Annotated in this window: 63 protein-coding genes and 2 pseudogenes (1 of these 65 cut by a window edge); 54 read left to right on the top strand and 11 right to left on the bottom strand. The window is 31.6% G+C overall.

Annotation, left to right across the window (positions count from 1 at the left end; translation table 11 throughout):
• Window positions 1-248: 248 nt before the first annotated feature.
• Entirely contained in the window at window positions 249-611 is a 363-nt protein-coding gene (locus V6137_RS02365) for an ArsR/SmtB family transcription factor (protein WP_425446276.1), read from the bottom strand.
• 474 nt (window positions 612-1,085) lie between these two features.
• Here V6137_RS02365 and V6137_RS02360 point away from each other — a divergent pair, with 474 nt between their 5' ends.
• Complete coding sequence (locus V6137_RS02360) at window positions 1,086-1,310, top strand: glutaredoxin family protein (protein ID WP_425446275.1); 225 nt, start codon at window positions 1,086-1,088, stop codon at window positions 1,308-1,310.
• A gap of 251 nt (window positions 1,311-1,561) precedes the next feature.
• The gene (locus V6137_RS02355; RefSeq protein WP_425446274.1) at window positions 1,562-1,786 is read left to right on the top strand and encodes a glutaredoxin family protein; all 225 of its coding nucleotides are present in this window, start codon (window positions 1,562-1,564) and stop codon (window positions 1,784-1,786) included.
• A gap of 46 nt (window positions 1,787-1,832) precedes the next feature.
• Here V6137_RS02355 and V6137_RS02350 read toward each other — a convergent pair whose 3' ends face one another.
• Together V6137_RS02350 and V6137_RS02345 are read right to left on the bottom strand one after the other, a co-directional pair.
• The gene (locus tag V6137_RS02350; protein ID WP_425446273.1) at window positions 1,833-2,030 is read right to left on the bottom strand and encodes a DUF1858 domain-containing protein; all 198 of its coding nucleotides are present in this window, start codon (window positions 2,028-2,030) and stop codon (window positions 1,833-1,835) included.
• A 96-nt stretch (window positions 2,031-2,126) separates the two neighbouring features.
• Window positions 2,127-2,642 (bottom strand): signal peptidase I, encoded by a 516-nt coding sequence (locus V6137_RS02345; protein WP_425446272.1) that lies wholly within the window; start codon window positions 2,640-2,642, stop codon window positions 2,127-2,129.
• A 356-nt stretch (window positions 2,643-2,998) separates the two neighbouring features.
• On the opposite strand from V6137_RS02345, the gene V6137_RS02340 reads away from it, so the two are divergent.
• The 4 genes from V6137_RS02340 (at window position 2,999) to V6137_RS02325 (ending at window position 6,021) form a co-directional block, all read left to right on the top strand.
• Window positions 2,999-3,913, top strand: a complete 915-nt coding sequence (locus V6137_RS02340; RefSeq protein WP_425446271.1) for a cation diffusion facilitator family transporter — start codon at window positions 2,999-3,001, stop codon at window positions 3,911-3,913.
• A 664-nt stretch (window positions 3,914-4,577) separates the two neighbouring features.
• Window positions 4,578-4,916 (top strand): YtrH family sporulation protein, encoded by a 339-nt coding sequence (locus V6137_RS02335; protein WP_425446270.1) that lies wholly within the window; start codon window positions 4,578-4,580, stop codon window positions 4,914-4,916.
• A complete protein-coding gene (locus V6137_RS02330; protein ID WP_425446269.1) occupies window positions 4,904-5,371 on the top strand; it encodes a sporulation membrane protein YtrI in 468 nt (155 codons plus the stop codon). The genes V6137_RS02335 and V6137_RS02330 overlap by 13 nt, the downstream gene beginning before the upstream one ends.
• A 71-nt stretch (window positions 5,372-5,442) precedes the next feature.
• Window positions 5,443-6,021 (top strand): 5-formyltetrahydrofolate cyclo-ligase, encoded by a 579-nt coding sequence (locus V6137_RS02325; RefSeq protein WP_425446268.1) that lies wholly within the window; start codon window positions 5,443-5,445, stop codon window positions 6,019-6,021.
• A 233-nt stretch (window positions 6,022-6,254) separates the two neighbouring features.
• Here V6137_RS02325 and V6137_RS02320 read toward each other — a convergent pair whose 3' ends face one another.
• Window positions 6,255-6,914, bottom strand: coding sequence for a hypothetical protein (locus V6137_RS02320; protein ID WP_425446267.1), 660 nt, complete (start codon window positions 6,912-6,914; stop codon window positions 6,255-6,257).
• 339 nt (window positions 6,915-7,253) lie between these two features.
• On the opposite strand from V6137_RS02320, the gene V6137_RS02315 reads away from it, so the two are divergent.
• From V6137_RS02315 to V6137_RS02285, 7 genes and pseudogenes are all read left to right on the top strand, one after another.
• Complete coding sequence (locus V6137_RS02315; RefSeq protein ID WP_425446266.1) at window positions 7,254-7,958, top strand: Crp/Fnr family transcriptional regulator; 705 nt, start codon at window positions 7,254-7,256, stop codon at window positions 7,956-7,958.
• 94 nt (window positions 7,959-8,052) lie between these two features.
• Complete coding sequence (locus V6137_RS02310) at window positions 8,053-9,105, top strand: Mrp/NBP35 family ATP-binding protein (protein ID WP_425446265.1); 1,053 nt, start codon at window positions 8,053-8,055, stop codon at window positions 9,103-9,105.
• A gap of 678 nt (window positions 9,106-9,783) precedes the next feature.
• Window positions 9,784-10,125: pseudogene (locus tag V6137_RS02305) on the top strand (copper ion binding protein); the annotation flags it as partial.
• 129 nt (window positions 10,126-10,254) lie between these two features.
• Window positions 10,255-12,105 (top strand): copper-translocating P-type ATPase, encoded by a 1,851-nt coding sequence (locus tag V6137_RS02300; RefSeq protein ID WP_425446277.1) that lies wholly within the window; start codon window positions 10,255-10,257, stop codon window positions 12,103-12,105.
• A 149-nt stretch (window positions 12,106-12,254) separates the two neighbouring features.
• Window positions 12,255-12,461 carry a heavy-metal-associated domain-containing protein gene (locus V6137_RS02295; RefSeq protein WP_425446264.1) on the top strand — a complete coding sequence of 69 codons (207 nt, stop codon included), beginning with the start codon at window positions 12,255-12,257 and terminating at the stop codon, window positions 12,459-12,461.
• A gap of 23 nt (window positions 12,462-12,484) precedes the next feature.
• Window positions 12,485-12,748, top strand: a complete 264-nt coding sequence (locus tag V6137_RS02290) for a metal-sensing transcriptional repressor (RefSeq protein ID WP_425446263.1) — start codon at window positions 12,485-12,487, stop codon at window positions 12,746-12,748.
• 374 nt (window positions 12,749-13,122) lie between these two features.
• A complete protein-coding gene (locus tag V6137_RS02285; RefSeq protein WP_425446262.1) occupies window positions 13,123-14,055 on the top strand; it encodes a magnesium transporter CorA family protein in 933 nt (310 codons plus the stop codon).
• A 111-nt stretch (window positions 14,056-14,166) separates the two neighbouring features.
• On the opposite strand, the gene V6137_RS02280 is transcribed toward V6137_RS02285, so the two are convergent.
• Window positions 14,167-15,972: a heme NO-binding domain-containing protein gene (locus tag V6137_RS02280; RefSeq protein ID WP_425446261.1), complete on the bottom strand. Its 1,806-nt coding sequence runs from the start codon at window positions 15,970-15,972 to the stop codon at window positions 14,167-14,169.
• 184 nt (window positions 15,973-16,156) lie between these two features.
• Here V6137_RS02280 and V6137_RS02275 point away from each other — a divergent pair, with 184 nt between their 5' ends.
• The 21 genes from V6137_RS02275 to kamE all read left to right on the top strand — a co-directional run bounded on the left by V6137_RS02275 (window position 16,157) and on the right by kamE (window position 41,850).
• Window positions 16,157-17,575, top strand: coding sequence for an N-acetylmuramoyl-L-alanine amidase (locus tag V6137_RS02275; protein ID WP_425446260.1), 1,419 nt, complete (start codon window positions 16,157-16,159; stop codon window positions 17,573-17,575).
• 77 nt (window positions 17,576-17,652) lie between these two features.
• Complete coding sequence (locus V6137_RS02270; RefSeq protein ID WP_425446259.1) at window positions 17,653-17,991, top strand: Veg family protein; 339 nt, start codon at window positions 17,653-17,655, stop codon at window positions 17,989-17,991.
• 312 nt (window positions 17,992-18,303) lie between these two features.
• Window positions 18,304-19,866, top strand: a complete 1,563-nt coding sequence (locus V6137_RS02265) for a DUF3794 and LysM peptidoglycan-binding domain-containing protein (RefSeq protein ID WP_425446258.1) — start codon at window positions 18,304-18,306, stop codon at window positions 19,864-19,866.
• Between the two features lie 272 nt (window positions 19,867-20,138).
• Entirely contained in the window at window positions 20,139-20,990 is an 852-nt protein-coding gene (gene ispE / locus V6137_RS02260; protein ID WP_425446257.1) for a 4-(cytidine 5'-diphospho)-2-C-methyl-D-erythritol kinase, read from the top strand.
• A 13-nt stretch (window positions 20,991-21,003) separates the two neighbouring features.
• Entirely contained in the window at window positions 21,004-21,702 is a 699-nt protein-coding gene (locus V6137_RS02255) for a GntR family transcriptional regulator (RefSeq protein ID WP_425446256.1), read from the top strand.
• Between the two features lie 240 nt (window positions 21,703-21,942).
• A complete protein-coding gene (locus V6137_RS02250; RefSeq protein WP_425446255.1) occupies window positions 21,943-22,158 on the top strand; it encodes a CLC_0170 family protein in 216 nt (71 codons plus the stop codon).
• Window positions 22,159-22,308: 150 nt separating this feature from the next.
• On the top strand, window positions 22,309-23,883 hold the full coding sequence (locus V6137_RS02245; RefSeq protein WP_425446254.1) for a spore germination protein: 1,575 nt from the start codon (window positions 22,309-22,311) through the stop codon (window positions 23,881-23,883).
• Window positions 23,873-24,979 (top strand): GerAB/ArcD/ProY family transporter, encoded by a 1,107-nt coding sequence (locus V6137_RS02240; protein ID WP_425446253.1) that lies wholly within the window; start codon window positions 23,873-23,875, stop codon window positions 24,977-24,979. Before V6137_RS02245 ends, V6137_RS02240 begins: the two co-directional genes overlap by 11 nt.
• Window positions 24,972-26,111: a Ger(x)C family spore germination protein gene (locus V6137_RS02235; RefSeq protein WP_425446252.1), complete on the top strand. Its 1,140-nt coding sequence runs from the start codon at window positions 24,972-24,974 to the stop codon at window positions 26,109-26,111. The genes V6137_RS02240 and V6137_RS02235 overlap by 8 nt, the downstream gene beginning before the upstream one ends.
• Window positions 26,112-26,317: 206 nt before the next feature.
• The gene (gene spoIIR / locus V6137_RS02230) at window positions 26,318-26,971 is read left to right on the top strand and encodes a stage II sporulation protein R (protein WP_425446251.1); all 654 of its coding nucleotides are present in this window, start codon (window positions 26,318-26,320) and stop codon (window positions 26,969-26,971) included.
• Between the two features lie 278 nt (window positions 26,972-27,249).
• On the top strand, window positions 27,250-27,978 hold the full coding sequence (gene sleB / locus V6137_RS02225) for a spore cortex-lytic enzyme (RefSeq protein ID WP_425446250.1): 729 nt from the start codon (window positions 27,250-27,252) through the stop codon (window positions 27,976-27,978).
• 17 nt (window positions 27,979-27,995) lie between these two features.
• Window positions 27,996-29,363, top strand: a complete 1,368-nt coding sequence (gene ypeB / locus V6137_RS02220) for a germination protein YpeB (protein WP_425446249.1) — start codon at window positions 27,996-27,998, stop codon at window positions 29,361-29,363.
• Window positions 29,364-30,784: 1,421 nt separating this feature from the next.
• Window positions 30,785-31,591: a glutamate racemase gene (gene murI / locus V6137_RS02215; protein WP_425446248.1), complete on the top strand. Its 807-nt coding sequence runs from the start codon at window positions 30,785-30,787 to the stop codon at window positions 31,589-31,591.
• Between the two features lie 23 nt (window positions 31,592-31,614).
• Window positions 31,615-32,031: a YwiB family protein gene (locus V6137_RS02210; protein ID WP_425446247.1), complete on the top strand. Its 417-nt coding sequence runs from the start codon at window positions 31,615-31,617 to the stop codon at window positions 32,029-32,031.
• A 279-nt stretch (window positions 32,032-32,310) separates the two neighbouring features.
• The gene (locus V6137_RS02205) at window positions 32,311-33,696 is read left to right on the top strand and encodes a sigma-54 interaction domain-containing protein (protein WP_425446246.1); all 1,386 of its coding nucleotides are present in this window, start codon (window positions 32,311-32,313) and stop codon (window positions 33,694-33,696) included.
• 343 nt (window positions 33,697-34,039) lie between these two features.
• Window positions 34,040-35,077 carry an L-erythro-3,5-diaminohexanoate dehydrogenase gene (gene kdd, locus V6137_RS02200; RefSeq protein WP_425446245.1) on the top strand — a complete coding sequence of 346 codons (1,038 nt, stop codon included), beginning with the start codon at window positions 34,040-34,042 and terminating at the stop codon, window positions 35,075-35,077.
• 235 nt (window positions 35,078-35,312) lie between these two features.
• A complete protein-coding gene (gene kamA, locus V6137_RS02195) occupies window positions 35,313-36,563 on the top strand; it encodes a lysine 2,3-aminomutase (RefSeq protein WP_425446244.1) in 1,251 nt (416 codons plus the stop codon).
• 158 nt (window positions 36,564-36,721) lie between these two features.
• The gene (gene kamB, locus V6137_RS02190; RefSeq protein ID WP_425446243.1) at window positions 36,722-37,756 is read left to right on the top strand and encodes a lysine 5,6-aminomutase reactivase subunit KamB; all 1,035 of its coding nucleotides are present in this window, start codon (window positions 36,722-36,724) and stop codon (window positions 37,754-37,756) included.
• Window position 37,757: 1 nt separating this feature from the next.
• Window positions 37,758-39,386, top strand: coding sequence for a lysine 5,6-aminomutase reactivase ATPase KamC (gene kamC / locus V6137_RS02185; RefSeq protein WP_425446242.1), 1,629 nt, complete (start codon window positions 37,758-37,760; stop codon window positions 39,384-39,386).
• A 155-nt stretch (window positions 39,387-39,541) separates the two neighbouring features.
• Entirely contained in the window at window positions 39,542-41,095 is a 1,554-nt protein-coding gene (gene kamD / locus V6137_RS02180) for a lysine 5,6-aminomutase subunit alpha (protein WP_425446241.1), read from the top strand.
• A complete protein-coding gene (kamE, locus tag V6137_RS02175; protein ID WP_425446240.1) occupies window positions 41,095-41,850 on the top strand; it encodes a lysine 5,6-aminomutase subunit beta in 756 nt (251 codons plus the stop codon). Before kamD ends, kamE begins: the two co-directional genes overlap by 1 nt.
• 226 nt (window positions 41,851-42,076) lie before the next feature.
• Here the strand turns inward: kamE and V6137_RS02170 are convergent, their stop codons facing one another.
• Window positions 42,077-42,652: an S-layer homology domain-containing protein gene (locus V6137_RS02170; RefSeq protein ID WP_425446239.1), complete on the bottom strand. Its 576-nt coding sequence runs from the start codon at window positions 42,650-42,652 to the stop codon at window positions 42,077-42,079.
• Window positions 42,653-43,103: 451 nt separating this feature from the next.
• Between V6137_RS02170 and V6137_RS02165 the strand changes: the two genes are divergently transcribed.
• The 9 genes from V6137_RS02165 (at window position 43,104) to V6137_RS02125 (ending at window position 65,306) form a co-directional block, all read left to right on the top strand.
• Window positions 43,104-44,234 carry an S-layer homology domain-containing protein gene (locus V6137_RS02165; protein WP_425446238.1) on the top strand — a complete coding sequence of 377 codons (1,131 nt, stop codon included), beginning with the start codon at window positions 43,104-43,106 and terminating at the stop codon, window positions 44,232-44,234.
• A gap of 135 nt (window positions 44,235-44,369) precedes the next feature.
• Window positions 44,370-50,726 carry an IPT/TIG domain-containing protein gene (locus V6137_RS02160; protein ID WP_425446237.1) on the top strand — a complete coding sequence of 2,119 codons (6,357 nt, stop codon included), beginning with the start codon at window positions 44,370-44,372 and terminating at the stop codon, window positions 50,724-50,726.
• Window positions 50,727-50,729: 3 nt separating this feature from the next.
• The gene (locus tag V6137_RS02155; RefSeq protein ID WP_425446236.1) at window positions 50,730-52,388 is read left to right on the top strand and encodes a hypothetical protein; all 1,659 of its coding nucleotides are present in this window, start codon (window positions 50,730-50,732) and stop codon (window positions 52,386-52,388) included.
• Between the two features lie 79 nt (window positions 52,389-52,467).
• Entirely contained in the window at window positions 52,468-54,003 is a 1,536-nt protein-coding gene (locus tag V6137_RS02150) for an S-layer homology domain-containing protein (protein ID WP_425446235.1), read from the top strand.
• Window positions 54,004-54,025: 22 nt separating this feature from the next.
• On the top strand, window positions 54,026-55,435 hold the full coding sequence (locus V6137_RS02145) for a S41 family peptidase (RefSeq protein WP_425446234.1): 1,410 nt from the start codon (window positions 54,026-54,028) through the stop codon (window positions 55,433-55,435).
• Window positions 55,436-55,534: 99 nt separating this feature from the next.
• Window positions 55,535-57,130 carry a CTP synthase gene (locus V6137_RS02140; protein ID WP_425446233.1) on the top strand — a complete coding sequence of 532 codons (1,596 nt, stop codon included), beginning with the start codon at window positions 55,535-55,537 and terminating at the stop codon, window positions 57,128-57,130.
• A 698-nt stretch (window positions 57,131-57,828) separates the two neighbouring features.
• The gene (locus tag V6137_RS02135; RefSeq protein WP_425446232.1) at window positions 57,829-61,071 is read left to right on the top strand and encodes an S-layer homology domain-containing protein; all 3,243 of its coding nucleotides are present in this window, start codon (window positions 57,829-57,831) and stop codon (window positions 61,069-61,071) included.
• 357 nt (window positions 61,072-61,428) lie between these two features.
• On the top strand, window positions 61,429-64,812 hold the full coding sequence (locus V6137_RS02130; RefSeq protein ID WP_425446231.1) for a hypothetical protein: 3,384 nt from the start codon (window positions 61,429-61,431) through the stop codon (window positions 64,810-64,812).
• A gap of 320 nt (window positions 64,813-65,132) precedes the next feature.
• The gene (locus V6137_RS02125; protein ID WP_425446230.1) at window positions 65,133-65,306 is read left to right on the top strand and encodes a hypothetical protein; all 174 of its coding nucleotides are present in this window, start codon (window positions 65,133-65,135) and stop codon (window positions 65,304-65,306) included.
• Between the two features lie 130 nt (window positions 65,307-65,436).
• Here V6137_RS02125 and V6137_RS02120 read toward each other — a convergent pair.
• Both V6137_RS02120 and V6137_RS02115 read right to left on the bottom strand, forming a co-directional pair.
• Window positions 65,437-65,631, bottom strand: a pseudogene (locus tag V6137_RS02120) (IS3 family transposase); the annotation flags it as partial.
• Between the two features lie 100 nt (window positions 65,632-65,731).
• Complete coding sequence (locus V6137_RS02115; RefSeq protein WP_425446229.1) at window positions 65,732-66,283, bottom strand: HNH endonuclease; 552 nt, start codon at window positions 66,281-66,283, stop codon at window positions 65,732-65,734.
• Window positions 66,284-66,531: 248 nt separating this feature from the next.
• On the opposite strand from V6137_RS02115, the gene V6137_RS02110 reads away from it, so the two are divergent.
• The 4 genes from V6137_RS02110 to V6137_RS02095 all read left to right on the top strand — a co-directional run bounded on the left by V6137_RS02110 (window position 66,532) and on the right by V6137_RS02095 (window position 73,262).
• Entirely contained in the window at window positions 66,532-67,743 is a 1,212-nt protein-coding gene (locus V6137_RS02110) for a sensor histidine kinase (protein WP_425446228.1), read from the top strand.
• Entirely contained in the window at window positions 67,736-68,389 is a 654-nt protein-coding gene (locus tag V6137_RS02105; RefSeq protein WP_425446227.1) for a response regulator, read from the top strand. The genes V6137_RS02110 and V6137_RS02105 overlap by 8 nt, the downstream gene beginning before the upstream one ends.
• 573 nt (window positions 68,390-68,962) lie before the next feature.
• Complete coding sequence (locus V6137_RS02100) at window positions 68,963-70,240, top strand: efflux RND transporter periplasmic adaptor subunit (protein WP_425446226.1); 1,278 nt, start codon at window positions 68,963-68,965, stop codon at window positions 70,238-70,240.
• Window positions 70,209-73,262 carry an efflux RND transporter permease subunit gene (locus V6137_RS02095; protein ID WP_425446225.1) on the top strand — a complete coding sequence of 1,018 codons (3,054 nt, stop codon included), beginning with the start codon at window positions 70,209-70,211 and terminating at the stop codon, window positions 73,260-73,262. The genes V6137_RS02100 and V6137_RS02095 overlap by 32 nt, the downstream gene beginning before the upstream one ends.
• 280 nt (window positions 73,263-73,542) lie before the next feature.
• On the opposite strand, the gene V6137_RS02090 is transcribed toward V6137_RS02095, so the two are convergent.
• From V6137_RS02090 to V6137_RS02080, 3 genes are all read right to left on the bottom strand, one after another.
• Entirely contained in the window at window positions 73,543-73,917 is a 375-nt protein-coding gene (locus V6137_RS02090) for a hypothetical protein (RefSeq protein ID WP_425446224.1), read from the bottom strand.
• Window positions 73,918-74,009: 92 nt separating this feature from the next.
• Window positions 74,010-76,286: a caspase family protein gene (locus V6137_RS02085; protein ID WP_425446223.1), complete on the bottom strand. Its 2,277-nt coding sequence runs from the start codon at window positions 76,284-76,286 to the stop codon at window positions 74,010-74,012.
• Window positions 76,287-76,418: 132 nt separating this feature from the next.
• A complete protein-coding gene (locus tag V6137_RS02080; protein ID WP_425446222.1) occupies window positions 76,419-78,944 on the bottom strand; it encodes a sulfatase-like hydrolase/transferase in 2,526 nt (841 codons plus the stop codon).
• A gap of 267 nt (window positions 78,945-79,211) precedes the next feature.
• On the opposite strand from V6137_RS02080, the gene V6137_RS02075 reads away from it, so the two are divergent.
• From V6137_RS02075 to secA, 7 genes are all read left to right on the top strand, one after another.
• Window positions 79,212-81,053 carry a transglycosylase SLT domain-containing protein gene (locus tag V6137_RS02075; protein WP_425446221.1) on the top strand — a complete coding sequence of 614 codons (1,842 nt, stop codon included), beginning with the start codon at window positions 79,212-79,214 and terminating at the stop codon, window positions 81,051-81,053.
• A 242-nt stretch (window positions 81,054-81,295) separates the two neighbouring features.
• Window positions 81,296-82,063: a hypothetical protein gene (locus V6137_RS02070; protein ID WP_425446220.1), complete on the top strand. Its 768-nt coding sequence runs from the start codon at window positions 81,296-81,298 to the stop codon at window positions 82,061-82,063.
• A gap of 278 nt (window positions 82,064-82,341) precedes the next feature.
• Entirely contained in the window at window positions 82,342-85,110 is a 2,769-nt protein-coding gene (locus V6137_RS02065; RefSeq protein ID WP_425446219.1) for an S-layer homology domain-containing protein, read from the top strand.
• Between the two features lie 68 nt (window positions 85,111-85,178).
• A complete protein-coding gene (locus tag V6137_RS02060; RefSeq protein ID WP_425446218.1) occupies window positions 85,179-85,853 on the top strand; it encodes a DUF6042 family protein in 675 nt (224 codons plus the stop codon).
• 118 nt (window positions 85,854-85,971) lie between these two features.
• Window positions 85,972-89,790 carry an Ig-like domain-containing protein gene (locus tag V6137_RS02055; protein WP_425446217.1) on the top strand — a complete coding sequence of 1,273 codons (3,819 nt, stop codon included), beginning with the start codon at window positions 85,972-85,974 and terminating at the stop codon, window positions 89,788-89,790.
• A 64-nt stretch (window positions 89,791-89,854) separates the two neighbouring features.
• Entirely contained in the window at window positions 89,855-91,618 is a 1,764-nt protein-coding gene (locus tag V6137_RS02050) for a stalk domain-containing protein (protein WP_425446216.1), read from the top strand.
• Between the two features lie 133 nt (window positions 91,619-91,751).
• Window positions 91,752-94,320, top strand: the 5' portion of a protein-coding gene (gene secA / locus V6137_RS02045) for a preprotein translocase subunit SecA (RefSeq protein WP_425446215.1). The gene runs 734 nt beyond the window's last position; the window shows 2,569 of its 3,303 coding nt (coding positions 1-2,569); its start codon is at window positions 91,752-91,754; the stop codon falls past the right edge of the window.

Genomic DNA, 94,320 nt, shown 5'->3' with positions numbered 1-94,320 from the left:
TAATAAGATTAAAAGTACCAAAATACAAGGCTTGGGAATATGCAAACACAAGAAAGGGATATTGGAGAATATCAAATAGTCCAATATTGAGTAAAACCATAACTAATCAAAGATTGACCAATTATGGCTTTACAAGTTTATCTTCACAGTATGAAAAATTCAGATTGTCTTAGTGAACCGCCGTATACCGAACGGTACGTACGGTGGTGTGAGAGGCCGGTAGATAAATTAATTATCTACCTCCTACTCTATTGGTGCAGTATATGTTCAATCCCTTGATTAAATAGGGTCAAAACATGATCATCATCTAAAGAATATATGGCAGATTTCCCTTCTTTTCTATATTTGACCAATCTCAAATTTCTTAAGACCCGTAATTGATGGGAGATGGCCGATTGGCTCATATCTAAAATTTCAGCTATATCACAAACACATAAATCTTTTTTAGATAAAGCATATATTATCTTTAGTCTTGTAGGATCTCCTAAAGCTTTAAAAATCTGGGATAAATCTATAGTCATATCTTCTGGCAACATATCTTTTTTTACTTCTATAACAGCACCTTCATCTACTATATTAACTTCACATGTTCCATCGGATTTGTCTGTCATAACATTTCCTCCTAACTTACAAACTATTGAATAGTAAGAACCATATATTTTCCTGTGTAGGTCCTGAATATATTCAGGGCGACTCCAAAGCCATACAATATATAACAATAATAAAATTTAGTTGCTGGGGGGATTCGTAATCCTACAGTTTATTGAGAAATATAGTCTATGGTATAATAGGTCTTCTAGAAGAAGACCTAAGGCTTCAATATATCGAAGCCCTACATATGTTTATGGACCCACCAAATCCCTGCTCCCTGCACCTCACACCCTGCACAGAACAAAGAAGTGCCAAAGGCACCTTGTTCTCTCATTATATCACAATAAAGTATTGACAAAAAAAGGTTATTTTAAAACTAAAATAAAAAAATCAAAGAGTTTAAAAAGGATTTACATAGGGTATTATAGAAATAGACTATATGGATATAATAATATATAGATAATATCTATATTAAATTTAAGGAGGAATTAATAATGGCAAATGTAACTGTATATACAAGTAGTACTTGACCCCATTGCGTAACTGCAAAGCAATACCTTTCGGAGAAAGGTGTAGATTATGAAGAAAAAAATGTTCAAACCGACTCTAATGCAAGGAAAGAATTGATGAAAATGGGACATATGGGAGTACCAGTAATAATCGTTGATGGGGAAGAAATAGTAGGTTTTGATAAGGCTAGACTAGAAGAATTACTATAATGAATTAATAGGGATTATAAATCCACCTATATAGGGTTGTTGGGGGATTCGTAATCCCCCAACCTTTTTTACCGAAGGCTATAGATAAAATCTATAGCCTTCGGTTTTTTTATAGAGAAAACCATTAATAAAAGGGGTGAAAAACGAGTATAATTAAATTGTAGAAAAATTATATTTAAAATATTGTTTTATTATACCTATACCGGGTATAGTTATAATAATATAAAATCAATAAATGGGAGGAATTAATAATGGCAAATGTGACTGTATATACAAGTAGTACTTGTCCCCACTGTGTTTCTGCAAAACAATATCTTAATGAAAAGGGAATTGATTTTACAGAAAAAAATGTTCAAACTGACTCTGATGCTAGAAAAGAGCTCATGAAAATGGGACATATGGGAGTACCAGTAATAATAGTAGATGACGAAGAAATAGTAGGTTTTGATAAAGCAAAACTAGAAGAATTACTATAAAATAAAAAACTCCAGCCAACGGGCTGGAGTTTTTTATTTGTTTTTTCTATTCATCAAGACCTTCATTTAAAGCTTCTAGTAAAGGTTCTAATTCAAGACCATGAACCATAGCAGCTTGCTCTAAAGTTTCCATTTGAGAAGAAGGACAACCTACACAACCCATTCCAAATCTCATAAGAATTTCAGGGGCATCTGATCTTGTTCTTAATATTTCTCCTATAAGCATATCTTTAGTAATAGCCATTTTAATTCCTCCTTACAGTTATTATATATTATATAATAACATATTTTTTATTATTATAGGTGATTAAAATCACAAAATAATATATATATTTATTATTTACCCAAAAATCGATTTAAATAAATAGGTAATAGTTGTTAAAATAAATAAAAAAATAAATATAGTTACTAATGGACTTTTTAATATAGTTAATATTTTATCCCCTTTTTCTACAGTAAATATATGTTTTCCCAGTATGTTAGAATAATTTGTTTTAAATTTATCCTTTAAATTATTATTATCTCCAGCTGTTATGAAATTATTACCTTCTATATTTACTATTCTATGGGTTACAATTATTGAATTTCTATGAAATGATATAATATCTCCCTCAACAATATCTTCTTTAGATGTTTTTTTTATCAATATAGAATCTCCAGGTTTTAATGTTGGGTACATACTGTCACCGGCTATCATAAGAAATCGGAATCCATATATACCATCTAAATCTCTCTTTAATATGAAAACATTATATAAAAAAAGTGAAGATACAATAATTATAAAAAAAGTAACAAATATTAATATAAAAGATAATATGTATATAGAACCTTTATATTTTTTTATATTTTGTTTCATAATAAGCCTTCTTTCTTGAATTATGAGCTCAACTAGTTACAAACTAATTATTTCCAATTATATCGAAAATATTCCTGAATCATAAGTTATGTATTTTTCTATGTGAGGCCTCAATATATTGAAGCCTCACATAGAATATAGAATTACCAATTCCCTGCTCCCTGTACCTGGCACCCTGTACAGAACAAAGAAGTGGGTTTGGCTGTCTTTATTCTGTATAAATTAATTATTATCAAATGATAATAAAAATCAGTACTTAATGACAAAACATATCGTTGAAAAATAGAGGTTTACAGGACATGCAATAATATGGTAAAATAACAAATATAATATCAATTGATAATGAGGTGTTTATTGTGAATAGGATAAATGAAAATGAAAGGTACAAAATAGGAAATAAAATAGCATGGATAACAATAATAATAAATATCATATTGTCCTTTTTAAAAGTAATAGTGGGGATCATTGGAAATTCCACAGCTATTTTGGCGGATGGAATTCATACTATATCTGATGTAATAAGCTCCCTGGGTATAGTTATAGGTTTTTTTATATCAAAAAAACCGGCAGATAAAGAGCATCCCTATGGACACGAAAAGGCAGAAACTATTGCAGGCTTTGTTTTATCTATATTCTTAACCTTTGTTGGATTAAGAATAGGATATATGTCTATCAAAATGATTATAACAAATAACATAGAAACTCCTAAAAGTATTGCCATATGGGTTGCGGCTATGTCCATAGTTATAAAAGAGATACAATTTAGAATAGCTATTTATGGAGGCAAAAAAATAAATAGTGATGCACTAATAGCAGATGCATGGCATCATAGATCCGATGCCCTTTCATCAATTGGGGCCTTAATAGGGATAATAGGGGCTAGAATGGGTTATAAGATATTAGATCCCATTGCAGGTATAGTGGTATCATTTATAATCGTAAAAGTGGGAATAGAGCTTTTTATAAAGGGTTATAATGAACTTATGGATATGTGTATAGAAGATGAAAAGATTGATATGTTATATGAAGAAATAATGTCTCGAGACAATATAAGAAGCATAAGTCAAATAAAGGCAAGGAAACATGGATCTAAGGTGTTTTTTGAGGTGAAGGTATGTGTAGACAGTAATATGACAGTGGCAAAGGGTCATGATATAGCAGAAGAGGTAGAACGAATAATATATGGCACAATAAAAGACACAAAGGATGTAATAGTCCACATAAATCCATGTATAGATAGTAAATGCAAAAAATGTGATAATAAACTATAAAAAAACTGGGGGATTACGAATCCCCCAGTAACTAGGTTTGTATACCCAGTAACTATACTTCTATTCATAGTAACTTCCTCAACATCCTGTTCCCTGTACTTTGCACAGTGTTTAACATGAAGAAGCATTATCTGCATATATTCTAAAGCCTTTTCTTAACCAATCTTTAACAAAATCAACGGTGAACTTATTGTATTGACTAGTTACATCTTTATCTGCAATAAACTTAAAACCATCGACTTCTTCTATAACATCATTATCTTTTTGCTCATCCAGAGCTAAACCAAAGGTTGGTCCGCCTCAACCAAAGCCTGCTATATAAAGTCTTAGACCTTTATTGTTAGTATCTTTGCCTTCTAGAACTTTTCTTAGTTCTTTAGATCCATTTTCAGTTACATTGATATTCATAATATCCCTCCTATTTTCAATATACCCCCAGGGGGTATCTTTTAATCATATTGTAATATATATTTTATCTTAAGTCAACAATTTTTATTTATCATATATGTATGAGCTAAATATATTTATGGACTCATCAATTCCCTGTTCTTTTCACTTTGCACCCTGGACTAAACAAAGAAGCATCAAAGGTGCCCTTGTTTAATAAATAAGTAATAATAAATAAAATTTAATCATAATTTATAAAAAAACAAGGAGATTAATTATGATTAAATTTTTTACTAACCTGTTATATAACTTTTTAATAGCCTTTGGAGTTATAGTAGGGGGAAGTTTCTTTGCTGGTTTAGGAGCGCTTATTACCAATAATCCACCTGTTAAAACCATGATAAGTGTGGCATCTTCCATTAAAATATGGGCAGTAGCAGTAGCCCTTGGAGGTACTTTTTCATCCTTTGAAGTAATAGAAAAAGGAATATTAAAAGGAGAAATAAAAGGTGTAATAAAGCAATGTGGATATATACTTATGGCATTAGTAGGGGCTAATATAGGATATATGTTTATTAGATTAATAAAAAAGTGTGATAAAATATGGCTGGATTAGGAAGGGGTAAGTTTAAATATTTTATATGCTTAATAACAGGCATTATATCTGGAATACTGATAGGCATGATAAGTATAAATGCCCTTATAGGGTATAGAGTAGATCAGTACCATTACCAAATCAAATATTTAAACTCAATCATAGATGATAAAGATGTAAAACTTAAAAAGCTAGAAGAGACTATTAATAAAAATAAGTTTATTATAAAGGATATAAAGGTAATACTAATGTATGATGGGGATGACTTAGATAAGTTGACCCTGAAGGAGCATATAATAGAAAAATATGATAATCTATTGGGGAAAGAGGTAAAAGATGTAGACATAGAATTAATATCGGGTATTATTGACAATAGGATAATGAAAATAGATAATGCTCAATATAAACTTAAAGTTAACAGGATATTTTTAACTGAAGAATTAATATTGTGGATTGAAATCAGAGAGATGGAATAACATATATATTATATGAATAAATCCGAGAAAATAGGATATAAACTTACTAGTAGCGGAACGGAGGTCTTGTTATGGAAAATCAATGGAAAAAGGATATGAGGAAAAAGATATTAAACACAAGGAATAATATGAAAAACGCAGATGTTAATGAAAAAAGTAATAAAATTATTTCTACTATTAAGAAATTAAAGGAGTTTAAAGAGGGAAGTAACATAATGGTTTATTTAAGTTTTAATAATGAAGTTAATAGTTTTCCCCTTATAGAATATTGCAAGAAAAAGGGTAAGAAAGTCATCATTCCCTACTGTAAGAAAAAGGGGAAAGAAATTATTCCTACTGAATTAAAGAATATGGATTTGGAATTAAAGAAAAGTAGTTTTGGTTATCTGGAGCAAAAACCGGAATTTTTAAGACCAATAGATATGGAAAAGATCGATTTAATAATAATACCCGGTATTGGTTTTGATAAAAAGTGCTATAGGTTAGGATATGGTGCCGGCTATTATGACAGATTTTTAGCTAGACTTAATTTTAAAATTCCAACAATAGGAGTATGTTATGATTATCAAATATTAGATGCAATAATGACCGAGGACTTTGATATCCCTATGGATTATATAGTTACTGAAAAGAGAATAATAGTAAGATAAGAAGAAAGTGGCGAGAAACGTGCCACTTTCTTAATTACAAATTGTAAATTATAAATTGTAAATTAAAGGATTGGGAGACTAAGGTCTCCCGTATGACTTAGTAACTAAAACAAATCTATGTTTTCTAATATATTAATAATAAGTAGAGGAGAATTCATTCTCCGAATGGTTTTGGTTTTAATTTGTAATTTACAATTTATAATTTATAATTGAAAATAAGGGGTTTCAGCCCCTTATTTTTTAAATATAGTATGATGAAACTTTCTATTGCCATTATCTTCTTCTATTGTAACTTGGTATTTAAATTCTGGGTTTGCTGAATTTATGAAACTTTCAGTCCAAATTCTTCTTAAATCATACATTTTGTTAGGCTCTACCCCTGCTTTGTTCCAGTAGTTTATATGAAGACATGTATCGTGTTTGTACTCAACCTTATTGGCTGTAGAATCGGTAACATTATTAATGTTATCACAGGGCATGCCATCTAAAATATAGTTATTAAGGATTTTATATAATTCTTCAGCATTAGATGGAGCATATTGTTCCTTTGCGTTTAAGCCACACTTAATACCATTTTCTTTATATACTGAATTGGCTAGGAGTACTCCATCGTCCTTATAAGTATTAAATAAGTCTCTTAATATTCCTGCGTGTCTTGTTTCTGAGATAACTATTTTACTTTGCAACCAACCGTGTATGTTCCCTGTATCTATGATTTCTTCTAAAGGCTTATTAGGTAACCTTTCCCCGTACTCATTAATGTTGTTTTCAACTATTTTTTCTATTCCATCATATTGCTCTTTAAAAGCATCTACAACTTCCTTTTCTAAATCTTCATAAAGCTTAATTTTATTAAATAACCAATGATGTATTGGACCTAAAAATCTACTCATTAAAAACTCCTCCTTATATTTTTAAAATGTTAACAACTTTCAATTATCATAAAGTAGTAATCCCCTGCGTTATGGGGATATTGGTAATCCCCTACGTTATGGGGATATTGGTAATCCCCCCTACGTTATTGGGGGATTCGTAATCCCCCAATATTGACATCAAATATAGTTTATTTAAAAACTCATTATTTAATTAATATTATATATGGTAAAATAAATATAAGTTATTAAAATAATCACTAAAAAATGTGATAATTATCACTTATGCTTATAATATTTACAAAAAAGAATAAAAATATATAAATTCTCACATAGAAATAAATAGTTAGGGGTGATCTTGTGTTAGATCAATGTAAAAAATGTACAGGAAGATATTGTGCCACTAAAGTGTCTATTTTTTCTGCCCTTGAAAAGGAACAGTTAAGTGAAGTTACAAACCTTATTGTTAGAAGAACCTATAAAAAGGGCCAGATAATATGTTTTGAAGGGGACATATCCGATAAACTTTATGTTATAAATAAGGGGAAAATAAAAATATTTAAATATACAAAAGAAGGCAAGGAACAAATATTATATATATTATCTGAAGGGGATTTTATTGGAGATTTAAGTTTATTGAAGGAAGAAGAATTAAAGTTTAATGCAGAAGCATTGGAAGATGTGAATATGTGTATACTAACTAAAAGGGATTTTGATAATATATTAAAAAGTAATCCTGAAATAGCTCTAAAGATTTTAGAAGTTGTCCATGATAGAATAGTAAAACTTGAAAATCTAATACAAAGTTTAAGTACAAAGGATATAGAGGCAAGGATAGCTAGTTTACTTATTAGTTTTATAAAGGACTTTGGAGTAAATAAAAAGGACAGGTTAGAACTAAATATTCCTTTAAGTAGGGAGGATATGGCCAACTATATTGGGGTAACCAGGGAAACCATAAGTAGAAAACTAAGCAATCTACAAAGTGAAGGAATAATAGAATTGGTAGGAAATAAAAGGATTATTATAAAAGATATAGAAGGTCTTGAATATTTGGCTGAATAAATGGCATTTGCCAAATAAACCTATTAAATTTGATTTGAATCATTGAAAGCTTAGGTGTAATGTATATAATGTGAGTAAAAAGGAGGCGTGAATAATGGACTTAAAGGATAAAGTATACAAAGCCCTTGAAAATGTTAATGATCCGGAACTACACAAAAGTTTAATAGAGTTAGATATGATTGGTGATGTAGTGATAGAAGGTAATAAAACTATTGTAAATGTAACCCTTACCACAATGGGTTGTCCCCTTAAATCAACAATAAAGGGGGATATAGAAAAGGAAGTTTTAGCCATTGGCGGATTAGACGATGTGGAAGTAGTTTTTGGAGAAATGACTAAAGAGCAGAAAGAAAAACTTATAGAAAAGCTACATGGTAAAAAGGATAATAAAGAACCATTTAAAGACACTAGGGTAATAGCAATAGGTAGTGGTAAAGGTGGAGTTGGTAAATCAACTGTAACAGCTAATCTAGCTGTTATGTTAAGTGAGATGGGATATAAAGTAGGACTTATAGATGCTGATATACTAGGCTATAGTATACCTCAAATAATGGGAATGTCCAATATGAAGCCAATGAATATAGAAGGAGGGCTATTACTTCCTATAGAAAAGAAGGGAGTAAAAGTAATATCCATGGGTAACTTGGTGGAAAAGGATCAAGCCCTAATATGGAGGGGTCCAGTCCTTGGTGGAATATTAGAACAGTTCTTTAATGATGTCCATTGGGGAGAACTTGACTATATGCTTATAGACTTACCCCCGGGTACAGGGGATGTCCCATTAAGTCTTATGCAAAAACTCCCTAAAGCAGAAATCCTAATAGTAACAACCCCTCAAATAACTGCAGCAAATGTGGCAAAAAGGTTGGGACTTATGGCAGCTAAGACAAATAGTAAAATAATAGGTCTTATAGAAAATATGTCATATTTCATATGTGATAATTGTGATGAAAAACACTATATATTTGGAAAAGAAGAGGGGAAAAAACTAGCAGAGGAACTTGACACAAAACTATTTGGACAAATTCCCCTAGTAACAGCGGTAAGGGAAGATAGCGACAAGGGAATACTATCGGTTGATGACCCTGATGCCCATGTTAAGGAAAATTATAAAGCTATTGCAGAACAGTTAATAGTTAACAGTTAATAGTGGAGGAGCAAATCGGCGAAGCCGATTTGAAAATATAAGGACCAGTTTTTCTGGTCCTTATATTTTTTTTGTGTTTTGAAGAAACTAAGGGGTAGAAGATAGTTAATAGATAATAGTTAACAGTTAATAGTCAAAAGCATAGTAGATCTAAATTTGTTGAGATGTTCTCTTACATATAAAAATTAAAGAATGTAGGGGCTGGGCATGCCCAGCCCAGGGGCCGAACAAAACATAGCAAAGGCCAAAATCTAATAAGTAACCAAAAAAATTAAAAAAACCAACGACTATTAACTATTATCTATTAACTGTTAACTATTTCAAAATGTATTTGCAAAATAAAAAATCATATGTTACAATAAAGAAAACACACCCCGTAAGGGGAGGGTTAATTTTAAAGAATAAATAATAGATAATAAAGAATAAATAAGGAAATCTTCGACTGAAGTCGAAGTTACAAATTTTATTATGGAGGAGAACATTTAGTTGTTGGGGGATTCGTAATCCCCCAACCCTAGAAATTATACTAAAAATAAAGTGGCCTAGGGCCACTTTACACCCCATCTATTCTCTATTCTTTATTCTCTATTCTCTGATTTTAAAAAGAAGGGTTGGTGTAGAAAAATGATAAATAAAGTATCAATAAAAGTCACTGGGATGACCTGAGCATCTTGTGCAAACAAGGTGGAGAGTTCTCTATCAAAACTAGATGGTGTTAAATCAGCAAATGTAAATCTTATTGCTGAGAAGGCTACAGTGGAATATGATACAGATAAAATAGAGGTAAAGGATCTTATAAAATCAGTGGAAAAGTCTGGATATAAGGCTTCAAATAGCAAAGTAACATTAAATGTCGAAGGTATGACTTGTTCCGCTTGTTCTGCTAGGGTAGAAAAATCCCTTAACAAGTTAGAAGGGGTCCAAAATGCCAATGTAAACTTTGCAATTAATAAAGCTACAGTTGAGTACACCGATGGGGAAGTAACTGTAAGTGATTTAATAAAAGCAGTAGAAAAGGCAGGATATAAAGCCCATGAAGAAAGGGAAGACAATAGTGATAAGGAAAGGGAAGCTAGAAAAAAAGAAATAAAGGAACTTAAAATACTATTTACAATTTCAACTATATTAAGTTTACCTTTGCTATCGGCTATGTTTTTCCATATGGCAGGTATCCATACTATTTTGTCCAATGGATATTTCCAGATGGCATTAGCAACTCCAGTTCAGTTTATCATAGGATATAGGTTCTATAAAGGCGCATACCATTCATTAAAGGGTGGAGGAGCAAATATGGATGTTCTTATAGCCATGGGAACATCGGCAGCATATTTTTATAGTGTATATACTACTATAGCAGGGATAAATCAACTCTACTTTGAATCATCAGCAGTTATTATAACCCTTATACTTTTAGGTAAAATGCTTGAGGCTATAGCTAAAGGAAAAACATCTGAAGCTATAAAAACCCTTATGGGGTTACAAGCGAAAACTGCTAGGGTTATCAGAGATGGAGAAGAAATTGATATCCCAATAGAAGAAGTAGAAAAAGGAGATGTTATAGTAGTTCGTCCTGGAGAAAAAATACCTGTAGATGGTGAAGTTGTAGATGGAAGGTCATCTATTGATGAATCAATGTTAACTGGAGAAAGTATTCCTGTAGATAAAAAGGTTGGAGACGAGGTAATAGGAGCTACAATAAATAAACATGGAACATTTAAATTTAAGGCAACTAAAGTGGGAAAAGAAACCGCATTGGCCCAAATAATTAAGCTAGTTGAAGATGCCCAAGGTTCCAAAGCTCCAGTTCAAAGACTAGCAGATAAAATATCTGGTATATTTGTACCAATAGTAGTTGGTATAGCATTAATAACTTTTATAGGCTGGTATATATCGGGAGGAGAATTTACTAAAGCATTGGTAAATGCAATAGCGGTACTAGTTATTGCTTGTCCATGTGCATTAGGGCTAGCAACTCCAACGGCTATAATGGTTGGGACCGGTAAAGGAGCAGAGAATGGTATACTAATAAAGGGTGGAGAGCATCTTGAGAAAACCCACAAACTAGATACAATAGTATTTGATAAAACAGGAACCATAACTAAAGGAGAACCAGAAGTTACAGATATAGTATCCTTTGACTTTAGTGACGAAGATATATTAAGATATGCAGCAATAGCAGAAAAAAGCTCAGAGCACCCCCTTGGAGAGGCTATAGTTAATGGTGCTAAGGAAAAGGGATTAAAACTAAATGATCCTGAAGAGTTTGAAGCAATCCCAGGTCATGGTATATATTCAAAGGTAGATGGAAAAAATATATATTTAGGAAATAGAAAATTATTAAAGGAAAAGAACATAGAGATATCAAATATAGAAGATAAGCTTATAAAACTTGAGGAGCAGGGTAAAACTGCAATGCTTATGGGAATAGATAGTAAAGTAGCCGGTATAATAGCTGTAGCAGACACAGTTAAAGAAAGCTCTAAGGCTGCCATTGAAGAATTAAAAGATATGGGATTAGATATATATATGATAACTGGAGATAATGAAAGAACAGCCAATGCTATAGCTAAAGAAGTAGGTATTATAAATGTCATAGCAGAGGTGCTACCAGAGCATAAGGCAGATAATGTTGAAAGGATAAAGTCTGAAGGGAAACATGTGGGTATGGTTGGTGACGGTATAAACGATGCCCCAGCATTAGTAGCGGCAGATATTGGGTTTGCAATAGGAACAGGGACAGACGTTGCAATGGAAGCAGCAGATATAACCCTTATGAAGGGTGATCTAAAAAGTATAGTAATGGCTCTAAAATTAAGTAAGAAAACAATGAGAACAATAAAACAAAATCTATTTTGGGCCTTTGGCTACAACACGGCAGGTATCCCCCTTGCAGCCCTAGGTTTCTTAAACCCAATGATAGCAGGAGCAGCAATGGCCTTTAGTTCAGTATCGGTTGTATCTAATTCCTTAAGACTAAAAAGATTTAAAGTGAAAAAATAGGAGGTATGGGTTGTGGGATTACGAATCCCCCAACAACTAAAAAGAAGTATGTTGGGGGGAGTGAACCTCTCAGCAACTAAATGACTAATAAAGGAGTAGCTTCGAGTTCATTCGAAGGTTACCTTTAAAAAAATAAGGAGGTATTTAAAATGAAAAAAATATTATTTATAGAAGGTATGAGTTGTCAACATTGTGTAATGGCTGTTAAAGGTGAACTTCAGGAGATAGATGGTGTAAGCACAGTTGATGTTGACTTAGAAAGCAAAACTGCAACACTACAAGTAGATGGAGTATCCGATGATATACTAAAAAAAGCTGTAGAAGAAGCGGGTTATAAAGTGATAGATATAAAATAATCCTTAAGGTTGGGGGAAAGCATATGAATGAAGAAAAGAAAAAAGCACTAAACTTATTAAAAACCTCTAGGGGTCAAATAGAAGGAATTATAAAGATGCTTGAAAATGATAGATATTGTGTAGATATCTCAAAGCAGATACTTGCTGTGGTGGGGCTTCTTAAAAAGGCCAATCTAAATATACTAGATCAGCATATGAAAAGTTGTGTAAAGGATGCCATGCTAGATGGTAATGGTGAAGAAAAGATAAATGAGATAATAAACGTGTTGGATAAATATGTTAAGTAAATTGTATTTTAAATAGGGATTTAATGGCATGTAGGGCTTCAATATATTGAAGCCCTACATATTTTATTTCAAAACTTCAGTTGTTGGGGGATTCTACCTTAACTTTTGCGGCATTTTACCTTAGCTGTTGGGAGATTCGACCTTAGTTGTTGGGGGATTCGTAATCCTCCAACTTGTTTTACCCTATACTTTGTTTTATAATTTTATAAAACTTATCCTTTATTAATAAACATATCTAAGGGTATAATATTATATATGGGGAAAAACAACTCTGCACCCTGCACTTTGTACCCTGTGCAACCTAGTATAAATTAATATATGACTGTACCTATTAAATATAAACTATATAAGCCAAAGGCAAGGAGGTGCCAATCATGATGAATATATATAGAACAATAGATGGAGTTTTAACCGATATAGATGACTTTGAAAAAGGTTCTTGGATTAGTCTTATAAATCCAACTGAAGATGAACTTAAAAATATAAATGAAGAACTTGGAGTAGATATGGATTTTCTTAAGGCTCCATTAGATGATGAGGAGACTTCAAGACTTGAAGTTGAAAATGGACAGATACTGACATTGGTGGATATTCCAATAATGGAAGAGGAAGAAGGGTCATATGTATACTATACCTTGCCCCTTGGTATAATACTATTTGATAAATACATAATAACAATATGTCTTAAGGAAAATGGAATAATAGACCAATTTGAAGAAAGAAGGGTTAAATCTTTTTTTACATATAAAAGAACTAGGTTTGTACTTCAGATATTGTTTAAAATGGCGGCTAGATATTTATTATATCTAAAACAAATAGATAAGCTAAGTAATAAAATACAGGATCACCTTAGAAAGTCTACGAGAAATAAAGAACTTATACAACTTTTGGATTTAGAGAAAAGTTTGGTGTATTTTTCCACTTCCCTTAAGGCAAATGAAATAGTCATGGAAAAACTACTTAAAACCAATAGTATAAAGTTATATCCCGAAGATGAAGATTTATTGGAAGATGTAATAATAGAAAATAAACAGGCTATAGAAATGACAAATATATATAGTAATATATTAAGTGGAATGGTGGATGCCTTTGCATCGGTAATATCAAATAATCTAAATATAGTTATGAAGATACTTACATCCATAACCATAGTAATGTCCATCCCAACTATGTTAGCTAGCTTTTATGGAATGAACGTAGGTTTACCTTTTCAAAATTCTCCCTATGCCTTTTTAATAATATTACTATCATCCCTATCCCTATCAATAATAGCAATAATAGTATTGTTTAAAAAAGACATGTTTTAATCAATTGACAATTGACAGTTGATAATTGACAATAAAAGAAAAGGGATTAGCTCTAGCTAATCCCTTTTCTTTTATGTTTTTAACTGTCAATTGTCAATTGTCAACTATCAATTATATCTTATATTCCTCCAAGTCTTTTCTGAACTCTTCAGAAACCTTTTTGAACTCTTTTATACTATCGGACATTTTTTCTATTTCTGTAGCATATGACGTTACATTTGCACTTACTTCTTCAGAAGAGGCTGAGTTTTCCTCGGCAATGGCTGCAAGGGATTCTATATTTTGTGATACATTATTTATGGCCTTTGTTTCCTCAGTAAGACTGTTAATCATGTTAATAAGGGAAGAAGAAACATTTTCTATAGACTGTACTGTATTATAATTATTATCAGCTACACTGGATAATTTTTTGTTTTCATCTTCTAAAACATTATATTGTCCTTCTATTTGATTTACAACTAGGTCTATTTCCTGTATAAAAGATAATAAGTTATCGTTTATATTTTTAACAGCATCCTTAGACTCCTCAGCTAAATTCCGTATCTCTTCAGCTACAACGGCAAAGCCTTTTCCAGATTCACCGGCTCTACTGGCTTCTATGGCGGCATTTAAGGCAAGTAGGTTTGTTTGGTCTGAAATGGCCTCAACGGTATCTACTATCTTACTAACATTGGTGGCTTTCTTTTGAAGGGCTATACCGTTTTCTTTTACTAAAGAAAACTCCTTTAAAATATTAACTAAATTATTAGATGTATCCTTAAGTTCCTCATAGCCTGCATTAATCTTTTTGACTGCATCTTCTAGTTCATCTTTACTTGTATTTTCTTCTCTAACTATTTCATTTAATGTATTTATATTATTGTTTAATATATATGCAGCAGATTCTGTTTCATCTGCTTGACCCATGGCGCCCTGGGCCACTTGTTCAACTACACCGGATATTTCCCTTGATGTGTCGTTCATATTAGATGATATTTCGTTAAATTTATCCCCAAAGACATTTAGCTCATCGGTTAGTCCTTTAAAAGAGACAAAGTCGGTTTTAATGACATCCTTATACTCTGATATAAGTTTGCTAATATCTTCAAGGGAATCATTTGTTGATATTTCAGTCTCAACTGAATAATTTCGTTCCTTTAAGTATTTAATATCCTCAACTATATATTTAACAGGCATAAATAGTAGTTTTGACATTAAATAAGGAACTATAAAAGATAATAAAATAGTAATTACTGTGGTGGTATTTAAGGAACCAGAAACTTTAGATAATATAATATTTGGGAGACCTATTAAAAGTAAAGAGCCAATGGCAATCTTTGTCTCTAATTTTCTAATAAAACCAAAGGATAATAATTTGTTAATCTTATAAGACTTATAATAATAAATTTGTTCTTCAAATGTTATTATTATCTTTGTATAATCATCGGTTTTTTCTGCAGTCTCTACTTCTATATTTTCTCCATAATAATTAGCGGCACCCTTTAACATACCATGGAAATATCCAAACATGGCTCTTTTGGATTTGTATGTCATTTCAGCCTTTCTCTTACCAATAGGAGATATCCCCAATATAGGTGGTTTCGCTCCCGGTATTTTCTGAGTAATAACAACATGAACATCATACATGGACTTTAAAAATGAATATAGGTTTTTATGATTAAAAAAAGCTGGATAGTCTTCTCGGAAGGTTAAAATATTATCACGACCTATTTCTTCCCAAATTGTATATGTATCTTTATTAAGCCTATCCGATATATATTTAACCATATTCATAGCATGGTTATCTTGTATGTCTTCTGTTGGTTTAAAAATTCTATTTGGATTCATGTTGGATGCTTCCATAGCTTCATTAGTTAATTCGTTACCATAAAGCTTACGACAAGTTTTTACCCAAGCGGATACTATAGTTCCTTTCATAATTTATGGGGTCAGCCCCTTCCCTCCTCATATAAGAAATTAAGTCCATTATATCAAAATTCACTATTATCTGACAATGTTTATTGTCAATAAATAATAATATTATGTGACTCACGGAAGAATAGCAGGATTCATATTATATATCATAGGGAAAATGTAGTTGTCAAAAAGGGGGTAAAAGAAGGTGGATGATGAACAAATTAAAATAAAAGTCTATAATCATAAAACTAATAAGATAGAAATAAAGCCTATAGAAGAAATTGTTAAGATGATTGTTTTTATGCAAATTAATATAGGTTTTAATATAGAGGCCATTAAGTGTCAAGCTATAATAGCTAGAACTGATTTAATTAGGAAATTAAGTTTGTTGGAAAAAGATAATAATAAATCATGGCATATATCAGATAATTACTATGATATTTATAAGATAAATGAAAAGTATTTAAAAGATAAATGGAGAGGTAACTATAAAGTTCATTTAGATAAATTAAATACCTGTATCAATGATACAAGGGGTCTAATAATAACTATAAATAATAACCCAATAGATCCTAGGTTTCATAATACATGTGGTGGTGCCACAGAAAACTCTGAAAGTGTAATTGAAAATAGAGTCATATATCTTAGAAAAGTGTTATGCGATTATTGTGGTAATTCACCCCATTGGGATGGGAGTAAGGAGTTTACTTTAAGAGAAATAGAGGATAGACTAAATGTAAAGTTTCCAAAGATAAGTCCCAACTTAAAAACCGAAATAAAGGGGTTTATAGAAGATATTATTAAAGATGATAGTGAAAGAATAACCGAGGTTAAAGTAGGGGGAAAAAAATTTAAAGGTGATGAAATTGTAAGATTACTGGGTTTGGACTCAAGAAGGTTTAGTATTTCTCCTGTGGTAATAAGATTTAATACTCGGGGAAAAGGAACTGGTTTAGGATTATGTCAATATGGTAGTAATCAAATGGCCAAAGAAGGTTATAAATTTGAAGATATATTAAAATATTATTATACAGGAGTTACAATAAAAAAATATGATAAACCATGTATGAAAAAGCCTCTAAAGGGAAAAATATTAGTAATAGATCCTGCCCATGGTGGTTTTAACTGTAATGATGCCATAGGTGAAAATGGACTACGGGAAAAGGATGTAGTATTTGATATAAGTAAGATTATGGCTAATGAATTGATGTCTTTAGGCGCCGATGTTTATCTAACAAGGAAAGATGATATATATTTATCATTAAATGATAGAAAGTTAATAGCCGATGAAAAAAATCCAGATTTTTTTATTAATATATCAATGAATTCATTTCATAGTAGTTCTATAAAAGGTTGTGAGATATATCATTATAGGGGAGATAAAGATGCAGAAGCCCTATCTTTATCTATTATGAATAAAATGGAGGAGGAAATAAATACAATAAATAAGGGCATTAAAAGTGCAGATTTTTTTCTGTTACGGGAATTGGGATGTAGTTCCATTCAAATTTATCCTGACTATATAACCAATCCTACCATTGAAAAAAAACTAAAAAACCCCAAATATATTAATAAAATAGCAAAGGCTATAGTGTCAGGTATTGTTAGTTATCATATGTATTAGAAGAACATACTCGGTTTTTCTAATATTTTGTTTTAATTTCATATTTGACAAAGGGGATATTAAAGTAGTATAATGTTATGTTGAGACTTGACATAGAACTATGGTTATGGTATAATTTATTATGTTATCTTGGGAAAGAAGGTGATGGTTTGTTGCAAAAAAATTCTTTGTTTAAAATAAAAGAAGATGTAGAGAACTGTATTGGGAAAAAGGTAAGATTAAAGGCTAACAAAGGAAGAAAAAAAACCACGGTAAGAGAAGGCATATTAGAAGATGCATATCCTAGTATATTCGTAGTAAAGATTGATGGAGGATATAATTCTGTAAGAAGGGTATCCTATAGCTATTCAGATATATTAACGGAAACGGTTGAAGTAACCATTTGTGGAGAAGACAGAAAAATTAACATAAGCTAAAAAATGCCACCAGAAGAGGTGGTATTTTTTTATTTAAAAATAATAGATAATAAAGAAAAAATAATAAATAAGGTTCAAAGGCCACTTTGAACCTTATTTATTATTTTTTTTAAAAGTTAACAGATATAAAATCGACTTTAGCATTAAAAAGTAATTACCATAAAAAAACTATCTTTAAATCGCCGACTATTAACTATTATCTATTAACTAAATTTTTAGTTCTTATTTATAAAATTCAATCATAATATATATAAAAGTCATATATTAATATAATAGATGTTCTAAATATGATTGAATTTAGGGGGGAATAAAATGTCAGTAGAACTTATTAAAGACCTAATTAAAATAGACCAAACTATTGCAAAGGAAGAGATACAGTCTTTAGTAGAAGGAGAAATATACTTACCTGATAATAAGCCAAATATAAATAAGATACTAACTATAGACGGAGATGCAGAGGTGACTTCTGTTAAAGCACAGAAGGATAAGATTATAGTTGGAGGTATAGTTAAATTTAAAGCACTATATAATGCCGATGATGAAAATCAACCTATACATAGTATAGAAGCTAGCACTGACTTTAGGGACGAAATAGAAATAAAGGGAGCAACGGAGGAAGTATTAGTAGATATTAAATCTCTTATAGAACATATAGACTACAATCAACTTGATGAAAAAAGAATATCTGTAAAGACAGTTCTTTCTCTGGAAGGGAAGGTTAAAAGTAATGATAACATTGATATAGTAAAAGAGGTTGTTGGTGAAGAAGGGCTTCAAGTATTAAAAGAGACTATAAAATATAACGAAGTTATAGGAACAAATGCTTCTTCTACAATGGTAAAGGAAGCCTTCGAAGTTTCTAAAGATATGCCTAATATATTGGATATATTAAGAACCGATACTAAGGTATATGAGAAAGAAACTAAGGTAGTTGATGATAAGGCAGTGGTCAATGGAATTATAGATCTTTCCATTATGTATTTTGGAGATGATGCCCAAAGTCAAATTAACTATTTAAATCACGAGATACCATTTACCCATTTTGTAGAGATAGCAGGGGCATTAAAGGATATGAAATCTAATGTTAAGTTCGGTATAGAAGAGATGGTATGTGATACTAAAGAAGATATAGAAGGAAACATAAGGGTATTTGATATTGAAACAATAGTGAAGGTAGAAGCTGATGTATATGAGGAAAGGGAAAAGGAGATAACTGCTGATACATACTCTACTAACAAAAAATTTAATGTTCAAAAGAAAGCTTTAGATATATCTGAAAATGTTGGTCATTACGATGCTAAAGAAATAGTTAAGGGAACAATAAGTTGTAATGATAGTATCAAAGATGTATATAATATCAATATGAGACCCAATGTTACAGACTATAGAGTTGTAGAGGGAAAGGTTATAATAGAGAGTTTCTTGACCGTGGATATGCTTTATGAAGAATCTAATAGCAATAATATAAAGGTCTTGAAAGAGGAAATACCATTTAAGACATATATAGATATTGAAGATATAAAAGATGGAATTGAAGTAGAGGTAGAAGGAATATTAGAAGGCTTTAAATATGATAAAACATCATCTAGTGAAGTTGAAATAGAAGCTACAGTAAAAAATAGTATAGATATAAATAGAATTAAGACAATAAATATGGTAGTGGAAGCAGAAGAACTAGAAGAAGAAGTTGATAAAAAGTCTAGACCTAGTATAACTGTATATATTGTCCAAAAAGAAGACACCATATGGGATATAGCTAAAAGATATAATACAACAGTGGAAGAATTAATAGAAACCAATGAAATATTAGCCCCTGAAAATATAATGCCCGGGGAAAAGATAATAATAGAAAAGAATTTAGAGTTAAACCTTTAAAAATACAGATAATAGATAATAAAGAATAGAGAATAGATAAGGTGCAAAGTGGCCAGAGGCCACTTTGTTTTTTAGTTTTTTTGGTTGGGGGATTAGAATCCCCCAGCTGATATAATGAAATTTTACGAACGAAGTGAGTAAAATAACCATATCTATTCTTTATTATCTATTCTTTATTATCTATTCTTTATTCTTTAGTGTCAAGTTCTTTATTCTTTAATAAACTTGTATTATAATAAGTATAAACATAACAAAAAACTGGAGTTGAAAACATGGAAGAAATAAAGATAGATGCCTATGGAAAAATAAATTTATCCCTTGATGTTATAGGAAAAAGGGAAAATGGATATCATGAACTGGAAATGGTAATGCAGCAAATAGATTTAAAAGATACTATAACAATAAAAGAGACCGATAAAGATATTATAGTTGATTGTAATAATAGAAATGTTCCTACAGATAGTACTAATCTCGTATATAAAGCCTGTGAATTAATAAAGGATAAGTTTAATATTAATAAAGGTGCATATATTTATATAGATAAAAAAATTCCCATGGCAGCAGGATTAGCTGGAGGTAGTTCCGATGCTGGGGCTACATTAAAGGGACTAAATGAAATGTGGAACTTGAATCTTAATGAAAAGGAGTTAATGGATATAGGAGTAAAAATTGGAGCCGATGTACCCTATTGTATTATGGGGGGAACTGCCTTAGCTAAGGGTATAGGGGAAGAGTTAACTAAACTAAATAGTTTTTCTAATAAATTAATATTACTTGCAAATCCTAATATAGAAGTATCCACTGCTTATGTATACAATAATCTTAATATAGAGAAAATTAAAGAACATCCCAATACGAAGGAAATTATAGAAGGGGTTAATAAAGGGAATATAGAAAAAGTATTAAATAATATGGTAAATGTATTGGAAACTGTAACCATAAATAAGTATCCTATTATACAGAAAGTAAAAGAAGCTATGATAAAAAATGGTGCATTAGGAAGCCTAATGAGTGGAAGTGGACCAACTGTATTTGGAATATTTGATGATATTAACAATGTTAACATATGTAAGGATGAGTTAAGTGAATATATAGATAATTTATTCATTGTAAAAACGATCTAGGAGGATATAAAAAATGGATAGTGACTTAAATAATCTTAATCTCCATGACTATAAGCCCCTAAGGGAAATAGTTTTTGAATCATTAAGACAGGCAATAATAGAAGGAGATCTGAGGCCTGGGGAAAGGGTTATGGAGGTTCAATTGGCAGAAAAATTAGGGGTAAGTAGAACCCCAGTAAGGGAGGCTATAAGGAAGCTGGAACTAGAAGGTCTTTTAGTAATGGTACCTAGAAAGGGGGCATATGTTGCCGATGTATCCTTTAAGGATGTTTTAAATGTAATAGAGGTAAGGGCTTCCCTAGAGGGACTTGCTGCATCCCTTTCGGCTGAAAGAATGACTGAAGAGGAAATAGAAAAGCTAAAAGAAAAGGGAAAAGAATTTAATAAATGCCTTAAAGAAAATGATACCGATGGAATGATACAGAAAGATGTGGAATTTCATGATATTATATTTCAAGGAACAAGAAATGATAGACTAGTAAGTATAGTTGAATCCCTAAGGGATCAGATACATAGATTTAGGGTTGCCTATATAAGGGAGTATGAACAGTCCCATAACCTTGAAACTGAACATGAAAAAATAATAGAAGCTATATGTAAAAGGGATACAAAAAAAGCCAGAGAACATGCCCAATATCATATAGAAAACGCAGAAAACTATATAGTAGCTAAAGCTGAAGCAAAATTAAATAAAGGTAAAAATAAAGGTTAAAGGGGTAATTACCCCTTTAATTTTTTTGCATAATAACACCTGAAGATGTAAATATTACTTAATAGACTAAACTTTGATTTAAAGAATAAAGAATGAAGAATAAAGAATAGATAAGGAGACTTTACTCCCTATGGTCGTAAAAATTTGAATGTGTAGGGACAGGGCATGCCCTGGCCACTTTGCACCACATCTATTCTCTATTCTTCATTCTCTACTCTTTAATAAAGCGGGGGTGTTACCATGAATATATTTTATACAGCCATAGAACAATTAAGGGATATATGTAACATATACTGGCTATTTTTTATAGTATTAATAGGACTATTTACTTTCTTTATAGATGGCAATTATTTCAAAAATAAAAAATCAAAAAAAGAAGAAAAGCTAGCAAGGATAATTGGACTTATTTACATAATAGCAGGACCAGTTATTTTTACTGCACTGAAACTTTTGTAAAGACAAAGAATAAAGAATGAAGAATAAAGAATAGATAAGGAGATTTTACTCCCTATGGTCGGAAAATTTGAAGGTGTAGGGCCAAGGGCATGCCCTGGCCACTTTGCACCACATCTATTCTCTATTATCTAATAAAAAGGGGTTGATAACTTGGGTTTATTTAAAAAAAATAAAAGAAAGTCAATGGATGGAGAAAGAAAAATATCCATTTCAAAAGATATAGAGACAAACTTAAAAATTATAAAGGAAACACTAATAGACTGTGATGATATAGTATACAGACCTATTACCGTAGGGAAAACTCAAAAATATAATCTGGCAATAATATATACCGATGGACTTGCAGATAAAGAACTTGTAAGTAACTTTGCACTAGAACCCCTTTTACATGAGGCTAGAGAAGAAGAGCCCAGTCCCAATAGGGTAAAATATAATCTTTATGACCTTATAAAAAAAGCCAATCTTGCCATAACTGAAATAGGGGAAGTTGAAACTTTAAATGAAGTTGTGGATAAGGTGCTAATAGGGGAAACAGTTCTTCTTATTAATAATTATGAAAAGGTAATGGTATTATCATCTAGGGGATGGCCCATGAGGGGGGTAAATGAGCCCCAAATAGAAACTGTAGTTAGGGGCCCTAGGGATGGATTTAATGAAACTTTAAAGGTAAATACATCCCTTATAAGAAGGCGAATAAGGGATCCGAAACTAAAGGTAAAAAATATGCAACTGGGAGTAAGGTCAAAAACCGATGTGGCATTAATGTATATAGAGGATATTGTAGATGGAGATATATTGAAAGAGGTTAACAAAAGACTTAAAAGTATAAAAATAGATGCAATATTAGAAAGTGGCAATATAGAGCATCTAATAGAAGATAATAGATTCTCCCCATTTCCCCAATGTCAGAGTACAGAAAGACCCGATGCAGTTGCGGCAGGTATATATGAAGGGAGGGTTGCCATTGTTGTTGATAATACACCCTTTGCTTTGATGGTGCCATCAACGGTAAATACCCTTTTACAGTCTCCAGAAGACTACTATGATAGATGGCTTATATCATCATTAATAAGACTGATAAGATATTTTGCCATGGCAGTGGCACTACTTTTCCCTGCCCTATATATAGCAATGACAGCATATCATCCAGGGATGTTACCTACCCAGCTGGCAATATATGTGGCGGCCACAAGGGTAACGGTTCCATTTCCCGCATTTGTAGAGGCTTTTATAATGGAGGGGACTATAGAGCTTTTAAGGGAAGCTGGAGCTAGGCTATCTGGTCCCATAGGTACCACCATAGGTATAGTAGGAGGTTTAGTTATAGGGCAAGCGGCAGTTGAAGCCGGGATAGTAAGTCCCCTTATGGTAATAATAGTAGCGGTAACCACCATATCTTCCTTTGTAATACCTAACTATAGTTTTGCAACAGGATTTAGATTTATAAGATTTATAATTATGGCTTTAGCAGCAGTACTTGGATTATATGGCATAATGCTAGGCCTTATATTATTAGCCAGCCATTTAGTAACCCTTAAAAGTTTCGGGGTACCCTATACTAACCCCTTTACTAATATAGGAAGGTCTTTAATAGATCTAAAGGATAGTTTTATAAAAATACCTATAAAGGATATGACAAGAAGGCCTATATATACTAAGGTCACCGATAAAGACAGGAAACCATATAAAGAGTCTAATGATAAGGATGAAGATAATGATAGCTAATAATAATAAAATAACAAACGGTCAATTAATGGCAATAATACTGGGAAATATAATAGGTGTAGGGGTATTGTCTCTACCAAGGGCTCTAGCCGATAGTCTCGATCAGAATGGGTGGGTTTTAATTTTGGTAAGTGGTTTTATTACCATAATTATGACTATTATTATAACCCGTCTAATGTTATATAAACCAGGTAAAACCATAGCTGAATTTGCACGGGATATAGTAACTACTCCTATAGCCGATTTTTTCTCTTTTCTATACATTCTTTATTTGTTATTTTTTGCAGCATTTGTTGTAAGGGTATTTGCTGAGGTTATAAAGATGTTTTTACTAACAAAAACCCCAACTGAGGTAATAATAATAACTATGCTTTTAACCATAGCATATATAGGTAGAAGAGGAGTAGAAGGGATTGGGAGGATAGCTGTATTGATGATTCCCATTATAATACTTCCCCTTATTATAATATTTTTTGTAATATTACCAGAACTGGAATTCTCCAATCTTTTGCCGGTTTTTAGATTTAAGTTTGCAGACTTAGTTAAGGGAATACCCGATACCTTTTTCAGTTTTGCAGGTTTCGATTTATTAATATTATTTATGGCATATAGCTCCAATCCTAAGAAAGCTATGAAATATAATATATCAGCTGTACTAGTAACCATGGCTGTATATCTATTAATATTTATAACAGTAATATCTAGATTTGGGGTTGTGGAAACCCAACATCTATTATGGCCAACATTATCCTTAATGGGAACAATAGATTTTCCAGGGGCTTTCATAGAAAATATCCAAGGGGTAATAATGGCACTATGGGTTTTAGTTGCATTTACCACATTAACGCCCCTTATATATGGATTAGCATTAACTGCTAGCAAACTCTTTAGGGTAAAGGAGTATAACTTTTTCGTACTTCCCATAATTCCAATAATATTTATACTGGCACTAGTACCGGATAACTTGGCATCCATATATGATTATATAACTAAGATAAGTTATTATCTAGGGTCATTTATAATCATAGTTGCACCAATAATAGTATTTGCGGTTTCGTTATTTAAGAAGGGAAAGAAGGGATCTAAAAATGGCTAAAACAAAACTTGTAATATTAGTATTATTATCAATCTTTCTAATAACAGGATGTTGGGATAAGGTGGAAATAAATGAAAGGGCATTTATTTCAGCAGTTGGGATCGATGATTATAAAGGAGAGGGTTCTGAAGAAAAGAAATATATTGTTACATATGTTTACCCAAATCTTAATGCCATAGGTAAAAATGGTCAAGGTCAGCCAAGGTTTGTAATATCAAGTGTAGGACAAAGTACCTATGATACCACAAGGGAAATAAGGACTAGAATTAATAAGGTTATATTTTTTCAACATATGAAGGTGTTAGTGATAGGAGAAGATGCAGCTAGAAATAATAATATGTTAAGGGAACTATTAGATTCCTTAGAAAGACATAGTCAAGTAAATAGAAAGGTAAATGTTTTAATAGCTAAGGGAAAAGCGGAAGATGTTCTAAATCTGGAATCAGAATTTGAACCAGTAACTGGAACCTATATATCGGATATATCTAGGGGTTCTGAAAGTACTGCTAGATTTAGTCCCCAGACCTTGGGGGATGTAGTTAAAAATCTACATGAAAATGGGATGGCATTAATGCCTAGGGTAGTAACGGGAGAAAAGGATTTGAAAGTAGCAGGATCGGCCATTATAAAAGACCATAGGCTATTGGGATGGTTGGGAGAAAAGGAAACTAGAGGTGCCATGTTCTTAATGGACAAATTTAAGTCCGATGTGGTTACTGTAACTAAGGAAATCAATAAGGAAAAAATCACAGTCCCATATATAATAACAAGCTCTAAAACTAAATTAAAAGTAAAGGGTAAGGAAGGAAATATAAAGGTAGACATTCCAATACAGATGGAGGGATATGTTCAACAGTTTAAACTTAATACAGGGGAAGATGCCTTGGATAATAAATTTTTAGAATCCGTGGAAAAAGTTATTGAGGAAAAAATAAAAAAAGAAATAAATGTAACAATTGAAAAGCTACAAAAAGAATTTAAAGCCGATGTAATAGGTATTGGAGGACATATAAGTAAATATGAACCGGATTTATGGGATAATATAAAGGATAACTGGGGAAATATATTTCCTGAAGTTGATATAAATGTTAGTATAGAAGCAAAAATAAGAAGGATAGGATTAACAAAATAATGTTTAAAAAAAGCGTCCATTGTTAATACTACTATATATAAAGGAATTGGATTTTATTAGATATTATATATAGTATTTGAAATGAAAAGAAATAATACTAAAAATGTTTAAGATTAAGTGGTTAGTTCGTAGGTTGTTGGGGGATTCGTAATCCCTCAACTGAAACTAAGACTAGAACTAAAACTAAGAACAATGGAGGTATAATAATGAAAAAGAAAATTTTAAAAGGAATAATTATTTCATTCTGTATTGTATTAGCCATAGGCATTGTATCAATAAGCGATGTTCTAAAAAATAGAAAGTCCTATAAAGAAAGCTTAATAAGATTCCATGTGGTTGCAAATAGTGACTCAGATCAAGACCAGCAATTAAAATTAAAAGTAAGGGACAAAATAATAGGTAAAATGAATGAGAAGTTTAAAGACTCATCATCCCTTGATGAAACAAGAAAAATCATAGAAAATAACATAAAAGAAATAGAGTACATAGCAAAAAATGAATTAAATAGACAGGGCAAAAATTATGATATAAATGTAGATTTTGGTTATCATAACTTTCCAACAAAATCCTATGGAAATTTCACACTACCGGCGGGAAAATATGAAGCAGTAAATGTGGTAATAGGAGAAGGAAAAGGTAAAAACTGGTGGTGTGTAATGTTCCCTCCTCTATGCTTTGTAGATGTAACAAATGGTCTTACAGATGAAAAAACAGAAAGTGAATTGAAAGAGGTATTAACAGAGGAAGAATACAACATGATTAAAACAGCAAAAAGTAAAGAAGATACCGATGTGAAGTTAAAATTTAAACTAGTAGAGATACTTGAAAAGGGAAAAATTAAACTAGGTAACCTTTTTTAAATGCAAATAATAAATAATAGAGAATAGAGAATAGATAATGTGCAAAGTGGCCAAAGGCCACTTTGTTTTAATTTTGTCGCTGAAGGATTAGCTTTTATTGCTAAAGAATTAGCTCTTGTTGCTGGGGGATTCGTAATCCCCCAGCCAATATAATGAAATTTTACGAACTAAGTGAGTAAAATAACCATATTTATTCTTTCTTTAAAAGGGTGCATAAAACCCCTTTCTAATACAAAAAATAATCCCATACAAAACTAAAACTGAAAGGAGAACATAATATGAAAAAATTAGTTGTAATAACTAGTTTTTTATTACTAATTTCATTATCTATAGGTACATATTACATAATGGGTATAACTCCCTCCAATGAAATCCTAGAACAAGAGGCTTCTAGTATTACCCAAGCTCCATTATATTGGGGCTCAAAGGGTCAAGATGTTAAAAATGTTCAGTGGCAATTACTTAAATGGGGTTATTATAACGGAAGCGTTGATGGTCTATATGGTCCAGAAACCTATAGGGCAGTTAGGGAATTTCAGAGTAAAAATGGATTAGCAGTAGATGGAGTTGTGGGACCTAATACTGCGGCGGCTTTGGGCATAAATATCGATAACCAGCCACCGGCTAAAACGGCTTCAACAGCTGGAGTGAGTAGAAACGATGATATATACCTATTAGCCAGGGCCATCCATGGTGAAGCCAGGGGAGAGTCTTATATAGGAAAAGTTGCAGTAGCGGCAGTTGCATTAAATAGGGTAGAAAACCCATCATTCCCCAATACAATAGCGGGAGTTATATATCAACCATTGGCATTTACTGCAGTTACAGATGGCCAAATAAATCTTAACCCTGATAAGGAATCCATGAAGGCAGCTAGAGATGCCATAAATGGATGGGATCCAACATATGGTTGCTTATATTATTGGAACCCCGCCACATCAACCAGCAAATGGATTTGGTCAAGGGAAGTGGTAGTAAAGATAGGAAAACACTGGTTTGGTAACTAGAATAGGAGGTGGAAAATTTGAAGTATAAAAGACTAATAATACCGGCAATACTGATTATAGCATTAGTAGCAACAGGGGTTTGGGGTTACAATCAATATAAAATGAAAAATAATTACGAAATAGCCCTTAACAATCATTATCAGATGTTATTTTATGATTTAAAGGATCATGTAGAAAATGTTCAGGTTAATCTATCCAAGGCTCTCTTATCCGGTTCAAAGGAACAAAATGTCCTATTATTATCTCAAATAATGCAACAGGCGTATATGGCTGAAGAGAAATTAGGACAAATGCCAGTAAAACATAGTGATATAGCCCAAACACAAAAATTTTTAACCCAAGTTTCTGACTATAGTTTTTCCCTTGTGGAGGACATACTAGAAGGACAATCGTTAAATCAAAAAAGGTCTAAATCAATGATAGACCTACAGCAGTATACAAGTTATCTATCAAAGGAATTATCAGAACTCCATGGAAAGTTAGCTAAGGGTCAATTTAGCATTGGCACGGTAAAAAGAAAGAAAAAAAATAAATTGGAAAATACCAGTGATAATATGTTAGATGCAAGATTAGTTAAACTAGAAGAGAAAATGACAAATTATCCTGAACTAATATACGATGGTCCATTTTCAGACCAAGTTATGAATGTAAATCCCAAGGGCCTAGGAGATAAAAAAGTAGATGAAAAGCAGGCAAGAAAAATAGCTGCAGATTTCATTGGAATAGATAAAGTGGAAAAACTTACAATGTTTGAACAGGGAAAAAATATAAATAAAGCTAAAATACCATCCTACACCTTTAGCATTGCACCGGAAAACAAAGAAAAGGAGCGGGGCATGTACATAGGTGTAAGTATGAAAGGTGGTAAAGTGGTATGGATGGAAAACCCCCGTAATGTTCCAGCGATAAAGTTAAATATGGAATCTGCAAGAAAAAAAGCAAAGGAATTTTTAAATGAAAAGGGATATAACAATATGGAAGCCAACTATTCCCTAAGATATGATGGAGTAGCAGTATTTAATTTTGCATATAAGGACAATGGAGTAACAATATATCCAGATCTTATAAAAGTGAAAGTGGCATTAGATAATGGGGAAATCCTAGGGATAGATGCAGCCCAATATCTAAAAAGCCATCATAATAGAGATATCCCCGAACCTAAATTAACTGAATCAGAGGCAAGGGAAAAAGTTAGGGTAGACTTTGAAGTGGACAGTGTAAGACTTGCTATAATTCCAGAAACGGGAATAAAAGAAGTGTTATGTTACGAATTTAAAGGAAAATATCAAGGCAGTGACTTTATAGTATATATAAATGCATTAACAGGAAAAGAAACAAAGATACTTAAAATAATTAAAAATGAAAATGGAACCCTTACATTCTAAAAAGGAGCCTAGAACCGTGGCTCCTTTTTAGAATGTTAATTTTAAATTGTAAATTGTAAATTATAAATTAAAAGATGGGGTATTTAGTTTGGTCATGGATTTGTAACATTTTAGCTCTTCGACTTTGTTGTTTAGTTACTGAAGGATTTGTCACTTCTAATTATTTGGCCTTCGTTGTTGGGGGATTCCTAATCCTCTAACTTTGTTTGGATATTTTTCTTTATTTCTATTATAATAAAAGTATAACTTTTAAATTAAAGAATAAAGAATGGAGAATAAAGGATAGATAAGGAAATTTTACTCCCGACGGTGGTAAAATTAAATTATGCAGGGACTGGGCATGCCATGTCCTCCCACCCTGTAAAGTGGAGGGAAAGAGCCGAAATAAAACTAGTTAACCACTAAAACCGCTATACTGTTGTTGGGGGATTCGTAATCCCCCAACCAATAAACCTAGAAAAGCACAAGGACTGGGGGATTAAGAATCCCCCAGTAACAAAACGTCAAATATAGGCTTAATATATTTAACCCCCATCCGTAGGGACTGGGCATGCCATGTCCTCCCACCCTGTAAAGTGGAGGGAAAGAGCCGAAATAAAATTAGTTAACCACTAAAACTGCTATACCGTTGTTGGGGGATTCGTAATCCTCCAACCAATAAACCTAGAGAAGCACAAGGACTGGGGGATTAAGAATCCCCCAGTAACAAAACATCAAATATAGGCTTAATATATTTAACCCCCATCCGTAGGGACTGGGCATGTCATGTCCTCCCACCCTGTAAAGTGGAGGGAAAGAGCCGAAATAAAACTAGTTAACCACTAAAACTGCTATACCGTTGTTGGGGGATTCGTAATCCTCCAACCAATAAACCTAGAGAAGCACAAGAACTGGGGGATTAAGAATCCCCCAGTAACAAAACATCAAATATAGGCTTAATATATTTAACCCCCATCCGTAGGGACTGGGCATGTCATGTCCTCCCACCCTGTAAAGTGGAGGGAAAGAGCCGAAATAAAATTAGTTAACCACTAAAACTGCTATACCGTTGTTGGGGGATTCGTAATCCTCCAACCAATAAACCTAGAGAAGCACAAGGACTGGGGGATTAAGAATCCCCCAGTAACAAAACATCAAATATAGGCTTAATATATTTAACCCCCATCCGTAGGGACTGGGCATGTCATGTCCTCCCACCCTGTAAAGTGGCGGGAATGGGCCGAAAATAAAACCTATCAAAAAAACAAAAACAACTAACAACCAAAAAACATCGAAACGACACAATTTATAATTTAAAATTTACAATTTAAAATTCCGAAGGCAGGTCCAAGGCAAAAACCCAGACCGCCAAACCTAACAATTAACAATTAAAAATTAACAATTCCGAAGCAAACCGCTTCGGCAAAGGGGTGTTATATAAAATGGACAATAGACCCATAGGGGTATTTGATTCTGGAATAGGGGGTCTTACTGTATTAAAGGAAATAATGGAGCAACTTCCAGGAGAAGATGTAATATATTTTGGTGATACAGCTAGGATACCCTATGGAACCAGATCTAAAGAAACCGTGACAAAATACTCTTTTCAATGTATAAAGTTTTTACTAAGCAAAAAAATAAAGGCAATAGTTATAGCCTGCAATACCGCCAGTGCCATAGCTTTAGAAGAAGCGCAAAAAAACTTTGATATACCCATAATAGGTGTAATAACCCCCGGTGCCAATAAAGCTGCACTGGTGACTAAAAATAAGAGGATAGGAGTTATCGGTACCACGGGAACCATAAATAGTGAAGCCTATCAAATGAGAATACGAAGAATAGATAAATCATCCCAAGTGATAGGGATAGCATGCCCTTTATTTGTACAAATAGTGGAAGATGGATGGGAAGATAGTGATGTAGCCAAGCTTACAGCTGAAAAATATTTAATGGAACTTAAAGAACATGATATAGATACCCTAGTTTTAGGGTGCACCCATTACCCAATATTAAGATATACATTAAGCAAAGTCATGGGGGATAAAGTAAATCTAGTAAATCCTGCATTTGAAACTGCTAAGGTCACAAAAGAAATATTAAAAGAAAAGGGATTATTATCAGATAAATTAGATAAACCTAAATACAAATATTATGTAAGTGATGCCCCTGAAAAATTTAGAAGAATAGGGGGAAATATATTAGGTAAAGATATTGAGACCATAGAAAAAGTAAGTATAGAAAATTTATAGTTATTAACTGAGAGGAGAAAGTTATGAAAGAAGTAACATTAAGAATATTAGGAGAACAAAAACATACTGACGGAGAAAAAAATGACATAGAATTAACTACCCTAGGGAAGTTTTATAAAAAAAATGATATATATTATATCGTTTATGATGAAAGTGAACTATCAGGCATGGAAGGCTCCACTACAACATTGAAAATAGAAGGTAGCAAAATATCAATGAAAAGATTTGGCAACAACAACTCAAAACTTACATTTGAACAAGGAAAAAAGCATCGAACAAGCTATCAAACTCCCTATGGAAATATGTTGATGGAAGTAGTAACTAGAACAGTAGACCTAGATATATCCGATAAAGGAAAGGGCAATATAAATCTAGACTATAGGTTAAGTATTGGTGGGGAAGTTGAGAGTAGAAACAGGCTTTCGATTAAAATACACTAAAAGTAGTTAATAGATAATAGTTAACAGATAATAGTCAAAAGCTTATTAGTTGTGAATTCATTGGGAGACTAATTTTAGAGGAGAATTGAGAGTGGAGAGTTTGAGGTGATTTTACTCACCTTGGTCGTAAAATATTATATATCAAATCGGCTTCAGCCGATTTGTACATTTAACTCTCCTATCTCAACTCTCAACTATATTAACTACTTTCTAGCTTAAATTGCCAGTTTTCCGTCACTAAATGCCCGAAAATCGGCATAAAAGGAAAGGGGGAATAACTTGAAAGATATCTTACTTAAGGAAAATATATACAAGATACTAGATTACATAGATGAAGGTATTCATATAATAGATAAAAATGGCAAAATAATATATTACAATAAATTTGCAACGAAGCTAGATGAAATAGATGATGATAAGGCTGTGGGTAGGCATATATTAGAAATATATCCTTCATTATCATATGATACCAGTACCCTTTTGCAGGTTATGAAAACGGGAAAGCCAATATTTGATGTTGAGCAAACATTTATAAACTATAAAGGGGATAAAATAACTACAGTGAATTCATCTATACCCATAAGGTCTAAAAAAGGTATTGTTGGTGCATTGGAACTATCTAGGGACATAACAAAGGTAAGGGAATTATCCGAAAGAATATTAGACCTTCAAAAAGAACTATACAAAGATGACAAGAAAAAAAGGAAAAATAAAACCACTGCAAACTATACATTTGTAGACATTATAGGACAATCGGAGAAAATGCTTAAATTAAAATCCCTTTCTTTAAAGGCAGCTCAAACATCATCACCGATATTGGTATATGGGGAAACTGGAACGGGAAAAGAACTATTGGTACAATCAATACATAGTGCAAGTAATAGAAAGAATAAACCCTTTGTAACCCAAAACTGTGCTGCCCTTCCAGCAAATTTACTTGAGGGAATACTTTTTGGAACATCTAAGGGTGGCTTTACAGGGGCTGAAAATAGACCGGGATTGTTTGAAGTGGCCGATGGGGGAACACTTTTTTTGGATGAAATAAATTCAATGCCCCTAGAGCTTCAAGCAAAGCTATTGAGGGTACTTCAAGATGGGACAATAAGAAGGGTAGGTTCCACTAAAACGGTAACAGTTGATGTAAGGATAATAGCTGCCACAAATACTGACCCTGACCTAGCAGTTGAAAATAAAGAGTTAAGAAAAGATCTATATTATAGACTTAATGTTGTAACATTAGGTATCCCAGAACTTAAGGATAGAAAATCTGATATTCCAGTACTTACAGACTTTTTTATAGATAAGTATAATAAAAAGTTAAATAAATTAGTTAAAGGTGTAACAAAAGAGGTATCCCAGGTATTTATAAAATATAACTGGCCAGGAAACGTTAGGGAACTTGAACATGTTATAGAAGGCATAATGACAATATATGATACAGAAAAAATAAGTCTAGAACACCTCCCCCAGCAATTTGAACAATCCATATATAGTCCCAGAGAAAAGATAAAACCCCTTAGGGAAACCATAGAAGAAACGGAAAAAAATATTATACTAGATGCTCTAAAGAAAACAGACTTTAACATAACAAAAACAGCAAAACTAATAGAAATCCCAAGACAAACCCTTCAGTATAAGATGAATAAATACGATATTAAAAAATAACGCCAAAAAACGGGCGTTATTTTTTTGTTGAAGAATAAAGAATGAAGAATAAAGAATAGATATGGTTATTTTACTCCCTTTGGTCGTAAAATTAAATTATGTAGGGACAGGGCATATCTAGATTTCTTCAACACCAGTCATTGACTAACCTCTAATATACTTACTATATAAGAAAAATATAATAAATCCAAAGTGGCCTCCGGCCATCTTTGCACATTATCTATTCTTTATTCTCTATTATCTATTCTTTAAAACAACCTGGCATACTTCTTGCAATTATAAATAACCGAAAAGCCAATCGTTAAAAATAAAACAAAAAGCAAAAAAAGGGGAGGCGTTTTTAATGAAAAAAGGATGTCCATATGGAACACATAGGGTTATAGAACCAAAAAATACATTACCACAACCAGCGGTGAAGATTGATAATACCATGGAGATATATGACAATGAGATATTAATTGATGTTCAAACATTAAATATAGACTCAGCAAGTTTTACTCAAATAAAAGAAGAAGCAAAGGGCAAAGAAGAAAAGATAAAGGAAATAATGAAAAATATAGTAGAAACTAGGGGTAAACATCAAAATCCCGTTACAGGTTCTGGAGGAATGTTAATAGGTACAGTAAAGGAAATAGGACCAGCATTAGAAGGTAAGGTTGATCTTAAAGTTGGAGATAAAATAGCTACATTAGTTTCATTATCGCTAACACCACTTAAAATAGATGAAATATTAGCAGTTAGAAAAGACATAGACCAAGTAGATATAAAGGGAGAAGCAATATTATTTGAAAGTGGAATATATGCGGTACTTCCTGAAGATTTACCAGAAAACTTAGCATTATCTGTACTTGATGTTGCCGGTGCACCGGCTCAAGCAGCAAAACTTGTTAAACCAGGAGATAATGTATTAGTAATAGGTGGAGCAGGTAAATCTGGTATGTTATGTTTATATGAAGCGAGAAAAAGAGTTGGAGTAAACGGAAAAGTAATATGCCTTGGATATAGTGAAGAAAGCTTAGAGAGAGCAAAGTCAGCTGATTTAGCCGATGTTTACATAAAGGCAGATGCAACTAATGCAGTGGAAGTACTAGAAAAGGTAAAGGAAGCTACAAATGGAGAAATGACAGATATAACTATAAACTGTGTAAACGTACCAAACACAGAAATGCCAAGTATCTTGGCCACTAAAGACGATGGACTTATTTACTTCTTTAGTATGGCAACAAACTTCACAAAAGCAGCCCTAGGAGCTGAAGGTGTAGGAAAAGATACAACAATGATAATGGGAAATGGTTACACAAAAGGCCATGCTGAAATAGCCCTTCAGATAATGAGGGAAAGTAAGGAACTAAGAAAGATTTATGAAGAGCTTTATGCTTAATATTAAAGAATAAAGAATAGATAAGGAGATTTTACTCCCTACGGTCGTAAAATCAATTATGTAGGGACTGAATATATTCAGCCTCCCGCCGTATGAAAGGGCAAGGGGTTATAATTTAGTTGTTGGGGGATTCGTAATCCCCCAACCAAAGTGGCCTATGGCCACTTTGCACCATATCTATTCTCTATTCTTTATTATCTATTATTTGAATTAAAAAAATGGGGGGAATAGAAAAATGCGTTCATATAAACAAATTCCATTATGGGAAAACGTTAAAGAAGAGGATTGGAAGGATTGGAAATGGCAAGTTAGAAATAGAATAACAGATGTTAATCAGTTAAAAGAGGTTATAAACCTTACTGAAGAGGAAGAAAAGGAAATAGGGGAAACCTTAAGTAAATTTAGAATGGGTATAACACCATACTATGCATCACTAATGGATAGAGACGATCATAGATGCCCAATAAGGATGCAAGCAGTACCAACTATTATGGAAACCCATAAGGGTAGTGCTGATATGGAGGATCCCCTTCATGAAGATACAGACTCTCCAGTACCGGGACTTACCCACAGATATCCAGATAGGGTATTGTTCCTTATTACAGATCAGTGTTCCATGTACTGTAGACACTGTACAAGGAGAAGGTTTGCCGGTCAAAAAGACGGAGAAGTGGGAATGGATAGGATAGAAAGGGCTATTGAATATATAAGAAACACACCACAGGTTAGGGATGTATTACTATCTGGGGGAGATGCATTATTAGTATCCGATGAAAAACTTGAAAGCATTATTAAGAGGTTAAGGGAAATACCCCATGTTGAAGTAATTAGGATAGGTTCAAGGGCTCCAGTTGTAGTGCCTCAAAGAATAACAGATAACTTAGTTAATATGCTTAAGAAATATCATCCAGTATGGTTAAACACCCACTTTAACCATCCAAAGGAAATAACAGAGGAATCAAAAGAAGCAATAAGGAAGCTAGCAGATGCAGGAATACCTCTAGGAAATCAGTCGGTTTTATTAAGGGGAGTAAATGATTGTGTCCATGTAATGAAAAAATTAGTTCAAGACCTTGTTAAAATAAGGGTTAGACCATATTATATCTATCAATGTGATTTATCTATGGGAATAGAGCACTTTAGAACTCCAGTTGCTAAGGGAATCGAAATAATAGAAGGCCTTAGGGGGCATACATCAGGATATGCAGTTCCTACATTTGTCGTTGATGCTCCAGGGGGAGGAGGAAAAACTCCAGTAATGCCTAATTATGTTGTATCAATGAATCATAACAAAGTTATCCTTAGAAACTTTGAAGGAGTTATAACAACTTATACAGAACCTGATAATTATGAGCCAATCTGCAACTGTGAAGTCTGTAAGGGAGAAAAAGAACAAACCCTAACAGGAGTAGCAGGCCTACTTCAAGGAAATCAAATAGCATTAGAACCAACTAAATTGGCAAGAAGAGAAAGAGGACATAAGTAAAAAGAATAAAGAATAGAGAATAAAGAATAAATAAAGAAACCTTCGACTGAAGTCGAAGCCATAAATTAAATAAAAATAAAGTGGCCAAAGGCCACTTTGGACCATATCTATTCTCTATTCTTTATTATCTATTATCTAGATAAAGCGGGGTTTTCAAAGTGTCCATATTAGACTCAATTAAAGAAGAAAATAAAATAATATCAATAGTAGGTATGGCGAAAAATGCCGGGAAGACTGTTACTTTAAACCATATAATAGAAGAGGCCTATTATAATGATGTCAATATAGGCATAACATCAACGGGGCGGGACGGGGAAAGTGAAGACTTGGTTACAAGAACGGAGAAACCAACTATATATGTTTATGAAGACACATTAATAGCGACGGCTGAAAAGACTCTGGTATTGGGGGATGCCAAGGTTGAAATAATAGATGTTACAGATTATAGAACACCTATGGGAAGGGTAGTAATCGGTAAAGTAAAAAACAGTGGATATGTTCAAATAGCAGGGCCTAATACGGTACATACAATAAAAAAAGTATCTGAAAGAATGATAGATTTGGGGGCAGATATAACATTAATAGATGGAGCTTTAAATAGAACATCATCGGCGGCTCCATCCATATCAGATGGAACCATATTGTCAACTGGAGCGGTTTTAAGTAGGGATATGAATAATGTAATCAGAGAAACCCTTCATAGGGTTAGCCTTTTTACATTACCATCGGTTAAAGATGAGAATATAAGAAAGCTAGCAAGTAGAATAATCGATAATAAAGAGCTAGCAATAATAGATAAAGAATTTAACATAAAGTCACTAAATATAAAAACAGCCTTAAATAGTGGGAAGGTAATCGGAGAAAATATAGATGAGGATACAAAGGCTGTTGTTATATCGGGATCATTAGTAAAAAAAACCATATCAGATATTATCGATGTAACTAAAAGGTATAAAGATGTGGATTTTATAATAAAAGATGGCACAAGGGTATTTATAGATTCTAAAGTGTGGCTAAGTATTATTAGGAAGGGATTTAAGCTAAAGGTTTTAAATCCCATTAATATAATAGCCGTTACAATAAATCCCTATTCACCTAAAGGATATTATTTTGAGCAAAGAGAATTTCTAAATAAAATGAAAAGCTTCCTAACAGATGTTAATGTATATGATGTGGTATATGGTGGTGAGTGATATGGATACATTTATAAATAATAGGGGTAAAAATAATATAGACTTTGATTATATATTAGATAGATTAAATGTATATACTCCCTATGGAAGAAAAAGAAAAAAGAAGCTGAAACCCTTTGTTTTAGGTGAGGAAAAGAAATTAAAAAAAGAGTTATCACTGGTTAAAGAATTTATAGAGCTTATGTATAATGAACGGTATCTATTTATAAAACTAAGGGATATATTTGTTCATATAAAAGACTTAGAAAACTCCATAAAAAGGGCCTTAGATAACAATGTACTATCAGAGGTTGAACTATTTGAAGTAAAAAACTTTATCTTTCTTTTAAAGGATATTATAAATGAAGTAAAAAAGATAGATTATACTTTTCCAAAGGACATAATGGTAAAGAGAATAAAAGGTCTAGAGTCCCTATTAGATCCAAAGGGAGACAATGTAAAAACCTTCTATATATATGATGAGTACTCTGAGGTATTAAGGGATATACGAAAAGAAAAAAAGAAGGTTCAAAGGGCTATTAAGCTAGAAAGAAAAAGACTTAAGGATAAAGTAGAAAAGGATTTAAACATAAAGGTAAAGGGAAATGGAAATATTGTTGTTCTTAAAAATGATGATAGGCTTTTAAAAAAGCTTAACGATCACCCAAACTTAAAGTATAATTCAGAAACATATATGAACATTAAGTACTCAATAAGAACAACCGACAAAATAGACGACCTAGAAATACGTCTAGAAAGGTTAAAGGAATATGAAGAATCAGAGGAATATGATATTAGAAAAAGCTTGTCAAAGAAAATAGCGGATTTAAGTGAAGACATATTTTACAATATGGATATGGTTGGAAAGCTTGATTTAACCATAGCAAAGGCAAATATGGCCATAGAAACAAATGGGGTTATGCCTAATATAACCGATAAAAACATTATAGAGTTTCAAAATGCTAAACATATAAAAGTAGAAGATAATCTCCATAAAAATAGAAAAAGCTTTGTACCAATAAGTGTTAAACTAAAAAAAGGGGTTACCTGTATAACCGGTGCAAACATGGGAGGTAAAACCGTATCCCTTAAGCTCATAGGACTTATGTGTACCATGGCCCAATATGGTTTATTTGTCCCCTGTGAAAAAATGACCTTTGGTCTTAGAAGCTTTGTATATGTTTCCATAGGGGATTTACAATCAACTGATATGGGACTAAGCACCTTTGGAGGAGAAATAGAAAATATCCAGCAGGCAATAGAAAGAACAGAAAATAGAGGCCTTATATTAATAGATGAACTGGCAAGGGGCACCAATCCAATAGAAGGATATGCCATATCAAAGGCAATAATTAATCACTTAAAGAAGAAAGATTCCATAACAGTCATAACAACCCATTATGACAATATAGCTAAAGATAAAGACGTAATCCACCTTCAAGTTATAGGTCTTTCCGATATAGATTTTGATAAACTAAAAGAGGAATTAAGGGAAAATGACTACGGAATAGAAGCAGTAGCCAAATATATGGATTACAGATTAATAGAAGTAAAAAGCACAAAGGAAGTCCCAAAAGATGCTATTAATATAGCTAGGCTTATGGGACTTGACCCAGAGATAGTTAGGGCAGCGGAAGAAGCTTTGAATTAAAGAATAAATAATAGAGAATAAAGAATAAATAAGGAGATTTTACTCCCTATGGTCGTAAAATATAATAAAAACAAAGTGGCCAAAGGCCACTTTGCACCACATCTATTCTCTATTCTTTATTCTCTATTATTTAAATAAAAGGGAGGTATAATAAAATGAGCAAACTTAACTTAGATAGAAGCAAAGTCGATAGCGCCAGAGGGGCTGCTAGGAATATTGCTGAAGATATTCAGAAATTTATAGATAGACATACAACAGTAACAGTTGAAAGAACTGTAGTAAGATTATTAGGTATAGATGGAGTAGATGAGATAGAGAAACCCCTTCCTAATGTTGTTGTTGACAATATAGTAGAGGAGGGAGGTTTATCTGTAGGCGCTGCCTATTGGATAGGTAATGCAATGGTTCAAACAGGGGATGACCCTCAAACAATAGCTGAAAAGGTAAGTGCTGGAGAAATAGATTTAACTAAACTACCTATTTCCGATGAAAATGAAATAAGGGAAAAGATATATGATATAGCAAAGAAGAGTACAAATAACATAAAGAAAAAAAGGGAAGAAAGGGATAACTACCTTAATACAATAGGTGAAGGTCCAAAGCCATATTTATATGTTATAGTTGCAACAGGAAATATATATGAAGATATAGTTCAAGCAAAAGCAGCTGCAAAGCAAGGGGCAGATATTATAGCAGTTATAAGAACCACAGCCCAAAGTTTACTTGACTATGTACCCTATGGCCCAACAACAGAAGGTTTCGGTGGAACCTATGCAACTCAGGAAAACTTTAGACTAATGAGGGAAGCCCTAGATGAAGTTGGGGAAGAGGTTGGAAAATATATAAGACTGTGTAACTACTGTTCAGGACTTTGTATGCCAGAGATTGCTGCAATGGGTGCCATGGAAAGACTTGATGTAATGCTAAATGATGCCCTATATGGTATATTATTTAGAGATATAAATATGAAGAGAACATTGGTTGACCAATACTTCTCAAGAATAATAAATGGATATGCTGGAATCATTATAAACACGGGAGAAGATAATTATCTAACAACAGCAGATGCAGTAGAAGAGGCCCATACAGTACTTGCCAGTCAATTTATAAATGAACAATTTGCATTAAAGGCAGGACTTACTGAAGAACAAATGGGACTTGGTCATGCATTTGAAATGAATCCCAATATAGAAAATGGATTTTTATGGGAACTTGCCCAGGCTCAAATGGCTAAGGAAATATTCCCCGATGCAACATTAAAATATATGCCACCTACTAAATTTATGACAGGAAATATATTTAAAGGTCATCTTCAAGATGCATTATTTAACCTAGTATCAATATGGACTAATCAAGGGATACAATTATTAGGTATGCCAACAGAGGCTATCCATACACCCCATCTTCAAGATAGAAACTTAGCAATTGAAAATGCTAAATATATATTTAATAATGCAAGAAATATTGGAGATGAAATAGAATTTAAAAGGGATGGTATAATCCAGACTAGAGCTAAAGAGGTCTTAGAAAATGCCGAGACTTTACTTAAGGATATAGAAAAGGAAGGCCTATTCTCAACCATAGAACAGGGTAAATTTGGTGGAGTAAAAAGACCTAGAGATGGTGGAAAGGGTCTTAGTGGTGTAACAACTAAGGATGACAAATACTATAATCCATTTATAGAACTTATGCTTGGAGGTGACAAATAATGGCTATAGAAAAGGTAGATTTAACAAGGGTAAAACCCTATGGAGATACATTAAATGATGGAATGATGCAGTTTAGCTTTACTTTACCCATACCCCATGGAGATGAAGCCGATGAAGCAGCTAGAAGACTTGCTAAAAAAATGGGACTAGCAGAACCTAGTGTTGTTCATTCAGAAGACTTAGGTATAGGATATACATTCTTTGTAGTATACGGCAAGTGTGAGCATACCATTAACTATGAAGAAATAGAAGTGCCTAAAGTTGATATGGATGTAATGAGTAAAAGTGAAGTTGAAGACTTCATAAAGGAAAATATAAAAAGGGATATAGTTATAGTAGGTGCCTGTACAGGGACCGATGCCCATACCGTTGGAATAGATGCCATTATGAATATGAAGGGATATGACGGACACTATGGTCTTGAGAGATATAAAATGATAGAGGCCCATAACCTAGGTAGTCAGGTTCCAAACGAAGAGTTGGTAGCCAAAGCAATAGAACTAAATGCCGATGCAATATTAGTATCCCAAGTGGTAACCCAAAAAGATGTTCACATACCAAACCTTACAGAACTTGTAGAACTATTAGAAGCAGAAGGAATAAGGGATAAAGTAGTATTAACCTGTGGAGGCCCAAGAATATCCCACGAACTAGCGAAAGAACTAGGCTACGACGCAGGATTCTCTAGAGGTTCATTCGCTAATCATGTGGCGACTTTTGTGGTTAATGAAATAGTTGAGAGGAAACTTGTTTAAAAAATTGACAATTGACGATTGACAATTGACAGTTAAGGTGCAAATCGGCTGAAGCCGATTTGGGTAAAATCACTTAAAAAAATTGACAATTGACGATTGACAATTGACAATTAAGGTATAAATCGGCTGAGGCCGATTTGGGTATAACATTTTACGACCGTAGGGAGTAAAATCACCTTAAATTGTCCACTGTCAATTGTCAATTGTCAATTTACTAAAAATTGTTTCAGTTCTTTTTCAAGTCAACTACCAAGGATCGATCAACAAAAACAAATGAATCCCCCCTACTTGCCTGTGAATTAGGCATTAAAATCTTATCCCTATTTATCCCTAATTCATTTGCCTTATCCACATAATTAAGGGGCCATTTTTTTTCAGGGTCTAATGTATCATCATAACCTAATATTCTTACCATTAAGGCTAAAACTTCACCATAGGTTATGTTATTATTAGGTCTAAAGGAACCATCTTCATATCCATTGAAAAGGCCTTCTTTAACGGCTATATTAATATAACCGGCTCCCCAAAAGTCACCTTTGACATCTGTAAACTTAGTATCCTTTTTATAACTTTCAGCCTCATCATCTCTACCTATAAGTCTAACTACTAAGGTGGCAAATTCCGCTCTAGTTATATTATTTTCAAGCTTAAGGGACCCATCCTCATATCCTGTAACTATATCTAAAGTAATAAGTCTTTTTGCAGCTTTCTCCTGAACCTTCAGGTCTTCGGCAAACCCTATAGAACTTAATGTAATTAATATAATTAATGTAATAGAAATTATCTTTTTTATTTTAAACACATCCTTTCTTATTTTTAGTAGACTTTATTTTAGTGGAAGGTTATCATATCTATTCTTAAAAAAACGTAGGGACAGGGTTTGTCCTGTCTAAGGTTTGACCAAAACCTAGTAAACCTTTCGCCACTAACTATAAAACCATTATATCAAATTAGTCCCATTAAAACTATTTCAGAAACATTACAAAAAAATGAAGGAAAAACATAAGAAATATTGAAACTATAAATATTATGGAATTTTGCCGAAAATAATAGTAGATAGATGATAGTAGATAGATAATAGTTAAGAGTCAAAGGTGTTGGTAACTGTGATTTACTGAGTAGGTTTTCAGTTTGCTATGGGATTCGTAATCTCCCAGCCCATACAATCTCGGCTTAAGACAAAGAGTAACATATTCTTTCTTTAACAGCCACTATTAACTATTATCTATTAATTAAAAAGGGGTGTCCAATAAATGAGAAAGACTTTATTAATAATACTACTAATAATAACACTTTTGCCAATAGCAACCGTTGCCTATGGAGGATTGGAACGATATAAAGGGTATGATAATTATAGTACTTTATATGATTATATTAGATTTTATGATACAACGAAACTTAAAGCTAAGCCATCAATAGATAAGATTGCCAGTTTGTTAATGGTAAGGGGGATAGACTATAGGCACTATGATAAAAACTCTTACTTAACCTATGAAGATGCCATATCAATACTTGTAAGACTTATGGGTATAGAAGATATAGGTCAAAAGAAGTCTAAGGAATATATAAATATGGATAATGAAGTAAAAGATAAATTTACCACAAATGAAAAATGGGTAAAGGGTCATGTAAATACATTAATAGAGAGAAGTATAATAACTGGAAATGAAATAAATAAAATTACATATATATCAGATAAGAAGCAAAAAGAAATGGATAAAAAAATAAAAAAGCGACTTGAAAGTGTGAAGAATCCATCTAAAAAAAGTAAACTCAAATCTAAATTAGAGGAAAAGCTTAACTATAGTAACATATGGAAAAGGCCTATAACAAGGGAACAGTTTATGGTATGGATAGGCAGGGCCCTTGAAGTGGAAGAAAAATATGGACAGAGTCAAAACTATATCTATACATTACTTGATATGGAAAAGATAGAAACTGAAAATATACCCATAATAGAAGGACTAATGAGAAAGGGAATAGTAACTGGTTATACTGATAAAACTCTAAAACCAAAGGGAAAAATGACAAGGGTAGATGTGGCAAGGTTTATAGATAAAATAGTAGATTATAATCTTGTGAAAAATGGATATAAAATCCAAAAAGGAGATGTATATAAAATAAATAAAATAGTTACTACAAAAGCAGATGAATTACTAAATGATTTAGTATATGTGGGGGAAAGTGAATTTAAGATAAAAAACAATGATTCCACATTTGCCAATATAAAAACTATTGACTCTGAAGATAGTAGAAACGATAATGGGTTTATAGTACTAAAGGATGGAAAAGTATATACCCAGAATATTATAGATCAAGGAGATTATATAAAATATTATGTAAATAAAAAGGGAGAAGTGATATATGCAAAAGTATTAGACTAGTTTGGATATATGTGGATATAAACAATAGGTTGAAATTTGTCGATAAGATATATAACGTAGGGACTGGGGATACCTAGTCCGCGATTCCGCAAAAAAACATCGATTATGACTAATAAAATTGAAAGGAGTACACCTATGATAGAGACATTTAAAAGGAAGTTAAGTTTATTACTTATATTTGCAATGCTAATAACTATATTTCCCATTGGAGAGATAAATAAAGTGTTTGCAGCAGAATTTGAGCATAGTGATGATTTTTATGTTTCAAAGGTTATTATAGGAAAGACCTATGATAGCGATAGAAATGTATTTGGAGCCTATATATTAATAAAGGGTGATAACTTAAAAAATTCTAAAGTAGCACTGCAAACTGCTAGTTCAGGTATCAAATCCTTAGCAGAAAGTCAAAGGGAATATAACACTAATAAGAAAGTACAATATAATCTAACCGAAGAACAAGCTAAAACTTTAGGACAAACTTTAGATATAAACGGGGTGGATATCCCTATTAATGAGGAGAATGTTCCTAGGGTTGAAAGTGTAACTAGGGTTATAAGAACAGAGGAAACCAATGCTAGATTAAAGATAGTAGGAAGTAATTTAGAAAAATTAGAGGAGGATGATATTGCCATTCAATATGGGAAAGGTGATCTTACAGATTTTGATTATGCAGACAATGAATCTACAGAAGATAATACATTGGAGTTTGAAAGTCAAGTTTTCAAAGACGAAAATGGTCTACAGAATATAGTGGTAACAAAAACAACTACAACGAAAGATAAAATTGAATTTAATAGTAAACATACTAATAATGTAGATGTAGAAATAAATATTTCATATTTAGATCAATTTAGAATAATAAAACCATTAAATATTTCAGATGATTTGGCTATGTTCCCCAATAGAGGAGAAGTAGGAGATAAAGTTTTTTTAAAAGCTACTAAGCTAGATAATTATGACGTTTTTTTTCTAAAGGATATAGATGGAACAGATCAATATTCAAACGATAATAGGGGAAAAAATCCTACATACAAATCAGATGGTGAAGGGGATTTAGATATACTTACCGTTGAAGTTCCCAGTAGTTTAAAATTGGGGGAGTACTATGTAGTCCTAACTAATAATGTAGGAGAAAATAATCCTATGGATTCAGTTATGAGTGAAAAAATACTAACTAGAAAACAAAAAAAGTCAGATGGAACTGAAGAGGAAGTATATGATAAGTTTACAGTAATAGACGGAGCCAATAAACCTAGGATAATTTCGGTAAAGGATAATACTGGGGATAATATAGGGCCTGACTCGGGAGGCTATGCTGATATATCGGGTCAATATTTAGGAAGTTTAAACATAGATAGTTTAAAGCTTAAGGAGGATGTAGAGCCAGTTACCAGTGTAGAATCAACATCTAATGGAGATATATTGAAAGTTAAGTATAAACTTGACGAAGCTTCTGACAATATAGGAACATATAGAGAAGATAAAGTTGTTAAATCAGTGGAGAAAAATATAAAAGTCATAATAGGTAATAAGGCAGGTTTTAAAGAAGAAGATAAACATCAGATTAAGAAAAATTTAGATATAATAAAAGTACTAATAAATAGCATAACTGATGCAGAGTCAGACCCAACAAAAGATGTTGTTGCAGAAATGGAAACTATAATAACAGATGAAAATGATAATATATATATATATAAAGATAGGGCAGAACTTAAAGGTGGATATACGTTTATACCTAGTAAACTAACACCAGAAATAGACGAAAAGGATGGGATTATTCCTGATCGAATACAAGTGAAAAAAAATGATATGACTGGTAAATATGAAGTTGTGGATGATTTCATGATTTCAATACACGGAAAAAACTTCATGATTCATAAATATGAAGAAAATGGAGAAACAAAGGTAAGGTATCCCATCATAAAGATAGGAGAGATTTTACTAGATAAAAACCAAGACGATAGTAAAAAGCTTAAGGTTATAGACGAATCTGGAAATGCATTAGACGGTTCAATTGGAAATGAGATTGGTTCAAAAATATTAATAACAATTCCTAAGGGGTCAGAGGTTAATAATATAGGAAAGGCACCTGTGGAAATAACTAATCCAATAAGAAATTCAGAAGATAGTGGTCTAAATGTTATAGTGCCTGATATAGTTGAGTTTGTAACGGTTGATGCAAATAAAATTCCTAATATAGAAGAAGTTACTCCTGATGTGGTTTCAGAAGATGGGGAGGAGGAAATTACAATAATAGGAAGTAACTTTAGGGAAGAAGTAGAAGTATATATAGATGGCGAAAGGGTTAAAGAAATAAATCGTAGTGGAGATGGAAAAAACATTGTATTTAATGCACCTAAAGGAAATGAAGGAGTAACACAACTTCAAGTCATAAATAAAGAAGGAGGAGTGGCAATACATAGATTTGAATATGTAAAAACCTATACGGATCCTAAAATTGATAGATTTAATCCATCAGAGGGTAATACAGGTACATTGGTAACCATATTTGGGGATAACTTTTTGAAACCATCTCCATCCACCTCAGCTGATAACCTAAAGGGTGAAACAGGTGGGAAAAGCGGAATATATAAGTTTATAGGTACAATCGTAAAGCTTGGGAAAAGGGACATAAACGATTATCACTATGATGATGATAAAAATATTTCTCCCCAATACTATACATCCTCTGAAAATAATAAAATACTGCAATTGGCCACAAGGGAAGATGGTGGTAAATATCTTAAATTAGCAAAGTATTTCAATAGCATATTACTTCATGATGAAGAAAATAATAATATATATACATTAACAAAGGGTTATGGAGAAAGTATTATATTATCTGATGGAGTAGATAATACATATACTTTAAAACTAAATAACTCAAATGACATAATTGGAGATAAAGAAGGAAATGAAGGTTATAGGATTGAAGTTAAAAATGAGTCAATAACTATAAAAGGGGAAGCAGGAAATGATATAAACCTGAAACTAAAAACATTATATAAGATTGATGAAAATAATAAAATAGTAGGTAATAAAATAAAATCTATAAGCAAAGGCAAAATAGAATTTAGAGTACCAATATTGAATAAAGGTGATGGCCATTATGATTTAACGGTACAGAACCCTGATACAAATTCAGATATAAAAAAGGGCGAAGAAGGATTTTATTACTTTACTCAGCCCCAATCTAAACCATGGATAGATAAGATAAAACCGAATAAAGGTTCAACCGAAGGAGAGTATATTATAGAAATAGAAGGGGGAGATTTTCAAGATAATGGTAAAGAAAAGAGTAAAGTTTTTATAGATGGGATAAAAATTCCTGAAGATGATGTAACTGTAAATGTAAAGGGAGATACTATTATAGCTAAAGTTCCTCCTTATGATGGTGATTTAAGTAAGGATAAGGGGACTGATAGATTGGCGGTTTCAATAGTAATATTAAATCCAGATGGTTCAACCATAGGTGTAGAAGAAGGTTTCACATATATAGTCCCTACCAGTAGACCTGAAATTACCGAGTTAAAACCAGTTGAAGGAAGTGCCTCGGGAGGAGAATTTGTAGAAATAATAGGTTCTGACTTTAGGTTTTATGAACCTTATAATGACGATAATAGAAATTTACAGCATGATGAAAACGAATTTTTTAATGATATAAACGGAAATGGAAAGCGTGATGATTTTAGAATACTAGATAATGAAGGTAGAGTGTTGGGATATAAGGAAAAAGAAGATGTATTAAAAGAGCTAAAAGAAGCTAGGAAAGATAAAGAACCAAATCTTACAGATGAAGAGCTTAATAAAAGAGTCGACAAGGATTTCCAAGATATACTGCCTAAGGTGCATTTTGGAGAGAAAGTGGTTAAGATAACAGAATTCGGGAAAGGATATATAAAGATATTAACATCGAAAAATGAAGCAAATACAGTTGATGTATATATTGTTAACAATGATGCTGGTAGATCCAATAAACTTAGTTACACTTTTAACCAATCATCTCCAGAGATAACCAATATACTTCCTGGAGTAGGTAGTAGATTTGGGAAAGATGATGTAGAGATATCTGGGAAAGGATTTGCTAAATATGAAAGTATAAACTCGGAAGGGGAAGAACAACTAGATATATTAGTGAGGTTTGGAAATATAACCAATATAGACGTACCTAGAGAACAGGAAAATTCAGGTAGAATAGACAATGGAAGAACAACAGTAAAATTGGAAGGAGGTTTAAAAGTAGAATATAATGGAAGTGATGATAAAGTAAATATTAATGTAAAAGATAGGGACAAAAACTATACAGGAGAATTTAGTTATAATGGAGATACTAAATTTATAAATCTTAATAAACTTAAATCAAATGATGAAAATTACCAAGGATATGAACTTATAAAGCTAGAGATAAAAGACAGAAGATTATTAGTAGAAAGAGGATATGCACCCAGTGCCGAATTATCGGATGATAATAGTAAAATAAATGTATTAATTCCATCATATTATCAAATTGGAGTAGTGGATGTAAACGTTATAAATCCTGACGGTGCAATTGCAAAGGGAGAATTTGAGTATAAAAATCCAGCAACTAAACCAGAAATCATAAATATAACCAAAAATGATGGACAAGATCCAAAGGAAGTACAGGTAGCTGATGATGATCCAATTTTAGTTCAAAGTGTAGATTATAAAGGTGGAGATACGATTACTATATTAGGTAAAGATTTTAGAGATGATGCCATAATAAAGATAGGAAATGTATTAACCATAGAGCAGGAAGATATAGAATATACATTACCTAATAAATTGAAATTTAAAATGCCAGAAATAGAAGAAAATTTGATATCTACTTATTATAAAGTAGTAGTTATAAATCAAGAAGATGGTGGTACTGCATCATCAGATAGTCTAAAACCTCCTATATATATTCAATTTACAAGTGGAGAAACATCTCCCAAAGTAACTGAAGTAATACCCGACATAGGTTCAGCTGATGGGGGGGATTTAGTAACCATAATAGGTAAAGACTTTAGAGATGAAATGGAAGGATATGAAGATGAAGATTTAGTTGTTTACTTTGGAGATGTTAAAGTTCCCGATAATGATATAGAGTATATAGATCATAAAACGTTAAAGGTAATAGTCCCACCAAATACTCCAGGCAAAGTTGAAGTGAGGGTTAAAAATCCAGATGGGACAAACTCAAATCCCAGTGGATCATATACATATTTAAGTAATCCCACTATAACTGATATTGTAGATCCAGAGAGCAACAAAAGTATAAACACAATTTCCATAGAAGGAAATGAAACTATAAAGATAATAGGTTCAAGTTTTGTAGAAAACTCAAGGGTTATATTTAACCCACAAATAGAAAAGGCAGCTGGTGATGTCAGTGGTGAGATAATATATATAGAAGGAGAAAAATATGTATATAAAAGTGGTACAGAAGCAAATGAAGTGGAGTATATAGACCCACAAATCCTAAAGGTGAAAACTCCTAAGGAAAAACTTAATGCAAAGGGAGTTATGGTTATAAATCCCGATGGTGGTGCCACATATATATATGAAAATATAAAATATGATCTACCTAAACTTCTTCCACCATTAGATGTTGATGCAGAACTTGTATATGATAGATATATAAAGGTACACTGGACAGAACTAAGTACTCAAAAAGATAAATTAAAGGGTTATGAAATATATGTAATAATAGATGATGAAACACCTAAATATATAGGAACTACAGATATGACAACTTATATATATGAAGAAATAGAAGAAGATAGGGAATATGTATTTAAAATAAAGGCAATAGGTAACTATAGTCCATCTGAGTTATCAGATAAAAGTAATCCTGTATATACAGATGATTTTAGAAAACCAGATGATGATGGTGGTATGGTTGAGGATACTGTAATAAATAGAACCGGAAACATAGCAAATGTAATAATAGGAAATAATGATGGAGATGAAAAAACTACAATAGATTTATTAACGGGAAAACTAGCAGGAACAAAGGATGTAGTCATAACAATACCAACAGAGGTTATAACAGGTTGGGATACAAAGGATATAACAGTAATAGGTAATGATTTTACATTAAATTTTAATCCTAAAATGTTTAACACATATGAAATGGAAGATTATGAAGATGATTTAAATACGGGAGTACGATTTACTATAAATAGAGAGAATAATAATAAACAAAGTAATGCTATTACGGGATTATCAACATCATATAAATTAGAAGCTAACTTTTATGATAACCAAATAAAAAGAAAAATACAAAATGTAGACAATTATAATATAACACTAGAGTACGATAGAAATAAAGCAAAAATAAGAAGAATTAAAAATATACAGTTTAAGAAATATAATGAATATACAGATACATGGGAAACTATTACTTCCCAAGAAATTGGTTTTAACTCTTCTATAGAAACGAAACTAAATACTATGGGTACCTTTAAGATATTTGGAACAAGGAGGTAGCATATGAAAAAAATAATAGCCACATTAATTATACTAACAGTTTTAATAGTTATCACATTTACATCCGCCATTGGTGAAGAAGTTTTATTCGCTAGTGGTACTATAGAGGGATATATAAAGGAAATAGACAACAATAGTATTATAATAGAAACATATGATGGTCCCATATATAAGTTGGATATATTAAAAGATGCAGTGCTCAAGGTAGATAATACCCTTGCTAGATTAGTGGACTTTAAGCCAGGAATGGAGATATATGGAGAAATCCATAGAAAGAGAATAAAGTATCTAGAAAGCTATTCTACAGCTAAATTAGGCTATATAGAACCTGGTACAAAAGTAAGAACTGGGATTATAACCAATATAGATAGAAATCAAATAACCATAAGAAATTCAATAGGGAAAAATCAGACATATTATACGTCTCCTATAACTATAGCTCTTAAAAATGGAGCAAATGTACCCCTTAGTACCCTATATGTTGGAGATAGAATTATGTTATACTTTGATGAACTAAATTCAAATATGGCAACAAAGATAAAAATAGAAGGAGACTCAATAAAGATAACCAATCTTTATAAGGGAAGACTATCTATAGTAGATGAACTTGAGGACATATTGGTTTTAAATGACCTAAAGGTATATAAAAATGGTAAGTGGAGAGAAGATAAAGATATAGCTAAGATATCATATTCCCAAGAATCCCCAATATATATGTCGGGATATAAAGTACCAAAACAAAATTTAAAATATTATAGGGGAAAAGAAGTATATGCAGCCACAAAGAACTTTTTTGGGGAAGATAAAATTACTAAAATGAATATAAAAAATAGATACCAAACGACATATTCCGATAAGATTGATAGCATAAATTGGTATGGGGAAATATTTGAACTTGAAAATAATAAGAATATAAAGTTTGATGATGGAACCATAATAGTAAAAAGTAATAGATTAGTAGATAAGTACTCATTAAATACATCATCGGATGTATTTATATCTGGAGATGGTAGAGGAAATGATATAAGGGCCGATGTCTTGTATGTATATAATGAAGATATAAATAACTCTAATATAGGACAAAATTATTTGTATGCAGGAAAACTAGATGAAATAACTAAAAATAAAGTAATTCTTGAAGATTTCTTTTTATTAAATAAAAATGAATGGGAATCATTTGATGATGATAAAGAATTATATATAGATGATGAAACATATATATATGATTTAGAAGATAACAGAAAAATAACTAGGGAAGAATTATATACAGGGGAATATTCAGTAGATGACGGTAGTGACTATGTAGATGATAATCATCTTAGAGATTGGTATGGATATATATATACAGATGGAGATAGGATATCATCAATAATAGTCAAGAAAAAGATGGATTCCCTATTAAGGCAAAATATAAATATTGGAGATATTCAAAGTGTATATGATGATAGTTCTGTAGGAATGGTTATGAATTTAAATAACGTAAAGCAGTGGAGTAGAATTCATGATAAATGGAAGGAAAGAACTATGGAACTAAGACAATATTTAGAAGAAGCTCTTATAGTCAAGGGGAATGAATCCATAACATATAATGATTTAAAACCCAATGATAAAGTTTATGTTGTAAGAGATGGTTTTTATGGTAAGTTTATACTTGTAAAGTAGTTAACAATTAATAGTAAAAAGCTATTTTAAAAGCATCAATTTACAATTTCCAAGCTTCGCTTGGGCAAGGGAGGTAATTATGAAAAAAACAGCAGTTATACTAATATTAGCAACACTGTTCATACCAGCATTAAATGTATTTGCCACAGCCCCTGCTGGATTTTCTGGGGGAGTATACAATGAATATCAGTATGAAGAAATAGTCTTTATAACAGGGGAACCTATAAAATTCATTGGAGAATTAGAAGTTAAGGAAAAGAAAAAGGACAATTTAAAAACAGTAGAATATAAGTTTGACCTTAAAACCTCACCAGAATATGATGATTTAGATGGGGAACTAAGAAGAAAGATAAAGCTTGAAATAACCTATGATGATAGGGATGAAAAAGGGCAAGTTATATCCCATACTAAACTAGATAAATATAAAGAGGATATAAAATTAGAAGGAAAAAAAATAGGGAAGGTTCAATATGAACTGGAAGATTTCCAATTGTCTAAATCCGATGTTATAGATAAAAGACCTGCATCGGATTATTATCAAGGAAATATAAAGGGAAGAAAATACTACACTATAAATGATGATGAAGGAACGGTTATAGTAGATATAACCGGTGGAGATGTTGGATATGAAAACTTTTGGGGAGATACAGAAACAAAACTTATAAACTATACAATATCATATAATAGACTCATACCAGAAGACGATGATGATAAGGAAGCAATAAATTGGACAGGAACAGTTATGGTAAATGTATCAGATAGTACCACTAAGAACCTTATATACAATGATAACCAAGCCAATCTATCAAGTTTTAATGGTGGCTATATAAAAACAGAAAATAGAGAAGTAGTATCTAAATATACTTTTAATCTCCCAAATATGAGATCAAATAAATATTATTTAGGTTTTGGAAATACTGGACAAATCCAACTATCAAAGAAAATGGTTCCCAAAATAGAAAGACTTATAGTACCGAAATTTAGAGATTTAGCCGGTCATCTATCTAAATCCCAAATAGAAAAGTTATACTCCCTAGGAATATTTGAAGGAAAAAAGGGTCAGCAATTCTTTAGTCCAGATATACCCATAACAAGGGGAGAGTTTACAAAAGCTTTAGTTAAAATATGTGATATAAAGCTAGAAGATGAAAACAAAAAAAGGACGATAAGTATAAGGGGTAATAATAAAGCCAAAGAAGAACCATTAAACTTTATAGACATAAAAAAAGATGACCAATTATATAAATATGTAAAGGCAGCCCATGAAAAAGGTATAATAGAAGGGATAACTCCTTTAAGATTCAAGCCAAAATCAACTATAACGAAGGCTCAAGCCATAACGAGTATAATTAGAGCTTTAGGATTTCAAAATAAAGCTCCAAATCCAGGTTATTATACATCTTTTACGGATAGTAATGAGATACCATATTGGGCCAAAGACAGCATATATATAGCAAATGAAATAGATATAATAAATGGAAATGAAGCAGGAAAGATATATCCAAATAAAGAACTAACCAGAGCAGAAACATCCCAAATATTTGTAAGACTTTTAAAATTTTTAGAGAGGGATTTACAAAAGGATTACAGAGAGAAGATAATATTATTTAATTAAATAAAAAGGGAGTGTATCATATATGAATAAAAAAACAAGAATAATATCATTAATGCTAGTACTAACTTTAGTGATAATACCCATTCAGAGTGTATTTGCAGTAGAGGATAGTTATGAGCAAGTAACCGATGAGGAATTATCATATATAAAGGGAATGATAGAATTTGTAGATAAACATTATCTTTATGATGTAAAAAAAGAACAATTAATAGAAGGAGCAATAAAGGGTATATTTAGTGAATTAGACAAATATAGTGATTACTACACTAAAGAAGAATTTGCTAAGTTAATAAAAGATGTATCAGGGGAGTTTGTTGGAGTTGGAATAAGAATAAAAAAAGAAGGTGATTATATAACAGTTATAGCACCAATAAAAAATAGTCCATCGCAAAAAGTTGGTATAAAGCCAGGAGATAAAATAGAAACTGTAGACCAAGTAGATGTAAAGGGCTATGATATTAAAGATTTTATGGACCTACTATTGGGAGAAGAAGGTACAGAAGTAAAGCTTGGAATAAAAAGAGATGGTATAAATAAAACCTTATATTTCAATATAAAAAGGGAAGTAATAGAGCTTAATCCAGTAAAATATAATATAATGGAAAATAACATAGGCTATATAGAACTATCAGAGTTTAATAAGCAAACATATAAACATATAAAAGAAGCATTAGATTTATTTGATAAAGAAAATATAAAAGATATAATAATAGACCTTAGATATAACCCAGGGGGATATTTAAAACAAGTTATATCTGTATCAAGATTATTTATACCTAAAGGACCGATAGTCCATATAAAAGAGCCAGATGGTAGTATGGAAACATATAAATCAAATCTAAATAAAAATAAATATAATATAGCAGTGTTAATCAATAGTGAAAGTGCCAGTGCATCAGAGATATTTGCAGCAGCAATAAAGGATAGAAAGGCAGGAACTCTAATAGGTGAAACAACCTATGGCAAAGGGGTAGTACAGAGAATAGTACCTCTAAAAAATGGAGACGGGATAAAACTTACTATGTCAGAATATTTAGGTCCAAATAAAGAGTCAATAAATAAAATTGGGGTAAACCCCGATATACTTGTTGATGATCTATTGGCTAGTATCCAAGAAAGGCTAGTAAGAATACCAAACTTTGATTTTAATAAAGACTACAAACTAAACTCAGTAGGCCTTGATGTATTAGCAGCAGAAGAACTACTTGATATAATGGGGTATGATATAGATAAATGTGATGGTATATATGATGAAAAAACTTATAAATCATTAAGAAAATTTCAAAGGGACAATGGAATAAAAGACAATGGTATAATAGATAAAACTACAAAACAAATGTTAGATAGCACCCTAGCAAAATACTTACAAAATAACAAAAAAGACCTTCAAAAGGATAAGGCAATAGAGGTACTAATTAAGGGAAGGAAATAGGCAATAAGGGATAAAAGTCTTATCGTTGACAGATAATACACTATAGGATAAAATGATGTAGTTATATAATAAACGGAGAAAACGAAGGAGGAGTCCCCGATGACCACTAAATATATATTTATAACAGGAGGCGTTGTATCTTCCCTAGGCAAAGGTATAACAGCAGCATCTTTGGGTCAGTTATTAAAAAGTAGAGGGTTAAAGGTAACGATACAAAAATTTGATCCTTATATAAATCTAGATCCAGGAACCATGAGTCCATATCAGCACGGAGAAGTATATGTAACAGAAGACGGAGCAGAAACAGACCTTGACTTAGGACATTATGAAAGATTTATAGACATAAACCTAAGCCAAAATAGCAATGTAACAACAGGGAAAATATACTGGTCAGTATTAAATAAAGAAAGAAAAGGTGCCTATCTTGGAGGCACCGTTCAGGTTATACCCCATATAACAAATGAGATAAAAGATAGGGTGTTTAGAGTAGCAAAGGAGAAAGAAGTAGATGTGGTTATAACGGAAATAGGTGGAACAGTAGGAGACATAGAAAGTTTACCATTTTTAGAAGCCATAAGACAAATAAAATATGATGTGGGTAAAGAAAATGTAATGTATATCCATGTAACATTAGTACCATACTTAACCAAGGCAGGAGAACTAAAGACAAAACCTACTCAACATAGTGTAAAAGAACTAAGGGGTATAGGTATAAAGCCCGACATATTAGTGTGTAGAACAGAACACTACTTATCAGAAGAACTTAAAGATAAGATAGCACTATTCTGTGACTTAGATAGTAAACATGTATTCCAAAACCCCGATGCGGAGACCCTTTATGAAGTTCCCCTTATATTAGAGAAGGAAGGACTACCTAACGCAGTGATAGATCACTTAAATCTAAAATGCAAAAAGAAGGATTTAACCCATTGGGAAGAAATAGTTGGGAAAATAAAAAATCCAAAGGGAAAAGTTAACATCGCATTGGTAGGAAAATATGTGGAACTAAAAGATGCATATCTTTCAGTAGCAGAATCCTTAAGACATGCAGGGATATCAAATGATGTGGAAGTATACATAGATTGGATACATTCAGAAAAGATAGATGAAGAAAATTGTGGTGAAATATTAAAGGATGCCGACGGAATATTAGTACCAGGAGGTTTTGGAGATAGAGGCATAGAAGGGAAAATATGTGCTATAAAATATGCTAGAGAAAACAAGGTACCATTTTTGGGGATATGCTTAGGCATGCAAATGGCAGTGGTGGAGTTTGCAAGAAACGTATTAGGATTAGAAGAAGCCCATAGTTCGGAACTAGAACCAGTAACACCCTATCCAGTAATAGATCTAATGCCAGAACAAAGAGATATAGAAGAAATGGGTGGAACTATGAGATTAGGTCTTTACCCATGTAAAGTAAAAGAAAATACCAAGGCCATGGAAGCATATAACGATGAATTAATATATGAAAGACATAGACATAGATATGAATTTAATAATGAATATAGAGATAAACTAATAGAAAAGGGCCTTATAATAAGTGGGCTCTCACCTGATGAAAGGTTAGTTGAAATAGTAGAAATAAAAGACCACCCATGGTTTGTTGCAGCCCAGTTTCACCCAGAGTTTAAATCAAGACCAACAAGAAGTCATCCCTTATTTAGAGAATTTATAAAAGCAAGCTTTAAGTAAAGAAGAAAGCAAAAAAAATGAAATAAACATATATGGACAGAGAAAGCTCTGTCCATGTATGTCAGGCCTGAATATATTCAGGCCTTTAATTTTATATATTTAGGGTCTGAATATATTCAGGTCTTACACCATTCTGTTATCAGCAAACTTCCAATCCCCCAACCCGAAAACCCACCGAGGTTGTCGAGGGATTCGCTATCCCCCAACCTGAAAGCCCACCGAAGTTGTTGGGGGATTCGTAATCCCCCAACCTGAAAGCCCACCGAAGTTGTTGGGGGATTCGTAATTCCTCAACCTGAAAGCCACCGAAGTTGTTGGGGGATTCGCTATCCCTCAACCTGAAAGCCACCGAAGTTGTTGGGGGATTCGTAATCCCTCAACCCCTATGTAATTACATTGAAAAGCAATTGTAATACAACTGTAATTGTAATCCCAGATAAAATCATATATAATTATCACTGTAGTAAACAACTAAGGGGTTACTACAGTAATATTACAGTTTCATTACATTAGTTTCAATTACATTGACGAGCAGTATTGTCAATGCTATAATTACATTTAGGATACAGATTTTATATATCAATCTGTGCCAACTAAAAAAAGGTTAGGTAAGTATCATCCGAGGGTAACTTTCTAACCTGGTTTTAAAGAAACCCCTCGGGAAAAATTATATACTTTATTAAGGAGGTCTTTGAAAAATGAAGAAAATTATATCAATAATGCTAGTATTTGCGCTAGTATTAGGAAGTTTTAGTTTTGCATTTGCTTCTGACGATGCAGCTAAACTAACTGGAGACATCGAAAATGACGATGTTGTAAGAGCAGTTAAAAGATTAGCAGCATTTGGGATAGTGAATGGTATGGAGGATGGAGAATACCATCCAGAGCTTGATGTAACAAGAGAGCAATTTGCTAAATTAGTTGTTGAGGCTTTAGGCTTAGGAAAAGCTGCAGAAGCTGCACAGGTGACAACTGAGTTTAGTGACGTAGCTCCAACAAGATGGTCAGCTGGATATGTAAATATAGCTGCTGGTCAAGGTATAGTAAATGGTATGCCAGATGGAACTTTCCGTCCAGCAGAAAAAGTAACTTATGCTCAAGCTGTAACAATGTTAGTTAGAGGATTAGGTTACAAAGATCAATATTTACCAGGTAATTGGCCACAAAATTGTATAGCGAAAGCTGCTGAATTAGACTTAACTGATGATGTAGAGTTTGCTCCATCAGGAAATGCTGATAGAGGTTCAGTTGCTATATTAGTAAATAATACTTTAGATGCTAAGATAGTAAAAGTGAGGGACTATGAAGGTGGAACAGTTAACTATATAGTATCTGATGAAACATTATTAGAAGACAGATTAGACTCAGCAAAAGTTGAAAACATAAGAGTTGTTGCTAATAGCAGATTAGATGATTCACTAGATAGTGATGAGTTAGAATTAGTAGCAATAAAAGATGATGTAAAGATAGATGATAAAGAATATGACGAAGGTGAAGATATCAAAGTTGAAATAGGCGATATGATTGATCCTGAGTTATTAATAGGAGCGGAAATCACAGGATACTTTGATGATGACAAATTAGTTTATGCTCAAGTGGAAACTAAAGAAAGTGATATCCATAGAACTATAGCATATGATGATGAAGGTGACGGTACTATATACGTTTGGGAAGCAAACGACTACTTTAAGTTTGACGAAAATGCTGTTGTATATATCAATGGTGAAAAAGTAGATTTAGACTTAAACGATGATGGTGAATGGTATGATGATGATGACGATGAGTCATTAGCATATACAACTTATAATGAGTACACTGATTCAGATTATTCATATGGGTTTGCTAGAAAACTTGTTTCTAATAATGACGAAATAACATTTATGGAAGTATTTGTTCCAGAAAAAGTTAATATGTTAGTTAAAGACGTTGATGCTGATGATAGTAAGATAGAGTACGTATTATCTTACAATGGTGATATCGACTATGAACAAGCTGCTGGTGTAGACTTAGATGATGATGAAGAATTAGATTTAGATGATTATGATACAGTTAATATTTATAGAGAAAATGGTGAAAAAATAGAGCTTTCAGATATAGAAGAAAATGACATCATATACTTCGCTGAAAATGCTGAAGATGATGATATAGCTGAAATCTTAGTAGCGGATGCTGAAAGAATAGTATCTGGTGAATTCGATAAAGTAAGAGTAGGTGTAAAGAGTTCTGGATTTACAAGATCAAGATTAACAGTAGATGACGAAGATTACTATGTAGCTTCTAAATTTGCTTACACTGAAGATGAAATGGATAATGTTAAAGGTATCCACAGATACACTGACTTAGACAAAGAGTTAGATGATGTATTTGGTGAAGAAGTATCTCTTTATAGAGACTTAAAAGGTAGAGTTGCATTCTTAAGCACAGATGTAGAGGCAACTACTGATAACTATGGTGTTGTATTAGGAGTAGACGAAAGATTTGGTGACCACAGCATCAAACTTTGGAATACTAATGATGCTAAAGCAGTTTATGAATATGATACAGATAGTGATATAGATGTTGATGAGTTAGAAGAAGGTATTATCGTTAAGTATGACTTAAACTCAAATGGCGATGAAATAGAAATATTAGATGCTTATGACATCAAAGATGCTAAAGAGTTAGACGATGTTGATGATGATAATGTAGAGTTAAAAAATGGAGACAGATTCTATGATGATAGCGAATCAGTTTACATTAACTACAGTGATTATCTAGAACTAAATAAAGATGATGACGAGTTAGAAGCATTAACTTGGGACGACGTTGCAGATAGTGATGTTGATGGAGAACCTAAAGTATTAGTAGTAGCTGATGAAGATCAAAAACATGATATAGCTCTATTAGTATTCGTTGAAGATTACGAAGGAGTTATAGGTGACGATATATATGAAGGTTACATCGCAGAAATGGAAAGAAAAGATGACTCTAAAGAAATTACTGTTGATATAGTTGGAGAGAAAGATAATAAAACTTATATTGTTGAAGATGACGAAGATGCTTATGATGAGTTAGAAGCAGAAATGCCAATAGTATTTACTGAAAAAGGTAAAGATGGTATAAGATTATTATCAAACTCTAAGATGGATAGAGAAGATTACTACAAGGTAGGTCATGTTCTAAACTATAAAGAAAAAGAAGGATATGCTTGGGTAGTAGATAGAGATGGTAGATACTTGACTATCGCTACTTATGAAGATGGCGTATATACTGAAAAAGAATATAGAGTAGACAGAGATGCACTTGTTTACTATGATGATGGTAAAGAAGATCTTTATGAATTAGACTTTGGTTATGGTATCGAGTATTTAGCACAAGGTGACGAAATACTAGCTGCTAAGTATTGGGAAGATGGAGACATCGAAGGTACCGACGTAGAATTCTTTGAAGATGAAGATGCATACGACGAGTTCATGGATAATCAAGATGTAGATAAAGATGTTAAAAACGTTAATGAAAAAATTAATGATTTACCAGAAGCAGACAAAGTAACATTAGATGATGAAGATGCTATAGTAGCTGCAAGAGAAGCATATGATGCTTTAGATAGTGATCAAAAAGATAAAGTATCAGCTAGTACTCTTGAAAAGCTTACTGATGCAGAAGCTAAGCTAGAAGAGTTAAAAAGTGATGATAGTGGTAGCGAGGATGTTGAAGTTACTGCAGAATTTACTAAAAAGATTGGTGACACTGTAGGAACACTTACAGTTTCAGTAGAAAATGCTCCAGCTGAAGCTACTCAATATAAGGTATACTTTGCAGGACAAAGTGAAGCAATAGGACCTTATGACTTGGGAGCTGAAAGTGATACTATGGTTAATAAAGAAGTTAAAATAGTTCTTGTTGACAAAGATGGAAACATCGTTGGAGACGAAGACGGTTATACTCCAGAATATAAATAATATTATAGAGATAAAGGCTTAAAGGCCTTTATCTCTATACAATAGAAAGTTTTCGCTAATTTAGTAATAATATATAATAAAGGAGGCAACTTGACAATGAAAAAAGGTAAATTAGTAGTTAGTGTTGGTTTGGCTACAGCCATGTTAAGTGGTACTGCTTTTGCGGCTATACCAGCCAGTGATGCAGGTACTGTTATATTAAATGATCAAGGCTTAGCTTATGACATTGAGTACATGGATAATAATACAGATGCCGCTTTAAAAGTAGTAGAGGCATTAAAAGGTCAAGAAGTTTATGTTAAGTTAGGTGAAATGATATATAACCCGATGACTGGTGATATTGTTGATGCTAGTGAGTTGGCGCAGATAGAATATACAGATGCCAACGGAAATACCGCTACATATGAAGCGGGAGACGGGGAAAAGATAGGAGAAAAATTACAAGTTGAATCAGTAAGTGCTATTAACGGAACAGAAGTTACGGTAACACTAGCTAATGTACCAGCTGACTTACCAGCAGGTAGTGAATTCACAGTAAGCGATAGTAACGATGCAGTGTATGCTGTTACTAATATAGCTGCAACTGCAACTGAAGGACAGTACAAATTAACTCTTGGTACAGCAGTGGCAGGAGTAGGAACTCTTACAGTAGCATACGGAGATAGCTCAGCAGACTTAGCTTTTGATACAACAATTGCTGGATTAAACTTAAGTATGTCAACAAATGATGAAGATGCTACATTAACAGCTGACGGTGCTGATAATGCTATAGTAACTGTTACAGTATTAAGAGACGGGGTTAAAGATGAAAGTTTTGAAGGAACTGTGAAGTTCCAATCATTGAAAGGTGCTCAATTTGCTAAGGAAACAGTAGCTTTTGATAAGGGTGTTGCATCAGTACAGTTAACATCAATGTCATCAGCAGTAGCAATTCAAGATACAATTGTAGCTACTATAGCTGAAGCGCCTGCTGACGAATCATTCGTTGGTGAAAGCCAAAGATTAACCATGAACTATGTACCTGTAGATGGTAACCAAGAAACGGGTGACAAAGTATTTATAACTTATGCTGAATCTGACAGTGCGAGTGATATATTTGTTAAGTTTAATAAAGACATTAACTTTGAAAAAGTTTATGCTGACTGGGAAGATGACAGTACTATCATTCAAATTAGTGATGATGGTGGGCTTTCATACAGAAATATTGAAGACTTAGTTCAAGTTGATGGTAATACAGTTAAATTAGTATTACTTGAAAGTCAAGCATTAAATGATAATAAAGAGATAACAATTAAAGCAACTAACTCAGGAGTAGACGGAACCTTAATTGATAGTAACTACAGCTTTAACTTGGTAGATAAGGATGCTCCAGAGGCATTAGGTGTATCAACCCCTGACTATAGAACTATTGTAACTAAGTTTACTGAGCCTGTATCAGTTACAACTGCAGAAGTAGTTGGAAACTGGGTACTTAATGGACACCAATTAGCAGCTGAAGATGTTGCATTTGTAAAGGTTGGTAGAGACTTAGATGATAGCAAAACAATAGATGCAACAGAAGTATATAAAACTGATAATGACAATAGAAATTATGTGACTATTAGATTAACGGCTACTGGTGCGGGATACTTTAAAGAAGATGCTGATGGTAATCCAAAGATGAACTTACTTCAAGCATATGACATGATCGATTATGCAGGATTAACAGATACAACTGGACAAAACGAAGCGACAACTCAGGAATTCAAGTTCATGACTCCAGAGGCTCCTGCAGCTCCGACAGCTACAGTATACATGGATTCTCCAGAGCAATACAGGGTTGTATTTAGTTCAGATGTTCAAACAAAAGATGGTTCTGACTTAGATAAAGATCACTTTGAGTTTAAATATCAATCAAAGGCTGACCCAACTAATGCTGATGATACTATTAAGTATGCTGAAAGTATTCCAACAGCTAATGATGCTACAACAGCAGATAGTGTGGTTGTAACTAAAGTTTCTGACAATGAATATTTGTTAGAGATGAATAGGGACTGGACAGAAGAATTAGATACTGATACTAATAACATAAATTACTATACACCTGATAATAACCATGTACAGATAAGTGTTAAGGTTGGTACAGGTACTGATGAAATAGTTAACTTAAACGAAGTTGCTATGGCTGCGGACAAAGTGGAGTCATTCGAATTAAATATAGATGATTTAGAACCAGCAATTACTACAGCTAGTCAATCATACGATACTGATGGAACACCACTTAAGAAAGTTGAAATAACTATGAACGAGCCTGTTCAAATGGTAGACGATACTGGAGCTACTCTTATGACGGCTGAAGATACAATTTCTCAATATCAAGGTACAGGAGTACCAGTACCAACATTTGAATTTGTTAGTGAAGACTTAAAAACTACTATTGAAGGTAAATTAGTAGCTTCATCATTAACTGATGATGATATAACATTCGAAGTTGAGCCAGTAGATACAAGCAAATTAACAGCTGGTAACTGGACAGTATATGTGAGATCTATTTCTGATGATATTGGAAATACATCTGCAACAGAAAAATATGATGTAACAATTGAAGCTGCTGCAAGTGAAACTGGTGCGCCTCAAGTTATATGGGCAGATGCACATGATAACGTTGACTTAGATATTGATGGTACAGCAGATTCGGATGTAGTACACGTACAATTCGGCACTGAAATGGATCTTGATGTATTTACTTCAACAGTATACACAATTAACGGTGAAGACCTACCAACAGGTGTTAAAGTTGAAGGTGAAGAAAAGTATTATGATAGTGATGATGATGGAGTAATCGAATCAAATGGTGATGACTTATCAGGAACATTCGTATCAATTACATTACCAAAAGGTTTCTTAGGAACTACATCAGATGTAGTGAATGATGATATTTCAACTAATGCACTTGCTGATGCTAACCAAGATCAACCACATATCTTAAATATCAGTAAGAACTTAACAAGTGCTGAAGGAGTAGCAATCAAGTCTCCAACAGAAATCGAGTTAACTTACGAGATCAATGATGGTGGAGATAATCACGGAGAATTAATCCATGATACAAACACTAGTGTAATGAAAATAACTTCAGCAAGCACAGTTCAAACTGCGGCTTCATATACAATAGGTAATGCAGCATTGACTAATGCCAGTAATGATGTTGTTATTGATATAGATGCTGATAGTGCATTAGATGGTGCATATGGTAATAGCATTCAAGTAGAATTATTAGACAATACTGATGGAAATACTGCTGATAAGATTGAAGCAAGCTTTGCAAGTGATATATTAACAGTAAATCTTGATCCAAATGCTACTAACGGAACAATTACTTTTGCTGACCTTGAAACTGCAATTGAAGCAGCTGGAGCATTCACAGTAACAGTAAATGCTGCAGATGCTGCTAGTGATGTAGTTGTTGGTGATGCATTTGCAGCTACAAACTTTATTGGTGGTAAAGATGTTGTTACAGTAGATTTCTCTGAAGCTTATGCAGCAGCAGATGTAGATAATGCTGATGCTACAACAGACTTCGCAATTAGTGGAGTTACTAGCTTTACAGGTACGTCTGCAGAAACTGATGGAGATACAATTGATATCACTATTACAGCGGCAGATGCGCAAGTTAAAGGTGCTGACATTAATGTAGTGTCTGGTCAACTTACAGATGATGCAGATGGATATGATGCATCAACAGACGCAGCAACTATTCAGTAATAAAATTATAAATGTTACTCTATAGTTTAATAGAATAATATTAATAAAACTCGAGGGTTTATCCCTCGAGTTTTATTATGTGCGCCCAGCATGGGCATAAACTAGTCGGTGAAAGTCCGATACAGGGGCTGATAGTGCCGACCGTTAGCCTAAGACAAGGGTGTTCACTGTGAGGTGGAATGTGAAGGAAGTCTGAGGCAAAATTCCGGTCTGAGGTATACGAACCACATTTGAGGCTGAATATAGTTGGATGAGTTTGCATATCAAAACAAAGTCCGTATCACCCGAAGTTATTACAGTAAATTTGGCAGATATATGGAATGAAGGTAGATGAACTTCTATCCTACCTTCAAGAACATTATGAAACTTTGAAGGCAAGTCTGCTAAATGAAGTATACAAACCTAAAGCAGTAAGGAGAAAAGAAATACCTAAGCCAAATGGGGGAATAAGACTCTTAGGAATCTCCACAGTAATAGATAGACTAATACAATAATCAATACACCAGGTAACTAATCTAATATTCGATAGGGAATTTTTAAATAGTAGCTTTGGGTTTAGAAAAGAAAGAAGTGCTCATATGGTTCTTAAGCAATCACAAAAATATATTGGATTGTCAACCCTTTTTAAGACACTTTTTTGTCGGACATTAACATTCTATATTCCACAGGGGTAAGGTAATTTAATGACCCATGAATCCTGTGATTATTATACCAGTTCACATAATCAAATAATAAATATTCAAGCTCCTCAAAACTATTAAATATTTTGTTAAAAGCAAATTCTGTTTTAACAACTTTAAAGGTGGCTTCTGCTACTGATAGCAATAGGTAAGACTTTGATCTTATCTCCATCTTTTCCCCTGCTTCACACCGTACGTGAGACTTTCACCTCATACGGCATTCCATCTTAAAAAATCTTTTAGACTAAATTAATTGAATTACATTCTTTACGATATTTGTTTACTTTACCCAATTCTTGTTCGTTTAATTGGAGTTTGTCCATATATCTATCAATCGTTTCATTTGTTGTAGAGTGAATTAACTTATGAATATCTTTGTGTCTTGCAATCAAGTTGGCAAAACTATCAGTTCCACCTAATGATATAGGTTTTACATGATGTATTTCCACTTCATTAGCATATAAGAAGTTTCCTGTTATTAAACAGTTTCCTTTTTGTGATGAATATTTAGATAGTTTGTCATCTGCTAATTCAACTGAATTATATTCATAGATATTTTTCATAAGTTTATGAATTTCAGTAGCGATATAAGATTTTAACTTTCTATATACTACTTCTCTGCCTTGAGCTGTGTAATTACAAGTATCTTGAGAGAACCCGTATATAGTATTTGTTTGTATATCTGCTATTGGATGTAGATACATATTCGCTAACTTAAAAGTTTTAAATTTATTCTTATTGAACCTTTTATATGTTTCATTAGGGTTAATAGGAATTTGGTATTTTCCCACTGACTTTAAACGATTGAATAGGGTTTTACTTATTTGATAGGCTATTTTATCAAGGTCTACATTGTTACTTAGAAATAGAACTCATGTGATTCTGGAATTATCCTAAATAAATTTACACAATATTCTTGACAATACTGCATAAAAATTTGCCCTAAGGTACAATTGAGTAGTTTGTAAATATGTTATAAGATTAATATATAGTATTTTAAAACTCAAATCATAATTTTATTAAAAGGCAGGTGAAGAATTTGGAAAATAAGTTTAAACTAGCAAATATATTAGATTCAGATGAAGTTAATGTCTTTAAGTCTCCTGTTATAGCGGCAATTGTCCTAGTTTATCTGACTACTGTATTTGTACAAAACACATACAAAGTGTCCATGCTTTCAATGATATGGTTCACAATAGCAATGATAATTCATTTATTAGTATATTTCTCTTCTCATAGAATATTTAAACACAATCATTGGCTTTATTTTGCTATACAAGGCATAATTATTTTCTCTTGTGCAGTTATAGTACCTGAAGAATATGAGACTATATTTCTAGGGCTAATCCCAGTCCTTCTTGTTCAGAGTAGGGTAATTTATCGCAGAGTTATTAAAATTATTATTACATTTATTTATTTTTATGGAATATTTTGCGGCACTATTATAGTATTGAATGGAGTAGATGAGCTAATTCGCTATATTCCCATACTTCTGATAATTACTTTGACTGTAATGATATACTCTTCCATCTATATTAGACAAGTAAATTTACGTATTCGTGCTCAGAAACTCACACAAGAATTGGAGCATGCTTATGAGAAGGTAGAAGAATTAACTTTAACTAATGAGAGACAAAGAGTGGCTAGAGACTTGCATGACACACTTTCCCAAGGGCTTGCAGGTCTAATTATGCAATTAGATGCGATAAACACTAATTTGAATAATAATAATACAAAACGGGCAAAAGAAATTGTACAAAAGTCCATGCAGCATGCAAGGAGGACTTTATCAGATTCTAGGTATGTAATACATGATTTGCGATTTGAAAAAACAGAAAACATGGATCTTACTGAAGCAATAAAAGCTGAAATCACTAAGTTTAATGCTACTTCAAATACTCTCATTATAACGAATATTAGTATAAAATCTCAAGTATCGGCAAGGGTGTTCAAGCATATTGTATATATTGTGAGAGAAGGCCTAAATAATATTGGAAATCATGCAAAAGCCAGAAATGTTGTCGTTGAGGTAATAGAGGAACACAATCGAATAAATATAACTATTACAGATGATGGTGTTGGATTCGATGTTAAGCTTTTAAGTCGATTATTTGGACACTACGGGATACTGGGGATGACTGAGCGGGTGAAAGCATTGGACGGAGAGATTAGAATAAAAAGTAAAAAAAGGATGGGTACAAAACTAAATATTACTATACCAATTGGGAAAGGAATAGATGATAATGAATAAGAAAAGAATATTGGTGGTAGATGATCATTTAGTAGTGAGAGAAGGGATAAAGCTAATCTTTGAAACAGAGGCAAATTATGAAGTTGTAGGGGAAGCAGAAAATGGAAACGAAGCATTAATGTTAATAGAACGGTTAAAGCCGGATATTATTTTGTTGGATTTAAATATGCCAAAAATGAGTGGCTTAGAGTTAATGAGACACCTAAATGAAAAGGATTTTTCAGTACCAATCATGATCTTAACAACCTTTAATGATAATAAACTAATTATGGAGGGACTTTCCCTAGGGGCTAAGGGATACCTCCTTAAAGATACTCCTCGAGAAGAACTTATTAGAACTATTGAATCTGCTATAAGAGGAGAAGTACTTTTACAGCCAGAAATTAGTAAAAGTATCTTTGGTACTAAAGAGACATTAAATCCAATCAAAGGTTCATCTGACTTTTCAATTACAGAAAGGGAGTTGTTTGTGCTACAATCTATTGCAAGGGGTTATAAAAGTAAGGAAATAGCTTTCGATATGGGTATATCTGAAAGAACGGTTAAAGCACATTTAACTAATATATACAGCAAGCTTAAAGTTAACTCTAGAGCAGAAGCTGTTGCAGTAGCCATAGCACAGGGTATTATTCATATTGAAAAATAGTATTTAAAAAACAGTAAATAACTTTTAGAAGATGAAAAAAAGCAAGGTAGAGGTAACCGACGAAGAATTGATGTATGGAGACTAAATGAAATCATTGATATAATAAATTCGGTAGAAGTTAAATATGTATCAACTTTGTGAAAGGATTTGTTCTTATTTGTTATTTTAGCAAAGTTTTTAACTACACATTAGGAAGTAATTCTTTGATGTTTATGAATAGAAATTTGAGAAGCTTGGCTATGCAAATAGCCAAGTTTTTTTAGCACTTTTGTATAGATAGATATGTTCTGATATTGATATTGTGAAACAAAATATGCCGGATATATAATTTTGCCCAAAGGTACAATTGTTGCAAGTTTAAATATGTTATAAGATAAATATGCAATCCTTTATTACCACAGTTCATACTGATTTGAGACAAAGCTAATCAGTGTTTATGTCATGCCACGGTAGGCAATTGAAAAGTTATAGAGATATTAGTGAAGAGAGTGTTCATAAAGTCCAACAGTGCCTTTATAATCATGATTATCATTTTATGAGTAACTAAACTATTTATATGGAAGGAAGATATTAATGAATAAAAAATTTATGTTGCTGATTTGTTCGGTAGTAGTTTTGATCTTATTTTTATATGGATGTAAAAATAGTACAAATACAACCGGTGTAAAAAATGTAAAAACAGTTGAAACAATGGTCCTTTCTCCATCAAAATATGATGTAAAACTGGATTATCAGGGGATTGTAAGACCAAGTAAAATAAGAAAGTATTTCTTCAAATCTAGTGGCAAGGTATCGAAAGTAAATGTTCAAGAGGGTCAGTACGTCAAAAAAGGGGATGTCTTGGCAACCCTTGATACAACACATCTCAAATATTCCTATGCTTCTACAAAAAGTAATTTGGCCATTGCTAAAAATACCCTTGAAAAAACAAGATTAACCTATGATACAAATATTAGAAATGCCGGAGAGAGTATTAAAAATTTAAAACAGCAAATTTCAGTCGCTCAAAGCAACTTAGATGTGCTAAAATCCAAACTTGAAGCAAGTGAAGAGTTGTATAAAGCTGGAGCTATTTCCCAAATGGATATTGAGGGACAAAGAGCACAATATACAAAAAGTAAAAATGGTTTAGAGTCCCTTTGTTCACAACTTGAAACAGCAAAGGCAAATCTTGAAAAACTCAAAAAAGACAAAATAAACGATGTTAATACAGCAAAGGAAAATGTTAAATTAAGTAGAAATTCCAAGGAACAGGCTGAGAAAAATATTATTGATGCGAACCTTAAAGCTGAGGCTGACGGATATATAACAACGGTCGGAATATCCGAAGGGGATTTCGTTACAGCAAATTCACCTATTATCACTGCCAAATCAAACAGCAGTCAGGTTTCCATCGGTGTATCAGCGGAGGATCACAGCAAGCTATCCTCTGTAAAAAAGGTTATAATAAATAATTCTACAAAAGGAGAAATTGACAATATATCCATTTACCCGGATGAAGCTACACATACATATACAGTTGATATTATCTTTGACTCAAATAACATGATAATCGGAGAAATCGTTGATGTAGACCTTGTTTTAGACAGTGCTGAGGGTGTATTCGTCCCAATGGAAAGTGTTATTAATATAAATGGAGTCCATTATGTTTATAAGCTAAATGATGACAATACAGTGAGTCGTGTTCAGATAGACATAAAAGAAATCAGTGAAGGGAAAATGCTTGTAAGCAACCTTTCCGATGAAAAAATAGTTACAACTGGTGTTAAAACTCTTAATGAAAATGATATTGTTTCAGAAATAAGTCAGGCAGATTCTTATGGTCAGAATGGAGGGGGCATCGATGATTAAAAAAATTTTGGAATCACTTATTAAGCAGAAGGGTTTACTCATTATCGTTCTTTGTATGATTAGTATTATCGGTGGCATATATTATGTACAGCTGCCGAGGACATCATTCCCTAAAGTGACGATTCCAAGTGCTAGTGTTGTAGCTGTTGCACCTGGACTTACAGCAGAAGAAGTTGAAAAAGAAATCACAAAAAAACTTGAAAATGCGATTATGGATATAACGGGTTTTAAAGAAAGCTCATCCCAGTCTATGAATAATGCTTCAGCTGTAGTTTTAAGGTTAAAGAATGAGCTTTCTGACGAAGAAGTAAACAATAGTTTTACAGAACTTCGTCAGAAAATGGAAGATATAAAGTCAGAATTACCAGATACCGTTTCCTCTATAACCGTAGATACAAATTTAGTTGATAGTGCCAGTCTTATATTGGCAGTTTCTGGAGATAATGTTTCCAATGATGAGCTTTCGGAACGTGCGATAGAATTACAGGATCAACTGAAACAGATTCATGGGGTATCAAAGGTAAAAGTATTGGGAGATAACAACAGCGAAATTTCTATTATTGTAAATACCCGTAAGCTTAACCACCTTCGTCTGTCATTGGCAGATCTTGTGGGTATGATAAATTCAAACAATTCCATAATGCCTATAGGAAGTGTCTCACTTGAAGATGACAAGTCTATTTCAGTACGAACTTCAGGAAGATATAGTAGCCTAGATCAGCTTGAAAATATTATTATTGGTTCTACGAATAGCAATACACTGATAAGGCTTAAAGATATAGCCGATATTGCGTATAAAGAGGTTGATGATAGTCCATACTACTTATTTAATGGTACAAAAAGTGTCACTGTGGCACTGTATTTCCATGAAGGATTAAATGTAGTAAGTTTAGGTGAAGAAACAAGACAGACGGTGGAGGATTTCAAAGCAGGACTGCCGGAAACAATAAAAGTAAATGAGGTTTATTTTCAGTCCGATGATGTAAAAAGCGATATAGATAATTTTCTTTTAAACGTTATTGAAGCTATAGCCATTGTTATGCTCGTTGTTATGGTAGGAATGAGTTTCAGGAATGGACTTATTGTATCCATAGCCATTCCCTTATCAATCTTTGCAAATTTCATTGTAATGAAATTTGTTGGAGAGCAAATTCATTTTATGTCACTAACAGCACTGATTATGGTATTGGGTATGTTGGTGGATAACTCGGTTGTGGTCAGTGATTCGATACAAACATATATTGATGCAGGTATTGACAGACTGGAAGCCTGTATAAAGGGAACAAAAGATGTTGCTGTATCGGTATTTCTTTCAATGCTTACAGCTGTACTGACATTTGCATCAATGCTTACATTATCAGGTGTAAACAGGCAGGTTATCATTGCCATACCTATTGTTATTATTACGTGCCTTGTGCTTTCTTTTATAATATCAATATTTGTAACACCTGTGTTTTGTTATATTTTTCTGAAACCTGCCAACCAAAACAAAAAGGAAAAAGTTGGTATTACCCAGAGAGTGTACGATGCAATATCAAAGTATACCTTCAAACATAAAATAATAACAATTATTACAGCCATAGGCATGATTGTTTTGTTTGGGGTTATAATGACAAACTCTACAATGGATATTATGCCAAAGGTAAATAAGGAATATGTACTGATTGATATAAAAAATTATCAGACTGATAATTTTAACAAAACAGAAGAGTTAGTAAGAGATGTACAGGATATCATCAATGCACAGCCGGAAACGGTAAATGTTTTTTCCGGTGTAGGTATAGGAATACCTAGTTACAGTTTTGCTATAAATGAAAAAGGCTCCTCTGATAGCTTAGGTGATATTTGTGTAAAAATAGATTTAAAAAAGGGTGGAAGGTTTAAAGTAACAGCTGAAATGGTTGATTTTTTACAGAAAGAAATTAATGCTTCTATCAGTGATGCACATGTTGTTGTCAATCAAATAGGTATTATCCCTGAAACGGGCACACCTATAGGAATTAACATATATGGGGATGATATGGAATTGATGAATAAAACTGCATCACAAATAGCATCAGAACTTAAAAAGGTCGAAGGTGCTACAGCTGTTTCAAGTGATACCTACTATTCAACATATGAATATTTTATCAATATGAATGACAAAAAAATGAACACCATGGGATTAGTAAAAGCATCCGTTCAAAATGAATTTAATATAGCCCTTTCTGGTCGTACAGCAGCAACCGCCTATGATAATGGGAAGGAATACAATATTAATGTTAAATCGGATATTTCAAGCCTTAATGAACTCGAAAATTATAAAATCAAGTCTAATACGGGTACGAAATATATGACAAAGCAGTTTGCTGATTTTGATATATCCACAAGCTTAAATAAAATTAAACACATAGACGGTCAGAGAGTAATATCAATAGGTGGATATGCACAACTTGGATATAATTCAGGTGAAATTAAAAGCAAATTACTTGAGGCGATACAAGGTATTAAAGTGCCGGACGGAGTAACTGTGGATACCACACCATCCGAGGATACCGCTGAAGCTATGGGCGCTATGGGGATGGCAGGGGCTCTATCAATCGTTTTAATATTCTTTGTTTTATATCTTCAGTTTAAAAGTATAAAACAGCTTTTAGTTATATTTTCTTCACTTCCTATAGGCATGACAAGTGGTATGGCGGCAGTATATATAACAGGATATAGCCTTTCATTCTTTGTAATGCTTGGGATGATCAGTATGCTTGGTATTGTTCTTGCTAATGCAATTGTTCTTGTTGACTTTATAAATACGGAAAGAAAACAAGGACTTAATATAAATGATGCCTGTCAAAGTGCTGGTGCTAAAAGACTTCGACCTATACTTATGAGTACTTTGACAACTGTTTTGGGACTTATACCCCTTGCGATGTCAGGACAAGTACTATTTGTTCCACTGGCAATATTACTAATGGCGGCATTGACATTTTGTATGTTATTTAATTTGATTATGGTTCCTCTTTTATACTCTATAATTGAAAAATAACTTTATTGAAATTCCTACAATTTACAAAATATAGATAGGTTATACTTAATTAGACAGTGAAAACTCGGACATGATATAATAAATAAAATTGAATGGGAGGATTATCATGTCTAATAAAGGAAAGGGATATACTAAAGAATTTAAAATCTAAAGCTAACAAAACCAAATAAACTATCCAGCAGAATTAATACATATTTAACTTCTGCTGGATTTATTATATCAATGATTTCATTCAGTTTGTATACATCAATATTTTATCTTGTTTCATTATTCTCCTTCTTTATTTTACATTTGTAACTTGTAAATCTACTTCATTACTATTCTCAATAAACTTAGATATTCCTTCACTATCGTAATAAATTAAACTTGGAATTTCATTGTATCCAACTTCTTTGTCATTTTTAACGTCATAAATAAATCCATTAGAAAGTTTTACAAAGATATCTTCTCCTGGCTCATTTAAGGATTCTACTACTTTTAGAGCTGTAGAAGTGTCTTTATCCATATACCCTATGTCAAAAGCCACTCCTTTTTCTTTCAAAATTACGGTACCATTCTCACTGGCTGGTAAGTCTGTCGCGTAACTTGCCAGGGGTATGAGACCCAGAACTATTAGTAATAAAGCAATTGATTTTATAACAAGTTTTAATTTCATGCATTATCCTCCTTTGTTTTAATATTTATCTCTATATATAGTATACTAATACAAGTAAATTTAAGCAATTAGTTACTACACATAAAATTATATTACTTTTTAAAGTCAACATGTGAATTTTTAGATTTAATATTAACTAAACTAAATATTTCAAAGTCACTATATTTGGGGAACACCTGTACCTGGGAACCCCTTACGTTTTTCTCACAATATGTATATATTTCATCAAGGGAAATAATGTTATTTCCATTATAGTCGGCTTGCATACGATCATCGTCAAAGAATCCACATGCTTCTAAAAAATATAAAGTAAATTCTCCTCCATATCCAAAGTCTAAAGAAGTTTCTCCTCCATTTGCTGAGGTTAGTACTTTGTATTGGTTAGAATTTAGGTATGCTCTTTGTTTTATTTCCATACCATTACTATCTCCAAAAGCCTTTTCAACTTCTTCATTAAATATTTGATGCATATCTTCTAGATTTATTTCTTTAGAAGAGCCTTCAGTAGTCTCTCCATCTGAAGATTTATCTATAAAACCTCCTGAGAAACAAGCATCTATTATTACAACCTTTGTACCCCTTATATTACTTAATGCAGCTTCCAGTTCATGAACACTTATATAATCCTTTTGATAAGTAGCATCAAGAGGTACTATATATGCCGTATTTGTACGGGGGTCCACTGTACCATGACCACTAAAATAGAAATATGATACATCATCATAATCAGCATCTTTAAATGTATTTGATATTTCCCTTAGTATTTGAGATTTGTTTAAGTCCATTTGGTCATTGATGCTACTAAAACTAGAGTCCATTTGTCCTAATTTTGCTTTGATAAATAGCTCTCTCATATTTTCAACATCATACTGGGGACCAGATAAATACTCATCCCCTTCATAATTGCTATTACCCACAATTAAACTCCTATAAGTAACATCATCATTAGAAGAGTTGGAAGTAGTAGCAAATACGATGTCGCTAAAATCTGATGCTATCCCTTTTCCTACTGATTTGACCTTGTAGTATGTAGTACTATTAGGTTCATTATAAGGGTCTTCAAAACAATAGTCTTCACTCCAATAAAATTTATATAAATCATCGGAGTCATTTAAAAATGGATAATACTTACCGTCGTATTCATCACTGTAATATACATGATAATACTCGGCATTACTTACTTTATCCCAATAGACCCTTATAGTAGAGTCATTTATGGCCCAAGCTTTTATTTTAGATGGTGGTGTAAGAGTAAAGGTACTAAAGGTTTTGGCATAGGTGACTTCACTTGCATCGGATTCTTTGCCGTGTTTAACTGCAACAACCTTATAATACCAAGTTTCATTTGGATTACATTGGTCATCTATAAGAGAATAATCTGAATACCAATTAAATTTAGCTATATTATCGTCTTTATCTACAAAGGGATAGTATGTTCCATTTAGTTTATCACTATAATATATATTATAGTAATCTGCATCTTCAACTTCGTCCCAATATAGTCTTATTTCGGTATCCGATACGGCCCAAGCTTGAACATTTCTAGGGGTAGACACTTCACTATATGAAGGGGTTTTAGCAGAGACTATATTACTAAAATCCGACTCTATACCATCCTTTACCGATGTAACTTTATAATATCTATCTGTATCTGGCTGTAGGTTATAAACACTGGCGCAATAATCATTGCCCCAATTGGCTTTAAATTTTTCCTTATTTTTATCATACCAGGGAGTATAAGGGCCATCATAACTTTTACTATCATAAATATAATAATAGTCTGCATCTTCGACTTTATCCCATGCAAGCTTTATTTTACTACTAGAAACATCCCAAGCATCGACATTAGATGGAGCATCAGGTTTATCGTCTACAATACTAATCAGTGTAGTATAGTTTTCTTTAAGATTCCTTCTAGTTTTTGAATATAAATCAGTGGTTATCACTAATTTATAATCTTCATTAACCCTATAGCCACCACTGGGGGACTTTACGTAAACTATACTTTCATCATTATCATCAATAGTCAATATACTTGTTAGCTTTCTATTGGATGATATGTTTAATAAATATATATTATTATTATTTACAGTACTTTTATCTAATGGCAGCGACATTTTTATACGGAGAGTATGATTTTTATCACAATAAAGAATGCCATTTTTTGTTCTTGATGATAGGTCTACTATTCTATTTCCTTTAACGATATCTACATTTGCCCCATTTCTATTTAGATAATCTATAGAAACGTCAAAGCTTGGATCACCTGACTTTTTAATACCTAAGGGTCTGTTGTCGTTAGCATTAACCATATTGGAGGATATGGTTAATAAAATTATAATTAGTATTAATGATATCTTTCTTTTCAATTTTTTTGCCTCCTTTATATAAAAATGTTTATACCTGCTATATTTCAATATAAAAAATGAAAAACCTTTGTTTATTTACAATTTTGTAAAAATAAAATTTGAGACAAAGGAATAGCACTCTTGCCCCAGGTTCTATTCAGTTAAATCATCAGTATAAAAGCCATCTATACCTTTTTCTTCTAAAGTTTTAGCCAGTTCTAAATCGTTTATAGTATGGCTATAAGTAAATATTCCTAATTTATTTAGTTTTTTGGGTAAGCCTGTTTTAGCTTTATCAATGGGCATAGTTATAGCCAATAAATTATTGTGTTTTGCAAAGTTGATTATTTCATCTTCGGAGTTAGTAGATCTGTATAGGGTGTAGATTATATTCTTATAGCCTAAATATTTTACTTTAGAGTATTCTCCCGTATGATAAATTTGTGGTATTATTTGTCTTTTTATATCAGGATAGTTTTTGCTAATCAAAGATAATAGTTTTATATTATCTTTTTTTACATCGGATACTATGTAGGTATTGGGATGATTTTTAAGCCATATGCTTAAGTGCTCTAATGTCATTTGATGCCAATTATTTACCATTTTAAAGTTTTTAAATTCTTTTAGAGAATATACCTTAGGTTCAACATTAAAAAACTTTTTTAAGAAGCCGTCCCAACTATGGAGCAATACTGCTTTTTCATCACTAGTCCATTCAAAATCCACTTCTATAAATTCATAGCCTTTTTCGTAGCTTTTATCTAAAGATTCTTTACTATTAGTATAGGTTAACCCTTTTATTCTACCTCCAGCATGGGAAATAAATTTAGCTGGTTTTATTTTGTTCTTAGTGACGTTTACATAATCAAAATCTTTATTTTTCTTTATAACTTCTTTTAACATGTTATTTTCTAGAACATACATGGCTTTATCTATTTCTTTAATAGCTTTTTCATAGTATTTTTTATATTTTTGTAAATCTACTGATTTTCTTGTACGTTTATTCCAAGCTCTACTATTTTTAAATATTCCGTCTCTGGACATTTCAAGAACTATATCATCTTTAATAAAAGACCCTTTAAGCATATAAGTTTGAGAAGCCACAAAACCAGAATTACTATTAACTAGATCCCGTCCAAAAATAATTGGGTTTTTACTTTCTATCCCCATAAGATTTAATATAGTAGGCATAAAATCAATTTGCCCACCAACAATATCTATCGTTTGGTTAATATCTTTTTCAGGTATGTTTATTATAAGGGGGATTTTCATCATTTCATCAAAATCATAGTCATATCCTAAAAAGCTACTAACATTATCATTTATATTATCATCTGTACTACTTAATCCAAAATGATCTCCATAAATTGCTATAACTGAGTTATTATAGAGGTTATTGTCTTTTAATCTTTTAATAAACTCTCCAATAGCTTTATCGGTATAATGCACTGCTTGTAAATAGTTGCCAAATAACGTATCTCTATCCTCTGCTTTTAAAGTAATATTATGATATTTTTTAGGCATATTATATGGATTATGACATGTTAGTGTAATTAAAAAACTATAAAACGGTTTATCTTCGTTCTTTAGATAATCAATTGATTGTTTAAAAAAATCTTTATCGTTTAAACCGAAGCCTATTTTTTCTTTAATATCAAAATCCTTTTCACTAAAAAATCTTTGAAATCCTTGATTAGGATATGCAGCATCTCTATTCCAAAACTCTTTTTTATATCCATGGAAAACTATAGATTTATAACCCTCATCTCTCATTATCCATGGCAGCCCATAAAAATAGTTATCTTTATAGATATCATAGGCTTGACCATATATTGGGGCATATATGGAGTTTTGACTAACAAATTCGGCATCAGAGGTATTTCCTTTTCCCAATTGCTGATAATAATTATTAAAATAAATTGTATCTTGTTTTATTAATTTATTTAAGTTAGGTGTAAGCTCTTGACCATTATAGTATTTATTTATAACCATATTTTGAAAAGACTCCACTTGTATTATTATTAGATTTCTATTTTTACCTATGCCATATAATTTTTTGTTTTTTATTGGTAGAGGTTTTTTATTCAAAGTTTTAGCTAACTCTTTTTCTATAGATTTGCCTACCTTTATATCGTCCCCCATTATAGATAAGTATATATCCTTGATATGATAAGTAAAGAACTCTTGACTATTTAACCCCTTTACCACATCACTATTTATGGGATTAATTAACACTAAAGTAACAATAACTATAGTCGAAATTATATATATAAGTTTAAAAGATTTATCCACTGACTTATTATATTTTTTAAAATATAAATAAATTATCGGGATATCTAAGAATAGTAAAAAGTCCTTAGGACTTAATAACAACTTGATAGTTTCAGTCACATCACCTAATTGCCCCGCCTGTCCAAAGATATTAAAGGTTAAACTTTCATTAAAGTATCTAAAATAAACAGAATCAGCAAACATTAATAAGGATATAAGTATATATATACACAGGAACAACCTCTTTTTTCTTTTTAATAATACAAATATAAGCCCTATATATACGAGACTTAATAATAATTTAATACCAAAATTTATTGTTATATCCATTAAACTATAATATAATCCTACTTTTAATATTATTAATGATGCTATAAACAGTGAAATATAATTTTTCTTAGACTTCATTTACATGGTCCTCCTAATTATTTAGTTGTTTAGCTGTTAAAAAGTTTGTTGCATCTAGCTATTATAGAATTCCATTCAATTATTATAGAATTAATTCCATTCAGTTGTTGGGGGATTCGTAATCCCACAACTTGATATATATTGCACTAATACTAAATATTATAGTACAATATATATTATAAAACTAGTATATTTTGTCGAAACAACTGATTAAAACCTGGGACAAAGGGACCGTTCCGTTATCACAGGCTTTGTTGTAGAAAAACTATGGGGGTGGTAGAAATTAATAAAAAGGTATTTATTTTGGTTATTATTTTTATGGTAATAGGTATGAATAGCATAGCATTAGGAGATAAAGTTGAAAGCGAAGTAAAGAAAGATATATTAAATGATAGAGTATATATAAACGATAAAATAACAGTGGACATAGAAATTGATCAAGTAAGGGAAATAGTATATATAAATGATACTAAATTTGACTTTAAAGGTAGTTTTCAAAGAATACATTCTGAGGATCTAACAAATGATGGAAGCCAAGAACTTATTATTACTTCAAAGGAAGGGGGTACATCTTCATATCTTAATTATTATGTTTTTAGAGTGGAAAATGATAGAAATATTAAGTTGAGTTTTGAAAGAAATAATATATATAAGGGTGTATTGATAGTAAGAGATAATAAAATAATAGAAAGGACTCCTCTATACAGTAAAAATGATGCCAATGCAAATTCAGATAAATATTTAGAATCAACATATATATATGATGGAGAGGACTTTATTTTAGATAAGAAAAGTGCTGAGTCAAATTCAGATGTTAAGTTATTCTCCCTTCGTAGTAGAAAATATTATGAAAATCCAACTAGAAAAGAAATAGAGGCTAAAATAGAGAAGGTAGCCTTAGAAAAAGGAATTCCTCCTGTTATTTTAAAATCTATAGCCTATACTGAAAGTGATTTTACTCAATTTAAAGATGGAGAGCCTCTATTAAGCTTTGATGGTGTTAGTTATGGTGTTATGCAGGTAACTCCCCACATACATACAGAGTATGATGATGAGAAGTTAAAGTATGATATGGATTATAATATAAATGCTGGTGCAGAAATATTATTAGATAAGTGGGGATATGCCCTAAGGGATAATCCCATAATACCTAAAATCGGAAACTATGACCCTAGAATATTAGAAAACTGGTATTTTGCCATATGGGCATATAATGGATGGTCAGAGTCTAATAATCCCAATATGATACCCTATCATCATGGTAGCTGGGTTCAATATAAAGCATATCAAGAGAAGGTCTTAGACTATGCATATATGTTATATGATGTAGAGATAGGGAGTATAGATCATAGGGAACTTCCAGTGGAGGGGAAGCCTAATCCAAACTACAGATTTGATACACCTACTCCATATACACAGGTAAGCTTTAATACCCATGAAAAGGGAGATATACTTATAAATGATACTCCCTATGGATTAAATATAAGAAACTATGATGGGGAAAAAATAGCAGTGTCTTCTCCAAATGAAGCCCTTATATATTTAGAAGGACCTATATTTTTAAATGATTATTTAAGATACAGGGTTAAAACCATAGGAAAAGATGGAGACTCTATAGAAGGCTGGGTTGCTATAAACTGGACTAAAAGTGCTAAAGATTGTGATTTTAATAAAGATGGTATAGTAAGTATATTGGATATAGAAATATTGAAAAAAATGATAGGAGATAGAGAAAATCAATTTGACATAAATTATGATTATAATGTTGATGATTATGACTTAGAGGTAGTGAAAAAAGCATATAATATGGAACAGGATTGGGATATATGGTCTACAAAGCGAGATATTGCTCCCGATAAGCAATGGGATATTGATTTTAATTATGATGTTTTGGCAGATGCCCTAAATAGCGGGGATATATATATAACAGATGAGTATGGAGAAATGATAGATGTAGTCTTTAAAAATACAGAAAAGGATATAATAAGGGTTATTCCATTAGATAATTATAATCGAGGTGAGTATTATTTATATATAACAAACCAAGTGAAGTCAGTTAATGGTAAAAAGCTAAAGAAAGGTATAAAGATTAAGTTTATTGTTGAATAAAGGATTTGTACTTTGTAAATTTCTAAGTTGAAAAGATAAAATTTATGTTATATTATTAAGGTATAATATTTCTTTGTAATTACTAAAGTACATGTTTCAGATTTGTTAATCAAGACCGAAAAAAGAAAATATATATGAGATATCCGTCATCATTCCTCTGGTAATTGATTGCATAAAAGGGGAACAAATAAAAATTGGTAAGAATATAAAATCAGATATTATTAGTTTGGAGGGATCATTAAGTGAGAAAGAAAAGAGTGTTTATGATAGTTATAATAATTATTATGTTTACATCTATTAATAGCTTTGCAACGGATAATGATGATTGGGAACAACTAGATAGTAAAGAAGGGATATCTATAAATAAAAGTTGGACTATTGAATTTAACAAAAAAGTCAATCTCAGTGATATAGAGGCTATAGTTATAGAGCATGATCATGAGTTTATACCTGTACATATTGCTATTGATGATTGGGATAAAATAAAGGTTACTCCTGTGGATCCATATGAGTATAGTAGTAATTACGTATTAAAAATAGTCCTAATAAATGGGAACAAGTATCTTATGGATTTTAAAACTAGAGATGAAGCTGATAACGAGATAAAAATAAATTTAATAGGTTCGGAAAATGATAGCTTTGATAAAGTCGAAACTACGGTAAATAACCAATTAGAAATAAGTATAAATCAATCTATATCAGGGAACTATTTCACATATGAAATTGATAAAAATGCTAAAACATTAGAAGGGGAGATATATGCTTTAGCTTCATCGGAGGATATATCTTATTATATGGAGTATCAATTGTTTATCTACGATGAAAATAATAATGAACTTTATAGTAGCGATAAGTTTAGAATTGGTGATTGGCCTCAAAATTATTCAGTTAATGTATCGGGTGTAAGGGAGGTTAAACTAGCAGTAAAAGCAGAAAGTTTAACATCTGGATTTTATAAAGATGCCAAAGTTATATTGAAAGATTGTCAGCTTATTTTAAAGGAATATTAATTGAATGATATTTTAATACAAATTTAGATAAATATTTAAAAGGGCCCAATATATTGGACCCTTTTAAATATTTAGGTGTTGTTTTATTATATTTTCTGTAAAACTTGCTTTCTCTTTTCAAAAAACAAGAACTAAATATAGGAATTAATAATATGAAATTCCATTTTAAATTAATGGTAAAATAGGTTATAATAAAATAGATATCTGTAAAAATAATAAATAAAATTTAGAAAAAACTAGAATATCCTAGTTTTTTCTGAGATTATAGGGAGGATTATATGAAAAGCAATATAAGATTTTTTATGCTTCTAATTATGATAATTATGTTCTTAGTTATTATACCACCTACATTTGCTGTTGATATAACTAAAGATGATGTCAATACTGATACTAAAGAAGCCATAAATAGACTTAAGGCCTTTGATATAGTAGAGGGTAGAGAAGATGGCAAATATCATCCAGAAGACAATATAACTAGAGAAGAACTGGTTAAGATAGTGGTAAAATTGTTGGGATATGAAAATACATCAAGTCTATTTAATCAAAATCCAAAATTTAATGATGTGGAAAAGGATAGTTGGTCATCTAATTATATAAATATAGCAGTGGGTAGTGGATTAGTAAGTGGTTATGGAGATGGAACTTTTAAGCCAAAGAAAAATGTAACCTTTTCAGAAGGAATAACAATAGTCCTTAGAAGTATTGGATATAGAGATATGTATTTGCAAGGACAATGGCCGTCTAACTATATAGTAAAAGCAGCAGAGATGGGGTTATTAAAGGGGATATCATTAAAGTATGATGAGGATTTAAACAGAGGACAAGTAGCCCTTATAATAAATAGAATACTTGAAGAAAATATGTTAAGTAGTATTGAAGGGGGCAGTAAAACCGTAATATCTGATAAGACTCTTATGGAAGAAGAACTTGGACTATATAAGTTGGAAAATGTAGAGATACTTGGAACTGAAAATATTAGAGATAATCAGGTTGTAAATGTGAGGTTTAACGGGGATATATCATATAATGGATATAGCTTTGATAAAAATGAGCAAGAGCATTTTAAAATAACCGATGATAGCTTAGTCATGGAGGGAGAGTATATAAATATATATGTTAATAAAGATAAGGAAATAATATATACTGATCATATAGGTATGGACAATGATGCTGTCCAAGGTGCTGAAAATCATGAGATAGTCAATGGATATACCGATAAACCATTTAATAAAATAAAACTGTCATCTATGGACAAATTTTTAGATATAGATGATAGTGCTAATATATATATTAATTCTGAGAAAATAAATAAAAGGAATTATGATAAATACTTAAGAAGGGGACAAGCTGGATTATTCTCAGTAAAGGATGACAGCCTGACCTATGGAAAAATATTTGACTTTGATAGTAAAAATTTATATGTGAACAATGTAAATGTAGAAGAAGGGGTTGTAGAATTTATAGATGCAAAAAATGGTGATAAAGGACGGATAGACTTTGAGAATAATGGATATGATGTATATCTTCTTAATAATAGCGGGAAAAAGCATATAAAATATAGTGATATAAAAAAGGGAGATATTATAAACACAATAAAAGGGGATAATAGGGATATAATGTATGTACTTAGATATAGAAAGGTAGGAGTTTTAGGGAAAGTTAAAGGTGGTATCAATGGATATGACATATCCATAACCCTTAAAAATATTAATGGGGAATTGAGATTTGCAGATGAGTTTATATACTCATATAATAATGGTGAAAAGATAGATAATATAAAAGATAGAACGGTATATGGAGCTAGGGTATTGCAAGAATTTTATAATCAGAATGTAAAGTTATCTACAGATTTAAAGGGAGATATAGTTTATATAGAGGGAAACTTAAATATTAAGCTAGGATTATACGGTGTTTTAGTTAGGTATGGAGATGCCTTAGATGGAGAGATACAAATATATGGTGAAAATGGGAAAAGAAAAGTTTATGCTTTCGAAGATTATCAGGAGTATGATAGACTTAAAGAGTATACTGATAGGGGAAATATAATAAAATATTCCATAGGAAAGTCAGGGAAGCTAAAAAATATGTCTTCTAGATTAGAGAATGATGTATTTGAAACATTTGATACAAAAAAAATACTAGCAGGGGATGATTTTGGTGAAGACTATATTATAATAGATGATAATAAATATAAAGTAGATAATGATACTGTTATATTTGACTATACTGGTCATAACCCTTATTCAGTAAAAGTGATAAAATGGAATACTCTTAAAAACAATGAAGTATTAGAAGACGTTGAAGTTATCATGGACGAAGAAGATGGTGTATTAAAGATGTTAACCATATGGGATAACATAAATGGAATACAAAATAAAATGAATATAGGATATGTTATAGATAGCTATAATCTAGGAGAAGATAGATATGCTGATATAAGGAACAGCGAGGGAAAGGTCTTGACTTATAAAATAAGTAAAGATAATAGAGCCTCAGTTGTAATAGGTAGAGTTATATTATATCAATTAAATGGAGGTAATCAGTTGGAGATATCTCCAATAGCCAAGGTTGGAGACTTTAAAACCGTATCTGGTACTGTTACCTCTATAGATAGTAGATATATAGAGGTAGGAAATGAAATATATAGACTTGATGATAATGCTGAGGTATTTAGATATACCGATGATATAAGCCTAAGTAAGATATCCCGTGGAGATTTGGTGACAGTTGGCATAGAAGAGGATAAAGTTAAAATGATAGAGTTATCGGGGACTAAATTTGGAAATGACTTGGAAGATGGAAAATTGTTAGATATAGATTTTGACGGTACAGATATTATATTTACAATAGAAGTAGATGGGGATGAGATTATTTATTATGGGGATGAAAACGTAGATTATATTATAGATAATGATTATATAGATATAGATGATATATATATGAGTACAACAGAGGCCTTTATGGATTATTTAGGAAGTAAAGAACCATATATTAGATTTTATTATGATGATGAGACAAGTACCATATATGATATATTTGTTAAATAGTAGATAGTTTTAAAAATCAAAAAAAAATGATACAATATCATTAGCTTACAATTAGAGAGGAGAAACCTATGAATAATAGAAAAAAAATAAAAATGCCTAAAGAGGTACATGAATATTTATGGACAAGATATCTTCCAGAGACAACATATAAGATGTATATAATGATAGGATATCTTCAGACTGAAAATATTAAAGGAAAAAAAGCTACTAGAACCCTTTTAAATGCTAATTTAAAGGATGAAAATAGTGCTTTTCAAGTTATAGAAGAGAAAAAAAGGATATTAAATAAATTGGGATATAAATATCCTACTAATAGAAAAGAGGACCTTAAACTTTTAATAGATTTTAAGCTTATAAAAATAGGAAAAGATAAAGATGACAATATTGTCTATGTTTATAATCTACCAGTTTTAAGGCCACAAGAGGTATTAGATATAGACGATGAAGAAATAAAAAATCTTGAAAATATTAAATTTGAGCTAAAGCATCAAGAGGATATAAATATGTTTCTTACTTTACTTATAAATAATAATGGAAATTTAATGTCATCGGTATCCTATATAATTGATACAATAAATAGTAAGATAACGGATATAAGGGATATATTAAGATACTTAGCAGATGAAGGTTCTATAAATATAACATCAGATAAAAATATATCTAAATTAAAGAAAAGTGATAAGGTCTATATAAAAATAAATAGGGAAATATTTGAGGAAAAAAGATTTGTATTAGAAGATTAGCTTCACATTTTGTGGAGCTTTTTTAATGTAAAATATATAGGAAATTCAATGTATTAAAAATTATGCCGATAATATAAAAAAGGAGTCGTAATATTAAAATACTAAGGAGGTTTTTTATTTGGATAAAAAGTCTAAGATAGCTCTATATACAGTAATAATAATGTTGTTTAATATTATATTTTTTAATGTACCAATATTCGCTAATAATATTAGCAGTAATAAAGTTATACATTTAATATATACCGACAAAAAGGTAATAAAAAAAGGAGATAAAAATATTGATTATGATATACCATATATAAATATAAAGTATAATAATAGCTATGATGTAGATAAAGAAAAACTTAATGAAATACTTATTACAGCAAATAATCAATATTTAGAAAATAATAAATTTAAAGATTTTGAAGTTGATAAGACAAAGGGAATTATCAAACTTTCTTTAAAAGATAGTCCCTTATATGGAGACAAAGCTAGAGAAAATCATTTAAGATTACATAGTTTATATACCATTTATATTCCCAAAGGACTTTTTAAGGACGGAGACGAAGTAATAGATAGTTTTGGATATTCATTTGTAACAAGGGGACAAACTCAAAAAGAAAATGACATAATAAAAAAAGTTTATCCATCTAATGATAGCCATAATATAGATAACACTGATATTATAGGATTTAACTTTATAAGCAATATAAGTACTGATGATATAAGGGATAAAATACATATATACAAAAAATCCATGATTAAAGATGATTATTATAAACGAGATAGTATAGATAGCTATAATATAGATAATTATAATGATACTTTAATAGTAAGACCAAAGTCAGGCAAACTAAATGATTTTACCCAGTATAAGGTCATACTAAAAGAGAAAGCTGTATACCTTAAAAGTGATACCAATAGTAAAATATATAATGATAAAATAAGTCTAGTATTTTATACAGATAACTTTATTGATTATACAAGACCTTCAAATAAATCAAGTAATGCATCGGTTGATGAAAATATAGAATTTCATTTTAAATATCCAATAGAACTTTTAGATAAGGATAAAATCACCATAACATCAGATGGAGAGGAATTTGCTGTTAAAGATAAGTATCTCGGAGATGACAAAAGAACACTAGTATTAGATATAGATGATAATTACAATGATAAGGATTATCACCTAAGGAGGGATACAGAGTACACTGTTAAAATTGAAAAAGATGCATTAAAACTAAAGGATTATAAAAATGCTATAGAGAATAAATATTTTTATAATAGTGATATATATATTGACTTTAAAACTAGAGGTGAAGGAAAGGGGCCTAACCCCATAGCCTATTCATCAAGTTTATCTATGGATGATGATATAAGATATTTGTATAGAAGAGGAAATAATAATTATTCAAAATTAAAACCTGATGATAGTATATATATAAAATTTGATAGAGATATAGCTAGAGATGATAATAAAGGGGCTTCTATTAAAGATAGTGTTAAGTTATATAGGATACTAAATCCAAAACAATCAATATATGATGAAACAAATTATATAAAGGATAAGTTGGTTGAGTTTTATACAAATGGGGATGACATGATCCCTGCCAATATTGATGAAACTAAGTTAGAAGGGAAAACTAGTATAGAGAAACATAAATTAATTGAAGATATTAATTTATATGAAATTCCAATTAGGGAAATTAAAATAGTAAATAAAGATATATTAAGGATAACTCCTAGATATAATTTAGATAGCCTTATGAAGTATAAAATATTTATAGATAAGGAATCTTTAGAAGATATAAACGGATATAACGTAGATAGAGATATAGAGTTTTCATTTTGGTGTGATAGGTCAGATAAAAAGGAAAATGTAGAAGTTAGGGATGTAGTGTTTGGAGATGATAAGGTAACTTTGAAGATAGATGGACATATAAGACCAAAAGCTGATGATATTACTATAGACAATAAAAAAACATATGATATATATAGTGAGAATAGAATAAGTTATAACTCATTAAATAATATAAAGATCTTAGATATATATAATAATATTGAGCAGGTAGATATATCTAAGATTCAATTTAGATATAATTATTATGGAGATAATAAAGAAACAATTATAGAGATATTTCCCAAAGAAGGGTTTGGGAGTGGTAGATATTATGAACTTTATATACCAGAAGATACGTTAGAGACCCCTCATCAGAATAGTTTAGATGTTATTAAAAAAAATTATAGAACCGATGGAAATATAAATGATGATAATAATGCTACAGATTTAAATAATAAAAACAGTGTATCTGTGCTTCAATTATATAAAGATGGATATCATGATTTTTCAATATATGGATATAACTTTAATGAATCTATAGAAAAAGTACAACTCATACCAAAATCAGGACGTGTAGTAGATGAGGGGTTAGAAAAAATTGAAATAGATAGAGAGGATATAGAGTTTATAAGCGTAAATGAGATTAAAGTAAAGATAAGGGGAGAAAATGGAGATAAGTTATCTAAAGAAATTTATACTGGAAGTTATAATATAGAGTTGTATTTTGATAATGATCCAAAACTAAAACTTCCAGAAGATGAAACCTTTAATGTTATATCAAAAGGAGCACCCCACGAAGTTTATAGAATTCCAGAAGATGATGACGATGAATTAGATGAAGAAGAGTTAGGACTTAATATAAATCCCATAAAGATAGATGGAGAAGATAGATATTTTATTAAAATAGTATATGAGGACATAGATCATACCCTTGAATTTAATGATGACTTCCGAAACGGACTTAAAAAAATAAAGGAAAGTTCATCAATTCCAGATAATATTATAGATATAGGATTTATAGATGGGATTTTGGATAAGGAAGAGCCCATTATTAAAGAGTATATAGATAAATATATATTTAAAAGTGAAAAAGAAGATAAGAAAGCCCTATTTATACCAGTAAAGAATATAAAGTCAAATACTAAATATACCCTAAATATAAAATCAGGGATTATAATGAATGATAGCTTAGAAAAATATAATAGGGAAATACTTGGTTGGACTTTTAAAACCATGGCCATTCCAGATTTCAATAAAGACGATGTGATGGTTAAAAGTGTTGTTGAGGATTATAATTATAAAGAGCCAATAATAATATATGGAAATAACTTTTCATCTTCTGTTAATGTATATTTTGATGATGAAGAGGCATATGATGTGAAGTCTAAGACAGATAATGATAATAATAAATACTTAGAAGTCTATCTTCCTAAATATAGACTAAATCCAGGGCTTTATGACATATATATAGAAAATGATAATAATCATAAAAAAGTTAAAGCTGGTATTTTAAGTGTTGTTAAAGAGGGGGAATATATTCCTAAAGAGGATATAAGGGAAAATGATAATAATAAAGAAGGTATGTTAATAGAGAAGATTTCTCAAAATGAAACTATTTTAATATTAGATGATAGATATACAAATGGAGATGATATTAAAATGAATTTAGATCATCTAATGGGAGAGAATACATTGGTTAGAAAGATAAAATTTGAAGATGATAAAGGAGATATAGATGAGTTTGATATCCTTTCTAAATGGGGTGATATATATATAGAGGACATAGAGTTTGAATCAGATGATGAAGATGCTATGTTACAAGTGGGAAAGGTAAGCCCTATGGTTGAAACTTCTATTAGAAATAAATTAATAGGTGAAACCATTATATCTGATATTATAGCAGTTGAGACCAAAGATTTAGTATTTGACTTTTTAACTGTTACAATAACCCCTAAGGCTGAAATAGGACAAGGTATTATAGTACTTAGATATGATATAAATAAAAGAAGATTTGAAAGGGTTAATAACATTGATGTAACAATATCAAATAATAAGGTTGAATTTTTAAGTTATAAGCCAGGAATATTTGTGATATTAAGAAAAAGTAATTTATAATGTATTGAAGGAAAATAGTGGATGATGTATAATTGATATATAATTAAAAAAAGGAGGTATAAAATTGAGGAAATTTAGTAAAAAGACATTGGCAATTTTGATAACGATTATAGTTTTTTCATCATTGTTTACGGTAGTATATGCAGCAGGTGGATATAAAACTGTAAAGGCATGGATAGGTGGTATATCCATATATAATAATGGTGCAATGGTAAGTGGAGCAAAGGAACCTGTTATAATAGAAGGAAGTACCTATGTTCCCCTTAGGATGATGGCTAATATTTTTGATAAAGACATAAAATGGGATGGAAGGACAAGAAGTATAAGTATAACCAATAAACCAGGTTCTACAGTAATGGAGTTAATGCAAAAGTTAGCTGACAAGGATAGACAAATACAGATTCTTGAAGCAAGGATAAAAAGTTTAGGCGGTGGCAGTTTAGATGACCTAGAGAAGAAACTAGATAATGATTATGATGAATATAAGGATGTAAATTTTGATATTAACTTAAGTGGAGATAAAGATAATATTAAATTAAAGATAGAAGTAGATTTAGACAAGGATAAAAGTGAGTGGAGGGATTTATCAGACGATGACATAGAGGATTATATAAAAGATATAATCGATGATATAGATGATGTATTTGATGATGCTGATATAGAAGGATACATAAAAGATGAAGATAGTAATGATAAATTAGTTAAATTTGATAAAAAACATAATAAAAGTCTAGATATTGATATGGATGTTGAAGATAATGAAGATCTAGACGATTTAGAAAAAGAGTTAGAAGATGACTATGATAGTTATAAAAGTATAAAATTTGATATTAATCTAGATGGAGACGAAGATGATATAGAAGTTGAAATAACAGTGGATTTAGATAAAGATGAAGATGATTGGAAAGATTTGGATTATGATGATATAAAAGACTATATAAAAGACATAGTAAAAGATATAGAAGATGAGTTTGATGATGCTGATATAGAAGGTTATATAGAAGATGAGGATAGTAACGATAAGCTAGTTGAATTTAAAAAAGATGATGGAAAAGACTTAGATATTGACTTAGAAGATAGTGATATTATATCAAGAGATGACCTAAATGATCTTAAAGATTATTTAAATAAAAGATATGACAATTATAAAAGTGTAAAATTTGAATTATACCCCACTGAAAAAGATGGAGATATAGAGGTGAAAATATATACAGATTTATCTAAATATGGGGACGATTGGGAAGATCTAGATGATGATGATATAGAAGATTATGTAGATAAGGTTGTAGATAAGGTTAATGATGAATTTAAAGGAATAGATGTAAAGGGATATATAAAAGATGAAGATGAAAATGATAAATTAGTTGAATTTGAGAAAGAAGATGGAAAAGATTTAGATGTGGACATAGAGGAATCTAATAACGATAAAAAGGATTTAGATGATCTAGAGAAAAAGTTAGATGATGATTATGATAAGTATAAAGATATAAGATTCGATATAAAATTATCTGGAGATGAAGATGATATAAAGGTAAGGATAGAGGCAGATTTAGATAAGTATGATGATGAGTGGGAGGATTTAGATAGGGGAGATATAAAAGATTATATAGAAGATATAATAAAGGATATAGAAGATGAATTTGATGATGCCGATATAGAAGGATATATAAAAGATGAGGATAGTCATAAAAAAGTTGTTGAATTTGATAAGAAAGATGGCCATAGATTAGATATTGATATTGATGATATTGATGATAAGGATGATGACGATGACGATGACGATGACGATGGTAAGCTTGAAAAAGGGGATGGAGAAGGACCTATGTAATAAAAAAAGACCTGTTACAGGTCTTTTTTTATTACTTCCATTACAAATACAATACAAATCCTATTTATTACTTTAAAAAGATGTATAATAGTGTTAAAATGTAAGTTGAAATAATATAAGTAGGAGGAAAAAAATGAAAAATATTTTAGGTAATATTTTCAATATACATGATTCAAAACTGAAAAAAATAAAAAAAAGAGTAGACAATATATTGGATTTAGAAAATAAGATAAGTGGGTTAACAGATGAAGAACTTAAAGCTAAAACTACTGAATTTAGAGAAAAATTAAAATCTGGTGAGGATTTAGATAATATCTTAGAAGAAGCTTTTGCCGTGGTTAGGGAAGCTTCATATAGGGTTCTTGGTATGAAACATTTCCCTGTTCAACTTATGGGGGGGATAGTATTACATGATGGGAATATAGCTGAAATGAAGACTGGAGAAGGCAAGACATTAGTTTCCACTTTACCGGCATATTTAAACGGATTATCAGAAGATAGTGTTTTTATTGTCACAGTTAATGAATATTTAGCCTCTAGAGATAGAGAAGAGATGGGAAAAGTTCACGAATTTTTAGGTCTTAAAGTAGGACTTATAAAAAGGGAAATGACTCCAGCAGAGAAAAAGGAAGCATATAGTTGTGATATAGTCTATGGAACCAATAGTGAGTTTGGTTTTGATTATCTAAGGGATAATATGGCCGTTATAAAAGATAATGTGGTTCAAAAAAATAGGAATTTTGTAATAATAGATGAAGTTGATAGTGTATTAATAGATGAAGCAAGGACACCCCTTATAATATCAGGACAAGGAAATAGACCTTCTCAATATTATATGACTGTTGATAAGTTTGTTAGAAGTCTTAAAGAAGAAGATTATGATATAGATTCAGATAAAAATTCTGTAAACTTAACAGAATCTGGAATGGATAAAGGGGAAAGGGTATTTAACTTAGAGAATATAGCTGATATAGAGAATATCGAGTTACTTCATCATATAAGGCAAAGTCTCCATGCCCATAATATGATGAAAAGAGATCAGGATTATGTTATAAAGGATGGGGAAGTGGTTATAGTAGATAAGTTTACAGGGAGACTTATGCCTGGAAGAAGATATAGCAAAGGATTACATCAGGCCATAGAGGCTAAAGAGGGACTTGACATACAAAAAGAGTCCAAGACTGTAGCAACAATAACATATCAAAATTATTTTAGAATGTTCGATAAGGTAGCAGGAATGACTGGAACTGCCTATACTGAAAGGGAAGAATTTAAAAGTATATATGGTATGGATGTATATGTTATACCGACTAATAAACCTACAATTAGAAAAGATAGTAATGATATAATATATATGAATAGAAGAACTAAGTTTAAATCTATAGTCCAAGAAATAGAGAAAAGACATAGAAAAGGACAACCTGTACTTGTAGGAACTATATATATAGATGAATCGGAAAAAATAAGTGATATGTTAAAAAAGAGAAGTATTAAACATGAATTATTAAATGCCAAACAAGATGAAGATGAAGCCAATATAATAGCCGCTGCAGGGGAGAAAAATGCTGTTACAATAGCTACAAATATGGCTGGTAGAGGTACAGATATAAAACTTGGAGAAGGGGTATCCGAACTTGGAGGCTTATTTGTTATAGGAGCCGAGAGACATAATTCGAGGAGAATAGACAATCAGCTAAGGGGAAGGGCTGGAAGGCAAGGGGATCCAGGGGAGTCTCAGTTTTTCATATCACTAGAGGATAGTTTATTTGAAGGGTTAGGAGATGAACGGATAGAAAAGATGAAAAAGACCTTTGAAAAGTATTCTGATTCAGAAGAGGAAGGACTTCAAAATAAAATACTATCATCCCTTGTGGAGAGCACTCAAAAGAATATAGAATCAATAAACTATAGTATTAGAAAGAATACATTAGAGTTTGATCAGATATTAAATAAACAAAGAGAAACCATATACAATGAAAGAAATAAGATATTAAATGGAGAAGATATGGGGGACTTTATAGTTACAATAATTGAAGAATCCATAATAAAGGCTGTTGATCATTATACTATGGAAGGGAGTTATCCTGAAGAGTGGGACCTAAAAGGTCTTGAAAATTATTTAAAAAGTAGTCTTGGATTTAAAGATGAAATTAATTTTAAAGATTTACCATTAGAAGAAATAGAGAAGTTGGATAGAGAGACTATAAAAAAGAATATTATAGATAAAGGTTTAAATATATATAATGAAAAGAAAGAGAAAATAGACAAAAATAGTTTCAAATATATTGAAAGATTAGTTCTTATGAGGAATATAGATAAAAAGTGGATGGAACATTTAGATGTGATAGAACAATTAAGACAAGGAATAGGTTTTCAAGGAGTTGGAGGTGATAAACCAATAAGGATATTTAATAGAGAGGCTTTTAACCTATTTGAAAATATGTATACAGAAATAGCAGAGGCTACAATAAAACATATTTTTAGTCTTGTAACTAAGGAGGAAATAGTAAAAGAAGAAAAGAAAAAAAATGAAAAGGATAGACGACAGAGGATACTTGATTTAGAAGATAAGTATAAGGTAAACAGAAAACAATTACCAAATATTCCTGCGAATTTACCATCTATAAAGTTTAATGTTAATATAAATGCCACAGATAAAGTTAAAGGTAAGATTTCTCTTTATTATTTAGAAAACGGATATG

This window comes from Dethiothermospora halolimnae (genome assembly GCF_037577855.1).
GTDB lineage: Bacteria > Bacillota > Clostridia > Tissierellales > VENL01 > Dethiothermospora > Dethiothermospora halolimnae.
Note: the sequence above shows the minus strand (reverse complement) of the source record. Positions and strands in the feature narration are given on the sequence as shown.

Coding starts and splice junctions, on each gene's coding strand:
- spoIIR (WP_425446251.1), top strand. CDS start 26,318: ATGAAAAAGAAAATTTTAAAAGGAATAATTATTTCATTCTGTATTGTA.
- V6137_RS02335 (WP_425446270.1), top strand. CDS start 4,578: ATGATTAAATTTTTTACTAACCTGTTATATAACTTTTTAATAGCCTTT.
- kamE (WP_425446240.1), top strand. CDS start 41,095: ATGGCTATAGAAAAGGTAGATTTAACAAGGGTAAAACCCTATGGAGAT.
- V6137_RS02235 (WP_425446252.1), top strand. CDS start 24,972: ATGGCTAAAACAAAACTTGTAATATTAGTATTATTATCAATCTTTCTA.
- V6137_RS02210 (WP_425446247.1), top strand. CDS start 31,615: ATGAAAGAAGTAACATTAAGAATATTAGGAGAACAAAAACATACTGAC.
- V6137_RS02365 (WP_425446276.1), bottom strand. CDS start 611: ATGACAGACAAATCCGATGGAACATGTGAAGTTAATATAGTAGATGAA.
- V6137_RS02100 (WP_425446226.1), top strand. CDS start 68,963: ATGAATAAAAAATTTATGTTGCTGATTTGTTCGGTAGTAGTTTTGATC.
- V6137_RS02135 (WP_425446232.1), top strand. CDS start 57,829: ATGAAGAAAATTATATCAATAATGCTAGTATTTGCGCTAGTATTAGGA.
- V6137_RS02255 (WP_425446256.1), top strand. CDS start 21,004: ATGGATAGTGACTTAAATAATCTTAATCTCCATGACTATAAGCCCCTA.
- V6137_RS02060 (WP_425446218.1), top strand. CDS start 85,179: ATGAATAATAGAAAAAAAATAAAAATGCCTAAAGAGGTACATGAATAT.
- V6137_RS02155 (WP_425446236.1), top strand. CDS start 50,730: ATGAAAAAAATAATAGCCACATTAATTATACTAACAGTTTTAATAGTT.
- V6137_RS02325 (WP_425446268.1), top strand. CDS start 5,443: ATGGAAAATCAATGGAAAAAGGATATGAGGAAAAAGATATTAAACACA.
- V6137_RS02270 (WP_425446259.1), top strand. CDS start 17,653: ATGTTGAGACTTGACATAGAACTATGGTTATGGTATAATTTATTATGT.
- V6137_RS02285 (WP_425446262.1), top strand. CDS start 13,123: ATGATGAATATATATAGAACAATAGATGGAGTTTTAACCGATATAGAT.
- V6137_RS02320 (WP_425446267.1), bottom strand. CDS start 6,914: ATGAGTAGATTTTTAGGTCCAATACATCATTGGTTATTTAATAAAATT.
- V6137_RS02250 (WP_425446255.1), top strand. CDS start 21,943: ATGAATATATTTTATACAGCCATAGAACAATTAAGGGATATATGTAAC.
- kdd (WP_425446245.1), top strand. CDS start 34,040: ATGAAAAAAGGATGTCCATATGGAACACATAGGGTTATAGAACCAAAA.
- V6137_RS02295 (WP_425446264.1), top strand. CDS start 12,255: ATGAAAAAAATATTATTTATAGAAGGTATGAGTTGTCAACATTGTGTA.
- V6137_RS02265 (WP_425446258.1), top strand. CDS start 18,304: ATGTCAGTAGAACTTATTAAAGACCTAATTAAAATAGACCAAACTATT.
- V6137_RS02280 (WP_425446261.1), bottom strand. CDS start 15,972: ATGAAAGGAACTATAGTATCCGCTTGGGTAAAAACTTGTCGTAAGCTT.
- kamA (WP_425446244.1), top strand. CDS start 35,313: ATGCGTTCATATAAACAAATTCCATTATGGGAAAACGTTAAAGAAGAG.
- sleB (WP_425446250.1), top strand. CDS start 27,250: ATGAAAAAATTAGTTGTAATAACTAGTTTTTTATTACTAATTTCATTA.
- V6137_RS02095 (WP_425446225.1), top strand. CDS start 70,209: ATGGTCAGAATGGAGGGGGCATCGATGATTAAAAAAATTTTGGAATCA.
- V6137_RS02290 (WP_425446263.1), top strand. CDS start 12,485: ATGAATGAAGAAAAGAAAAAAGCACTAAACTTATTAAAAACCTCTAGG.
- V6137_RS02165 (WP_425446238.1), top strand. CDS start 43,104: ATGAGAAAGACTTTATTAATAATACTACTAATAATAACACTTTTGCCA.
- murI (WP_425446248.1), top strand. CDS start 30,785: ATGGACAATAGACCCATAGGGGTATTTGATTCTGGAATAGGGGGTCTT.
- V6137_RS02125 (WP_425446230.1), top strand. CDS start 65,133: ATGAAGGTAGATGAACTTCTATCCTACCTTCAAGAACATTATGAAACT.
- V6137_RS02310 (WP_425446265.1), top strand. CDS start 8,053: ATGGACTTAAAGGATAAAGTATACAAAGCCCTTGAAAATGTTAATGAT.
- ispE (WP_425446257.1), top strand. CDS start 20,139: ATGGAAGAAATAAAGATAGATGCCTATGGAAAAATAAATTTATCCCTT.
- V6137_RS02345 (WP_425446272.1), bottom strand. CDS start 2,642: ATGAAACAAAATATAAAAAAATATAAAGGTTCTATATACATATTATCT.
- V6137_RS02105 (WP_425446227.1), top strand. CDS start 67,736: ATGAATAAGAAAAGAATATTGGTGGTAGATGATCATTTAGTAGTGAGA.
- V6137_RS02065 (WP_425446219.1), top strand. CDS start 82,342: ATGAAAAGCAATATAAGATTTTTTATGCTTCTAATTATGATAATTATG.
- V6137_RS02355 (WP_425446274.1), top strand. CDS start 1,562: ATGGCAAATGTGACTGTATATACAAGTAGTACTTGTCCCCACTGTGTT.
- V6137_RS02080 (WP_425446222.1), bottom strand. CDS start 78,944: ATGAAGTCTAAGAAAAATTATATTTCACTGTTTATAGCATCATTAATA.
- V6137_RS02160 (WP_425446237.1), top strand. CDS start 44,370: ATGATAGAGACATTTAAAAGGAAGTTAAGTTTATTACTTATATTTGCA.
- V6137_RS02090 (WP_425446224.1), bottom strand. CDS start 73,917: ATGAAATTAAAACTTGTTATAAAATCAATTGCTTTATTACTAATAGTT.
- V6137_RS02140 (WP_425446233.1), top strand. CDS start 55,535: ATGACCACTAAATATATATTTATAACAGGAGGCGTTGTATCTTCCCTA.
- V6137_RS02350 (WP_425446273.1), bottom strand. CDS start 2,030: ATGGCTATTACTAAAGATATGCTTATAGGAGAAATATTAAGAACAAGA.
- V6137_RS02330 (WP_425446269.1), top strand. CDS start 4,904: ATGGCTGGATTAGGAAGGGGTAAGTTTAAATATTTTATATGCTTAATA.
- V6137_RS02145 (WP_425446234.1), top strand. CDS start 54,026: ATGAATAAAAAAACAAGAATAATATCATTAATGCTAGTACTAACTTTA.
- kamC (WP_425446242.1), top strand. CDS start 37,758: ATGGATACATTTATAAATAATAGGGGTAAAAATAATATAGACTTTGAT.
- V6137_RS02075 (WP_425446221.1), top strand. CDS start 79,212: ATGGGGGTGGTAGAAATTAATAAAAAGGTATTTATTTTGGTTATTATT.
- V6137_RS02150 (WP_425446235.1), top strand. CDS start 52,468: ATGAAAAAAACAGCAGTTATACTAATATTAGCAACACTGTTCATACCA.
- kamD (WP_425446241.1), top strand. CDS start 39,542: ATGAGCAAACTTAACTTAGATAGAAGCAAAGTCGATAGCGCCAGAGGG.
- V6137_RS02300 (WP_425446277.1), top strand. CDS start 10,255: ATGTTTTTCCATATGGCAGGTATCCATACTATTTTGTCCAATGGATAT.
- V6137_RS02240 (WP_425446253.1), top strand. CDS start 23,873: ATGATAGCTAATAATAATAAAATAACAAACGGTCAATTAATGGCAATA.